Origin of the sequence: Agrobacterium sp. ST15.13.013, assembly GCF_027956525.1 — a bacterium.
In the GTDB taxonomy this organism is placed as follows: domain Bacteria; phylum Pseudomonadota; class Alphaproteobacteria; order Rhizobiales; family Rhizobiaceae; genus Agrobacterium; species Agrobacterium salinitolerans.
The window spans coordinates 111,643-226,985 of record NZ_JAQKGP010000005.1; the positions used below are offsets into that span (position 1 = coordinate 111,643).

The following is a 115,343-nucleotide window of genomic DNA, read 5'->3' on the forward strand; positions in this document are numbered from 1 at the left end:
TTCGAATCAGCCGGTGGAGGCGCAGAATCGATAGCATACGCTCAAGGCGCGAATGTGAACGACGCCCTGCCAGAGCATCATTCGGCTTTGTCTGCCATTGATTGGAGGGAATGACCCGACCGCACTTCAGGCAATGATGGTGTGCCTCTTTAGTACCCCGGCTGATGGAAAGCCGGCAGAGAACCAGAAAGGCCCGCACCGTCGTTGCTTCGTATGTCCTCGCATTTCCCGGTTGGCCGGAATAGCGACTGGAGGGGTTAGTTCCAGGTACCTTACCTAAATCCTCACCACATCGAGGACTCGGCGGACACACATGGGCACGTGCGACTTTGGGCAGCACGGGAGATAAGAATATTCGCAGTCATAATCAAGAGGATTTTTTCACCAAAGAGCGGATTTTTTCGGCAATGAATTAAGGGTTGAACAGTCCGTCCTCGCCGTTCAATTATATAGAACGAACCGGAGGATTTTCATGGACACGCTCACCCGCATCCGCGCCTTTATCGATGTCGTCGAAGCGGAGGGTTTTTCCGCCGCGGCGCGCAAGACAGGGCGATCCAAGGCGCTCCTGTCCAAATATGTGCGGGAACTGGAGGACGATCTCGGCGCGCTGCTCCTCAATCGCACCACCCGGCAGTTCTCGCTGACGGAGGCCGGGCACACCTATTACCGCACGGCTTCCGACATTTTGAAGGAGATCGATAACCTTGCCGATCTGGTGCGCGAGAAGAATGCCGATCTGAAGGGTAAGCTCAGGATTTCCGTTCCCCGCACCTTCATCGACGCCGATGTCGGCCAGAGCCTGATCGACTTCGCCAAGGAAAATCCGGAACTCTCGCTCGAAATCGTCGCGGAAGACCGATTCGTGGATCTGATCGAGGAGGGTTTCGATCTCGCGGTTCGGATAACCCGACTGGAGGACTCGGGCCTCATAGCCCGCAAGCTTTCCGATTTCCGGGTCTATGCGGTGGCGACGGCAGATTTCGTGGCGAAACACGGGCCACTCCATGGCCCGCAGGATTTCTCCCGCGTCCCCTTCATCATCGACACCAATACACGGTTTCACAATACGGTGCGGTATCTGGAGCCGGATGGCGGTTCGAACTCCGTCACCATCAGCGGACCGATCGAGGTCAACAGCCCGCAGGCGACGCTACGCGCCGCCCGTGCCGGGCTCGGCATCGCGCTCGTGCCGGATTTCATCGCCAGACCCTATATCCAGTCCGGCGAACTGGTGACGCTGTTCGACGATTATATTTCCAAGGACAGGGGTATCTATGCGGTCTATCCGCATCGCCGCTACCTGCCCGCCAAGGTGCGCAGCTTCGTGGACTATCTCTCGACCTGGTTCAGGAAGAACGGGTAGTCCGCAAAATGAAACGCCCGCCTTGCGGCGGGCGTCGGTACTAGCGGAAAATCAGATCAGAATGGCGAATCCGGGAAGTAGAACTGCTCGGCATTGTCCTTGGTGATCAGCGTCGCATCGAGGATATATTCACCCGCGACCGGCACCTGATCGTAGAAGTGCCCAGCGGTCAGTTGCATGGCTGTCGCCACCATTGCCGGCGGATAGAGTACGTCGACAGGCACCAGCTTGTCACCGTCCATCACCTTCTTGATCATGTCCTTGGAGCCGGCGCCCGCAACGATATACTGGATATCGGTGCGTTTCGCCTGCTGGATGGCTTCCAGCACGCCGATAGCCATGTCGTCATCCTGACACCAGACCACGTCGATCTTCTTGTATTTGGTCAGATAGTCCTGCATCACACGGAAGGCGTCGTCGCGGTTCCAGTTGCCGTACTGGCGGTCGAGAACCTTGACGTTCGACCCTGCGATGCCCTTGTCGAAACCATCCTGACGCTGCTGGTCGATCGGGATCGGCAGACCGCGAATGACCACGACTTCGGCATCCGGCGTCGTCTTCTTGATGTATTCGCCGGCCACCTGGCCAAGCGCGGGGTTGTTGCCGGCAACATAGAGATCGCGGATCGAATTGTCGTTGACACTCGGCGCGCGGTCGACCAGCGCGACGAAGGTGCCCTTGTCCTTGATCTCCTTGATGGCGTTGACCAGCGGATCGGGATCGGATGGCAGCACGACAAGCGCATCGAGCCCCTGCACGGCAAGATCCTGCAGCGCATTTGCCTGATTGGCGGCGTCCGGCGACGTCTTGACGATGACGTTGAGCCCCGGATGCTCCTGCATCAGCAGCTTCGCCACACGCTCGGCATGATAGACGACGCCCGCCGTCCAGCCATGATCGGCCGCTGGAATGGAAACGCCGATGGTGACCTTCTTGTCCTGCGCGTGAGCCGGACCCGCCAGCACCGCAGCCAGCGCGGCAAAGGCCACGCCGATGAATTTTCTACGCATAGTCTCTTTCCTCCCAAGACCGGGGCGTTCCTCCTTCGACCGCGCCTGCCCCACTGGCGCGGCGTGATACGTCACCTGCGGCTGAGCGAGCGCTGCACCAGCATGGCGATGATGATGATGGCCCCCTGAATGGCGCCGATCAGATATTCGCTGACGAAGTTCGACAGGATCATGATGTTGCCGACGATCTCCAGAATGAAGGCTCCGCAGATCGTCCCCCAGATGCGCCCTACCCCGCCTCTCAGCGCCGTGCCGCCGACGACGACGGCGGTGATGGCCTGCAACTCCCACAACATGCCTGTGGTGGCCGAAGTGGAAGCGAGGCGCGGCACGTAAAGCAGCACCGCAACAGCGACACACAGCCCCTGCACCACATAGGCGATGGTGCGCACCCGGGTGACCGAAATACCGGAATAACGCGCTACATCCTCACTGGAGCCGACGGCCGTCAAATGCCGGCCGTAACGGGTGCGATAGAGCACGAAGGCGGCGATTGCAGCGGTAACGAAGATGACGATGACCGGCACCGGCACGCCGAAGACATTGCCGAAATAGACCGGACGATAAAGCGTCTGGATTTCCGGATTGCGCAGCGTGATCGCCCCGCCCTGTGACAACCATGTGGTCAAGCCGCGATAGATGCCCATGGTGCCGAGCGTGGCGATAAAGGGCTCGATACGGCCGATGGTGGTGATGAGACCGTTCGTCAGCCCACAGGCAGCACCGATCGCGAGCGCCAGCGCCATGGCGGTGAGCAGCATTAAAAGCGGACTTGCGATGACGCCGCTATTCATGAACAGGATCATCAGGCTGGCGACGAATGCGACCATGGCGCCGACGGAAAGATCAAGCCCGCCCGATGTGATGACGTAAGTTGCGCCGAGCGCGATGATGGCGATGAAGGCGCTGCGCGTAGTGACGTTCAACAAATTGTCGATGCCGATGAAATTGGGATTGGCGATGGCGCCGAGAACCAGCAGCAGGGCCAGCGCCACGAACGGCGCGACGGCGCGCAGGTCCCAGTCCTTCGAGGTCTTCGGCGTTTTGCCGTTGTCAAATGCGGCCTCAGTCATATTTCCCCTCAGTCTCTTTTGTCAGGCCATGTTTCCCGGGACACGGGCGCTCAGGCGGGTTCCTGCGTATGAACACCCGTCGCCAGTGTCACGATGTCGTTCTCGGTCATGCGCTCACCCGTCACCTCACCGACGATCCGGCCCGACCGCATCACCAGAATGCGGTCGCAAATGCCGATCAGCTCCGGCATTTCCGAAGAAACCACGATGATCGAACGCCCCTCATCCGCAAGCCTGGCGATGAAGCGGTAAATTTGCTCCTTGGTGCCGATATCGATGCCGCGCGTCGGTTCGTCGATGATGACGATGGATGGATCGAGCAGCATCATCTTGGCCAGCAGAAGCTTCTGTTGGTTGCCGCCGGAAAGCTGGCCCGCCAGCAAATCCTTGCGGCCGGTGCGGATGTCGAAATCCCGGACCGCATCATCGAGCGCCGCCGTTTCCCGGCGGGTATCGATCTGAAACAGCCGGCTGAATTTCTTGAGCGCGGCAAGCGTGAGATTGACACGCAAATCCTTGGCGAGCAGCAGGCCCTTGCCCTTGCGGTCCTCGCTCAGATAAACGATTCCGGCCTTCAGGCTGTCTTCCGCCGTTGCGAAATGCACCGGCCTGCCGTGATGACGCACCGTTCCCCGACCGGCGCGCAGGCCGAGTATACCCTCCATAAGCTCCGTTCTGCCCGCGCCGACCAGACCGGCAAAACCGAGGATTTCGCCCCTGCCCAGGCTGAAACCGGCATCCTGAGCATAGGCCGGAACGGTAAAATGCTCCACCTGCAGAACCGGCTCGTGCTCTCCGCCGGCGACACGGTCCGGATAAAGCTTGGCGACGTCGCGCCCCACCATCAGACGCGCCATATCCGCAGGCTCCAGCGTCGATGCCGGATGGGAGGCGACCAGTCTGCCGTCTCGCAGAACCGTCACCCGGTCGGCGATCTCCTTCACCTCCGGCAGACGATGCGAAATATAAAGCACGGCCACGCCCTTCGCCCGGATGTCCCTGATGACATTCAGCAGCGCATCCGTTTCGATGGGGGTAAGGCTCGCCGTCGGCTCATCGAAAATGACCACCCGGTGCGGCACCAGCAGCACACGGGCGATCTGCACGAGTTGCCGCTGGGCAATCGACAGGCTGCCGACAATGGCGTCCGGATCGATCGTACCGCCAAGATCGGCGATCGCCTTGCGGGCGCCGGCGCGCATCGCGCGATCATCCACCGTCGGACCTTTGCATAATTCACGGCCGAGATAGATGTTCTGCGCCACCGTCAAATCCGGGGCCAGCAATATTTCCTGATGCACGAGGACGATGCCGCGATGTTCGGCGTCCACCGGTCCGGTGAGCGCAACGGCCTCGCCATCGATGCGGATTTCCCCGCCCGACGGCTTCTCATTGCCGGCAAGAAGCTTCATCAGCGTCGACTTGCCGGCGCCGTTCTCACCGATGATCGCGTGGACCTCGCCGGCCTGCACCGCAATCTCGATGTCCTTCAGAACCTGTACCGGACCGAAAGACTTCGATAGCCCAACCGTCCGGATCAAGGCCGGGTCTGGAGATTCGTCAGCAAAAGCCATGCGCCCTCACCGGTGTCCCGTAAGAACGGACGGCGCTTGTCCCTTAATTTTATTTGAAATGACCATGTGCGAACTCCTCCCAAAGCCCGAAGAAGAAGCTAGCGTTCGTTTTGAGGTACGTAAAGCAATTTTCGCTGGTCTTTTAGAATACACTCAAATTTGACCGTATGAACCGCAAACCGGAAGGTCCCGGAAGTCCCGTTATGATGCGGAGGAGCGCTGGAAACCCTTCATCAGGCGGTGCACGGCTTCGGCACCCTCCCTGGCCAGATCGAAACGCTTGCCGAACAGCAGCCAGTCGGAGCACATGCCTTTCAGCAGCCAGTATAGCGCATCGAGCGCAGAGTCCGCCGTCCAGTTGTCGTTGAATGCGCCTTCCGCCTGCGCCCGTGCGAAAGCGGCCTCGAGCCGATCCTTGTGATACCGATCCAGTTCTTCCTGCGCGTGCAGCACCGGAGCGAACTCATCGGAGTAATTGGTGCGCAGGCTGATGGTCATGATGCGCTGGCGCTGTTCATCTTTTGAAAGAAGCGTCAGCCATTTGCAGGCGGCCTCCTCGATCTTGGCCAGCAGAGCCAGCCCCTTGACGTCGGGGTCGCCGAAATCGAGCAAATCCGATTCCGGCAGGGACACCGATTGATAGAGGCCGATAAAGAGATCGCTCTTGCTGGAAAAATGCCAGTATATGGCACCACGCGTGACGCCGGCCGCAGCCGCCACCTCATCCAGAGAGCTGTTGGCCACACCCTTCTTGAAGAACACCCGCTCGGCGGCGGCAAGGATCGCCTGACGCGTCTCTTCCGCCTCGGCCTTGGTTCGGCGCATGCTGATGTCTCCTTCCAGTCGCGGCACGGCGCTTTCGCACCGTACCTTGTTTGCAGTGCCGGGCTGTCAGCCAAATGAACGCATTCATGTGACTTTTCGCCCAGCTGTCACACCCGTTTTATTCCGCTGGCGATACGGCGTCAGCAGCAATCTCGCTGCCCTTCTTCCGATCCCCGAAAATCTTCATGACAAAGACGAAGAAGACGGGAACGAAGAAGATCGCGAGGATCGTCGCCGAGATCATGCCGCCGAGAACCCCGGTACCGATGGCGTTCTGGCTCGCCGCGCTGGCGCCCGATGCAATCGCCATCGGCAGCACTCCGAGCGAGAAGGCGAGCGACGTCATCAGGATCGGCCGGAAACGCAAATGCGCCGCCTCCACCGTCGCATCATAGGTGGATTTTCCTTCCGCCCGCAAATCCTTGGCGAATTCGATGATCAGGATCGCATTCTTGGCCGAGAGACCAATGATGGCGACAAGACCCACCAGAAAGTAGACGTCGTTCGGCATGCCGCGTAGCATGACAGCCGCCACCGAGCCGATGACGCCGAGCGGCACCACCAGCATGACGGAGAGAGGGATGGACCAGCTTTCGTAAAGCGCGGCCAGCAGCAGGAAGACGAACAGCACGCTAAGGCCGATCAGGGCCGGCGCCTGTGAGCCCGACTGGATTTCCTGCAGCGACTGGCCGGTCCATTCGAAGCCGAAACCACCCGGCAGTTCGCGCGCCAGACGCTCCATTTCGGCAATCGCATCGCCGGAGGAGTAACCCGGTGCGGACTGGCCGCTGATACGGATCGCAGGATAGCCGTTATAACCGACCACCTGCGAGGGACCGCGAACCCATTCCACCGTAGCGAATGAGCTGACCGGTACCATGCCGCCATTGGCGTTGCGGACGTTGAGGTTCAAAAGATCCTCGGTCTTCATGCGCTGGCCCTGTTCCGCCTGCACCGTCACACGCTGCATGCGGCCGGCATTGGGGAAGTCGTTGACGTAGGACGACCCCATATTGGCCGAGATGGTGGCGTTGATGTCGCTGAAGGTCACACCGAAGGTATTGGCCTTTTCACGGTCGATGACGAGATTGACCTGCGCCGCATCCGGCATGCCTTCGATGCGAAGACCGGCAAGGATGGGGCTCTGGCGGGCGGCGGCCATGAGCTGGGCGCCCGCTGCGCTGAGTGCGGTTTGACCGGCGCCAGACCTGTCCTGAAGACGGAAGGTGAAACCGCTCGAGTTGCCCAGCCCCTGAATGGGCGGCGGTGACAAGGCAAAGGACATCGCGTCTGGAAGTCCCCACAGCTTGCCGTTGATCCGGGCGGAGATAGCGGCAGCCGAATCCTCCGGCCCGCGTTCGCTCCAGTCCTTCAGCGTCGCGAAAGCGAGACCCGCATTCTGGCCGGAGCCGGAGAAGGAGAATCCCGAGATCGCAATGACGCGCTCCACCGCCGGCTCTTCCATGAAGATTTTCTCGATCTGCTGGATGGATTGCAGCGTGCGCTCGGTGCTGGCTTCCGCCGGCGCCTGAATATCGACGATCAGATAGCCCTGATCCTCGTTGGGCAGGAACGAGCTTGGAAGCTGCATATAGGCCCAGCCGAGACCGGCAAGCAGCGCCGCATAGATGATCATGAAACGGCCGGAGCGCTTGATGATGCCCCCCACCGACGAGGAGTATTTGTGCGACGCCTTATCGAAATTGCGGTTGAACCAGCCAAAAAATCCTTTTTTCTCGTGATGCCCTGCCTTGATCGGCTTCAGGAACGAAGCACAGAGCGCGGGCGTGAGAGACAGTGCCAGGAAGCCCGAAAACAGGATGGAAACCACCATCGTCAGACTGAACTGCTGGTAGATGATGCCAACGGCTCCGGGGAAAAAGGCCATCGGTACGAACACCGCGGTCAGCACCAGCGTGATGCCGATGATGGCGCCCGAAATCTGGCCCATGGCCTTGCGGGTCGCCTCCTTCGGCGGCAGATGCTCCTCCGCCATGATGCGCTCAACATTTTCCACGACAACAATAGCGTCGTCCACCAGAATGCCGATGGCGAGAACCATGGCGAACATGGTGAGCACGTTGATCGAGAACCCCGAGACATACATGACGGCGCAGGTGCCGAGCAGCGCCACGGGCACCACCAGTGTCGGAATGATCGTGTAGCGGATGTTCTGCAGGAAGACGAACATCACCACAAAGACGAGGATCATTGCCTCTATCAACGTGTGAATGACCTTCTCGATCGAGATCTTGACGAAGGGACTGGTATCATAGGGTATCTCATACTCGATGCCCTGCGGGAAATAACGTGACAACTCCTCCATCGTCGCGCGCACGCCTTCGGAGGTCTGCATGGCATTTGCCGTCGGCGACAGCTGGACGCCGATGGCCGCACTGGGCTTGCCGTTGAGACGGCTCGAGAAATTGTAGCTCTCGCCCCCCACTTCGACACGTGCGACATCACGCAGCCGCACCGATGAGCCATCGGGATTGGCGCGCAACACGATGGAACCGAATTCCTCCGGAGAGGTCAGCTGGCCCTGGACGTTGACGGTCGCGGAAATCTGCTGGCCGACGGGGTTCGGCGATGCGCCGATGCGGCCGGCGGCAACCTGCGAGTTCTGCGCCTGAATGGCGTTGATGACATCGTCCGAAGTCAGGCTGAGACCCAACATCTTGTCGGGATCCATCCAGATGCGCATGGAGCGCTGGGTAGCGAACAGCTGCGCGCTGCCGACACCCGGCACACGGCGCAATTCACCCAGCACGTTGCGGCTGAGATAATCGCCAAGACCGATGGCATCGGTGTTGCCGTCGACGGAGGTCAGCGCCACCATCATCAGAAACGATGTGCCGGCCTGTTCCACACGCAGTCCCTGTTGCGTCACAGAGCGCGGCAGACGGGGTTCGACGCGGGCAATGCGGTTTTGCACTTCCACCTGCGCTTCACCGATATTGGTGCCGGGCTCGAACGTCACGTTGATCGAAATACGGCCGGAGGATTCCGACGTCGATTCAAAGTAGATGAGACCGGGAACGCCGTTCAGCTCTTCCTCGATGGGCCGGGTAACACTCTGATAGATGTCTTCCGGCGAGGCGCCCGGATAGTTGGTGCCGATCGAAATCTGTGGCGGGGCCACATTCGGATATTGCGCAATCGGCAGCATGGGAATGGCGAGCAGGCCCGCCAGCATGATGAAGATGGCGACGACCCAGGCAAAAATGGGCCGATCGATGAAAAAACGTGCCATGGAAATCGGTCCTTATTGCTTCGCGGCGGCCGGGACAGTGCCCTCGCTGCCGGCGACGGCAGCGATATCGGGCTCCGGCGACCACGGTTCGGGCTTCACCTTGGCGCCCGGCGCAGTTTTCTGGAAACCTTCGGCAACCACACGGTCACCATCCTTCAGCCCCTCCGAAATCACCCAGCGATCACCGATGGAGCGTCCGACGCTCACGCGCCGCTGTTCGACCGTGTCTTCGGCATTCACGACAAGAACGCTTGCCTGCCCGCCCGCGTCGCGCTGCACCGCCTGCTGCGGCACGGCAAAGGCCGCCTTCTGGATACCCTGCTGGATCTGGACGCGAACATACATGCCCGGCAAAAGATCGCCGTTCGGATTGGGAAATTCGCCGCGCAGCGTCACCTGGCCGGTGGTTTCATCCACCGCTGCCTCGGAGAACAGCAGGCGGCCAGACACCGGATAACGGCTGCCATCATCAAACAGCAGGTTGACTTCGGCCTCGTTCTTGCCGGTCATCAGCTGGCCGTCTTGCAGCGCCTTGCGCAGGCGAATGAGATCGGCGGCCGGCTGGGTAAAATCGGCATAGATCGGATCGAGCTGCTGGATCGTCGCCAGGCTTTCAGAACCGGTCGCGCTGACCAGCGCGCCTTCGGTGATGCGCGCCCGGCCGATGACGCCGCTGATCGGCGCCTTCACATCGGCATATTGCAGATTGAGCCTTGCTTCCGCAACGCCTGCTTCCGCCACCGCCACTTCGGCATCGGCTTGCGCCAGCAAAGCGACGGCATTGTCGAATTCCTGCTGAGAGCCGACATTGGAGCGGCGCAGCTGCTGCTGACGGTCGGCGGTCTGCCGCGCCTGCAGTTGCGCGGCCTGCGCCCGGCGCAGCGTACCCTCGGCGCTATCGACGCGCACCTGGAAGGGTGCGGGATCGATCCGGTAGAGCACGTCACCTTCCTTCACCAGCGAGCCCTGCTCGAACACCCGCTCGACGATGATGCCGGAAACGCGCGGACGTACTTCGGCAAGCCGCGTCGGCGCGATGCGTCCCGGCAATTCGTTGGTGATGGGCAGTTCTTCCGGCTTCACGGTAACGACCTTGACCGCACCGGGCGGCGGGGCGCCGGGCGCGGACGCCTGCTCGTCGCTACACCCGACCAGGACGATGCCTGTCAACAACACCGCTACGATCTGCCCAAATCTCTTCGCCATACTGCGCTCCGAATCCATAAAATAGGTCACATTTACATACATACTAATACGTATGTAAAATTTCGGCAATAGAATTGCTGCAGTGCAAAAGTGCTCTCACGCGCTTGTGAAGACCTTTGAGGCGGCTTGGAAACGAGATTTGCATTGCAGAAAATGAGGAGAAGCGAGTGGCGCATGGCGGCACGGAACCTGCGCGTGGTTACACTCCCACAACGTCTGACGAAAATAGCGCAAACGGGAGGGCGGCGACCCTTTCCGCCCTTAGGACAGACGTTTCAGCGAGTTCGGCTCCGGCTGCGGGCCGCCCTTCGTCGTGTCGTTATTGTCGGCGGCTCTGTTGCGCAATGCCGCATAATAGGCGTTCTTCTGCTCGTACATATTCATGTCGGCCCGGCGCACCAGCGATTCCATCGTCTCGCCGGCCTCGCTGGTCGCCACACCCAGCGAGAGGCTTAGCGGCGCGCTGGAATAGAACTGGTTGTTGATCTTCAGCAGTTCGTAGACGGTTTCCACCATGGCGGCGGCGACCTGCTTGTCGGCGCCGGGGAGAAGGATGGCGAATTCGTCACCGCCGATGCGCGCGGCATGGTTCGGCGCAGTCACCACACCGTTCAGCACCTCGCCCACCCGCCGCAGCAACGCGTCGCCGGCATCGTGGCCGAGCTTGTCATTGGCATCCTTCAGGCCGTTGAGATCGATGACGATGGCGGAAACCGGCCTGAGCGCGCTGCGCTCCAGCCGGTTCAGCTCGTCCGAATAGAAAGCGCGGTTGTGCAGCTTGGTCAGCACATCGTGCTTGCCGAGATACTCGAGGTAGGCTTCCGCCTTCTTGCGCGCGGTAATATCCGTCAGCGCCACCTGCACCAGCGACCAGTCGTGCTCATGGCCCGGAAAAACGGAAAAATGCAGGAGAACGTGCCGCTCCGAGCCATCAAGCGCATAATTCACCACCTCGCGATGGTGGGTGAGATTGCCGTTCCAAAGCTCCATCAGCTGTTCCCGGAACGGCTTTTCCATCTCGCCACGGAAAATATCGCCTAGCCGCTGCAACAGGACCTGCCGGTCCGGCGCGCAGAACAGGTCAAGCGTCGCGCGGTTGACGTCGATGACGCGGATTTCGCTCATGCATTGCCGCACGAATTCGGGATGCACATCCATGAACACGCGGAAATCGACGATGCCGCGGTCCCTGACCTCCTCGATCAATCGCCGCACCCGGCTGAAATCTTCCACCCACAGGGAAACGGGTGAGTGTTTGAACATACCTTCGGCATAACGACGGTTGAGAAGCTCCTTGCGGCGTGCTTCCTCCCGCTCCGTCACATCCTCGGTGGTCAAAAGCAGCCGCCCGAGTGTTTCTTCGTGGCCGGGAATGACCGCGCCGCGCAGCTGAATATCCAGTCGCTTGCCGCCGATTGAATAATTGACCGCGTTGCTGGTGAACTCCGTCTTGCCCGCCCAGAGTTCGGAAAGCTCGTTCACATGGCTTTCCAGCATGTCGTCACGAAAAATCCGGTGCAGATTGTCAACGAGATGCGCCTGATCACGGGCCTCGAACAGCTCCAGCGTCCTGGGGTTGACCTTAATCACACGGATTTTCTGCGAACAGGCCGCTACCCTTGATAAATCTTCGAGAAGAAACGCCCTGACATCCTCCACGCCCTGAGACCGCCAGATATCGAACTGGCTTTTCACCTCGCTGAAATCTTCTATCCACATCGCCACGGGCGCAAGATTGAAGATGCTGGTATCGGTCGTCTCACTCATGCGGGCATTCTTCTTGAGGTAAATGCGGATGAAGGCCGAAAGGGTGCGGGGCAGCAATGGCCGCCCGCATCTCCGGATTTATTAGGGATATTCGATTTAACGCAAGCATTTATCGCGCAAACCGTCAGATTGGGCGATAATTCCTGAGCTTTGTGACTATGATGCCCGTTACCAGAGCTTCACGTGGCGGTTCACATCCTTGTAGAGCAGGTAACGGAACCGGCCCGGTCCACCCGCATAACAGGCCTGCGGGCAATAGGCGCGCAGCCACATGAAGTCACCCGCCTCAACTTCTACCCAGTCCTCGTTCAGCCGGTAGACGGCCTTGCCTTCCAGGACATAAAGACCATGTTCCATCACATGGGTTTCCATGAAGGGAATGGTCGCGCCCGGCTCGAAGGTAACGATGTTGAGATGCATATCATAGCGCACATCTTCCGGATCGATGAAACGGGTCGTTGCCCATTTGCCTTCCGTGTCAGGCATGGCCGACAGGGCGATCTCGTCTTCATGCGAAAAGATCGCCGGCGGAAGCTCCAGCCCGTCAACCGCCTGAAACGCCTTGCGGACCCAATGGAACTTGACCGGCGCCTTGCCCGAATTGCGAAGCCGCCAGCGGGAACCGGCAGGCAGGAAGGCGAATGAGCCCTCCCGCAGCGCGTGCTGCACGCCCTCGAATTCCACGGTCATTTCGCCGTCAACGACGAAGATCGCGGCTTCAGCCCGCGCGTCCGGTTCCGGCCGCTCACTACCGCCGCCCGGCTGCACCTCGACGATATATTGCGCGAAGGTTTCGGAAAAACCCGTCATCGGCCGGGCGATGATCCACGCGCGAGTGCCGGTCCAGTGCGGCAGAACGCTTGTTACGATATCGGACATGACGGTTTTGGGAATGACCGCATAGGCGGTCTTGAACACCGCCTTGCTCGACAGAAGTTCCGTCTGTCCCGGCAGACCACCCATATCCGAATAATATCTCTTCATTTCAGCCATTCCATTCAGCAACGCATTCGGCGCGGATTCTTAAGGCCGCGCCGGCGTTTAATCAAATAGTTATTGGCAAACAGAGATCGGTCCGAAGGACATCACACCTTCTTCCGCATTGTCGCGTAGACGATATTGTGGTTCTCACCGAAAAACACCTCCGCCTCGATGCTCGCAGGATCGGCGCTGGCATTGACGATTCGCCACATATCCGCCTTGGAGCGCAACAGCAGCGCCCAGTTCATGAAGGTTTCCATGTAACCGTCGACGACGATGTCTTCCGAGAAATTGGCGAAGAGGAACATGCCGCCGGGTTTCAGCATCTCCATGCAGCGCCGCGTGAGTTTGATCGCCACGCGGTCGTTCAGATAATCGTAAAGACCGGCCGCATAGATCAGGTCGAAAGTGCCTAGTTCCTGCGTGCGCAGCACGATATCACGCACGGAACCATCGATCGCCTCAATGCAGCTGCCGTTGAAATCACGGGCGACGGAACCGACGCTCAAGGGATCCTGATCGAGCGCCACCCAGCGCTTGATCCGGCCCTCTTTCAGCGCCACGGAGGCATCCGCCTCGCGCAGATGGCCGGAAGCGATGGTGAGGATTTCCGTCTCATCGCCATGCCGGGCTGCGGCCTCGTCAACGAACCGCGTCAGCAAATCGCGCCGCTCGCGCACGGCGACCGAGGAACTGGCGTCCTTCGTGTAGTCGTAAAGGGCCGCACCGAGCGGCGTGGCCTTTTTCACCAGTTCCGCAACGCTGTCGTGGCCATAAATGAAATCCAGCAACTGCGCGTCGCCCGAATAGCCACGCGGCTTTTCGAAGGACCAACGCGTGAACGGGTCTTCCAGAAAACGGTGCGAAACGGGGTGATTCTGTACCAGCGGTATCAGTTCAGCCCACACGCTGGAGTGGAGCTTATCACGCAGGAGATGAAGTGCACCTGCTATTCTATGTATTATCTCACGTGCTGAAACACGATTGTCGAATTGCTGTTGTGCCAATTCGAGAATGAGCGCCACCTCTGCTTTCGCAACTGCGAACTGCTCATCGAATGTTTCCGTTCTGCGCGCAAAAATCTCCTTTGCGACAGTATCCGGGGTGATCAGACTTGCCCCATCAAGATTTTTTTTCTTTACCCGCACCACTTCAGCCTCCAGTATTAACACATTGTTAACTATACGTTTCTGGGAGGCGGATGGCCACTCGCTTTCGATTTTTGAGCGGTGTAGGGATACATTAGTAAATTAGCGTATTTTTTTGGTCACACTCGTGAGGACGGGAGAAAGCAGATACGCGATTTAGTGAAACTTAATGTTGCGAACGTATAATGCGTTCTTCCTTTCCATATTCTCCGCACGCATCGGCAGAGATCGACGGGAACCCGCAACGGGTGCGGAAGCACACGGAAAAGTGGAATAAGCAGTTACTTAATAAAGTATACGCAACACTATGGGAAAGTGCATGAAGCACACATTGGGAGAGGTGAGTGGACAGCAAGACTATCGGCGGCCGGACTCCCGGTTTTCTGATGAACTTCTTGCCCTTTACCAGCAGGAAGGTGAACGCAGCCGCCGTGGTTCGATCCGCCGGGGCCTGTGGACCGCTGTTTTAATCTATCTGCTATTTGCCGCAACCGACATCATTCTCATACCCGACGTCGCGTCCTATACCATTCTTGCACGCTTCGCCGTCGTCCTTTCATCCCTGCTTACGCTGGAAATCCAGCTGCGCAAGGGTGCAAGTACTGCCGCGCTCGATCTCACCTGCGCCACGGCTCTCGTCATGGGATATATCGGTTGGCTGCTCCCTTCGCTGTTGACCGACAATACTGAAAACATGTCCTATTACATGGTTTTCGGGGCAATATTCATGATGGGCGCCAATCTGTTTTTCACCTTCCGCTTCCATCTGTCACTGGTGTCTTCAGGAATTATTCTCGTCTCCTATTTTGTGGCGGCTATGCAGTTTCCCGAAGATAGCTTCTACAAGATCGCCTTCGGCACCTTCTACATTTCCTGCTTCGTCTTCACCTCTTACGTGAACTGGAACCTGAACCGGGAACGCTACCATGTGTTCGTCAACGCACTGGAGGCGAAGGCCCAGCAAAAGGCGGCGGACGAGCGTGGCCAGGCGCTGTTGCGCCTTTCAAATACCGATTCCCTGACGGGCCTGCAGAACCGCCGCGCCATCGACCACCATCTGCGCCTTTTGTGGGAAAATTGGATCAGGAAGGAAGAAGGCTTTGCCGTTTTCCTCATCGACGTCGACTTCTTCAAGAAATACAACGACCGTTACGGCCATCAGGAAGGGGACAAATGCCTGGTGACTGTGGGCAACGCCCTGCAGGATGCGATCACCGAACACGGCGCTTCCATCGGCCGCTATGGCGGCGAAGAATTCATCGTGCTGGCGCCGTTCAAGACCAGGCAGCAGGTGGGTGAGCTTGCCGAGACGATCCGCCACACAGTTGAAAGTCTGTCGCTCCCGCATGACCAGCGCCGCGATGGCACCTTCATTGTCACCGTCAGCATCGGTGCGTCGTTCACCCGTCCCAATCCAGACGGCAAATTGGAAAAGATCATCAATGAAGCCGACCGCGCGCTCTATATAGCCAAGGGCAATGGCCGCAACTGCATGAAGCTGTTCGATCCGAACGATCCGCAGACCAGCGACGAGACCGAGAATATTGCCGCCCTGCTGAAAATCGCCGTCGCGGAAAATCTCGTTTCCCTCGTCTATCAGCCTATTCTCAACGTTTCGACCAACGAGACGGCAGGGGTAGAGGCGCTGATGCGGCTCCGCCTGCTGGATGGCACTCCTGTCGCGCCTGGCGTCTTCATTCCGATTGCCGAACGTACCGGCACGATCATGGAACTTGGCCTGTGGACCATCAAGACGGTTTGCAAACAGATCCTGGCCGATGACACGGTGGCCGTCGTCAGCGTCAACGTCTCGCCGATGCAATTGAAGAATCCCGGTTTCGCAACCTCGGTGGCCGCCATTCTCGTGGAGGCCGGCATTGCCGGCAACAGGCTCGCCTTCGAAATCACCGAAGGCGTCGACATGGAAATGCACTCAGACGTGCTACGGTGTCTGAACGACCTGAAAACGCTTGGTATCAATATCTGGCTTGATGATTTCGGGACCGGTTTTGCCGGGCTCTCCTGGCTGCGCATGACGGATTTCGATACCGTCAAGATCGACCGCTCCTTCCTGCACGACAGCAAGGCCCCGCGCGGACGCGCGATGCTGCAGGACATGATCCGCCTCATCCGCAATCGCGGCCACAAGATCCTGATCGAAGGCGTGGAGACCGAGGAACAGCTGAGGCTCGTGCGGCAGATGGAGATCGACTACGCGCAGGGTTATTATATTGGGCGTCCGGTCGGGGCCGAGAGGCTGAGCGCGGCGACGGCGCCCTATCCGCGCCCCAACATGCTGCTGCGCCCCGCCTGATCCAGCGATGTCGGCGTAGACTGCCCTCATGTACTGGCCGCTTCAATGATAGGCGGGCAGGCTGAGCAAGAATTTTTCCGCAAGTTCTGAAAAGGCCGCCCGTGTGACGGGATCGACAGGGGCGCCTTCCCTCTCCCGCCTTGCCGCCACCGCCCACTCCCGATCACCCGGCGCCATGACCTTGCAGTCTTCCCGCACAGGGGATCCGCGCAGGACCTCGAGATAACGTTTCATGCCCTCGTCGAACACGTCGCGCTCCAGGAAGGCCTCCGGCTTCAGTGCCAGAACAAAGGCTCCGAGCCCGCGCGGCGTTGAAAAATCCGGCCCGCCCATGGGAGCGAGATCGAAACTGAGCTTCATGCCGGAGAGAACAGCACTGAAAATCTCGACCATTCCCGCAAGCGCCGCGCCCTTGAACCCGAACTCACCGCCAACAGGGGCAAGCATCTCGGCCGCATTGGGATCGCGCGTATCGACGCCGTCGCCATCCGAAGCGACGCCTTGCGGCAATTGCTGGCCAAGGCTGCGGTAAAGCAGAACGCGGTTATAGGGCACGGCACTCGTCGCCATATCCAGTAGCCAGGGCATGCCGTCCGCTGCCGGCACACCAATGGCAATGGGGTTGGTGCCGTGGAAACGCATTGCGCCATCATGCAGGCGCACGAAACTGTCGGAATTGCAAAAGGTGAGGCCGATATAACCCTGCCGCGCCGCTTCCAGTGCATAAGCGCCGGCGGGGCCGAAATGCGATGAGTTACGGATCGCCACCGCGCCAATGCCGAATTTTTCCGCGAGCGCCATGGCGCTGTCCATCGCCGCATAGGTGGCGCGGGCGCCATGGGCATGGTCGGCGTCGATCGTCTCCACCGCACCGAAGCCCGAAACGCGGCGGATCTGCGGCCGCCGATTGAGACGTCCACCTTCGAGCGCGGTAATATAATGGGCGAGCAGGCGGACGCCGTGGCTGTCCACACCGAGCCTTGTGCCGTGCATCATGGCGCGCGTCGCCGCATCGGCCGTTTCGTCATCGGTGCCGGCGGCCAGGAAAACGGCGCGGCAAAACCGCTCCAGCTCATCCAGCCTCGCCAGGACGTTGGCTTTTTCATTGCTGTGCGCCATAGGGAATCCTTCCAATTCCAGAATCCATGCCGCACAAGCTATTCACGGGGCGCGTTTTTGCAATCGAATATCGCGCGCCCGAAGGCTCAATCAGTCTTCCGCTCCCGTGGCATCGTAAGAAGAGCGTTCGCCGGCGATGATCGCGCGTTTGCCGACATGATTGGCAGGCCCGACAATGCCTTCCTGTTCCATGCGCTCGACCAGCGAAGCTGCGCGATTATAGCCCACGGACAGGCGGCGCTGGATATAGGATGTGGAGCACTTCTTGTCGCGCATCACCACCTTGACAGCCTTCTCGTAGAGATCGTCGCTATCGTCCTCACCCATGGCGGTCTTGTCGAAAACAGCGGCTTCCTCTTCCACATCTTCGTCGGTCTCGTCGGCGTCTTCGGTGACGGTGCCGAGATATTCCGGACGTCCTTGGGTCTTCAGATGCGCGACAACCTTCTCCACTTCCTCATCGGAGACGAAGGGGCCGTGGACACGGGCGATGCGGCCGCCGCCCATCATGTGCAGCATGTCGCCCTGGCCGAGCAGGTGTTCCGCGCCCTGTTCGCCAAGGATGGTGCGGCTGTCGATCTTCGAGGTTACCTGGAAGGAGATGCGGGTCGGGAAGTTGGCCTTGATCGTGCCTGTAATGACATCGACCGACGGGCGCTGCGTTGCCATAATGAGATGAATGCCCGCGGCGCGCGCCATCTGCGCCAGGCGCTGGATCGCCCCTTCGATTTCCTTGCCCGCGACCATCATCAGGTCAGCCATTTCATCGACGATGACGACGATGTAAGGCATGGCCGTGAGGTCCATTTCCTCCTGCTCGTAGACCGCTTCGCCGGTGGCGCGATCAAACCCGGTCTGCACGTTGCAGAATACCGTCTCGCCCTTGGCGCGGGCGGCAGCGGCCCTTGCATTATAACCGTCGATATTGCGCACGCCGAGACGTGACATCTTGCGATATCGGTCTTCCATCTCACGCACGGCCCATTTCAGGGCCATCACCGCCTTTTTCGGATCGGTGACCACAGGCGTCAGCAGATGCGGAATGCCGTCATAAACCGAAAGCTCGAGCATCTTGGGATCGACCATGATCAGGCGGCACTCTTCCGGCTTCAGGCGATAGAGCAGTGAAAGGATCATGGTGTTGATGGCGACCGACTTGCCCGAACCGGTGGTGCCCGCGACCAGAAGGTGCGGCATCTTCGCCAGTTCGGCGATGACAGGTTCGCCGCCGATGGTCTTGCCGAGGCAAAGTGCGAGCTTCTGGCGCGTCTCGGCGTAGTCGGTCGCTTCGATCAATTCGCGCAGATAAACCGTCTCACGCACCGGGTTCGGCAATTCGATGCCGATGACATTGCGGCCGGGTACAACGGCGACACGCGCGGAAAGCGCCGACATGGAGCGGGCGATATCGTCCGAGAGGCCGATGACGCGCGAGGACTTGACGCCGGGCGCGGGCTCGAATTCGTACAGCGTGACGACCGGGCCTGGACGAACATCGATGATCTCGCCCTTGATGCCGAAATCCTCCAGCACGCTTTCGAGAAGACCGGCGCTCTGCTCCAGCGCTTCCGGCGTCATGGTCGTGGTCTGCTGGACACGGGCTTCCTGCAGAAGATCGATGGAGGGATATTCATATTCGCCTTCGGCAAAGACAGGCGCGTCGCGGAACATCGGCTGCGAGGCCTGGATGGGTGCGCGCGGCGTAAAGCGCGGCTCTGCCGTAATTCTCTCAACCGGCTGAACCTGCTCCACAGGTTTCGGCGCTTCGACAACCATTGGCGTTTCCGCAACGGCCGGCGGCGCGACTTCCTGTTCAACGACCGGAAGGGCCGCAGGAACGACGGACTGGCGCACGCCGATCTCGCGGTAAAGCCGGATTGCGGAACCACCCGGCACGGTGATGACCGGAGGCACGGACGAAAGTACGGTCGCCGCGGCCGCCGGCGATGCAAAGGCGACCGGCGCGACAACAGCAGGTGCCGTGACCGAATTTGCAAGAACGGCGCGCGCGGACGCGGAGACGCCCTCGCCGGCAGCGCCCGGCAGATCAAGCGTCATCACTTCCCAGAACAGCTCATCCGGCAGATGGGCGGCGAAAGCCGGAATGGCAGCCTGCGGCGCGGTGGTCTGAACTGCATCGATGGCGGGTTCGACGGATGGCGGCTGAACCGGCGAGAATATCTGCTGCGCGGGCGCTTCTGAAGCTAGGGAAATCTCCGCCTGAACCGGCGCCCGGGCAGCGGCAGCCGCCTCTTCCGCCTGCTTGCGGGCAAGCTCCAGCCGCAATTTGTAGGTCAACGCCCTCGCACCCCGGGCCTCCGGCGGCTGCGGCAGGAACGGCATGCGCGGCGGCGGCATGCGCGGCTCCGCCGGCTTTATGACCGGCTGAGAGACAGGAGCAACCTCCTGCTGCACAGCCTGTTGCTGCTCCACCACTTCCGGCTCCGGTGCTTCAGCCGGAGCGACAGCCAGGACTTCCTCCTCCGGAATATTGGGGGTCTCGACCGGCATGCGCCGCGCAAACGCGCTTTCCGGCGTGCGGGTGAAACGGACATTCGGGCCGAGCACGAAAGCATTCTGCCAGCCGGGCATCTCGGCGCGGCCTTCGATGGCGTCGGCTGCGCTGACATCGGCATTCGGCTTGGGTGCCGCGCCGGCCTTCATCGCCGCCGTCTGCTGACCGGCAACCGACTGGCCGACGGCATGACGAGCCTTCTCGCTCCCCTCCCCTACGCTATTGGACGAATTCTGGAATCTGGATCGGGAGAAGCTCATGGCAGCGTGCACACTCATCATAAACGTACATATTTCGGTCTCCCTGAAATAAAAAATAAAGGTTAATTACCCCTTTCCAAACGGGGTCGATGAGGTAGATTTTCGTTTCGTCCATACGCCGCACGGGGCACATGCCACCGAGGGAACGGCATTCCAACCACTTAATTTTATTAGGCTATATCAAATTTTCAGAGCATTACCGAGGGCAAGACGGCAAGGTGAGAAAAGCGTATTGCCGCCGGAAAGCATATTGTTTCCGCAAAGGTGCGCGCAACGTAAAATCATTGCTGTAAAGCCCGCGAATTAACGTGGACACTGCCGAGGTTGCAGCCTTAAGATCGGCCTGCCGCGGCCCAAGCGGAAAGGCCCGTCCAGCCCTCATTTCCGGAGTGAATCATGTCGCCTGTCCATCTGTCCCGTCGCTCGCTTCTCAAGACCTCGCTTCTTCTTGCCGCAACCACGGGGCTGGCAGGCATTGCCGCTGCGCAGCAGGCGGCGCCCGGCGGAAGGTTGATCGTTGCGGCCGATTCGGAGCCGAAGAACCTCAATCCGGCGATCGTCGCCTCAAACGGCGTGTTTTATATTGCCAGCAAGATCATCGAGCCGCTGGCCGAGGCCTCCTTCAACGGCAAGGACGGCCTGGAACCGCGCCTCGCAACCGAATGGGCGGGATCGGATGACGGGTTAAGCGCCACCTTCAAGCTGCGTGAGGGCGTGACCTGGCATGATGGCAAACCCTTTACCTCCGCGGACGTTGCCTTTTCGGCGCTCTACGTCTGGAAACCATTGCAGAATCTCGGGCGGCTGGTCTTTGCCAATCTCGATAAGGTCGACACGCCGGATGAACACACGGCAATCTTCCGCTTCTCCAAGCCAACGCCGTTCCAGCTCATCCGCAACGCGCTGCCGGTCGTTACCAGCGTCGTGCCGAAACATCTTTATGAAGGCACCGATATCGCCACCAACCCGGCCAATACCAAACCGGTCGGCACCGGGCCTTTCGTCTTTGCCGAATACAAACCCGGCGAATATTATCGCCTGACCCGCAATCCCAATTACTGGGGCAAGGACGAACCGCAGCTCGAAGAGATCATCTATCGCGTCTTGCCCGACCGCGCAGCCGCTGCCTCGGCGCTGGAAGCGGAAGAAATACAGCTGGCCGCCTTCTCCGCCGTGCCGCTGGCCGATCTCGACCGCATCTCGAAGGTGCCTGGGATCAAGGTCATCGCCGATGGTTACGAGGCGCTGACCTATCAACTGGTGGTGGAAATCAACCACCGCCGCAAGGAACTGGCCGACCTCAAGGTCCGGAAGGCCATCGCCCACGCCATCGACAAAAAATTCGTCATAGACAAGGTCTTTCTCGGTTACGCCACGGCATCCACCGGCCCGGTACCGAAGAACGCCCCTGAATTCTACACCGACGATGTCGAGACCTATGATTTCGATGTGGCCAAGGCCAACGCCCTGCTGGACGAGGCGGGTTATGCACGCGGCCCGAACGGAACACGTTTCTCGCTGAAACTTCTGCCGGCGCCTTACTTTAATGAAACCAGGCAGTTCGGCTCCTATCTTCGTCAGGCGTTGCAGGAAATCGGCATCGATGCCGAATTGGTCAACAATGATTCAGCCGCTCACCAGAAGGCCGTTTACACCGATCATGCCTTCGATCTCGCCATCGCGCCGCCGGTCTTCCGCGGCGACCCGGCAATTTCCACCACCATTCTCGTGCGTTCCGGCATTCCGACGGGCGTCGGCTTCTCCAACCAGGGCGGTTACGAGAACAAGACTCTGGACGAACTGATCGACAATGCGGCGATAACGGTCGATACGGCGGTACGCACGGCGCTTTACAAGGATTTCCAGAAGCAGGTCGCCGCCGATCTGCCGCTGATCAACGTTGCCGAATGGGGCTTCATTACCGTGGCGCGCGATACGGTCAAACATGTCGCCAGCAATCCCCGCTGGGCCGTTTCCAACTGGGCGGATACGACGGTCGACGGCTGAGGACGCGCCGTGAAGCGTGCAACGACATTGCTGAAGCGTAGGGCAGTCAGCGCCATTCCGGTGCTGCTGATTGTCCTCGTCTTCACCTTCGTACTGCTTGAAACCGCATCCGGAGACGCGGTAGACGCCTATCTCGTCTCCATCGGCGGCGGTGATGCCGGGCTCAGGGATGTATTGCGCGAGCAATATGGCCTGAACGGTTCGGTGCTGGCCCGTTTCTGGCTCTATGCCAGCTCGGTGCTGCGGCTCGATCTCGGCTGGTCGCTTGCCTTCGACCGCCCTGTGCTGGGGTTGATCCTCGAGCGACTGCCGAACACGCTTCTCCTGATGGGCAGCGCTACCACACTCGCCTTCATCCTCGGCACCGGGCTTGGCATCGTTGCGGGCGCGCGTCCTGGCGGGCTGACGGATCGCGTGCTTTCAACGTTTTCGCTGGCGCTTTACGCCACGCCCGGCTTCTGGCTTGGCCTCGTGCTCGCAATCGTCTTCGCCGTTCAACTCAAATGGCTGCCCACGTCCGGCATCGAAACCATCGCCTCGGGCAAACAGGGATTTGCAAGGGCGCTCGATATTGCCCGCCATCTCGTGTTGCCGGTCGCCAGCCTCGGCCTCATTTATCTCGCGCTTTTCCTGCGCGTCATGCGCACCGCCATGGCGGCGGTCTGGCCGCTGGATTTCGTGCTGTTCGCCAGATCAAAAGGGCTTTCCAAACGGCGGATCGTGCTGCGCCATGTCGCGCGCAATGCCGCTCTTCCGCTCGTCACCGTGCTTGGCCTGCAGGCCGCAACCATGCTGGGCGGCAGCGTGGTAATCGAAAGCGTCTTTGCCATTCCCGGCTTTGGCCGGCTGGCGCAGGAGGCGGTCAGCGGTCGCGACACGCCGCTTTTGATGGGCACTATTCTAACAAGCGCCGTCTTCGTCATCCTCGTCAATCTCGCCGTCGACATTCTCTATGCCGTTCTCGATCCGCGCATCGGCAGCGGGGAGCGACAGGCATGAGTTTCGCTCTCCGGCTGCTGCGCAGTTTCGAAGGCGCCACAGGCGCCATCATTCTGGTGCTGCTTGCCATGACGGCGCTCGCCGCGCCCGTCGTTTTTCCCGGTGACCCGCTGGCCATCGCCGGTGAGCCGCTGATCGCGCCCTTTACGGATGCCGCTTTGCCTCTCGGCACCGACCGGCTCGGCCGAGATGTGCTGGCCGAACTTGCCCACGGCGCGCAGTCCTCTTTGCTCGTTGGCATTGGCGCCGCCGCCGCGGCGCTTGTGATCGGCGCCGTCATCGGCACCATTGCCGGTTTTGCAGGCGGCCTCGTGGATGAAGCATTGATGCGCGTCACCGACGCCTTCCAGATCGTGCCGAATTTCTTGCTCGCGCTCGCCTTCGTCAGCACCATCGGCCCTTCCATGCCCATTGTCATTCTCGCCATTGCGCTCGGCGCATGGGCGGATCCGGCGCGGCTAATGCGGGCGCAGGTCTTGAGCATACGCGAGCGCGATTATGTCCAATCCGCCCGCGCCATCGGCATGCATCCGTTAGAAATCGCCTTCCGGCAGATTTTACCGAATGCCCTGCCGCCGGTTCTGGCGCTGGCCGCCATCATCGTCGCGGCAGCCATTCTCACCGAAGCGGCGCTGTCCTTCCTCGGACTTGGCGATCCCAATATAGTCACCTGGGGTTCTATGATTGCTGAAGGACGTAACGTCCTGCGCTCGGCCGCGTTTTTATCTGTCATCCCCGGCATCGGCCTTCTGGTCACCGTTCTCGGCGTTTATCTTTTCGCAGAAGGCGTCAACAGGGCGATGGCAACGAGGAGGCAAGAGCCATGAGCGGAAATGCGCTATGCCGGATCGACGATCTCAGCGTTTTTTATGCGGCAGGCGATGCACCGGCACTGCAGACTGTTTCGCTGACGATCCGGCAGGGGCAGAGGCTGGCGATCATCGGCGAAAGCGGTTCGGGAAAATCCACGCTCGGCAGAGCCATTGCCGGTCTTCTTCCCGGCAATGCGCGGGTTTCCGGCGATATTTCCTGGAGCCGCGATAGCGGCCTGTTTCACGGCAGGCCGCAGCCGGGGCGCGATATCGGTACGATCTTTCAGGATACCGGCGCGACGCTGAACCCGGTTCTCACCATCGGCGAACAGGTGGCGGAAGGCGCCGTTCGGCATCTCGATCTGTCGTGGAGGAAGGCGCGCGATCTTGCCCGCGACCTTCTGGACCGGGTGCGGCTGCCGCATCCTTCCCACCTGCTTGCCGCCTATCCGCACCAGCTTTCCGGCGGCCAGAGGCAGCGCGTGGCGATTGCCGCCGCCATTGCCGCCAATCCTTCGATCCTGATCGCCGACGAAGCCACGAGCGCGCTCGATACCGTCAGCCAGGCCGCCATCGCCATGCTGCTGGACGATCTGGTGCGGCGGGAAAACAAAACGCTGGTGTTCATCACCCATGATATCGGCCTTGCCTCCAGCCTTGCCGACGAGATCGCGGTTCTGCGCGCGGGGCTGCTGGTGGAACACGGCCCGACGCGACGGGTGCTTTCCACGCCTGCCCATGACTATACGCGCGCGCTGCTTGCCGATTATCTCGATCTCTCCACTCCGCCGCTCATCAGCGAGGCCGCGTCATGAACGAAGCCCTTCTGCGGGTCGACGGATTGTCGAAAACCTATCGCACCGGCGCAAGAACAGTGGCAGCGCTTTCCGACATCTCCTTTTCGCTTCAGCCCGGCGAGACCCTGGGACTTGCCGGTCCCTCCGGCTGCGGGAAATCGACGCTGGCGCGCATTCTGATGCGGTTGATCCCGCCCGACGGAGGCACGATCCATTTCAAAGGCCGTGACTGGCTGGCGCTTGACGGAGGCAAGCTTCGCGCCGCCCGCCGGCATATGCAGATGGTGTTTCAGGACACGCATGGCGCCTTCAATCCGCGCGCCAGCGTCGAGGATGCCATCGGTGAACCGCTGCGCATCCATCGCATGGTGAAAAGACGCGACCGCGCGGCGGAAATACACCGTCTTCTCGAGCGCGTGGGCCTGCCCGCCAGCTATGCCGGCCGCTCGGTCTTCGAGCTTTCCGGCGGCCAAAGACAGCGTGTCGCGATTGCACGGGCTATTGCGCTCGAACCGTCGCTTCTCATTCTGGACGAGGCCGTCTCCGCGCTCGATGTTTCGGTTCGCCGGCAAATCCTCGAACTGCTGGTGGAAATACAGCGGGAGACGGCCGTTTCCTGTATTTTCGTCTCCCATGATCTCGCGGTCATCCGCGCCGTCTGCCACCGCGTCGCCATCATGGAAGCGGGACAGATCGTTGAAATCGGCAGGACGGGAAATATCGTTTCGGCGCCGCAATCCTCGACCGCCAGAACCCTGATCGACGCCGCACCGCGCCTGACCATTGCCACGTAAGGAAAAGACATGCCCGTTCCCGATTATGCATTGCTGCTTGACCCACCCGCTTTTCCCGCGGAGCGTTACGCCATTCTGGCTGATCGACTGGCAGCCTTGATGGGCACGGGCAACGACGTCCTTCTCATACAGGCGGAAGCCGTGCTGGCACTCGAGGCGGCGGCGACGAGCCTTGCCCGACCGGGTCTTAGAGCGCTCAACATCGTCACCAGCCCCTATGGCGCATGGTTCGGCGGCTGGCTCAATAGAGGCGGCGCGACGGTGCGCAACCTGACGGCCAGTCCCGCAAAGCCGGTCACGCTGGAGGAGGTGGAGCGGGCGTTGAACGAGGGCCCGGACTTCGATCTTCTCGCCATCGTCCATGCGGAATCGGCAAGCGGCATTCTCAACCCCCTGCCCGCCATTGCCGCGCTCGCTCGGCAAAGGGGTATAGTGACCCTTGTCGACGCCGTGGCGTCCATCGGCGGCCATGCCTTCGAGGTCGACCGGCTGGGCATCGATATCGCCGTCATCGGCCCGCAAAAGGCGCTGGCAGGCCCGGCCGGGGTTTCCGCCATTTCCATCAGTGAAAGGGCGTGGGATCTATTTTCGCATGGTAGGGCGCTGGAAAACTCCATGCTCTCGCTTCTGGACCAGAAAAAACTCTGGCTCGATGCCGGCCGCGGCGCGCTGCCCGGAACGCCCGCTCCGCTGGAATTCTACGCGCTGGAGGCCGCCCTCGACAGGATAGAGGCGGAAGGTCTGGCATCCGCCAACGAACGCCACGAAAGAGCGGCGGCGGCCACCCGGAGCGGCATCAGGGCGCTCGGTATCCTGACCTGGGTGGAGGAGGCGCACGCCTCCGCCCTCGTTTCCACGGCGATCCTGCCGGATACCCTGGAAGCCGGAGATTTTCTCGCGGCTGCATCCAAAAAACAGGGCGCAGATCTTTCTTACGGTGTTGGCCCCGGCGCTGAACGACTGATAAGGCTCAATCACACCGGTCGGCGGGCGCATCCGGAGGCTGTGAAAGCCAATATCGCGGCCTTCGCCAGCGCCCTGAAAAGCCTCGGCCATGCCGCAGATACCGATTCCGCGCTGGAAGCGGCCGAAAAAACCTATTTTGACTCTCCTGCGAACAGCGTTCAACGCCCCTGATAAACGTTCATTGCGCCGAATCCTGCAGCGTTGAAATGTCAGTCACGGCATTGTCGTTAAAAATGGTAGACAAATTCCCCGGCCAATCTTGACGAAATCATGGCAACGCGCGAAACTTAACACACTGTTAACTCGCGTGAAGAAGGGAAATGGCCATGGTAGCAGGTTTCAACATGCTCTCCTTTGACCTCTTTGGCATCGGCCGAAGGATGCCCGTCGTCAAGGAGCGGATGGAGACCGAGTTTCAGGACAAAACGCCGCGCAGACCCGACGACGAGTCGCACGATGACGACCGCGATCAGGAATATGAGCTGTTCTTCTGGTCGCTTTACCCGGTGATCTGACGCCTGCCTGGCAAGCTTTTAAACCATCGGCAAAATAGGTTTTCCGTTGCCTCATCGCTACGGGGCGCGTGGGCTACTGCGCCAGACAAGCGCCGTAACCTCGATATTTTCAGTTTACCGTCAAACCAAACGAAAAGCGGCCCCGGGAAAACCTCGAGGCCGCGCAAATCCGACGATGGATGTTAATGGTTGTCGCGCGGCAGGCCCTTGGTCTGGGCAATGCGCTGGTACTTCACGGCCGGTTCCAGAACCGCGCCGGTTTCCATCTGGCTGACGATTCCGCGCTGGATTTCCTGCCATGGCGTCTGGTGGTCGGGGAACTTGTAACCGCCCTCGGCGGAAAGCGCCTCGTAACGCTTCGCCAGTTCCTCGCCGGAAATCAGGATATCCGCCTTGCCGCGGCCGACATCGATGCGAACGCGGTCGCCCGTCTGCAGGATGGCGAGACCGCCGCCGGCCGCCGCTTCCGGTGAAGCGTTGAGGATGGACGGGCTCCCCGACGTGCCGGACTGGCGGCCATCGCCGATGCAGGGCAGCGAATTGACGCCTTCTTTGAGAAGATAATCCGGTGCGCGCATGTTCACCACTTCCGCCGCACCCGGATATCCGATGGGACCGGCGCCGCGCATGAAGAGGATGGTATTGGCGTCGATCTTCAGCGACGGATCGTCGATGCGGTGATGGTAGTCCTCCGGACCGTCGAACACCACGGCACGGCCTTCGAAGGCTTCCGGATCGTTCGGGTTGGAGAGGTAACGGTTGCGGAACTCTTCCGAGATCACGCTCGTCTTCATGATGGCGGAGGAGAACAGGTTGCCCCGCAGAACGCGGAAGCCGGCGCGCTCCTTGAGCGGCTGCTCATAGGGGCGGATGACCTTCTCGTCTTCGATGATCGCGCCACGGCAATTGTCGCCGATGGTCTTGCCGTTGACCGTCATGGCGTCTTCCATGATCAGTCCCTGGGTCATCAGCTGGTTGACGACAGCGGGAACGCCACCCGCATGGTAATAATCCTCGCCCAGATATTCGCCGGCCGGCTGCAGGTTGACGAGCAGCGGCACGTCTTCGCCATAGGTCTGCCAGTCATCCACCGTCAGCTCGACGCCGACGTGGCGCGCAAGGCCGTTCAGGTGGATCGGCGCGTTGGTGGAGCCGCCGATGGCCGAGTTGACGCGGATGGCGTTGATGAAGGCGTCTTTGGTCATGATATCGGAAGGCTTCAGGTCTTCCTTCACCATTTCGACGATGCGCAGGCCGGTAAGATAGGAGACTTCCTGACGGTCACGGTAAGGCGCCGGAATGGCGGCGGAGCCCGGAAGCTGCATGCCCAGCGCTTCGGCAAGCGAGTTCATGGTCGTTGCCGTGCCCATGGTGTTGCAATAACCGGTGGAGGGAGCCGACGAGGCGACGAGCTTGACGAAGCCCTGGTAATCGATCTCACCCTTCGCGAGCAGTTCGCGCGCCTTCCAGACGATGGTGCCGGAACCGGTGCGTTCGCCCCGGAACCAGCCGTTCAGCATGGGGCCGACGGAAAGGGCGATGGCCGGAATGTTGACGGTGGCCGCCGCCATGAGACAGGCAGGCGTGGTCTTGTCGCAGCCGATGGTCAGGACGACGCCGTCGAGCGGATAACCGTAAAGCACTTCCACGAGGCCGAGATAAGCGAGGTTGCGGTCAAGACCGGCGGTTGGGCGCTTGCCGGTTTCCTGAATCGGATGCACGGGAAATTCAATCGCGATGCCGCCGGCTTCACGGATACCTTCACGCAGGCGGTTTGCCAGCTCCAGGTGGTGGCGGTTGCAGGGGGAAAGGTCAGAGCCCGTCTGCGCGATACCGATGATCGGGCGATCGGACTGCAGTTCGGCCTGGCTGAGACCGAAGTTCATGTAGCGCTCGAGATAAAGCGCCGTCATGTCCGCATTCGCGGGATTGTCAAACCACGCGCGCGAACGCAGCTTGCCCTGAGTTGCAGGAAGATTATCAGATGTCGTCATGATGCGGGTCTCCAGCCGGAAGTGGCCAACGGTAAAATATTACGAAATGCGACAAGCTTATGTTGCGCACAAGGAAAATGGAATCAGCGTTTCGGAGATCACGCATAACCGACAGAGTGAGCCCAGACGAGTGGCATCGAGCTGCACTTCGGCTTTAACCGAATATTTTTCGGCATTTACGCCCATCGCGGGATTACGCAACGGAATCTCCCTCCCTCTTTTGCCGACTAAATTTCGTCCCGGGGGCGCGAAAATTCCGACAAAAATCGCTTTCTTATTTGTATTACTATTAGATAAAATCATACGCTGTCAAGCGCGGCGACACCAGAAGACGCGGCAGACAAGATCGTTCAAAACGGCAAACTCGAATTATACATCTAATTGATATCACAAGTTAAATGCTAAAATTTGCAAATGAATACCGTGCCCAAAAATTCAATTATTCGAAAATGCCTCTTTTCAAGAGTATTACTATATGCTCATAGTGTTGGCGTCACGCTGACATCATCTCTGGGAGGATTAAGATGAGAAAAGCTCTCGCGACAGTTACTGTCGCCGTTTCGCTGTGCCTTGCATCAAGTGTTTCCGCACAATCGCTGACCGTCGGCTTCTCGCAGATCGGTTCGGAATCCGGCTGGCGCGCGGCTGAAACCACCGTCACCAAGCAGCAGGCGGAGAAGCGCGGCGTCACGCTGAAGTTCGCCGACGCGCAGCAGAAGCAGGAAAACCAGATCAAGGCCGTTCGCGGCTTCATTGCGCAGGGCGTCGATGCGATCCTGATTGCACCCGTCGTCGCAACGGGCTGGGACGCCGTGCTGAAGGAAGCCAAGGAAGAAAAAATCCCTGTCATCCTGCTCGACCGCCAGATAGAGGCTCCTGACGATCTTTACCTGACGGCCGTAACCTCCGATCAGGTTCACGAAGGCAAGGTTGCCGGCGACTGGCTGGTCAAGGACGTCGGCTCCAAGGATTGCAAGGTTGTGGAATTGCAGGGCACGACCGGCTCTTCGCCCGCCATCAACCGCAAGAAGGGTTTCGAAGAGGCCATCGCTTCCCACGCCAACATCAAGATCGTGCGCTCGCAGACGGGTGACTTCACTCGCACAAAGGGCAAGGAAGTGATGGAGAGCTTCATCAAGGCGGAAGGCGGCGGCAAGGACATCTGCGCTGTCTACGCCCACAATGACGACATGGCCGTTGGGGCGATCCAGGCGATCAAGGAAGCCGGCCTGAAACCTGGAACCGACATCAAGATCGTTTCCATCGACGCGGTGCCTGACATCTTCAAGGCCATGGCGGCCGGAGAAGCCAACGCCACCGTCGAACTCACGCCTGACATGGCGGGACCCGCTTTCGACGCCCTTGAAGCCTATCTGAAGGACAAGAAGGAGCCGCCGAAGTGGATTCAGACCGAATCCAAGCTCTACACGGCGTCCGATGACCCGATGAAGGTCTACGAGGCAAAGAAGGATCTGGGCTACTAAGCCATTTCTTCGGGGAAACGGCGCAGGAGCTGCGCCGTTTCTTTCGGTTGTGAAACGACGGGCGAAAATCCGATACTGAATGATTTCATGGAGCGAGCGGGTGTGGCCTGCTTCTTCTCCCCGCCGGGGAGAAGGTCGCGGCAGCGGGATGAGGGGGCAAGCTCTCCGAAATCCGGCAATGTTTCCCCCTCATCCGACCCTTCGGGCCACCTTCTCCCCGGCGGGGAGAAGAAACGAGCGGCCACCGCTCGCTTTATGTGATCATTCTGCGCCCTCGTGGCGAGACCCATTGCAATACGGAAACTGCTCTATGTCCGAAACGGCACCACTTCTGGAAGCACGCGCCATCGGCAAATCCTTTCTCGGGATAACAGCGCTTGATAGCGTTGATTTTTCGCTCGGACGCGGTGAAATCCATGCGCTTCTCGGCGAAAACGGCGCGGGCAAGTCGACGCTCATCAAAATCCTGACCGGCGTTTATCACCGCGACAGCGGCTCGATCTTTCTGGAGGGCGCAGAAATTGCGCCCGCCAATGTCGGCGAGGCGCAGGCGCTCGGCATCGGCACCGTCTACCAGGAAGTGAACCTTCTCGAAAACCTGACGGTTGCGGAAAATCTCTTTCTTGGCCGCCAGCCCCACCGCTTCGGCATGATCGACCGGGCCTCAATGCAGAAGCAATCACAGGCGCTGCTGACGCAATATGGTCTTGCCATCGACGTCAACGCCCTGCTCTCCAGCTATTCCGTCGCCATCCGCCAGATCATTGCTATCGCCCGCGCCGTCGATCTTTCCGGCAAGGTACTGGTGCTGGACGAGCCGACTGCCAGCCTCGACGCCCACGAGGTCGAAATGCTGTTCGGGGTGCTGAGAAACCTGCGCGCGCGCGGCATCGGCATCATCATCATCACCCATTTCCTCAATCAGGTCTATGATATTGCCGACCGCGTCACGGTTCTGCGCAATGGTCGCCTCGTCGGCACGCGCGATATCGGCAGTCTGCCGCGATCCGAACTCATTGCTATGATGCTGGGCCGCGAAATGCAGCACATCACCCAGGAACATCAGGCGGCGGACGATACCGTTATCGAGGGTGAACCACCGATCCGTTTCGAAGGTTACGGCAAACGCGGCAGCATCGCCCCTTTCGATCTCGGCATCCGCCCAGGCGAGATCGTTGGCGTCGCCGGTCTCCTTGGCTCCGGCCGAACGGAAACCGCGTTTCTGCTGTTCGGCATTGATCGTCCCGATACCGGCAACGCGACGATAGACGGAAAACCGGTAGCGATTTCGTCGCCCGAGGCCGCGATAGCGGCCGGATTCGGCTTCTGTCCGGAAGAACGAAAGACAGACGGCATCATCGGCGACTTTTCCGTCACCGATAATATTGCGCTGGCGCTGCAGGCCCGGCAGGGCTGGGCACGGCCGCTCTCCCGCCGGCAAAAAGCGGAACTTGCCGAAAGCTTCATCAAATCGCTCGATATCCGTCCGGCCGACCCCGAACGGCCGATCAAATTCCTGTCCGGCGGCAATCAGCAGAAGGCTATTCTGGCGCGCTGGCTCGCCACCCATCCCCGGCTTCTGATCCTCGATGAGCCGACACGCGGCATCGATATCGGTGCGCATGCGGAAATCCTGAAAATGATCGAAAAACTCTGCAGCGAGGGCATGTCGCTCGTCGTCATCTCCTCCGAACTGGAAGAACTGACCGCCGTCGCCCATCGTGTCGTCGTATTGTCCGACCGCCGCCATGTCAGCGAATTGAAGGGCGGCGAATTGACCGCCGACAACATCATGCGAGCGATTGCCGATGCGGCGAAAACGGAGGCGGCATGATGGCAGCAATGACACGACGCTTCAAACGACTTGCTCCGCAGCTTGCCGCGCTCTTCATCATTCTGGCAGCGATTACAATCATTTCTCCGGGTTTCCTGCATGTTTCGTTCCAGAACGGCCGACTCTATGGCAGTCTGGTGGATATTCTCGTGCGCGCCGCTCCCGTGGCTCTGCTGACCATCGGCATGACGCTGGTCATAGCCACCAAGGGCATCGATCTTTCCATCGGCGCGGTCATCGCCATCTGCGGCGCGGTTGCAGCCACGCTGATCAGCAATGGCCATTCCATTCCCTCGGTCATCGTCATCTCACTTGCGGTGGGCATTGCCTGCGGCCTGTGGAACGGCGTGCTGGTCGCCCTTCTTGATATTCAGCCGATTATTGCCACCCTGATCCTGATGGTGGCGGGACGCGGCATCGCCCAGCTCATCACCGAAGGCGTCATTCTCACCTTCAACAATGACAGCTTCGCCGCCATCGGCTCCGGCTCGTTCGCAGGCATCCCGCTGCCCGTCATCGTCTGGGTGGCGGCGGCGCTGTTGATCGGCCTTCTGGTGCGCAAGAGCGCGCTTGGTTTCCTGATCGAGGCGACCGGCATCAATCGCCGCGCCGCAGCTCTTGCCGGAGTTCAGGCGCGCTTCCTCTTGTTCTTCGTCTATGCCGTTTCCGGCCTCTGCGCGGCCATCGCCGGCATGATCGTGACCGCAGATATTCGCGGCGCGGATGCGAACAATGCCGGTCTGTGGCTGGAGCTGGACGCCATATTGGCGGTGGTCATCGGCGGCGGCTCTCTGAATGGCGGGCGCTTCTCCATTACCGCCTCGTTGATCGGCGCGCTCATCATCCAGACCATCAATACCGGCATCCTCGTCTCGGGCTTTCCGCCGGAATTCAACCTCATCATCAAGGCCGGCATCATCATGGTCGTGCTGACGCTGCAATCGCCGGCAATCATCACGGTGCTGGGCTTCGTCAGACCACCCAAGCCAAACGCTAAACCGGCCGCCGCCGATGGCATGACCAAGGAAGGAACCGCGCGATGATCCACAGCCGCAACCTGCCCTTCCTCACCACGCTGACGATCTTCGTGGTCGCCTATTTCCTCTGCGTGCTGCAATATCCGGCGATGTTCTCGACACGGGTGATAGGTAATCTTCTGACAGACAACGCCTTTCTCGGCATCGCGGCCGTCGGCATGACCTTCGTCATCCTGTCGGGCGGCATCGATCTCTCCATCGGCTCGGTCATCGCCTTTACCAGCGTCTTCGTAGCCGTGATGGTCGGCACCTATAATATCCATCCGCTGCTCGCCTTCGCCATCGTGCTGGCGGTCTCGACGCTGTTCGGTTGCCTGATGGGGGCGATGATCCGCTTCCTGTCGATCCCGCCTTTCGTGGTGACGCTGGCCGGCATGTTTTTGGCGCGTGGCGCGGCTTACCTCATCTCCACCCAGTCTGTGCCGATCTCGCATCCCTTCATCGATGCGATACAGGGCTTTTATTATCGCTTTCCCGGCGGCGGCAGGCTGACGGCACTGGCCATGCTGATGCTCCTCGTTTTTGCGGCGGGCATGTTGATCGCCAGCCGCACCCGCTTCGGCGCCAATGTCTACGCGCTTGGCGGCAACCCGCAATCGGCAGAGCTGATGGGCGTGCCGATCGGGGCGACGACCATCGGCATCTATGCGCTTTCCGGTTTCCTCTCCGGCCTCGCCGGCATCGTCTACACGCTCTACACCTCGTCGGGTTATTCGCTGGCGACGGTGGGGGTGGAACTCGACGCCATCGCCGCCGTCGTCATTGGCGGCACGCTTTTGACCGGCGGCACGGGGTTGGTGGCAGGAACCTTCATCGGCCTTCTGATACAGGGGCTGATCCAGACCTACATCGTTTTTGACGGAACGCTTTCTTCCTGGTGGACGAAAATCGTCATCGGTGTGCTGCTTTTCATCTTCATCGTGTTGCAGCGCGCAATCATCTGGTATTCAAACAGGAGACTGGCCGGACCGCATCCGGCATAATTGCCAAGGGAGGCTTGCTTGGGGCTGCTCGAAACGACGATTAGCGGGCGAAAACGCCGGAACAGCCACGCCCATGTGGTTTCCGAACTCGGCAGCGCCATCGTTTCGGGCAGAATTGCGGAAGGCTCCCTGCTGCCCAACGACGCGGAGCTTTCCATGCGCTTCGGCGTCTCTCGAACCGTGCTGCGCGAGACGATGAAGACGCTGGCGGCGAAGCGACTGGTGGAGCCCAAAGCGAAGGTCGGCACCCGCGTTCTCGACCGTTCGAGCTGGAACTTCTTCGATCCGGATGTACTGGGCTGGCGCTGCGAGGCCGGCATAGACCAGGAATTCGTCAAGCATCTGGCGGAAATCCGCCTGGCGCTGGAACCGGCGGCGGCAGCCGCAGCGGCCCTGCAGGCCTCCAATGACGACATCGTGTCCCTCTATGTCATCGCCGCCAAATTCGACAATCCGAAACATACGCCCGAAAGCATCGCCAAAGTCGATCTCGAATTCCACCTTGCCGTGGCGCATATGTCCGGCAATCCCTTCATGCGCTCGGCAAGCGGCCTGATTGAAGCCGCGCTGGCCATCTCCTTCCAGCTGTCGTCGCCAGCCGCTTCGACGGGCACCATCGCCGAAATCGCCTCCAACCATCTGCGCATCGTGCATGCAATTGCGGCGCGTGACGCGGATGCGGCGGTAAAGGCTATGCGTCACGTGATCGAGGTCGGCAAGGACCGCACGCAGAACGCGATCAAGACGGTTTAGAGCTCCCTCCGGCACGGAACCACAGTGGCCCGCTTCGCAGGCCGCTCTTCACGCAGCACGTGACATCCAGGCGTTTTCATGCCATAAAATCAAAATTCCTTAACCGATCGTCCGAATTTTGAGAGCTGCCATGAATGATGCCCTGACCGAGATGCTGCGTGGCCTGAGACTGGACGGTGTGGAATACGGCCGTTGCCGCATGGCAACACCCTGGGCGACGGCTTTTCCCGAACAGGACGCTGCACGGTTTCATTTCATCGGCGTCGGTCAGGCGAAACTGCAGAAGCCTTCCGGCGAATGGCAGACGCTCAAATGCGGCGATGCCGTGCTTCTGCCGAGGGGTCACGCCCATGTGCTTGCCAGCGGCGAGAATGTGACGCCCTCTTCCTTTGACAGGTTTGGCAAAAAGGAAGTTTGCCAGGGCATTTTTGATATGGAATGCGCCAGCGCGGGCGGCGATACCGTGGCCTTTACCGCCTCGATGCGGTTCAATATGGATAATCTGCACCCGCTGTTGCAGCTGATGCCGGATGTGATGCTGACCAGCGATCTGGCCAAAAGCGACCCGGCAATTCCCCATCTCTTGGACGCCATGGCGCGCGAGGTGGAGCTGAACCGCGTCGGCGCAGGCGGTATTCTGGCAAGGCTTGCCGATGTGCTGACCGCAACCCTGATCCGCACATGGGTGGAACATGGCTGCGGCGATTCCAGCGGCTGGCTCGCCGCCGTGCGCAATCCCGAACTCGGCCGGGTACTGGCCGCCATTCATCTCAACCCAGAAAAAGACTGGAGCGTGGAAGAACTCGCCTCGCTTATGGGTGCATCCCGTTCCAGTTTCGCGGAACGCTTCACCCGCATAGTGGGCGAAAGCCCGGCGCGTTATGTGGTGCGCGTACGCATGCATCAGGCACGGCTCTGGCTGCGCGAAGGCATGCGCGTGACGGTGGCGGCAGAAAAGCTCGGTTACGATTCCGAAGCCTCCTTCAGCCGGGCCTTCAAACGGGTGCTCGGTGCGCCACCGAGCCAGTTTCGCAGGAAAGATGCGGCCGGGTTGGAAGATGCGGCTTAAAAGCTTCTCAGTGGAAATTGCGTGAAATGACCTTTATCCGCTCGACCGTGTCATCATTCTCCAAGACAGGTTGGGGACGTTTGCGGAACGCGCGATGATCCTCCGGCGGCGTGCCATGGTGGAACTCGTCGCCACGCCCATGCGGCAGGGGAAAGGCGCGGTTGCGCTCGCCCACACTGGCCAGCGCCTGCGACAGATCGGTCAGCCGGTGGGCGACCAGATGCACCACCTCGCCTTCCCGCTGGATCTTGCCGTAAATGCCGACCATGCCGGCCGACAGCACCACGCGCCGGTATTTTTCGAAGGTCTTGACCCAAAGGACGGCATTGGCGATGCCCGTCTCATCCTCCAGCGTCATGAAAATCACACCCTTTGCCGAGCCGGGACGCTGGCGCACCAGCACTAGCCCCGCCGTTTCCAGCCATGTGCCATCCCGCACACGCGCCGCCTCCGCGCAGGTTACTATGCGGCGGCGGGAAAGATCGCGGCGCAGGAAGGTCATGGGATGCTCGCGCAGGGTCAGCCCCACATGGCCGTAATCCTGCACCACCTCGCCACCGTCAGTCATGGGCCGAAGCGCAACGGAGGGCTCCTGAAGCTCCTCGATAACGGCATTTTCCCTGATGGCAGCAGCAGCAAAAAGCGGCAGCGGCTCATCCCTCAGAGCCTTGATGGCCCAGAGCGCCTCGCGTCTGGCAAGCGAAAGCGACGGCAGAAAGGCATCGGCCTCCGCTAGGCAGACCAGGGCGGCGGTCGGAACGCCCGCCCTTCGCCAGAGATCGTCCACCGAGGCAAAAGGCCGGTCCTGCCGGGCGGCGACGATATCGGCAGCGTGCTTGTTGGCAAGCCCCTTCACCAGACGCATGCCGAGCCGCACGGCATAACGCTCCTTGCCATTTACATCTCGTTTGCCCGTCGGCTCCAGCGTGCAATCGAAGCGGCTGTTATTGACGCAGACTGGGCGCACCTCCACGCCATGATCACGCGCATCTCGCACGATCTGCGCCGGGGCGTAAAAACCCATGGGCTGCGAATTGAGAAGCGCCGTACAGAAAATATCTGGATAATGGCATTTCAGCCATGAGGAGGCATAGGCGATCAGCGCGAAGGAAGCCGCATGGCTTTCAGGGAAACCGTAGCTGCCGAAACCTTCGAGCTGTTTGAAGATGCGTTCGGCGAATTCTTTCTCATAACCGCGCTCCACCATGCCATCGATCAGATCCTGCCTGAATTTGGAGATGGTACCGACATTCTTGAAGGTTGCCATGGCGCGGCGCAACTGATCCGCCTTGCCGGGTGAAAAACCGGCGCATTCGATTGCGACACGCATGGCCTGTTCCTGAAACAGCGGCACACCGAGCGTCTTGCCGAGTACCCCTCTCAATTCCTCTTTAGGGTAATGCTCTTTCTCTTTCCCATCACGGCGGCGCAGATAAGGATGCACCATATCGCCCTGAATGGGGCCGGGGCGAACAATCGCGACCTGTATGACGAGATCGTAAAATATCTTCGGCTTCAACCGCGGTAGCATCGACATCTGCGCCCGGCTTTCGATCTGGAAGGTACCAAGCGTATCGGCCTTCTGGATCATCTCATAGGTGGGATCGTCATCCTGCGGCACGGTAGCGAGATCGTACTTATCACCGGTACGTTCTTCCAGCATGTTGAAGCCGCGCTTCATGCAGGAGAGCATGCCGAGCGCCAGACAGTCCATTTTCATGAACCTCATGATATCGACATCGTCCTTGTCCCATTCGATGATCTGCCGTTTGTCCATGGCAGCAGGTTCGATCGGCACCAACTCGTCCAACCGGTCATGGGTCAGAACAAAGCCGCCCGGATGCTGGCTATGGTGGCGCGGCGTACCAACAAGCTGGTTGGCAAGCTCGAATGCAAGCTTCAGGCGGCGGTCCTCCATATTGAGGTTCAGCTCCTTGAGCTGCTTCTCATCCACCCCTTCGCTCCAGCGCCAGACCTGTGAGGATAGCAGCTTCGTCAAATCTTCGGGCAGCCCCAGAACCTTGCCGACATCGCGCAACGCCCCGCGGCCGCGATAACGGGTGACGACCGAGCACAGCGCGGCCTTGTCGCGACCATAGGTATCATAGACCCACTGGATGACCTCCTCGCGCCGCTGATGTTCGAAATCCACATCGATATCCGGCGGTTCGCGTCGCTCCTCGGAAACGAAACGTTCGAACAGGAGATCGACCTTGACGGGATCGATGGCGGTAATGCCAAGCACGTAACACACCACCGAATTGGCGGCCGAGCCGCGTCCCTGACAGAGAATATCCAGCGAGCGTGCATGGCGAACGATAGCATTCACCGTCAGGAAATAGGGAGCATATTCCAGCCTGCCGATCAGGCCAAGTTCGTGATGCAAAGCCTTTTCCACCTTATCCGGCAAACCATCCGGATACCGCCCCGGCGCCGCCTCCCACACCATCTTTTCCAGCGCCTGCTGCGCCGTCAGCCCCGGCAGGCTACGCTCTTCGGGATATTGGTAGACCAGTTCTTTCAGCGAAAATTTGCAGCGTTTCGCAATTTCAAGGCTGCGGGAGAGCGCCTCGGGGTAACGGGCGAACAGCCGGTGCATCTCTTCCGGCGGTTTCATATAACGGTCGGCATGGCGCTCGCGGCGGAACCCCGCCTCATCGATGGTGCAATTGTGCCGGATACAGGTGACGACATCCTGCAGCATGCGGCGCTCGGGCACATGAAACAGCACGTCATTGGTCACCACGGTCGGCACCCCTGCGGCTAGCGCCATGTTCGACAGTTCGAAAAGCCGCATCTGGTCGTTGGGCCGCCTTCTGAGACTGAGCGCCATATAGGCGCGGTCGAAAAAAGCAGCCTTGAGCCGGCGCAGGCGAAGCGCGCAGAGATCGTCGGCCAGATCGGCGAGCAGCACGACGATCAGTCCTTCGCCATAGGTGACGAGATCGTCCCATGTCAGCCGGCATTTGCCCTTGCCGCCTCTTTTTTTGCCAACGGAAAGCACCCGGCAAAGACGGCCGTAGGCCTGGCGATCCATGGGATAGGCAAGCACGGAAATATCGTCATCCAGATCGAGCCGGCAGCCGATGACGAGGCGGACGCCATGATTATTGGCGGCTTCGTAAGCGCGGGGAATGCCCGCAAGGCTGTTGCGATCCACGATACCGAGCGCCTCGATGCCGAGGTTTTTGGCCTGTTCGAACAGTTCATCGCAGGAGCTTGCACCGCGCAGGAAGGAAAAATGCGTGGTCACCTGAAGTTCGGCATAACGGGTCGCGCTCATGCGAAGACCCCATGGATGAACCAGCCCTGAGAGCCCGTTTCCGCATGTTCGCCATCACCGGAGCGGAAAATCCAGAAGCGCTCGCCGCTTTCATTTTCCACCGTGAAATAATCGCGCACGGCGGCCTTTTCCCGGTCGCGTTTCCACCATTCACCGAACACCCGCTCCGGCCCGTCGGCGCGCCGCACATTGTGGCGCACGCCCTTCCAGAGGAAATAACGCGGCGGATGGTCCGGCAGCAGCGCCAGCGTTTCGATGGGTTCCGGCCTTGCAAAAAGCCGGACCGGACGCGGCCAGTGGCCAGGCCAGCCGAGCCTATCTTCTGGCGCAAGCGCCGCAACGGGGGTAAGGGAGCGTTCCGGCACATCGCTCGCCACCGCCGCGTAACGATAGACCCTGTGGCCACGATTGAGGATGATATCGACCGTATCGGCGATGTCCGCACGCCCCTCCTCCAGAAGCGAGGATCGAGCCTGTGCGGCGAGAAGCGGTTCGGCATGGGTGGCGGTCAGCACCATCATCTCGATGCCGAAGCCGGGATCGATGGTGTCGATCCGGTCGGTCAAAAGCCGGACCAGCTGTTTGACATCGCGCACCGGTCTTGATGTGCCCGCCCTTATGGCCTGCAGACCACTATCGACCCTGTGCAGCACCAGATCGACCCGGCGAGCACCAAGACCGCGCTTTTCCAGCGCGGCGCAAAGGTCAACAACGAGCTTCTGCGTATAACGGGCAATCGTCTCCGCTGCTGCGATGGGTTCGGGAAAGGCGCGCCGCACCTCCACCAGCTCGGCCACCCGCACCGGTTCGATGGGTTCGCCGATCTCTCCGAAAGCCTGGGAGAGACGGCGGACAAGCTCGGGGCCGAAACGCAGGGTCAGCGGCGCGCGCGGGGCTTCGGCAAGCTCACCGATGCTGCGGAAGCCGAGCACTTTCAGCCCGGAAACGATACGCTCCTCCAGCCTCAGCGCAGAAAGCGGCAGGCCGCTGATCGCCGCTCTCTGGCTACCCGGCGGTATGATGCTGATTTCCTCACGGCTGAAACGTGCCAGCGCATGAGCCGCCCCCCAGCTATCGGCAATGGCGGCGCGGGCGGCAAAGCCTGCGGCATGCAGGCGGTTGACCATGCCGCTCAGCATCAGCGTCTCATTGCCGTGCAGATGGTCAGCACCCGCTGTGTCCAGCACCAGCCCGTCCGGCGGGTCGGCAGCGACAATGGGGGCGTAGATGCGTAAAAAATGAAAGGCCAATTGCTCAAGGGCGCGGGCGTCACCAGCCGAGTCCAGATCTTCCACGAGAAGACCCGGCACCAGCGCCTGCGCCTTGCTGACCGGCGTGCCGGGACGGATACCCGCCGCCTTTGCCGCCTTGTCGAGCGCCAGCACCAGCCGGCGGCTGCCCTGGCGGCCAATCATGACCAGCGGCGTTTCAACCGGCGGCGCGTTCTGCCCCGAAAGACGCCGGAAGCGATCCGTCGGCCATGTCGGCAGGTAGAGCGAGACGACCCTTTGCATCACAGGCTTCCACTTCAAATTCGGCGCTTTCGCCGCCGCGACATCGCAAGAGTTCAAGAAACCAGCGCGGCCTGCCCACCCCCGGCACCGGCAAAGGCGAAGAGGGCCGCACGGAAATCCGCCAGCGTGTAACGGACGCGGTCGGCTCGCCGAACAGCGCCGCATCGGCCGGACGCCTGAAACGGCGGATGGCAATACCGGTTACCCCTGATGTTTCCGCCGCCAGTTGCAGCCGTCGCGAGGCGTTCATCGGCAGTTTCGCCAGTTCGCCCATCACCGCGCCGAAACCATTGCAGCGTAGGCCCTCCTCGAAACAATCGAGCACGCCTTTCTCATCGCGGCATTCAACGATGATGAGCCGGTTCTGCGACAGGCCCGCCTGCGTCAGCCCCGGCATGAACAGATCCCGTCGGGTGACGCACCATAAAACCTTGCCGGAAAGCCTTGCCGCCACACCGGCCGCAAAAAGGGCAGCCGCCGCGCCATCGACAGCGCCATTGCCGCCGCCGCTCACCTCATGCAGGCAGCCGAGCTTTAGCCCGCCTCCCGGCAGGTGATGGTCGAGGGCATCCACGCCGAAAGGCAAAGTTTCGTGCAGGCGCGGAGCGCCGTTACCGATCCTTTCCAGCCTTTCACGCAGCTCTTCGACAAGGAGCAACTGATCCGCGCGCTTTTGCATGGCATGACAGGTTTCAATTCCGGTTATTCATCTTAATTGTTCTTGTTTTGTTCCTATTTCGGTAAAGAGTCAAGCAACAGGTTGGCGCTCTTCAACAGTTTGCACGGGAAGAGAGGATTTCTGGCCTTGCGGCGCTCTGCCCCATCGTTAAAACGGAATTGTCCGCTCGCCGCCTGTTTTCCCCCGACAGCCGCAGGCAACGGACATCATGGTTTGGAGGAACCACCGATGATCGCCAGCATCTTGATTGCCGTGGTTGCGGCGATTCATATCTACATCGTCATTCTGGAAATGCTGCTGTGGGAAAAGCCGGCCGGCCGAAAAGCCTTTGGTCTCTCGGCGGATTTCGCCCGGCAGACAAAAGTGCTTGCCGCCAATCAGGGGCTTTATAACGGCTTTCTCGCAGCCGGGCTGATCTATGGGCTCACACAGGGCGATGACGGGCTCAGCTTCAAGGTTTTCTTCCTGACTTGCGTTCTGATCGCCGGTATTTTCGGCGCGATCACTGCCAATATGAAGATCCTGTTCATTCAGGCATTGCCGGCATTGTTTGCGCTCGGCTTCCTCTGGCTTGGAGCATGACCTGATGACCGCATGGAACGACACCTCCGCAAGAGACGCTCTCAACCGCATTTTCATGGCCGCAGTCGCCAGCGCCGATCCGGCAAAGGTGCTGCAACACCACCTCCCCTCCCCGCCCAAAGGGCGTTGCGTGGTCGTGGGCGCCGGTAAGGCTTCCGCCGCCATGGCCGCAGCGCTTGAAGCGGCATGGCCACATGTGGAGCTCTCAGGTGTGGTGGTGACGCGTTACGGACATGCCGTGCCGACGGCGCATATCGAAATCATCGAGGCTTCCCATCCCGTGCCCGACGAGAAGAGCGCGGAAGCGGCAAAACGCATTCTCGCCGCAGTCGAAGGGCTCACCGCCGACGATATGGTGATCGCACTGATTTCCGGCGGCGGTTCGGCACTGATGGTCGCGCCAGCCGAAGGCATGACGCTTGAGGACAAGATGGCTGTCAACCGTGCCTTGCTTACCAGCGGCGCGACGATTTCCGAAATGAATGCGGTGCGCAAACACCTCTCCCGCATCAAGGGCGGACGGCTGGCGCTGGCCGCCAAACCCGCCAAGGTTGTTTCACTGCTGATTTCCGACGTTCCGGGTGACGACCCCTCAGAGATCGCCTCCGGGCCAACGGTTGCCGATCCGAGTGACATTCAAACCGTGCGGGAAATCGTCTCCCGTTATGCGCTCGATCTTCCCGAAAACGTGCGCAAGGTGCTGGAAAAAGGCGAGGAAACCCCGAAGGCGGGCGATATCGCGGAAGATATCCGGCTCATCGCCGCCCCCTCGCTCGCCCTGCAGGCGGCAGCGGATGAGGCAGTGAAACTTGGGCTTACGCCGCTCGTCCTCGGAGATTCACTGGAGGGTGAGTCAAAAGATGTCGGCGCAGTCATGGCCGGCATCGCGCTTTCCGCCAGCCGCAAGGGCCTTCCGGTCAAAGGCCCGGCCGTCCTGCTCTCCGGCGGCGAAACCACGGTCACGCTGAACAGGGGCGTTGGCGGCAAGGGACCGGCAGGCAAGGGCGGTCGCAACACGGAGTTCTTGCTGAGCCTTGCGCTGACGCTGAAGGGTGCGGATGGCATCTGGGCCATTGCCGGCGACAGCGACGGCATAGACGGCGTGGAGGATGCGGCAGGTGCGGTGGTGACACCGGACACGCTTGCCCGCATGCGCAAAGCCGGTGTCGATCCGCGCCAGTCGCTCATGAGCCACGACAGCTACACCGCTTTCAATGCAGCAGGAGACCTTGTCGTCACGGGACCGACCCTGACGAATGTGAATGATATCAGGGCGATTCTGATCGGGTAATAGCGGAGAAGTTTGCAGTGACTATTATGGGCCTTCCGACGCGGGCTTCTCGGAGGGAAGACGTTTTGACTATGCCTTCGGAGAGGAGTAACCTAGCGCGATATCCTTTGGAGCTTCAGCCATGCGTTCTGGAGTACTCATATTCGGCCTGATCATGGCCCTTATTCCGACTTTGGCGGATGCCCACAATTGCAAATGCCGAAATCGCGGTGCCATGTTCGAACTCGGCCAGACATCCTGCCTGAAGGTCGATGGCGGCTCCTATCTCGCACGTTGCGAGATGAAGCTCAACGTTTCGTCCTGGACCAAGATCGAGGACGGTTGCCCCGTAACGCAACGGGTGCAGTCGATGTCTCCTAGCTCTTATCAATAGTCTTGAGCCTTGAGACCAGGCGATAACGAAGGAGCGAGCCCGTACCGCTTGTTTCTTCTCCCCGGCGGGGAGAAGAAATGCGCGGGCAGGGTCGTGTCCAATCTTACAGCTTCACCCAGCCGCCGTTCTTTTTTCCGGATTCGACGCAGGCCGTAACGAAGGCGACGCCTTTTACCCCGTCATCGACGGTCGGATAAATCACCGCCTTGTCCAGCGCCGAGCCGTCGCGGCTGGCCTCAATGGCATGGGCCGCTTCAGTATAGATGGTGGCAAACGCTTCGAGATAGCCTTCCGGGTGGCCCGATGGAATGCGGGTGACGCGCGCCGCCGCAGCCCCGGCGCCTGCACCGCCGCGGGTGATCAACTGCTTGGGTTCGCCGAGCTTCGTGAACCAGAGATAGTTCGGATCAGCCTGCGTCCATTCGATGCCGGCTTTGTCACCATACACACGAACTTTCAGCCCGTTTTCGTGACCGACCGCAACCTGGCTGCACCAGAGCAGCCCCTTGGCCGCCTGCTTGCCATCCGTCGCCTTGAAACGCAGCATCACATGCGCGTTGTCGTCCAGCCGGCGGCCTTCGACGAAGGTGTGCACATCCGCCGCCAGTTCGTCGACTTCCAGGCCGGAAATGAAGCATCCAAGATTATAGGCATGCGTGCCGATATCGCCTGTGGAACCACCCGCACCCGATTGCGCCGGGTCGGTGCGCCAGACGGCCTGCTTGGCGCCCGTCTGCTCAATGGGTTCCGCCAGCCAGTCCTGCGGATACTCCATCTGCACCAGACGGATCGTGCCGAGAGCGCCCGATTCCACCAGTTCCCGCGCATGCCGTACCATGGGGTAGCCAGTGTAGTTATGCGTCAGGATGAACAGGGCGTCCGCCTTGTCGGCCACTTCCTTCAGCTTTTTGGCGTCTTCCAGATTGGAGGTCAGCGGCTTGTCGCAGATGACATGGATGCCGCGCTCCAGAAACGCCTTCGCGGCCGGATAATGGACGTGGTTTGGGGTGACGATCGCCACCGCCTCGATGCCATCCTCTCGCAGCGCTTCTTTTTCGGCCATTTCCTCGAAAGAGCCGTAGCATCGTTCGGGATCGAGCCCCAGCTCACGGCCGGAAGCCAGGGATTTTTCCGGGGTCGAGGACAGGGCCCCTGCCACGAGATCGAAACGATTGTCGAGCCTTGCTGCCATGCGGTGAACACCACCGATAAAGGCACCCGAACCACCGCCCACCATGCCAAGACGAATCCGCTTGTTCGCCTTGTCGGTTGTCTTTCCTTCAATAGCCATAATGTTTCCTCTGCAATGCTCTCAAAGTCCAAGCATACGGCGGTTGGCCGCATCGTCGGTGCCGCTGGATGCGAAGTCGTCAAAGGCTTTTTCCGTGACGCGGATGATATGCGCCTTGACGAATTCCGCCCCTTCGCGGGCGCCGTCTTCAGGATGTTTCAATGCGCATTCCCACTCAACCACGGCCCAGCCGTCAAAATCATTGGCCGCCATCTTGGAGAAGACCGCACCGAAATCAACCTGCCCGTCACCGAGCGAGCGGAACCGGCCGGCACGGTTGACCCAGCCCTGATAACCACCATAGACGCCCTGCCGTCCGGTTGGATTGAACTCCGCATCCTTGACGTGGAACATCTTGATACGGTCTTTATATATGTCGATATTGTCGAGATAATCGAGGCATTGCAGCACGTAATGCGAGGGGTCGTAGAGCATGTTGGCGCGCTTGTGGTTCTTCACGCGCTCCAGGAACATCTCGAATGTCACGCCATCGTGCAGATCTTCGCCGGGATGGATTTCGTAGCAGACATCTACGCCCTGTTCATCGGCATAATCGAGGATCGGGGTCCAGCGTTTCGCCAGTTCGTCGAAGGCCGTTTCCACCAGACCAGCCGGGCGCTGCGGCCACGGGTAGACGAACGGCCAGGCAAGCGCGCCGGAGAATGTCGCATGTGCCTTGATGCCGAGATTTCTTGAGGCTTTCAGCGCAAACTTTACCTGCTCCACCGCCCATTCCTGGCGCGCCTTGGGGTTGCCGCGCACTTCCGGTGCGGCAAAACCATCGAAGGCCTCGTCATAAGCCGGGTGAACTGCGACGAGCTGACCTTGCAGGTGAGTGGAAAGCTCGGTGACTTCCACGCCATTCTGGCGCGCGACACCGGCGAACTCGTCGCAATAATCCTTCGATTCCGCGGCCTTTTTGAGATCGATCAGCTGGCTTGCCCAGGTCGGCACCTGCACGCCGATATAGCCTTTCTCAGCCGCCCATTTGGTTATGCTGTCCCAGCTGTTGAACGGTGCGGCATCGCCTGCGAACTGGCCGAGAAAAAGCGCCGGTCCCTTGATCGTTCTCATTAAAATCTCCTCCTGCATCGATACAGTTGCGCGGTAACCCGCTTCGATCCCAAGCGCCAAGCTAACCGCTCGTTATTTTCAGACAAGCCCCAAAAGCGAAAGGGCAAGAGAATTTCAGCATTCCATCAAAACATTGGGGGCGCTTAGAGCGCGAGCCCGCTCGCCCTGTCGAAGACATGTACCCGCTCATGATGAACGCTGGCGGCAAAGGGTGTATTGACCTTCACCAGCTGCTCGCCATCCACCACTGCGGTGACCTGATCGCCTGCGAGTTCGAAGACCACATGGGTCTGTGCGCCGGTTGGCTCCACAAGTACCGTTCTGCCCGTAAGCGAGATATCTCCGCCGATCGCCGAACCGATATGTTCCGGGCGTAGCCCGATCGTGACCGACTGGCCGCGCTTGACCTTTCTGTCAGCGGCGATGCGGATCGCCGTCCCATCCTTCAGCCGGGCGGCAGGCTGGTCGCCCTCGCCATCCACCACACCCTCGATCAGGTTCATCGCGGGCGAGCCAATGAAGGCGGCGACAAAGAGATTGGCGGGGGTCTTGTAAAGTTCGAGCGGCGTACCCTGCTGCTCGATACGGCCCTGATTGAGCACCACCACCCGGTCGGCCAGAGTCATCGCCTCGATCTGGTCATGGGTGACATAAATCGAGGTCGTTCCGACCTTTTGGTGCAACGCCTTGATTTCGCTGCGCATCTGCACGCGTAGCTTGGCATCGAGGTTTGAAAGCGGCTCATCGAACAGGAAGACGGCCGGGTTGCGCACAACGGCGCGCCCCATGGCGACACGTTGGCGCTGGCCGCCGGAAAGCTGCGAGGGCTTACGGTCGAGAAGCTTGCCGAGATCGAGCATGCGGGCGGCCTCCGCAACGCGCTCTTCAATTACGCTTTTCGGCTGGCCGGCAAGTTTCAGGTTGAAGCCCATGTTTTCAGCCACTGTCATATGCGGATAAAGCGCATAGGACTGGAATACCATCGCGATGTTGCGCTCGCGCGGGGTCATGCCATTGACCACCTTGTCGCCGATGAGAATCTCCCCATTGGTGATTTCCTCCAGCCCCGCGATCATGCGCAACAGCGTGGACTTGCCACAACCCGAAGGGCCGACCAGCGCGATGAATTCACCATCGGCAATATCGAGTGAGATGCCGTGAATGACATCGAGCGCGGCATAGGACTTGCGGATATCCTTAAGTTCGACGGAAGCCATATTTTGCTCCTTTCATGTCACGATTTGACGGCACCGGCCGTCAGGCCCGCGATGATGTGTTTCTGTGCAAGGAAGAAGACGATGACTGTCGGCAGGATCGTCAGCGTGATGAAGGCGAGAACCAGCTGCCATTCCGTGCCAAATTCGCCGCGATACACCATGATGCCGAGCGGCCAGGGATATTTCGATTCCGAATTCAGCATGATGAGCGGCAGGATGTAGCTGTTCCAGCTGCCGACGAAAGAGACGATGCCAACGGTCGCCACGATCGGCCGCGATAGCGGCACGGAAATGTGCCAGAAGAAGCGCAGATACCCGCAGCCATCCACGAATGCTGCCTGAAACAACTCATCCGGCAAATTGCGGAAATAGTTGCGGAACAGAAGAATGCTCATGCCAAGGCCGAAAGCCACCTGCGGCAGCACCACACCCCAATAGGTGTCGAGAAGGCCCAAATCGCGAATGCGGATGAACAGCGGCAGGATGGCCGTGGCCGCCGGGAACATCAGCCCCAGCAGGAAATAATTGAGCAGGAAGGACGAGCCGAAGAATTTTACATGCGCGAAGGTAAAGGCGGCCATGGCTGAGACGGTCAGCGTGAGAAAGACCGTCAGCAATGCGATGACCAGCGAATTGAATATCTGCAGCCAATAGCGTTTGCCAAGCAGGATATCGCCGTAATTGGCCCATTGCCATTCGGCCGGGATACCGAACGGGTTGACGCGCAGGTCTCCCAGCGTCTTGAAGCCGCCAAGGGCCGTCGTCAGAAGCGGAATGAGCACGACGGCCGCGATCAGGCTCAGCGAGATATAGAGATAAAGCTTGGTTTGCAGCGGCATGCGCACGGAAGTGGATGTGTCAGTCATGGCGCATGAATATCCTTTTGTAACCGAAGGCGAGCGTCACGCAGATGACGAAAAGAACAACGCCCACCGCACTGCCAAGGCCCACCTGCATACGCATGACGCCGTAAGTGTAGAGGAAGGTGACCATGGTCTGCGTGGAGTTGGATGGACCGCCGCCGGTAAGCGGCATGATCATGTCGAACAGTTGCAGCGAGCCGATGACCGCAAAGAAGACGGAAAGGCGAACCGTGGAGCCGAGCATCGGCAGCGTGACGTAGCGGAATTTCTGCCAGCCGGACGCGCCGTCGATTTCGGCCGCTTCCAGTACATTCTTGTCGACGGATTGAAGGCCCGCGATGAACAGCATCATGTGGAAACCGAAATATTTCCACACGATGACGCCTAGCACGGCATAGATCGCCACATCTCTGTCGGCCAGCACGTAAGGATTGGCGAAGCCGAAGAAATTGGAGATGGCGGCGAATAGGCCATAGTCGCCATCATAAACGAAGCGCCAGATCAGACCCGCAGCAACATCCGCCAGAACGTAAGGCAGAAAGAACACCAGCCGGAAGGCAACGACGCCGGGAATGCGATGCGCCAGCATCATGGCAAGCCAGATGGCGAGCGGTATCTGGATCAGGATCGAGATGAGGATGATCAGGCCGTTATTGAGCAAAGCCTGTGAAAAGGCGGCATTGCCGAACAGGACCTGGAAATTCTTCAGACCGACAAAATCGGTCGGTGTGCCGTAACCGTTCCAGCGATAAAGACTATACCACGCCGCCTCACCCATGGGCAGGATGACGAACAGGGTAAAGAGTAGCAGCGCGGGCGGCAGGAACACCAATAGGGTCAGCGCCCGATCATGCGCGACTGAACTCCGCTTGCGCCTACCCTTTGTCGCGCCACGCGCCGGCATGGACGCAGAAGTCATGGAAATATCCGTCATCTCTATCCGCTTTCATGGAGGCAGATAAGCAGCGCCGCACATTCGCGGCGCTGCCATGGAAATCGTCAGATCAGCGCAGCTCGAATGCGTCCTGAATCTGCTGGGCACCTTCTTCGGCGGTCATCTGGCCGGATACGATCTCGACCGAAATATCATTGACGACGCGGCCGACGGCGGCGCCGAGCGTCTGATCGAAGAAGTTCTGGTGCCAGGTGGAGGCGGCGAGCTGCTTGGCCGAATCCGCCAACAGCGGGTTCTTCACCGCACCGGCTGCACCCGTGGCGACCGGCAGGATCATACCGGCGGTCGCCATCTTCTCTTCGCTTTCCTTGCTGGTGAGGAAAGTGGCGAAATCGATCGCTTCCTTGGACGCATTCTTGGTGACCGCCCAACCGTTCAGGCCGCCCAGCGTATCGGTGGCCTTGCCGGCACCGCCTTCGACAACCGGGAAGGCAAAGCGCCCGATGTTTTCAGGGGCCAGACCCTTACCGTCGCCGGCATTCTTGCGCTGGTTCGCTTCGGTATTGTCGAAGCCGAGAATGATTGCAGCCTTGCCGTCACCAAAGACGCCGAGCGCCTGCGGCCAGGTGGAGCCGAGATAACCGGGCTGGAAAGGTTCAAGCTTGCCGAACTCGGCCAGCTGCTCACCCGCCTTGATGATGGCAGGGTCCATGAAGCCTTCGCCTTCGCCCTTGCGGGCGGCATCAAACACGGCCTGCCCGCCATTGCGCATGACGAGGTAGCTCCAGTAGAAATGGATCGGCCATTTTTCTCCGCCGCCGCCGGCAATCGGCACGATGCCCGCGTCCTTGATCTTCTTGACGGTTGCGCTGAAATCCGCCCAGGTCTTGATATCCTCGGCCTTCACACCTGCCTTGGCGAACAGTTCCTTATTATAAAAGAAGCTGACAAGGCTGACACGATAAGGCACGGCCCAGACCTTGCCGTCAAAGGACAGGCCGTCGATTGCAGACGCATTATAGGCCTGGCGCAGTTTGCCGCCATCGGCATCGAAAACCTCGGTCAGATCCTTCAGCGCACCAGTCTTAGACTGCTCCTCAAGGACGCCGCCGCCCCAGCTATAAAAGAAGTCGGGCACGTCGTTGGATTGCAGCAGCGTCGGCAACTTCGCCTTGAAGGCCTCGTTTTCGAGGAACTGCAGTTGGATGTCGACATCGGGGTGCTTGGCCTCGTATTCCTTGGCGATCTCCTCCCAGACGGCCACGGATTTCGGGTCCAGTTCCACATGCATCCATTTTACGACCGTCGCGGCCGAGGCGCTTGCTGCGCCGAGCATGAGAGCAATACTTGTCGTTGTGGCAAAGCTTACGAGCTTGCCGCTCAGGCTTGCGCCTGCGTGCCAAATCGTCATGATGGTGATCCTCCCTGGGGATATCCTCATTTATTCCCCGATGCGGATTAATTCATATCAGGGTTCGCTCATTGTCAAGGCACAATGCCGATTTTTTGCGCTTGGCGCTTGACACACCCCACCCTCACCCCGTTATTTAATCCGTATTCCGATATAAATCGGGAGGCAACGGCATTGATCGCAGCAGGACCCCATGAAGACCGCAGACCCAGAATTGATGCGCGCGATCAACAGGCTGAGCGTGCTCGACAGCATCCGCCGGCATGGACCGATTTCCAGGGTGGAGATCAGCGAACGCACCCAGCTTTCCACGACGACCGTTTCCGCCATCACCGCTTCTCTTCTGGATGATGGGCTGATTCTCACCCGCCATCTCGGCGACATCAGGACGGAAGGTGGACGCGGAAGACCGCGCGTGATGCTGGAGCTGAACCCGGATGCCGCTCGCGTCGTGGGGGCAAAGATAGCCGCCAACCGTATGGTTTTCGTCGTCACCGATTTTTGCGGGAATGTCCTTTCCACCCTCGCTCTTCCAATCCGTGTCGATCGCCAGCCGATCGGCGTTATCGCCGATCTCGTTGAAGACGGAGTACGGCGCTGTGTGGTCGATGCGGGTCTTTCACTCGAAGATGTGGACATGGTCTGTCTTGGCCTGCCCGGCGTCATCGAACATCGCACCGGTAAAATCCGCAGCAGCCCGATCCTGCGGGAGGTGAACGTCAATTTCGCCGAGGAAATGACGGCGCGGCTGAATTCGCCGACCATCATCGAAAGCGATGCCCACGCCATTACGCTCGCCCATCACTGGTTCGGCCACGCGCGTGATCTCGAAGACATGGTGCTGATTTCGCTCGAACAGACGCTTGGGCTTGGCGTGCTGCATCAAAACCAGCTGTTTCGCGGTGCCGGTGGCCTCAGCCACAATCTCGGCGACCTCGTCATCGGTCTTGCCACTGAAGGCACGGTACGGCTCGCGAGCCAGGCAGGCGAGAACGCCATTTTAGGCTCCCGCCCGGCGGATGGGCGCTTTGCCGAGGCGATCCGGCTCGGTCGCGGCATGCAGCATGCCCATGCATTGATTGCGGCGGAAGACAACGACCTCATCGCGGCCGCTTCGCGCGCCGGCGCAGCGCTCGGCCTGACGCTTGCCAATATCGTCACGCTGTTTGCGCCGCCGCGTGTCATCATCACCGGCTCCAGCCTCGAACTCGGCGAACCCTTCATCGCCAGCATTCGCGACAGCTACAACGCCGCCGTGCCGCCCTCGCTGGCCGGTGTCGCGGAGCTGGTTTTCGACGTTGCGAGCGACGAATTATGGGCGCAGGGCGCTGCGGCCGTTGCGCTCTACGAGCTTTACGAATCGCCATGGAACACCACGGGACCGGCGCTCTAACCCGCTATTTTGAGCACAGGCCCAGGCATTTCTAATTTACGGGAGGAATCATATGAACAAGGTCGGCATCGGCATCATAGGCTGCGGCAATATTTCCAGCGCCTATCTCAAGGCCATGGCGTCGTTTCCCATTCTCGACATTCGCGGTCTCGCGGATATGAACGAGGACGTGGCGAAGGCGCGGGCGGACGAGTTCGGCCTTCAGGCAACAAGCGTGGAGGCGCTTCTTTCTGACCCGTCGGTGGAAATCATCGTCAACCTGACTATCCCCAAGGCACATGTGGAAGTGGGTCTGCGGGCGCTGGACGCCGGCAAACACGCCTATTCCGAAAAACCGCTGGGCATCAATTTCACCGAAGGCAAGCGCCTTGCGGATGCGGCAAAAGCAAAGGGCCTGCGAATTGGTTCGGCTCCCGATACGTTCCTCGGTGGCGGCCACCAGACGGCACGCCGGCTGATCGACGATGGCGTACTTGGTCAGCCAGTCGGCGGAACGGCCACTTTCATGTGCCCCGGCCATGAACGCTGGCACCCGAACCCCGCCTTCTATTACGAGGTTGGCGGCGGGCCAATGCTGGATATGGGACCCTATTACATCACCGATCTCGTCAACCTCTTCGGCCCGGTCGCCAAGGTGGCAGGCTTTGCCATTGCGCCACGCAATGAGCGCCTCATCACCAGCGAGCCGAAGAATGGCGAAAAAATTCCCGTTCATGTCGCCACCCATGTCTCCGGCGTGCTCGCTTTCGAAAATGGCGCTGTGGTTCAGGTCGGCATGAGCTTCGATGTAGCCGGCCACAAACATGTACCGCTGGAACTCTACGGCACGGAAGGCACGCTGATCGTGCCCGATCCCAACCATTTCGGCGGCGAGGTGCAATTGCTGAAAAAGGGCGGCGAGTTCGAGCCGCAGGCGCTGTCGTCCCCCTATGCCGACGGCAATTACCGGTCCATCGGCGTGGCGGACATGGCCCATGCCATCCGCGAGAACCGCCCGCACCGCGCCAATGGCGATCTTGCCCTGCATGTGCTGGAGGTGATGGAGGCCTTCCAGACGGCATCGGACACCGGCACCACCGTTTCCATCACCACCAAGGTGGAGCGCCCTGCTCCGCTCGAAACATCGCTGGTCGACGGCCAGCTCGGCAAATAATCCCGAGGAGGAAATAAATGCGCGAAGCACTCATCGTCTGGGGCGGCTGGAGCGGCCACGAACCGCAGGAATGCGCCACCATCGTCAAGGACATTCTGGAAGAGGATGGCTTCAAGGTATATGTGGAGCACTCAACGGAGGCTTTTGCAGATCCTTCGGTGCATGATCTGAGCCTTGTTGTACCTATTGTCACCATGTCGAAGATCGAGAAGGAAGAAATCAAGAACCTGACGACCGCCGTCGAAAACGGCGTCGGCATTGCCGGTTTCCATGGCGGTGCGGGCGACAGTTTTCGCGAATGCGTGGAATATCAGTTCATGATCGGCGGACAATGGGTCGCTCATCCCGGCAATATCATCGACTACCATGTCAACATCACCCGCCCCGACGACCCGCTGATGGAGGGGATTTCCGATTTCCCCTATACGTCGGAGCAATATTACATGCATGTCGACCCCTCCAACGAGGTGCTGGCGACAACCAAGTTCACCGGCGACCATGCCTGGTGGATCGACGGTGTGGTCATGCCGGTGGTCTGGAAACGCAAATACGGCAAGGGCCGCGTCTTTTATTCCGCGCTCGGCCATCAGGCCAAGGAGTTTTCCGTGCCGCAGATGAAAACCATGTTCCGCCGCGGCGCCAACTGGGCGGCGCGTTGAAGCATACGTTGAGAGGCGGCCAAACAAGGCCGCCTTTTCCTTTCCTCAGCCGCGAATAATCTCTTCCGCCGCCATCGCCGCGCCCAGCACATGGTCATCCGTGTCATGGAGACCGGAAAGCAACAGGCCGACCGGCATGCCCGCATCGCCCTTTCCGCAGGGGATGGAAACGCCGCAGAGATCGAAAAAATTGCCGATCTGGGTGTTGCGCAGAGTTTTCGCATTCATGGCGAAAAAGGCATCGTCATCATCGAGAAGCGGCGCAACCTTGGCCGCGACATGCGGCAATGTCGGCGATACCAGCAGCTCCTGCCGGTCGATCATGTTGGTAAACGCCGCCGTCATGCGTTCGCGCGCCTCGTTGATAGCGATATAATCAGGCATGGAAATATTCGCCCCGAGCTTCGTTCGCGCAACCACGCGCGGGTCCATGCGCGCCGCATCCGCACATTCCAGCCGTATCTTGTGCAGGGCAAAGGCTTCCGCCGTCACCAACGCGCCCTTTTCCCTGATAAGATCGAACAACTCCGAAAAAATGGGAAATGCCTGCCGCCGCACCGAAGCACCGGCGCGGACAAGACGTTCCACCGCCTGCTCGAAGGCGGTAGCCACGCCATCTTCAATGCCGTCGAAAAAGACCGTTTCCGGCACCACCAGCGCCAGGCCGGAAAGAGGCGCGCGTGTGAGATCGGCAACCGCCTTACCGCGCATGGCGGCATCCACCCAAACGGCATCCTGTACGGTGTGCGTGAGCGGCCCGAGCGAATCGAGGCTTTTCGCCAAGGGATAAACGCCGCGCATCGAATAACGGCCGCGGCTCGCCTTGTAACCGACCACGCCGTTGAAAGCGGCGGGAATACGCACCGATCCGCCGGTATCAGTGCCGATCGCCACCGGCACCAGGCCGGCAGCCACGGCGACGCCCGCACCCGACGAAGAGCCGCCCGGCAGACGGTGACCATCCGTGGAAGCAGGATTGCGCGGCGTGCCGTAATGCGGATTAATGCCGAGACCGGAAAACGCGAACTCGCTCATATTGGTGCGGCCGATGCAGATCATGCCCGCCTGTTTTAGCGACGTCACCACATCCGCGTCACGAGACGCAGGCTTATCGTCCGCAAGCACCGTCGAGCCGGCCGTGGTCGCCATGCCTTCAAGGTCAAAGAGGTCCTTCCAGGCCACCGGAATACCATCGAGCACACCACTAGAACGACCCTCACCAATTCGTTTTGCCGCGTCTTCCGCCTCCGACATCGCCCGTGCTGCCGTCAACTCGACAAAAACGGCCTGATCGTCCCTTCCGCCGATCGCATCCAGCGTCTCTTCCACCAGGGCACGCGGATCGAGGTGGCCGCTCTGGAGGAGAACGGAAAGCTGCGCGATGTTTTTGCCTTTATGAGCCATGATATCTTTCCTGAAAGCAGCATGTGGCGCACAAGATGCCGTTTATCGGCCAGTTGGCAAGGCCAATCGCTGCGTTATCTATGACAGACATACCGGATCGGGAAACTTGGCGGAGATCGCAGAATTTTGGAGTTTATCCTTAACGGCTCATCTCTCTTCCCCGATTTTTTCAACCTAAGGTGCAAGAGCGACACCTCTTATATAAGCTACGACTATAAAAAGAGGGATTAATTCTTAATCGCATCTAAACTTTGTTGAATTATTTAGCAGACAGCATTGAAATGCATGCCCTATAAAATTCCATAAAACAATTATAACGCGACATCGCGGGGGACTATCGCGAATGGAAGAGACTGCCTATCGCGGGACAGATAGACAGGTTGAACCGGGCCACACGCTTCGCTCGCCAACGCAGCCGGAACCAGGCCGGTTTTCGCGACGGCGCTCGCTCGCCAGCAAGATAACCCTGATATTCCTTGGCGGCGTGATTTTTTCCTATAGCATCGGCGCGCTTGTCGGCTGGTATATGTTCGTCGCCGCCGCCAGCGAGCAATGGCTCAACCAGGCCCGCGTCAATTCGCAGATCGCCAGCGCCACGCTTCGCAGCATCTATACCTATGTCAGCGTTACCGCCGATGCCGACGGGCAGGTCAACGGCATATTGACCGACAAACCCATCGGCGACGACGAATCCATTCTCGTCACCGGCTTCAACCCCAGCGACGTTCTCGCGCTTATCGGCGCACAGACTAAGAATGCCGTCTGGCTTTTCCGTTATGACCAGGCGGATTCCGGCTTCCGGCAGATCGCGGCGGCCTTCGACAACGCCACGGACGACGATGAAAAGCCGCTCGCGACCGATCCCATCTTTTCCCGCGATGCGGTCGCCGCGCGTTTTTCCACCGGTTTTGCGACCATCGGCGAATCCAGCCATTATATCGGCCTGCTGCCGATCATAAGCACGGAAACGAAGAAACCCATCGGCGCGGTCGCCGTCAGCATTGGCGGCTCGGACGCGCTTTATGGCGCGCAGCGCAAGCTGATCTATAATTCGCTCGCCGCCCTGATCGTGGTCTTGACCGTCACCGGCGCACTTGTGACCGTCATCGCCCGGCATTTCCTCAAACCGGTCCCGGCGCTGGTGCAGGCGACGCTTCGGATCGCCCGCGAGGAAACGGATGTCGCCACGCCATTTCAGGAGCGGCGGGACGAAATCGGCGACATGGCTACCGCCATTGAAACGTTGCGCGAGGCGGTTCTGGAACGCGGACGCCTGCGGCAGATTCGCGATATGGCGCAGCAGCTGGAGCATATGGCCCATCACGATGCGCTGACCGGGCTGCCCAATCGCGTCCTGCTGATGAAGACGCTGGAAAACCGTCTCGAACAGCTTGCCGCGTCAGGCCAGCCGTTCAATGTCATGCTGCTCGATCTGGACCGCTTCAAGGCCGTCAATGACACGCTGGGACACGCCGCCGGCGATTCCCTGCTGGTGGCGGTGGCCTCGCGGATTTCCGCCGTGCTTGGTGAAAACGACATGGTAAGCCGTCTCGGCGGCGACGAATTCGCGATCATCCAATCGGCAAATGCCGACTGCGAGAGCGATGCGGCGATGCTGGCCGCGCGGGTAGTGCATGCCGTCTCGCGCAGCTTCAGTCTGGAAGGCAGCGATATCAGCATCGACACCAGCATCGGCATTGCCTGCGCTCCGGGCCACGGCACATCCGCCACGCAGCTTCTGCAACATGCAGATCTCGGCCTTTACCGGGCGAAATCCATGGGCTGCGGCTATTTCGTCTTTTACGAGCCCGGCATGGACATGGCGGCGCAGCACAAGCATGCGCTGGAAATAGACATGAAATCGGCGCTCGAAAACCAGGAATTCGAGCTGCATTACCAGCCGGTCGTCAATCTGCAGAGCGGTCGCATCGTTGCCTATGAAGCGCTGGCCCGCTGGCGGCATAGCAAGCTTGGCCTCATCGCACCGGACCGCTTCATTGCGCTTGCCGAAGAAAACAACTTCATCAAGCCGTTGGGTGAATGGGTTCTGGGACAAGCCTGCATGGATGCCATGACATGGCCAAAGGATATCAGGCTGGCTGTCAATCTTTCCGCCGTTCAGCTCAGCAATGACGACATCGTCCCGATAGTGGACCGGGCGCTTGAAACATCCGGCTTACCGGCGGAACGGCTTGAACTGGAAATCACGGAAACGGTCATGCTGGAGCGCGACAACAGCACGCGGATCCTGAAACTGCTGAAGGAAAGGGGCGTGCGCCTCGCGCTCGACGATTTCGGCACCGGATATGCGGGGCTCAGCACGCTGACCCATGTCGCCTTCGACAAGATAAAGATCGACCGGGAATTCGTCTCCGGCCTGCCGTCCAATCCCATGTGTTCCGCCATTGTCAACACCGTCATCGACATGGCTGAACAGATCGGCCTGAAGGTTACCGCCGAGGGCGTTGAAAACAGAGAGCAGGTGGAAGCGCTTAAGCTTTCCGGCTGCGACGAAGCGCAGGGCTATTATTTTGCCGAGCCCGCCCCGCTTGCCCGTATTTTGAAGAACCGCGCCGTCATAGCTTCGATCGCGCAGGATGAATTCGGCGATCCCGGTCTGCCGACACAGGAAACCTATTGCCCACCACAAAAAGCCATTTGAGAAACCGGCTCCCGGCCCAGAGGACATGAAATGCGTCTTTCAGTATTTTGCCTTTTCCTCGCATGCCTTGTTCCCATCATGCCCCTTCAGGCAGCAGGCGGAGGCGATACGCTTCAGCAAATTGCCAAAACCGCAAAGATCCGCATCGGCTATCGCGAGGCCGAACCGCCCTTTTCCTATCAATTGCCGAATGGTGAGGTCACCGGCTTCTCGACCGATCTTTGTCGGGCGATCAGCGAAGATATTCGCAGGAAGCTGAAGCTCGACAGGATCGAACTCGAATACGTCAAGGCGACGCCCGCGACCCGTTTCATCCTTGTCCGCAGCGGGCAGATCGATATTGAATGCGCGGCCACGACCAACAATAGCGAACGCCGCAAGATCGTGGATTTCTCCTATCCCAACTTCATGACCGCAACGCAATTTCTCTCCCGCAAGCAGGACAATCTGAAAAGCCTTGCCGATCTCGCCGGGCGGTCCGTCACATCCTCCTCCGGCACCGTCAATATCGAGCAACTCAACGCCGTGAACCGGGCGAAGAACCTCAATATCTCTGTTATGCCGACGAAAACCAATGAGGAGGCCTTCGAACTCGTGGTTTCCGGCAAGGCTTCCGCCTTTGTCATGGATGGCATATTGCTTGCGGCGCTGGCGGCAACGTCAGAGAATCCGGACCTCTATGCGCTTTCCGAGGAAACGCTGAGCGCACCCGAACCTTATGGCCTGGTTTTCCGCCGCAACGACCCGGATTTCAAGGCGGCGGTCAATGAAAGCCTTCGGCACATTTTCACCGGGCCGGTCATTCATGGCCTTTATGAAAAGTGGTTCACCAAGCCCATTCCCCCAAACGGCATGAACCTGAACCTGCCGATGGCCGCCTCTCTGAAACAGGCGTACGAACATCCGAGCGAATACCAGGACTGAGCGCGCGAGGCGCCAACCCGTATCGATTTTCATGAAAATGTTTTGACGGATTATTTTGGCTGGAGATGCGCGATGCAGAGATCGACATTATGGCTTATGCTGGTTTTTTCAAGTCTTCTTCCCGTTCAGGCGGTGAGCGAGGACGCCCAACCGCCGACACTTGAAACCATCGCCAGAACCGGCACGATCAAGCTCGGTTATGCCGATCGCAACATCCCTTTCTCCTATCTCGGCGCCGGGACGGAGCCTATCGGTTATAGCATAGAACTGTGCCTGAGGGTGGCGGATTCCATCAAGAAAAAGCTCGGCCTGCCTGAACTGAAGGTCGAGTTCGTCAAACGCACACCCAGCAACCGCATCATGCTTCTCAATGACGGCACGATGGACATGGAATGCGTAGCGAGCACGAATACGGAAGAAAGGCGCAAGGCCGTGTGGTTTTCCTATAGCCACTTCATCACCGGCACCCGTTATGTGGCGCTGAAATCGAGCGGCCTGAACACTGTCGCCGATCTCGCCGGGCGAACGGTGGTGGTGACGACGGGAACCATCAACATCACCCAACTCAACGTGCTCAATCGCAAATTGGGACTGAACGTCGCGGTTTTGCAAAATGACAGCACGGAAGGCAGTTTCGACATGGTGACGGAAAACCGCGCCTCGGCCTTCGTCATGGACGATATACTTCTGCGATCCTTCGTTGCGGAAACCGGCAAGCCCGAAGACTACGTCATCTCGGACGAATATCTCGCCCCGCCGCAGCCCTATGGCCTGATGCTCCGCCACGGCGATACCGGCTTCCGCGACGCCGTCAACGAGGCGCTCGGCGAAATCTATGCCAGCGGCGAAATCGAAAAAATCTACGACAAATGGTTCAACACGCCGATCCCGCCGAACGGGATAAACCTGAAACGCCCGCTGCCAGATGACCTGGAGGACGCCTTTCGCAACCCCGTCGACACGACGGCGGAATAAAAAGCCGCCCGGAGGCGGGCGGCATCATTGGTAAAATGTCTTCAGGCAGCGCGCAGGTCAGCGCCGAGCGGGATTTCGACATCGATCTCCAGAATGGAGACATGCTCGTCGCGATCCATCTTCACATGCACCCGGTCATTGTCGATCTGCACATGTTTGGCGATGACGGCGAGAATTTCTTCCCTGAGAATGGCGACGAGATCGGAGCCCGATGACGCTCTTTCGTGGGCGAGCAGCACCTGCAGACGCTCACGCGCAAGCGGTGCCGACTTCTGTTTGCGGAAGAGACTGAAGATGCTCATGCAGCCCTCCTTGCGAAGATCTTGGAGAAGATGCCACGCTTCTCACCCGGGATGACCACCGGAATATCCTCGCCGGACAGACGACGAGCGGCGTCGAAATAGGCCATAGCCGGCGCGCAGCGGGCGTCCGCCAGCGTGACGGGCGCACCGACGTTCGAGGCCCGCAGCACATCCGTGCTTTCGGGAATGATGCCGAGCAGCGGAATGGAAAGGATTTCCAGAACGTCATCGACCTTCAGCATGTCGCCGCGCTCGGCGCGGGAAGCATCGTAACGCGTCAGAAGCAGGTGTTTCTCCATGCGCTCGCCGCGCTCGGCCTTCAGCGTCTTGGAATCAAGCAGGCCGATGATGCGGTCGCTGTCACGCACCGAGGAGACTTCCGGATTGGTCACGACGACGGCCACATCCGCATGGCGCATGGCCAGCGTCGCGCCGCGTTCGATACCGGCCGGGCTGTCGCAGATCACCCAGTCGAAATGTTTCTTCAGCTCGTTGATGACCCACTCGACACCTTCCGGCGTCAGATTGTCCTTGTCGCGGGTCTGCGAGGCGGGCAGCAGGAAAAGCGTCTCGAGGCGCTTGTCGCGGATCAGCGCCTGCGTCAGCTTGGCATCGCCCTGGATGACGTTGACGAGATCGTAAACCACCCGGCGTTCAGCACCCATGACGAGATCGAGGTTGCGCAGGCCGACATCGAAATCGACGACCACGACCTTCTCTTTATTCTGCGCCAGTGCGGCGCCAAGCGCTGCGGTCGAGGTGGTCTTGCCGACCCCGCCCTTGCCGGAAGTTACAACGACTACCTTCCCCATATGGCTCTCCTGTTCCTGTTCGTTTCTATATTATCAGCCGAGCTTTGCGGCCTTGATCGTATCGTTTTCCAGCCAGAGCTGAACGGGCTGGCCGCGTAGCTTGTCGTCAATGTCTTCGGCAACCTTGTAGACCCCGTCGATGGCCAGAAGCTCCGCTTCGAGCTTGCGGCAAAAGATGCGCGCCGAGACATTTCCAAGCGAACCGGCCATGGCGCGACCGCGCAGGGCGCCGTAAATATGCACCGAGCCGCCAGCGATGATTTCCGCCCCCGAGGCGACCGAGCCGATGACCGTCACGTCGCCCTCGGGAAACATGATCGACTGGCCGGAGCGAACCGGCTCGTTGATGACCAGCGACTGCACCACGGCCCTGACCTCTCCGGCAGCGCGCGGCTTTTCCTCCGGCAACTCGGCGGCGATGGCGACCGGCTCAACCTCGACATCGGAAGCGGGCTTTCCGCCCTTCAGCGACGGCGGCATACCCGGCTCGATCATCGAGGGGCGAACGCCCTCAATACCCATGATGCCGACATTGCGCTCCGTCAGCGCCGCCAGCAGCTCCTTCAGCCCCGCCTTGTCGAGCGACAGTTCCGACACATCCAGGACCACCGGACGCGAGAGGAAGAAGCCCGCCGAACGGGCGGCAAGATCATCCAGCCTTTCCAGCCATTGATCGACCGGAGATTCGGGAGACAGCACGACTGCGAGGAAGGAGCGGCCTTTGATACGGATCGAACGCTGGTCTGTTAGCACTTTGGTCATCTTGGTAAACAAATCGTTGACAATTAGGTACCTCGAATATGGTTAACAAATGGTTAACGCCGCACCTAAATGGACGAAAGCGTTAAGAAAATTCCCTTGTGAATTTCTTTTAAAGGAACTTTCAAAAACCGTGCCACCCCTTTGATTACACAACATTCTGAACCCTATGAACGCTCATGATGACATGCCATCCTTGCAGGAGGCTGACTTGGGGTCATGTCGGGCGTGTTCTGGACCGAGCCCGCGCCCGCCGCGTGTTTTAGCGGAATCATGGTTGCCCGATTCTGATACAACGTCGCCTACCTTCCCTTACGCCTTCATCGACCACTCCTTCGGAAAATCGATTCCGTTAAGTCTCCATATAAGATAGACACGGGCTGCCCCGACAGTTTCAACGGAAGAATGAGATGCACAGCAAAGTCCCCCAGCAGAACCGTATATTTTCGCAAGACTTTGGGGCCTTCCTGTTCGACATGGATGGAACGCTCGTCAATTCGATCGCCGTCGTCGAGCGCGTCTGGCGGGAATGGGCCGTCGCGAATGGCATCGAGCCAGACGCCTTTCTTCAGCGCATTCACGGCATGCGCGCCTCCGAGGTCATCCGTCGCGAAGCGGTTCCCGGCCTTGATATCGACGCAGAAGCCGACATGATATTACGTGCCGAAATGGACGATGTGGATGGCATCATCCAGATACCGGGTGCGGCAGAATTTCTTGCGACCTTGCCGGCAAGTAAATGGGCCATCGTCACCTCGGCTGTGCGCGAATTGGCTGAACGCCGGCTTGCTGCCGCGGGCATCACCCCTCCGGCCGTCATGATCTGTGCAGACGATGTGGTCAACGGCAAGCCCGATCCTGAAGGTTACCGCAAGGCCGCTGACAGGTTGGGTGTCGCCCCGGAAATGTGCGTTGTCTTCGAGGATGCACCCGCAGGCATTGAGGCTGGAGAGCGAATGGGGGCTGCGGTCGTGGTGATTAACGTCACCCACTCCCACCCGATGGAAACCTCTCATCTTTCCATTGGCGGATATGGCGAGGTGAGCGCGGTCATCGGGGAGAACCGCAACCTGAGGCTGACGAGCAATAAAGCCTGAAAAAGCCATTTCCATATAACAGCAGACTTTTGCAAAGCGGCTAATTGACAGCCCGGCATAAATGCGTCCTAATGAAATTGGTAAGACCATCTTACCGCTTGCGCGAATGGGGGGAGACCTTCGCGCTGGGAGGATATCATGTTTGTGGCTCTTGAGCCGCGCCGCCTTTACCGGTTGGTCGCGGAACAAATTCGTTTGCTCATCGAAAGCGGGGAACTGACCGAAGGCCAGCGCCTGCCGGCGGAACGGGATCTTGCCGAACGCTTCGGCGTATCGCGGCCGACGGTCCGCGAAGCGCTTATCGTTCTGGAAGTGGAAGGCCATATCCATATCCGCATGGGTTCGGGCGTTTATGTCAGCGCAGCCGGCAAGCAGGCCAAGGAAAAGCCACCGGTGCCGGATGCGCATGGGCCATTCGAAATCCTGCAGGCGCGCTGCATCATCGAAAGCGCAATTGCGGAGGAAGCGGCAAGGCTTGCCAAGCCGGAATGCATCGCCAAGCTCGATGATATCATCGAACGCATGGCCGGCGCGCTCGACAGCTCGCCACAGGCACTCAATTTCGACAGGGCCTTCCACACCGCCATCGCCGATATCATCGGCAATTCGGCACTCAATCGCTTTACCGGCCTGATTTATGACGAGCGTAGCCTGTCACCCTTTTTCGAAAAGCTCGCCAGCTATTTCGAGGGGCCGCATACATGGAACCTTGCCGTTCAGGAACACCGCGCAATCCGCGACGCTATTGCCGCCAACGACCCGGAAGGCGCGCGTGAGGCGATGCGGCAGCATCTGATGCTGTCGCAAAAGAGATTTTCCGAGAGTTTCGGGGAGGAAACGATCGGAGAAGAGTGACCGCGCCGCAACCGGCGACGGGAAAAATGAGAAATCTGGCTTTAATTCGGGAGGAGTTAAGAATGAAAATCAGATTGTCGACTTTGATGGGTGCAACAGCCGCCATCCTGCTTTCCGCGCTCGCGGCGCAGGCGCAGACCGCGCTCAAATGGGCGCATGTCTACGAAACCTCCGAGCCGTTCCACACGGATTCGGTCTGGGCTGCGGAAGAGATCGCCAAACGCACGGACGGCCGCTACAAGATCGATGTGTTTCCGGCCTCGCAGCTTGGCAAGGAAGCAGATATCAACCAGGGCCTGAAACTCGGCACCGTCGATATCATCATTTCCGGATCGAGCTTCGCGGCGCGTGACTACAAGCCGATCGGCGTCACTTACTTTCCTTATATCTTCCGCGATCCGAGCCATCTGATCGCCTATACCAAGAGCGATGTCTTCAAGAAGCTCGCGAAAGGCTACGAGGACAAGACCGGCAACCACATCGTCGCCGTCAGCTATTATGGCACGCGTCATACAACCTCCAACCGGCCGATTGAAAAATGCGCCGACATGGCAGGGCTGAAAATGCGCGTTCCCGATGTGCCTGCCTATCTGGCCATGCCGCGCGCCTGCGGCGCCAATACGACGCCGATCGCCTTTGCGGAAGTTTATCTGGCGCTTCAGAACGGCACCGTCGAGGCTCAGGAAAACCCGCTGACGACAATCGAGGCGAAGAAGTTCTACGAGGTGCAGAAGAACATCGTTCTGACCGGTCATATCGTTGACCATCTCAACACGCTGGTTTCCAAAACACGCTGGGCGAGCCTCTCGGATGAGGATAAAAAAATCTTCACCGAAGTGATGCAGGAAGCCGCGGCCCGCACGACGAAGACAATCGAAGCCCGTGAAAAGGCGCTCGTTGATGAGTTCAAATCGAAAGGCATCACCGTCGCGGACGTCGACAAGGCCGACTTCGAGAAAAACGTGGTCGAAAAGGTGAAGCTTGAAGATTTCGGTTACGAAAAGGCCGACTGGGAAGCCATCCGCGCCATCAAGTGATGTTTGAGCCTATCCCGGCGCCATTTCCGGCGTCGGGATATCGCCGACCGAGACCCACTGGAGTTCCAGCCAATGACTGACAAGCAGCACGCGCCCGTCAGCGTGGAAGAAATGGCGCATGCCTTCGAGGAAGAAAACAGCCCTGTCGATCTTTCACCCTATGCGGTGGAAGACTGGATAACGCTTGCCGTCTTCTGGGGCATGGGCCTTTGTGTTTTCCTGCAATTCTTCACCCGTTACGTATTGAACGACAGTTTCGCTTGGACGGAGGAGATTGCCGCCAATTGCCTCGTTGTCGTCGTCTTCCTCGGCTCGGTCATGTGCGTGCGCATGTTCCGCCATATCCACGTCGACCTGATCTACCGCTTCGTGCCGAAACGCGTCGGGCGGATTCTGGAGCTTATTGTCGATCTCGTCGCCATTGGTTTTTTCGCCTACATCACCTGGCTGATGTGGCGTTATCTGGAAATCGTCGGCGATGAGCGCATGGTCACGGTCGATCTGCCGCGCGGTATCGTCTTTTATACCGTTTTCGCCGCTTTCGCGCTGATGTTCCTGCGTGCCCTGCACAATTTCATCAAGGACATCACCGGCAAAAAAACCGTGCGTGAAAAGGCTCAGGAAGCCGTCAGCACACAGGGAATTTAGGCCATGCTCCTGCTTATCGGTTCATTTCTTCTGCTTCTCATTATCGGTACGCCCGTCGCCGTGTCGATGGCCGTCAGCTCGCTGCTTTATCTTGTGCTTTATGGTGTTGCCCCCGATATCATCGCAGCCCAGCGCATGATTGCCGGCGTCGAAAGTTTTCCGCTCATCGCCGTTCCCTTCTTCATCCTCGCCGGCAATCTGATGAACATCGCCGGGGTGACGGGCCGCATTTATCGCTTCGCGCTGGCGCTCGTCGGATGGATGAAGGGCGGCCTGGCGCAGGTCAATATCATCGGCTCTGTGGTTTTTTCCGGTATGTCAGGCACCGCGCTCGCCGATGCCGCCGGCATCGGCACAATCGAGATCAAGGCGATGAAGGATCATGGTTATCCGGTCGATGCGGCTGTCGGCGTCACCGCCGCCTCGGCGACGCTTGGCCCGATCTTCCCGCCGTCCTTGCCCTTTGTCATCTACGGCATGATGGCCAATGCCTCGATTGGCGCGCTGTTCATGGCCGGCGTCATTCCCGGCGTGGTCATGACCGCGCTGATGATGCTGACAGTCTATATTTTTGCCAAACGCAAAGGCTGGGGCTCCGACACGCCCTTCGAACTGAAGCAGCTTCTTTCCGCCTCCATGGAAGTGGTGATCGTCTTAAGCTTCCCGGTCGCTGTCTATCTGATGATCCTTGCCGGACTGTCGATCAATATAGCGGTCCTTATCGGGCTCGCCGTGCTCGTCGCGCTCGACTGGTATTACGATTTCTCCGCCGTGATGGCGCTGATGACGCCGGTATTGTTGATCGGCGGGATGACGATGGGCTGGTTCACGCCAACCGAAGCGGCGGTCGCCGCGGTTCTCTGGTCCCTCTTCCTTGGGCTGGTGCGCTACCGCACCATGACCTTCAGGACATTGGCCAAGGCAAGCTTCGACACGATAGAAACCACGGCGTCGGTTCTCTTCATCGTCACGGCGGCGTCGATCTTCGCGTGGCTGCTGACCGTCAGTCAGGCGGCCCAGATGTTCTCGGACTTCATGTTCGCGATGACCGATAATTGGTGGACCTTTCTCATCATCGTCAACATCCTGCTCCTGGTGGTCGGCGCCTTTCTAGACACCATTGCCGCCATCAGCATTCTGGTGCCGATCCTGATGCCGGTCGCCGCCCGTTACGGCATCGACCCCGTCCATCTCGGCCTGATCGTGACGCTGAACCTGATGATCGGTCTTTTGACCCCGCCGGTCGGCATGGTGTTGTTCGTGCTGTCGCGCATTTCGAAAATGTCGGTGGAGCGCACCACGCTCGCCATCCTGCCATGGATGATCCCGCTTTTGGTGGCGCTCGCGCTGATCACCTTCATTCCGTCGGTCACACTCTGGCTGCCGACCCAGCTCGGCCTCATCCGTTGAGCGGACTGAAACTGCGCGGTCCGCGCCGCGCAGTTTCTTCGACACTCCACGCATTCGAAAGGATTTCGTCATGCAGACACGCGTTGCACGCCTGTACGGCCAGAAGGACATTCGCGTCGAAATGCAGGACCTTCCCGCACCGGGACCCGGCGAAGTGCTGCTTGCCATGGCGGCGGGCGGCATCTGCGGTTCCGATCTCCACTATTATCAGGATGGCGGCTTCGGCCCAGTCCGGGTGCGCGAACCGATCATCTGCGGGCATGAGGCGTCCGGTCATGTGCGGGCGCTGGGAGACGGCGTCAGCGGGCTTGCCATTGGCCAGCTCGTCGCCGTCAATCCCTCCCAGCCTTGCGGCCATTGCCATTTCTGCCTGAAGGGCCAGCCGATCCATTGCCTTGAGATGCGCTTCATGGGCAGCGCCATGCGCCTGCCACATGAACAGGGCATGTTCCGCGACCGGCTGGTAGTTCCGGCAAAACAATGCGCGACATTTTCAGACGAGACCTCACCGGCAGAAGCCGCCTGCACCGAGCCGCTCGCGGTGTGCCTGCATGCCGTGGCCCAGGCCGGCGACCTGAAAGGTGCAAACATACTCGTGACGGGCACAGGCCCCATCGGTCTGTTGACCATCGCGGCCGCCCGCCATGCCGGTGCGGCCACCATTGTCGCCACCGACCTCACCGACGCAGCGTTGGAACGCGCTCCCGCCATGGGCGCCGACCGCACGATCAATGTCGCGAAAGACGCCGAGGCGCTTTTGCCCTATCAGGACAATAAGGGTTATTTCGACGTCATTTTCGATTGCTCCGCCGCCGGTCCCGCGCTCCGCAGCGCCTTCGCCTGCGTGCGCCCCCGCGGCACCATCGTGCAGGTGGGTGTGACCGGTGACATTACCATCCCGCTCAATGCGCTGGTGGGAAAAGAAATCCTCTGGCGCGGCTCGCAACGCTTTCATGAGGAATTCGCCGTCGCAGCGGGGCTGATCTCCTCCCGCAAAATCGATGTACGGCCGATCATTTCCCACAGCTTCCCGCTTGGTGAGGCGAAAGCGGCATTCGAACAGGCCGGGGACCGCTCCGCCGCCTGCAAGGTGCAGCTGACATTTTCCGCAGACTGACATTTGAGGATCAAAGATGAGACATACATGGCGTTGGTTCGGTCCGGTCGACAAGGTCACGGTTCAGGATGCGGCTCAGGCGGGCGCGGAAGGCATCGTCAGCGCGCTGCATCACATCCCCACCGGCGATGTCTGGCCGGTGGACGAAATCACCAAACGACATGAAGCAATCAAGGCGGGTGGGCTTTATTGGGACGTGGTGGAAAGCGTGCCGGTTTCCGAGGATATCAAGACCCAGACCGGCGACTGGAAAAACCATATCGCCAACTGGCAGGAAACGCTGCGCCGCCTCTCCGCCTCCGGCATCCGCACCGTTTGTTATAATTTCATGCCGGTGCTGGACTGGACCCGCACCGACCTGCGCTGGGAAACAAGGCACGGCGCAAAGGCGATGCGTTTCGATCTTCCCGATTTCGCCGCCTTCGATATCCACATCCTGAAGCGCCCTGACGCAAAAGCCGATTATCCGGACTGGCTGCTGGAGGAAGCGGCAAAGCGGTTTGCCGAGATGCCGGATACGAAGATCGCCGCGCTCGGTCGCAATATCGGTGCCGGTCTGCCGGGCTCGGCGGATGGCTACACGCTCGCCCAGCTTCTTGAAAAACTGCGGTCCTATCACGGCATCGACCGCGAAAGGCTGCAACAGAACCTCATCGACTTTCTCTCGGAGGTGACGCCGGTTGCCGAAGAGGTGGGCATCAACATCTGCGCCCATGGCGACGATCCGCCGTGGCCGCTGCTCGGCCTGCCGCGTATTCTCTCCACCGAAGCCGACTACGCCCATATGCTCTTGCAGATCGACAGCCGCGCCAATGGCGTGACGCTCTGCACCGGTTCGCTGGGCGCGCGGGCGGATAACGACCTGCCTTTCATCGCCAGCCGTTTTGCAGATCGCATCCATTTCGTGCATCTGCGCAACGTGACGCGCGACACCGACACCGTGCCGTGCTCCTTCTTCGAGGATGAACATCTGGAAGGCGGAACCGACATGGTCGCCGTCATCGCGGCACTTCTCACCGAAGAAGCGCGCCGCCGGGCTGAGGGCCGCGAAGACCACACCATTCCGATGCGGCCCGATCACGGTCAGGAAATCCTCGATGACCTGACGCGCGGCGCACAACCCGGTTACCCCGCCATTGGCCGGCTGAAGGGGTTGGCTGAGCTGCGTGGTATCGAACGCACGTTATCGCACAGCCATTTCGGGCTGGCGGGTGGGACACGCTGAACAATGTTCCCGGCTGTAGGCGTTCCGTCAGCCTGCAGCCAGCCGCGCCCTGAACAGCAGGTAGGAAAAAGTCGTGAGCCCGCCGGCAATGACGCCGGCGGCTTTCACGATAGCGTCCATCAGATGCGGATGGCGGGTGGGCGAGAGGAATTGCAGCGCCTCGATACCGAAAGCCGCCGCAATGCCTGCCACGATAATCGCCAGCCAGTAACGCGGATAGGCGAGCACGAAAGCGGCAGAACAGAAGGCGAAGGCCGCGGCGCGGTCCAGGCCCACCGTCGTCAGCGTGTGCGGACGAAAACCGATAGGGCAAACTGTAACGATCAAGATCAGCAGAAGAACCGACCAGGCGACATATTTCGGAAATCTATTTGTCATCATGACGTCACAATAAAGCGCCGTACGTGTAAACGGAAGCGGGTCTTTTTCACGCTTCGCCCCATTAATCACACTTTTTGGTCAGATAGTTGAAAAACCGGCTTTCGCTTAGGCCCCACACGGGCTAAGGCAGATGGCAACCGGGCGAGGATCGCGGCTGATGGCGTTTTATGCCGTCGCCTTTCGGTGCAACGTCACGGTGTCGGGTGGATTTTCCACACAGGATCAGATTTTCAGGGAAGAGCACAATGAGTTTCAAGCCGCACGGCAAACATCTGGTTGCAGGAGAATGGGTCGCAACGGAAGCAAAATTCCGCAGCGAGCCTGCACATGGCGAAGCTTTCGATTTTTCGGTCGGCACCGTCGATCTGGTGAATGCAGCCTGTGAAGCAGCCGAAGACGCCTTCTGGAGTTACGGTTACACCACCCGCGAAGAGCGCGCCGCATTCCTCGACACTATTGCCGATGAAATCGAAGCCCGCGCCGACGCCATCACAGAAATCGGCTCCTCCGAAACCGGCCTCCCTGCCGCTCGTCTGCAGGGCGAGCGTGGCCGCACCGTTGGCCAGTTGCGTCTTTTCGCGTCGCATATCCGCAAGGGCGACTATCTCGACCGTCGCCATGACGAAGCGCTGCCGGATCGCCAGCCGCTGCCGCGCCCGGATATCCGCCTGATGCAGCGCCCGATCGGACCTGTCGCCGTTTTCGGCGCGTCGAACTTCCCGCTCGCCTTCTCCACGGCCGGTGGTGACACCGCAGCGGCTCTGGCTGCCGGTTGCCCCGTTGTCGTCAAGGGCCACTCCGCCCATCCCGGCACCGGTGAAATCGTTGCCGAAGCGGTTCTCGCCGCCGTCAAGAAGCACAATCTGCATCCCGGCGTTTTCTCGCTGATCCAGGGCGGCCGCCGCGATGTCGGTTCCGCTCTTGTTCAGCATCCGCGCATCAAGGCGGTCGGCTTCACCGGTTCGCTCGCCGGCGGCCGCGCGCTGTTCGATCTCTGCGCCCAGCGCCCCGAGCCGATCCCCTTCTTCGGAGAGCTGGGTTCGGTCAACCCGATGTTCCTGCTGCCGGAAGCGGTTGCCAACCGCGGCGAAGCCATTGCCAAGGGCTGGGCCGGTTCGCTCACCATGGGTGCGGGCCAGTTCTGCACCAACCCGGGCATTGCCGTCATTCTCTCCGAGCAGGCGGATGCGGTTGCCGAGACTGCCCGTGCGGCACTTTCCGAAGTTGGCCCGCAGGTCATGTTGACCGACGGCATCGCTGCCGCCTATCGTGATGGCCGCGACCGCATCGCTGCCGGCAACGGCGTGCGCGACGTTCTGACCACCACCTGCAACCTGCGCAATGCGACGCCGTACCTGTTCCGCGTTTCGGGCAAGGATTGGGTTGCCAACCATGCACTTGCAGAAGAGGTCTTCGGACCCCTCGGCCTGATCGTGACGGTTGATAGCGCGGAAGAAATGCTTGAAGTCGCCAAGAGCTTCGAAGGCCAGCTGACCGCCACCCTGCATCTCGACGCAGGTGACGCCGAACTCGGCCGCAAGCTGCTGCCGATCCTCGAGCGCAAGGCCGGCCGCGTTCTCGCCAACGGTTTCCCGACCGGCGTGGAAGTCTCCGAAGCCATGGTTCACGGCGGCCCCTACCCGGCTTCCACGAACTTCGGCGCAACTTCGGTCGGCACCATGTCGATCCGTCGTTTCATGCGCCCGGTTTCCTACCAGAACATCCCTTCGGACGTTCTGCCTGAGGATATCCGCTAACAACAAGGGGAAGGCGCTTCCGCGCCTTCCCCTTTCATTTTCGATCCAGCAATCTCAGGCTGACTGGATAGCCTTAATCTTGTCGATGCCGCCGACTGTTCCGGCAAAATCCCGCCACACATCCTGCGCACCCTTGCGCCATTCATCCAGTGCTTCCGGCTGCAGCACCGTGCCGCCCTTGGAGAGCGCTAGCTCAACGGACTTCGTTTCGTCTTCGACGATCAGCTGGTTGAAATATTGTGCGCCCTCGCTGGAGGCTTCCGAAAGAACCTTCTTTTCTTCGTCATCCAGCTGGTTCCAGAAGGTCGCGCCGTAATAGACGACACCCGAGGCCCAGATATGGCCTGTTTCCGTCATATAGGGAACGACTTCGTAAAGCTTGAAACCGGCATAGGCCGATTTGGTAAGGTCCATGGCGTCGGCCACCCCGGTCGCCAGCGCATTATAGGTTTCGGTGATCGGAATGCCGACCGGCGTGGTGCCGAAGGCGCTCCACAATCTGGTGTGCAGCGGGCTCTGGATGACGCGGATTTTCTTGCCCTTCAACTGTTCCGCGCGGGTCACAGGCTCCTTCGCCAGAAGATGGCGAGCACCGTAATTGATGAAATCGGCGGCAATGAATTGCTGCGCGGCAAGTTTTGCCTTCAGCTCTTCGCCGGTCTCGCCCGTCACCACCTTGCGCACATGCTCACTATTACGGAACAGGAAAGGCAGATCGAGGATCTGCAGTTCCGGCACCCAGCCTGACAGGGAAGAGACGGTGGAGAGGCTGGCCTGAACCGAACCGAGGCGAATGTTTTCCGCCACTTCCTTCTCACCACCCAGAGCACCGCTTTTGACGATGTTGAAACGGAAACGGCCAGGCAATTTCGCCTCCACCAGCTGGCTGATCCTGACCCAGATTTTCGTCTCCGGCTTGTCGTCGGCGAATAACGACGCAACCGTGAGGCTGCGGGTTCTGGCATGCGCCGGGCGCACCAGACCAGGTGCGGCAAGCGTCGCGACGCCGAGAGCGGAGAGTTTGAGGAAATGACGGCGGTCGATAAAGGTCATGACGAAAACCCCTGACTTAGAAGACTATGGCCCAGACACATAACATGGCAAGGGCGACGAGAAGCGAGACGAGATAGGGAATGACCGCCCGGAAAAGCGCTGTCGCCGGAATGCGGGTGACGCCGCTGACCACGAAGATAAGCATCCCGAGCGGCGGCGTCAGGCCATGGATCATCAGATTGACCACAAGAATGACACCGAAATGGATGGGATCGATGCCGGCCGCGACGGCAGCAGGCAGCAGGATCGGCCCGAACAGCAGGATGGCAGCACCAATATCCAGCACCAGACCGACGACCAGCAGAATGAGGTTGGAGAGCAGAAGCACCGCGATCTTGCTGCCGCCGAGCAAAGTGACGAAGTCCGTGACAAGGCCGGAGACATTGTCGACCGCCAGCAGGAAGGCAAAAGGCCCCGCCGTGCCGATCAGAAGACCGATGGCCGCCGCCTCACCCGCCGACTGGCGAAAGGTCGCGAAAATGCGGCCCGCGCCCAGCCGGTAACCGAAGCCGAGAAGCAGCGTATAAAGTGCGGCAAGGGCGGCGGCTTCCGTGGTGGTGACGATGCCGATGCGAATACCGACTACCACAATGACGCCAAGACCGAAGGCCGGTATGGCGGCGACGGCCGAGCGCCAGCGCTCAGCCCCCGTCGCGCGCGGCAAGGTATCGTCGCTGCGCACGCTGAAATGGATCGCCACGCCGAGGCAGGCTGCCATCAGCCCGCCGGCGAAGAAGCCGCCGACCAGCAGCGAACCGACCGAAAGATTGGTGGCCGTGGCGAGGATGAGAAAAGCGATGGAGGGCGGAATGACATTGTCCAGCACGGAGGTGGCGGCGATGATCGCGCCGGCCTGCGCCGGCGGATAGCCGTGTTTGACGAGTTCCGGCTGGAAGGTGGACGCGCCGAAGGCGGCATTGGCGACAGATGAGCCGGATGCGCCGGAAAACAGCACGCTGGTCAGAAGCGTCGTCTGCGCCAGACCTGCCCGGCGATGACCGACGACGGAGGCAGCGAAACGGACGAGTTGACTGGCAACACCGGATATCGTCAGCAGGCTCCCTGCCAGTAGGAAGAAAGGAACGGCAAGCAGCAGGAATTTCGACATGCCGGTTACCGTCGACGAAACGATGGCCGGCTCCGGCAAGGTGCTGCCGAAGGCGATCGCCACATAGGCGGCGGTAAGGAAGGCGTGGGCAAGCGGCGCGGCCAGCACCAGCCCCGCAGCCGCCGTCAACGCCAGAAACAGGCTCGGCGGCAGGTTCGTGTCAATGAAGAGTTGCGGCAGGCTGACATAGGCGACGGCAGCGATGGCGAGAGATGCGAGAACGGCAAACGCCTTGCCTTCGCTGACACGCTGAAGCGCCAGATAAAGAAGGATCAGCACGCCGCCTGCACCGAGAAAGCCGAAACGCACCCATTCCGGCAGGCCGAGTGTAGGCGACGTGCCGCCCAGCATCGCCGCGATCTGCACACCGCCGAAGACAAGAATGAGTGCGGCGACGAAAGAAAAGGCATCGGCGAGAATTTCGGTCGCCGCGCGAAATCGTTGCGGAAGGAACCGCACGAAGACATCGAGCCGCATGGCAAGCGCGCTTTTGAGGCTGAGCGGCGCACCGACCGCGATCATGGCGACATTCAGCCATATGCCGAGATCTTCCGAACCGATGAAGCCGGTGTGAAAGAGATAACGCAGGATGACATTGACCAGAACCACCACGAGCAGCGCGGCGAGAAGCGCGGCGGCAACCGCACCGAGCGCACTGTCGAAGCGCGACAGAGTTGCCGCGGCCACCCTCTCGAAGCTATAGCGCCCCTGTTTTTCCAGTATCGCCATCCGGCCGCCTTTCGCGCGTCATCCCTGCTGCACGGCCAGAAGCGGTATAGAAAAATGCTCGCACCTGTAAAGCTTCCGAACGAGAGAATCGAACTATCTGCCGGTGCGAACGGGAAAACGCTGCTGAAGAAGCCCGATCCGTCAGCAGGCAACAAGATGGCCAGGCGAAACCTCACGATACTGCCGTGGCGTAACGACATGATCGACCGCGCGGATCGGGCTTTTCAACTCGTCATTCGCAACGCCGCGTCGTGTATTGCGACGGCCCGGGTCCGGCACCGGCACTGCCGCCATCAGCTTGCGGGTATAATCATGCTGCGGGTTGTCGAAGACAGCCGCACGCGGACCGATTTCGACAATCTCACCCAGATACATCACCGCGACACGATGGCTGACGCGTTCCACCACCGCCATGTCATGGGAAATAAACAGAAAGGCGAGATCAAGGCTTTGCTGCAGATCCAGCATCAGATTGATGACCTGCGCCTTGATCGAAACATCCAGCGCCGAAACGCTTTCGTCAGCAACGATGACCTTCGGTTGCAATGCCAGCGCGCGGGCGATGCAGATGCGCTGGCGCTGGCCGCCGGAAAATTCATGCGGGTAACGCGCAGCCATATCTGGCGAGAGACCAACCTTCCCCAGCATGTCCGCCACCACATCTCTCGCCTCGCGGGCGCTTCCCATACGGTGCTCGAGAAAAGGTTCGGCAATCGCCGCGCCTACCGTCATACGCGGATTGAGTGAGGCGAAGGGGTCCTGAAAAATCATCTGAACCGTCTTGCGCATGTCTCGCATGCCCGTCTTGTCGAGCGCGAGAATGTTTTCGCCGTTGACCTCGACCGAACCCGCATCCGGCTCAATAAGCCGCATGATGGCGCGGCCGGTGGTGGACTTACCGCAGCCGCTTTCTCCAACCAGGGACAATGTTTCCCCGGCCCTGAGATCGAAGGACACGTTTTCCACCGCATGTACGCGGCCGCTGAGCCTCCCCAGAAGACCGGAGTGAATGTCGAAACGCTTGGTCAGCCCCTCAACTTTGAGAACGGGCGGTGCAGCGGCGTTGACGGTGTCGGCGGGGCGCGCCGGCTCCTGCGTTTCCCCGGTGGTGGTGTCGACGATGGGAAAACGGAGCGGTCTTTCCTCGCCTTTCATCGAGCCCAGAACGGGAACTGCGGACAGAAGCGCCCGAGTATAGGGATGTTTGCCGCGATGGAAGATATCGGCCGTCGCGCCGACCTCCACCTGCTCGCCACGATACATGACGACGGTGCGGTCGGCGATTTCCGCCACCACGCCCATATCATGGGTGATGAACAGGACGGAGGTGCCCTCCTCTTCCTGAAGCGTCTTGATGAGATCGAGGATCTGCCCCTGAATGGTGACGTCGAGCGCCGTCGTCGGTTCGTCGGCAATCAGCAGCTTCGGCCGGGACGCCAGCGCCATGGCGATCATCACGCGCTGGCGCATGCCGCCGGAAAAGCGATGCGGATATTCATCGAAACGCGAGGCGGCGGAAGGGATGCGAACCTTTTCGAGCAGACGGACCGTCTCTGCCCGCGCATCCGCTTTTGACATCGGTTGATGGCACAACAGAGCTTCGGAAATCTGGTCACCGATGGTGAAAAGCGGATTGAGGCTGGTCATCGGCTCCTGAAAGATCATGGCAACCTCGTTGCCCCTGACCCGCCGCATGGCGTCCTCGGAAAGGGAGAGCAGGTTGCGACGCCCAAGCAGGATTTCACCCTGAACCCTGCTGCTTTCCCGATCCAGCAGCCGCATGATGGAGAGCGATGTCACGCTCTTGCCCGAGCCGCTTTCGCCGACGATCGCGACGGTCTCGCCCGGACCGACATCGAAGGAAATATCACGCACCACCGGTTTCCAGCCGCCATCCACGTGAAATGACGTGGTGAGATTACGGACGGAGAGCACGGCATCTTCGGCACCAAGCGGTGCTGACTGCGGCATGGTCATGATCGTTCCCTTCTTTTCTTCTCGTTTGAACTGTTCAGGCACGGCGTCGCCGCAAGTTTCTTCTCCCCGCCGGGGAGAAGGTGGCCCGAAGGGTCGGATGAGGGGGCACCGTTTCCGAAATCCGGCGAGGGCGCCCCCTCATCCCGCTGCCGCGACCTTCTCCCCCTCGGGGAGAAGAAACTCGCGGCACCCGCTCGCTTAATCAGTCCGGCCAGCGCAGCATGCCGTCGAAACGGTGGCGGCTGCGGTCTTCGAACGGCGTTGCAATCACCTCGTTGGAGGCGCGCGCCCTATCCAGCTCTTCCGTCAGACGCGCAGCCACGATGGTTTCCTGGCCCGGATGCAGGTTGCAGGGGTCGAGATAGAAATAGCGGTGTTCCACCTCATGATCGCGGGTGATGATGGGAGGATTGCCTTTGGCAAGTGCCGTCGTCAGGTCCCAGGCGGTGATATGCGCTTCTTCGGCATCGATGATGACGCGCAGCCGGTCGAGCGGGTTGTTGGTCGGATCAGGCTCGATCAGCGCCGTCACGCCGGGGCGCCCGTCCAGCGTCTTTTTCCAGAGGTTGAGATAGCTGGTTTCGCGCTCGCGAATGCCGGCATGATCGCGCTTCCCCCACGCTTCCAGCGCCGCTATGACGCCATAGATGCTTTCCTTGCCGACCTTCATGCCGCGACCGACGCCCATATTCTGCAGGAAGGCGTTGCGCACGAGCTCCTTTTTGCCGGTGACGATGCCGGAAGTCGGGCCGCCGAGGAACTTGTGGCCGGAATAGAGCACCACATCCGCGCCAGTGGCCAGAAACAGCTTCAGATCATATTCGGAAGCCGCATCCACGATGACGGGCACACCCTTGGCATGGGCGATCTCGACGAATTCGGAAAGATGCAGCAAGCCATAATCAACGACGTGATGCGAGACGACATAGACCGCCGCCGCCGTCTTTTCGGTAATGGCGTTTTCCATGTGGAAACGGTGGGTCGATGTCGCCTGCCCGATGAGCACCACCTTGCCGCCGCCAAGCCGGATCGCCTGATCCACCGGCGCGCCATAGCTCACCACATGGCCCATCTGCACCAGAACCTCGTTCTTTTCCGGGGTCACGTCAGGCAGCTTTTCGATGGCCAAGAGATTGTTGCCGGTGATCGCGCCCGCCACCGCAAGGCTGATGCCGGACGAGCAGGAGGCCGTGACAAAACCGGCCTCGCCGCCCGTCAGCCTTGCAATGATCGCACTCGCCTTGCGTTGCAGATCATTGATCTCGACGAATTGCGGCAGGATGTCCGCCATGGCCTGAACGGCCTCGGGAACGACAATCGATGCGCCGAGCGAGGTCATGGTGCCCGAGACGTTGATGACCGGGCGAAGGCCGATCCTGCTTCTGATATCCTCGGTCATGTATTTCTCCTGTCCTTTGCGATGCGATGGGCATCGACACATATGCCATAATAATGTAATAGCTTCTCAAAATTCATGAGGAGCCAAAATTGGACGCCCATAAACTGGACGAAACGCCTTCAACCGCCCTGTCCGACGCCGCCGAAAACGCGAACGCGAAGGCGGCCAAGCGCTCGCGCGTCAGCGGCATCGACCGCGCCCTTCAGGTTATTGATTACCTTTACGAAACCGGATCGCCCGCCGGCGCTTACGCGATTGCCAAGGCCATCAAGGCGCCGCTTTCCACCGTCTACGTCATCATCGACGATCTCGTTGAAAAGAACATGCTGGCGCGCAATGCCGATGGCAACATCTGGCTTGGCGCGCGGCTTTACCATTATGGCCTTGCCTATGCCCGTTCGCTGGATTTCATGGGTGTCGCCACCCACGAAATGCACGATCTGTGCCGTCATGCGGGCGAGACCGTGCAGCTTTGCGGCCGCGACGGCGACCATATGCTGGTCTTGGCCATGGCCGATGGTCCGAGCCACTTTCAGGTCGCGTCGCGCGTCGGTACCCGCGTTCCGCTGAATTGGACGGCGTCCGGCCGCCTGCTCGTCGGGCATTTGCCGGAGGCGGAACGCGTCGAGCTTTTCCGCCGCTGCGCCCGCACCTCGCCGACAGGCCGTGCGGAAATCAATCCCGAGACCCTGTCGCAATCGGCGGCGGCCGCCTTCCATGACCGCCTGTCGATCCAGGTCGCCGAATCCGATTATGCCGTCGCCTGCATCGCGTCGCCGATCTGCGACAACAGGGGCGAATGCGTGGCGACGATTTCCATCGTGCTGCCGGAACAGAAAGTGCTGGCGGACGAAAACCATTACACCGAACAGGTCAGGGTTTCGGCAGAACGGATCGAAAAACTGATGGGCTGGCGCAACCATTAAACGGCCTCACCCTTTGAGCGCGACGATTGCTTCGATCTCTACGGTGATGTTGCCTGGCAGCGAGCCGAAACCCACGGCGGAGCGGGCATGTTGTCCCGCATCGCCGAACACATCGATGAAGAGATCGGAGCAGCCATTGATGACGCTCGGGTGATCGCGAAAATCGCTCACCGCATTGACCATGCCGAGCAGCTTGACCACCTTCTTTACCCGCGACAGGTCCCCCAGCGCCTCATGCATGACGGCAAGCAGGTTGATGCCGGTGAGGCGCGCATGGATATAGGCCTCTTCCAGCCCGATTTCCGCGCCCACCTTGCCGGCGTAAAGATGACCGTTTTCTTCCCGTGGCCCCTGCCCCGAAAGATAGAGCATGTTGCCTTCCACCACATGGGTGACGAAATTGGCAATCGGCGGCGGCGGCGGCGGCAGGGAGATGCCGAGCGCGGCGAGCCGGTCATAGGGCGAAAGCCGCCCTTCTGCGTCGAGCGAAGACTGTTTCACGCAAATTCCTCATAATGCCGGGACGGGTATCCCGTAATGCCTGCGGAAGGCGGAGGACTGACCTTCGCCGTTCCAGTCGGGTTCAGCGCCAGGAATAACCGTGGCTATGGCGCACCAGCTTGCGTGCCCTTGGAATGTAACGGCTGGCGGCAATCGCTTCCGCGCCGATGACCGCATAACGCGGCTCGAACAGGCGCTTCAGGCGCGACACATCGCCATTGGAATCCGTGGCTTCCAGATCGGCATCGACAAGATCGAAAACCGTGAAATCGGCTCGGCTACCGACATCGAGGCGGTTTTCCATATCGAGGCGGATAACGGAAGCCGGGTTGCGGGTGACAGCCTCGACAACGTTTTCGAAAGGCATATCGACCGACAGCAGCTTCGACATGGTCGTCGCCAGATCCCACACCGGGAAATTCATCGAATGGCCATGCAGATCGGTCGAGATCGAGAAGGGCAACAGGCCGCGCGCGATCGCCGCTTCTGCCACCTTGAAGGAAAAGGATGCGCCGCCATGGCCGATATCCAGCCGGATGCCTTCACCGGCGCAGCGTTCGGCAAGATTGAACAGGTCCTCGTCTTCCATGATGCTGGATCCCGACTTGCCGTTGAAACAATGGGTGACGACATCGCCGGGGCCGAGAATTTCCAGAACCTCGTCATAAAGTGCCGGCGGTTCGCCCACATGCACCATCATCGGCACCTTCAGGATCTTGGCGATCTTCTTGCCGAGCTTCACCGGCGTCACACCCCAGGAACCGGTAATGACATGGCTCGCCCGCACCTTGAGACCGACGATATGCTCGCTGTTCTCGGCATAACACTCAAGGATGCGGTCAAGGTCGATATCCTTGATGTCGCGCAGTTCCGGCACGCGGTTGCAGGCCACCAATCCGATGGAGCCAAGATTGAGGAAGGCCTTGATACGCTCTCGCGAAGGCTCGATGATATATTCTCGGAAACCATGGAAATTCGCCTCGCCGGCCGAGCCGGCATCTACCAGCGTCGTCACGCCGCGCTCCGCCCCGCATTCGGAGGGGCGAATGGAGATATCGGTGCCGCCGTGCCAGATATGCACGTGCAGATCGACCCAGCCGGGCGAAATGAAGGCGCCCTTGGCGTCGATACGTTGCGCATCCGCGGGCGCCTGCAGGGCTGAGCCAACAGCGGCAATATTGCCGTCGCCGCCGATCAGAATATCGGTCGGGGCTTGGGACGCCCCCTTTCCGAAACCGACGGGTTTGACATTGGAAAGAAGAATGGGAGCTTGAAGAGGCGTTTTTGCCTGTTCGCCGGACGACATATTACAGATCCCTTCGCAGTCTTGGGTCGAGCATGTCCCGCAGCCCGTCGCCAACCATTTGCAGCGACAGCACGGAAAGAATGATGGCAAAGCCGGGGAAATAGGTCATCCAGTCGGCCTGGCCGATATATTGGCGGCCAGCGGAGATCATGGTTCCCCAGGTGGGAATTTCCGGACTGACACCAAGCCCCAGAAATGAAAGCCCGGCCTCCGCCAGCATGGCGCTGGCGAAAAGGAAGGTGCATTGCACGAGGATCGGCGAAACCAGATTGCGCAGCACATGCCGCGTCATGATGTGGAAGGTGGAAATGCCGAGTGCCTTCGCCGCCTCCACATAGGGCAATTCGCGGATGACCAGCGTCGAGGCACGCACGATGCGGGCAAGGCGCGGCGAATAAACGACGGCAAGCGCGATGATGACAGTCGTCAGCGACGGGCCGAGCGCCGCCACCAGCGCAATCGCCAGCAGAATATCCGGAAAGGCCATCATCGCATCGATCAGCCGCGCAATTGGCGTATCCAGCTTTTGGAAGAAACCGGCGAGCAAACCAAGCGTGATGCCGATCAGCGCCGAAAGCGCCACCACGGCGGCACCGACCAGAAGCGACAGTCTTCCGGCATAGATGGTGCGCGAGAAGACGTCGCGGCCGAACTCGTCGGTGCCGAACCAGTAAAGCTCGCTCGGCGGCTTCAGGCGGTTCACAATCGATAGTTTCGACGGTGAATAGGGCGCAATCATCGGCGCGAGAACCGCAAACAGCACGAAGACGAGTAGCACGATGAGACCGGCGGCGACCGTCTTGCGCTTCAGGAGACGCCGAAGGAACAGGATGGTGGGGTTGCGTGCCGGGGGGGCGGTGGAAACAATATCGGCCATCAGTAACGAACCCTCGGATCGACCAGCAAATAGAGCATGTCGATGGCAAAATTGATGAGCACGTAAAGCCCGGCGATGACGAGAAGTGCCCCCTGAATGACCGGATAGTCGCGCCGGAGCACGGCGGAGACGACAAGATTGCCGACGCCCGGCAGGCCGAAGACGGTCTCCGTGACGACAGCGCCGGAAATCAGCACGGCGGCGGTGAGGCCAAGCACGGTGAGGATGGGGATGAGCGCATTCTTCAAAGCATGTTTCAGCACCACCCGGCGTTCCTTGACGCCCTTGGCGCGCGCGGTGCGGACATAATCGTCGCCGAGAACATCCAGCATCGAGGCGCGGGTGAAGCGAAGGATGAGGGCGGAGGAAACGAGGCCGAGCGCTATTGCCGGAAGGGTCAGGTGATACATGCGCTCGAGGAAGCTCGCGCCCGGTCCGCCATAACCCGATACCGGAAACATATCGAGCCGCACGGCGAAGACCTGCATGAGGATCAGGCCAAGCCAGAAGCTCGGAATGCTCGCCGCCAGCATTGCGATGGTGGTCGCGGCCTGGTCCACGAAGGAACCGCGCCGGTAAGCAGCATAGATACCGATGGGGAGCGCGATGACACTGGCAATCAGCAGCGAAAAAATCGTCAGGAAAAACGTCGGTTCTGCCCGGTCCAGAAGTGCCGAGCCGACCGGCATGTTGAGGAAGATCGACTGCCCGAGGTCGCCCTTCAGCAACTGGCCGATATAATAGACATATTGCACGCCGAGCGACTGGTCGAGACCGAGCCGGGTGCGAAGCTCGGCAATATCCTGCGCCGAGGCGTCCGGCCCCAGCATCACGGCGGCTGGGTCTCCGGGCGTGACGCGCAAGATGACGAAGACGATGGTGACGACGAGGCACATCACCACGATCATTCCCGCAAGTCTCTGGAAAATATACCGTATCACGTATGAAGGCTCCAAGGCGCGTGATTGCCGCTATCAGGCGACGGTTGAATGGTGTCGATGAGCGCCAGCAATGCAATTCCGGCACTCACGGTAGTAAAATCGAGCGTTCTCTTCTCACGTCCGCCTTATACTCCACCCTCATTCCTGTGCTCGTCACAGGAATCTAGCCAGCCCAAGTCCTTGGGCTGAAAGGACTCTTCTCGCCACGCAGACGCGCGTCGGCTGGATTCCTGTGACGAGCACAGGAATGAGGGGAGCGGCAAGGACCCTAGATCCGTGGCGACAGAGTGCCGGATGCAATACCCGGCACCCGATTGCCGAACAGGCCTTATTTCGTAACCGAAGCATTCCAGAAGTAGGGCCATGGAGCCGGATCGACGCCTTCCAGCTTGTTGGACTTGGCCGCCACGGCATTGAAGTCGCCTATCTTGATGAGCGGCAGCTCAGCATAGATCGTCTTCTGCACATTGGCCCAGAGCGCGATACGCTTGTCGGGATCGGCTTCCGAAGTGAAGGCGTCAACCGCGGCTTTGCGCGCCGGCGTATCCCACCAGCCCGGCGAGCCGGTGGAGAGCGCGCCGATCAGCGCCGGTTCCGGCAGGAAGGGGCTGTGAGTGATGTATATATCCCAGAGTTTCGGGTCGGCGCGGCGCTGCGTCAGCGTCGCCCAGTCCACCACCTGCATATCCACCTTGAAACCGGCAAGCTTCAGATATTCCGCCGCGACCTGCGCCATCTTGTAATGGAACTCATACTGGCGGCTGGTGAGGATGCGGAGAGGTTCGCCGTTGTAACCGGCGGCTTTGAGTTTCTCGGCGGCAGCTTCCGGATTGCCGACGTTGTAATTGCCCTCGACGCCTTCTTCGGAATGCCAGGAGAAATTATCAGGATAATAGGCGCCGTCGAGCGCGTAGAAATCCGTGCTGCCGAAAGCGGCCGCCAGCATGTCTTCCATGTTCAGCGCTTCGGTCACCGCCTTGCGGACTTCAAGCTTGGAAGACAGCCCCTCCTTCGTGTTGAAGACGAAGACGGGATAACCGAAAGGCTTCAGCATCAGCGGCTGCGAGGCCGAGGAAGACTTCACCTTATCGAAGGATTCCACCGGAATGGAATCGACGTAATCATACTGGCCGGAAACGGCGGCCTCGACGCGGGTATTCGGATCGGGCACCGGAACGAAGCGGATTTCATCGAGATACTGATGGCGTGCGCCGCCATAACCGTCGCTTTCGCCATCGCGGGACTTGTAGCCATCGAAGCGCACGAGCTGGATATATTGGTCGGCTTTGCGTTCCTTCAGCATATAGGGACCGGTGCCGATGAATTCGGCCATCGGCTCCGCCTGCTTTTCAGCCGGCAGGATGATCGCCGCCGAATTATTGAAGGCGAGCAGCGAGACGAGCGGCGCATAGGGTTGCTTGAGAGCGATCGTCACCGTTCCGGCATCCGGCGCGGAGATATTGTCGATAAAGCCGGCTGCCTGCTTGCCGCGCGAGGCGATCTTCATCCAGCGGCCGAGCGAGGCGACGACATCTTCAGACGTCATGTCGCTGCCGTCATGGAACTTGATGCCCTGCCTGAGCTTGATCGTGTAGGTTTTGCCGTCCGCACTGATCTCGGGCAAGCTTTCCGCCAGAAGCGGCGTCACCTTCCAACCCTTGTCGAAGGTATAGAGCGTTTCGAAAATATGCTGCGTGACGATGCCGACCAGATCGGCGGTAGACGCCATGGGGTCGAGGGTCGGCGGCTCGCCGATCGTGGCGACATTGATGACGCCGCCCTTCTCCGCAGCCATCATTACACCCGGCGCAAGCAGCAAAGCGGCGGTGGCGAGAAATGCAAGTTTACGTCTCATGGTCAAGCTCCCAGCTCTTATGTGTTCCATTATTATGTTATATACGTCTTTATAACAGAATATCTCGATAAGACGCCTTGTCAATGACAATGCGGCCCGATGATCGGTTTCCATGATCGGCGAAACGCAAGACAGGTCTTCGCGAAAGGTGGCGGCATCGTTTAAGGCAATGAAAAAACAGGAGTTTCGCCAAAAAAGCGGTGCGCCGTGATATCCATCTTTTCCGGCTGGAAGAGAGGGAATGACGACCGGCGCTTGACTGCAAAGGAAGAAAGGGAATTAACAAGGTTGGATATTTCGCATTTGCGAACAAAGTGCTATTAAAGAGCGGACTAACGCTACGCCACCACAGACATACCCGCGCATTTTTATTAATCGTTACGCTATTTGACGCCGTCAGCCGTGTTTTCAAGGGCTGCAGAAAGACCTGATACTTTATACCGCCAAACTTTATTCCATGGCGGAAAACTAATTTTTATTACGTTGAAATTATTGAGGAAATCATGAAGACGGCAATCGTGCATGACTGGCTCACCGACAGAGGCGGGGCCGAAAAGGTGCTTCACAACCTTCTTGAAATTTATCCTCACGCGGATCTTTACTGCCTTGTCGACTTCATGAGCGAGCGCGATCGCGGCTTTCTCGGCGGCCGTCCCGTCAACACCTCCTTCATCCAGAAGTTGCCTTTCGCCCGAAAAAAATACCGCTCCTACCTGCCGCTGATGCCGCTCGCCATCGAACAGTTCGATCTCAGCGGCTACGACCTCGTTATTTCCTCGAGTTATGCGGTCGCCAAGGGCGTCATCACCGGCCCGGGCCAGTTTCATGTCTCTTATATCCATAGCCCGATACGCTACGCCTGGGACCTCCAGCACCAGTATCTCAAGGAGACCAGACTGACGCGCGGCTTCACCTCGTGGATCGCGCGCGCTGTTCTTCACTATATCCGCATGTGGGACATTCGCACCGCCAACGGCGTCGACTTGATGACGGTCAATTCCAAATTCATCCGCAACCGGGTGCGCAAGTGTTATGGCCGCGATTCCACCGTGATATATCCGCCGGTGGACACGTCCCATCTCTCCCCGTCCGACCTTAAAGGTGACTATTTCGTCACGGCGTCGCGGCTGGTGCCCTACAAAAAAGTACACCTTATCGTGGAGGCTTTTTCAACGATGCCGGACAAACGGCTGGTCGTCATCGGCGACGGTCCGGACATGAAACGCATCCGCGAAATCGCCGCGCCGAATGTCGAAGTCCTCGGTTTCGTGGGCAATGAAGAGCTTCACAAATATATGGCCGAGGCCCAGGCCTTCGTCTTTGCGGCAGAAGACGACTTCGGCATCGTGCCCGTCGAATCCCAGGCGCTCGGTACACCGGTCATCGCCTACGGCAAGGGCGGCGTACTGGAAACCGTCGTCCCGCTCGGCTCCTCCAACCATCCGACCGGCCTTTATTTCGGGGAGCAGACACCGGAGGCGATCTGCGCCGCCGTACAGGAGTTCGTCGACAATTCCGACCGCTTCGACAAGAACGCCTGCATCAACAACGCCGCCCGCTTCTCCCGCGAACGTTTCCTGCGGGAATTCGCGGATACCGTGAATTTCGCGCTGGCTGAACGGGCATGACGGATGCATAAAAACATCCATAAAATAAATGATTGGGCTTCACGAAATTCAATAACGAAAGAAACCGCGCAGGCGTGACAAAACTGCACTAGCGCAATGCAGCAATCGAAGAGATGATGGCGTCCAACTGAATATTGAAGCGCAACAATACTGACACCGTCTGGGGTTCGACCATCGCGCCTCGCCCGGAATTTTTCGGCGCAGTTGAACGATGATGAACTTGAAGCATCGTCTGAAATTAGGCATATGCCTGACAGAGGACGTAAACATCCCGGGATGCGATTCCGCTGAACGGATGTAATGCCGGTTTGGATTTCCTTTACCGGTGTCATTTATGAAGTGCTTATTTTTAAAAACTTATACGATGTCCGAATTATTTCTGCTTTTCGGACGGCATTCATTTCGAGGACCAAATGCGTTTATTGAATGTTTCGATTATGCTTGCCTCTGCAGCACTGGCGGGTTGCACGGTTACCGCAGCCTCCGGCCCCGATGCAGCCTCGATCGAATCTAACGCTTCGGTGAAATTCGCCTCCAAGGACAAGCAGAAAACCGCCGGTGTCGACTACGCACTGCTCGACATCAACAGCGCCGTCCTCAATTACGTCGGCGACACCACAACCACTACCCTGCTCGGCAGTTTCGGCGGCGGCAAGGGCGGCGTTCCGGCACTGCCGATGGGCGTCGGTGACGTGGTGCAGGTTGCAATTTTTGAAAGCCAGGCCGGCGGCCTCTTCATTCCAAACGACGCCGGCAGCCGTCCCGGCAACTTCATCAGCCTGCCGAACCAGACCGTGGACCGGGAAGGCAATATCAGCGTTCCCTATGCGGGCAAGATTCGCGCCACCGGCCGCAACGTCGAAGATGTGCAGAGCGAAATCGAGGAACGGCTCGCCAACCGCGCCATCGAGCCGCAGGTTCTCATCACCAAGATTTCCAGCCGCTCCGCACAGGCCTCCGTGCTGGGCGACGTCAAGGAGCCGACGAAGGTTCAGCTTTCGGAAGCGGGCGATCGGGTTCTCGACGTCATTTCCTACGCAAAGGGCCTCAGCGCTCCGAATATCGAATCCTATGTCACGCTGATCCGCCGCGGCAAGACCGCCCGCGTCAATTACAACCACCTCGTCAGCACGCCGTCCGAGAACATCTATGTAGTTCCGGGCGACACGATCATGGTGGAGCGTGAACGCCGCACCTACCTTGCCTTCGGTGCTTCTGGTCTCAACGGGCGTTTCGAGTTCGAGGATGCCGATCTCAAGCTGTCGGATGCACTCGGCAAAGCGGGCGGACTGCTCGATTCCCGCGCTGACCCGGCTCAGGTCTATGTCTATCGTATCGTCAAGCGCGATCTTCTCGTGAAGCTCGGCATCAATACGTCGAAGTTCCCCGGACAGGACGTGCCGGTCATCTTCCGCGCCAATCTGCGCGATCCATCGACCTTCTTCGCCGCCACGAAGTTCCCGATGCAGGATCGCGACATCATCTATGTCACCAACTCGCAGGCCACTGAACTTTACAAGTTCCTGGATCTCGTCGGCTCCGTACCGGCAACGACGGGCAATGTCGCCGAGGACGTTCTTGCGACCCGCAACGCCATCCGCGCCTTTTAAACGGCGGCGTTTCGCCGTTCATCCCAAAGCCGCCCCGGAAAGGAGGCGGCTTTTTCCTTGGCCGGAACCAGTGGTGAACCGGAAGGTGATCAAACATTGCCTTGGGGCAGGAACCGAAGCCGTCCGCCCTTGAAAGACAGGGGATATGGCGACGGTCATCATCACCGCCATTACAAAAGTTTAAGGTGATTTCGCAACGCATTGGGTGTCTTGTGGGGGAAAGCTGCTCCCAAGGCTTGCCGCACATGTTCGGGAAACATGTATCGCTCTCATTACGCGGAATCGTCAGATGAAACGTTTCTGGACCGCTCTCAGCGTTCTTGCCATCGCAGCCGCCGGTGCCTGGTATTTCAAGGATCGCCTGCCGCTCGATCAAGTCCCCTATCTCAAGCAATTTGCCAGCGTGTCTCCCAAGGTCGACGCCGAAACGGCGGCGCAGTCCTCCCAAATCGGCCAACCGGCCCGGCAGCAGGGACAAAGACAGGGCGGAGGGCGGCGCAATGGCGGGCCACCCACCGTCAGTACCATCGCCGTCGGCAAAGCGACGTTGCCGATGGATGCAAAGGCGACGGGCTGGGCGGTTGCGGCCGATATCACCAATATCGCGCCGCTTCAGGCTGGTCTCGTCACGGAGATCAGCGCGAAGGACGGCCAGCATATCAAGGCGGGCGATCTGATCCTCAAATTGGATGATCGCATCGCACGGGCCGCCGTCGACAAGGACAAGGCCAATATCGCCGCCGATCAGGCAACGCTGGAACAGACCGAGGCCGCCTTCCAGCGCGCCGCTAATCTGGTCAAGCAAAGTGCTGAATCGCAACAGGTACTGGATCAGGCCCGAGCAGCCCGCGACAGCGCCAGTGCCAAGACCGACGCCGACAAGGCAACGCTCGCATCCGATGAGGTGGCGCTCGAACATATGGAAATCCGCGCCCCGTTCGATGGGCGGCTCGGCGACATCACGGTCAGCCCCGGCGCCTATCTCAGTGCGGGCGTCAACATCGTGACGATCACCAAATATGACCCGATCTCGGTCAGTTTCCGGCTTTCACAGCGCTACCTGCCGCAACTTCGTGAAGGCGTGGCAAAGGATACCGCAGTCGATGTCGACCCCGCGGCGACGGGAGGCGAACCGATGAGCGGCGTACTGCGGTTCTACGACAATACGGTGGACCAGACCTCCGGCACGGTGCTCGCCAAGGCGGAGTTCAAGAACGATCGCGGTCTTTTATGGCCCGGCCAGTCGGTAAACGTCACGGCCCATTTCGTCTCGGGGGATGAAATGATCGTGGTGCCGACAGTCGCCGTGCGCCCCGGACCGAAGGGCAATTTCGTCTATACCGTCGATAGTGAGCATCATGCCCACATGACGCCGGTGGAAGTCGCCCGCTCGAATGGCAATCTCACCGCCATAACAAGCGGCCTTAATGGTGGCGAACATATCATCGTTGAAGGTCAATCCGAACTTGCCGACGGCCAGACGGTTGTCGAGCAATTCTCCGACAAGGGCGGTGCGGCTGCCAATCTGGCCGCCAATATTCCGCAGGTACAGGTTGGCGGCCAATGATTCCTAATTTCTGCATCAACCGGCCCGTCGCCACCACGCTTCTCGCCATAGGCCTGGTGCTGGCCGGGCTTGCCGGCTTCCGCCTGCTGCCCGTCGCCGCCCTGCCGAAGGTGGATTTTCCGACGATCAACGTTTCCTCGTCGCTGTCAGGCGCTTCGCCGCAAACCATGGCCACATCGGTCACCACGCCGCTGGTCAAGCAGTTCGAAACCATTCCCGGCGTTAGCGAAATCAGCGCCACCAACACGCTCGGCAACAGCTCGATCGTGCTGCAGTTCGATCTCAACCGCGATATCGACGCCGCGGCGGCCGATGTGCAGGCCGCAATTTCCCGCGCGCAGCGGCAATTGCCAAGCAACATGACGACGACCCCGAGCTATCGCAAGACCAACCCGGCCGATGCGCCGGTGCTGCTGCTCGCCGTCAACAGCAAGGAAATGCCGACCAGCAAGGTGGATGAGATCGCCGAAAACATCATCTCACCGCTTCTCTCCACAATTTCAGGCGTCGCGCAGGTGAGCATCTATGGTGCACAAACCTATGCCGTGCGCATCGGCCTTGATCCGGCCCAGCTTCAGGCAAGAGGGCTTGGCGTCGACACCGTCACCACGGCCATCGCCCAGGCGAATAATCAGGTGCCTGTTGGCGCCTTGCAGACCGACAATCAGCGCCTGACGATCGAGGCCGATACCCAGCGCACCAATGCGGCCGCCTTCCGCTCGCTGGTCGTCTCGACGAATAATGGCGCGCCGATCCATCTCGGCGATATCGCCAATGTCACCGACAGCATCGACAACACCAATGCCGGCAGCTGGTTCGATGGCGAACAGGCCATCGTTCTCGCCGTGCAGCGTCAGCCGGACGCCAATACCGTCGACGTCGTGGACGCCATCAAGGCGAAGCTGCCGGCGCTTCACCAGCAATTGCCGCCCTCCGTCAACATCAACGTCATGAATGACGCCTCGACCGCCATCAAGGATGCGATCTCAGACGTTCAGTTCACCCTGTTTCTCACCATCGGGCTGGTGGTTGCGGTCATCTATCTCTTCACCGGGCACCTGACGGCGACCATCATTCCCGGTCTTGCAGTACCCCTGTCTCTCATCACCGCCTTCGGCATGATGTATGTTCTGGGCTACAGCATCGACAACATCTCGCTGCTCGGGCTGACGCTATCGGTGGGGCTGGTGGTGGATGACGCCATCGTCATGCTGGAAAACATCCTGCGCCTGCATGAAGAAGGCCTGCCCATGCGCGAGGCGGCCTTGCAGGGCGCGGCGGAAGTCAGCGGCACCATTCTGTCCATGTCAATCTCGCTGGTGGCCGTCTTCATTCCCATTCTGTTGATGGGCGGCGTTATCGGCAGGCTCTTCAACGAGTTCGGCATGGTCGTCACGCTGGCTATCATGGCCTCGGCGCTGGTCTCGCTGACAGTGACGCCGATGCTCGCTTCGCGCCTCTCCGGCCACTCCTCCAGACCACCTGCGATCATCCGCTGGTTCGATGCGGGTTTCGAACGCACGCTGCGCGCCTATGGCCGCGCCGTCGGCTGGTGCCTCTCTCACCGTCGCATCGTTTTGGCATCGTTTCTCGCTTCGGTCGCGGCGTCGCTCTATCTCTTCGAAACCCTGCCCTCCAGCTTCTTTCCACAGGAAGATATCGGACGTCTTTCGGTTTCGACACGGGCGCGTGAGGATATTTCCTATACGGCGATGCGCGATCTCCAGGCGCAGGTCGCCGATCAGATCCGCAAGAATCCAGCCGTCGTGCACGTCACCTCTATCGTCGGCGGCAATTCCCGCAATCCGTTGAACAACGGCTCGATGTTCGTGGAACTGAAGCCCAAGGAAGAGCGGGCGCCGCTCAGCCAGGTGCTGGCGGAACTGGGTCAGGCCACATCGAAAGTGGCGGGCATCCGCACCTATATCAATCCGCAGCAGAGCCTGCGCTTTGGCGGGCGCAGCTCCGCCAGCCAATACCAGCTCGTCGTTCAGGGTCTGAATGCCGACACGACCAATGAATGGTCGAATAAGCTGATGGACGCGATGCGTCGCGACCACACCTTCACCTCCGTCACTTCCGACGCCCAGAACGGTGCGATCGCCGCCACGATCTCCGTTGATCCGGAAAAGGCCGCCGCCTTCGGCATTACCAATGACCAATTGCGCAAGACGCTGGAAATGTCTTTCGGCGGTTATACGGCGGCGCAAATCCAGTCTACTGGCGATAGCTACGACGTGATTGTGGAATTCGACAGTTCCAAACCCTGGAATGACGATTTCCTCAGCGATATCAACATTCTTTCGGCAAAATCCGGGGTTCTGGTTCCGCTTTCCAACTTCGCCACCCTTACCCGCACGCAGGCGCCTGTTACCATCAACCAGACGGGCCAGCTCGTCTCCACCACCATCTCCTTCAACCTGCCGGATGGGGTGGCGCTGTCCGATGCCACGAGCCGGATAGACCAGATCAAGAGCACGATAGGTCTGCCACAGGATGTCTTCACCAGCTATGGCGGCACGGCGGCGATCTTCCAGCAGAGCCAGGGCAATACCGGCATCCTTATTCTGGCAGCGGTTCTGACCATCTATGTGGTTCTCGGCGTGCTTTACGAGAGTTTCATCCACCCGCTGACCATCCTCTCCGGACTGCCGGCCGCCGCCTTCGGCGCGCTGGTGGCGCTGAAGGTGATGGGCATGGATTTTTCGATCATCGCGCTGATCGGCCTTTTGATGCTGATCGGCATCGTCAAGAAAAATGCGATCATGATGATCGATGTTGCGGTGGAGTTGATACGCGAAAAAGCGGAACGACCAGCAACCGCCATTCACGAGGCCTGCGTGCGCCGGTTCCGGCCGATCATGATGACGACCTTCTGCGCGCTGCTTGGGGCACTTCCCATCGCACTCGGCTCGGGCGCGAGTTCGGAACTGCGCCAGCCGCTCGGCATCGCCGTGGTCGGCGGCCTCATCGTGTCGCAATTGCTGACGCTGTTCATCACGCCCGTCATCTTCGTGGAAATGGACCGGTTCGGCCAATTCCTCACCGGGGTGTTTTCCCGCCGGAAAAAGGCGGAAAAAAACACCGAACCGCAAAAGCCGGAAGGGCCCGGCGAACCGGAATCCGTTGCCGCTTAACGCAGATTTTCGAGGCGCTCCAGCGCCTCGAAACCCGCCGCGGCACTACGGCTGCAATAACAGAGCCTCGTCAGAGACTATGAAAATCCAGCCAGGCTCTTTTATTGCCGCGAAAACCGGCCAAAGGCTCCGCCTGAAAAGCATAGAGGGTCCCCGTCACGATGGGCTGCGCGCAGAACTTCTCCGACGATGATCGTGTGATCGCCCGCATCATGGGCTGCCGCCTGGCGGCATTCGAAACGAGCGAGCGTTCCGGGAATGACCGGCACGCCCTCGTCGTTCAGCTCCCAATCCAGATCGTCGAAAGCACGGCCATTACGAGTGAACCGGGCGCTCAGCACATCCTGATCGGCACTCAGTACGTGGATCGCGAAATGCGTGGCGCCGTTGAAGGCCTCATAACGCGACGAGCTTTTGGCCGGCGACCATAGAACCAGCGGCGGATCGAGCGATACCGACGCAAAGCTATTGACCGTCATGCCAATCGGACCTTCCGGCGTGGTGGCGGTTACCACCGTGACGCCTGTCGTGAAAGCGCCGAGCGCATTGCGGAAACTGCGGCTGTTTTCGCCGCCGGGAACGAATACATGCTCATTGGGCATCTTGATTGCCTCTGCCACTGTCATCACGCCACCTCTTTTCCAATCGCAAGGGTGTAGAGTTCAAACCATGTCTGGCGGTCCATCGTCACGCGGAGCGCATCGGCCGCCGTTCTGATGCGTTCGAGATTGTTGGTTCCGAGAACCGGCACGATCTTTGCCGGATGGCGTAGCAGCCAGGCGATCGCGACAGCCGTCGCATCGACGCCCTGTTCCTTGCCGATACGCTGCAAGGCAGCCATGGTGCCCCCATGCGCGCCGGAGAACAGCGAACCGCCCCCAAGCGGCGACCATGCCATGGGCGAAACCCGCTTTTCCTGCAGGTAAGCCAGATCGCCATTGGTGAAGGTATCGGTGGCAAGAAGGCTCATTTCGATCTGGTTGGTCACGAGCCGGTTGCTCATGGCCGATTGCAGCAGCGAAAAATCCCACGGGCGGAAGTTTGAGACGCCCACTGCCTTGACCTTGCCGGAAGCCACCAGCGCATCGAGCGCCTTACCGGTTTCTTCCGCATCGATCAGCGGGTCAGGGCGGTGAATGAGGAGCAGATCGACGTGATCGGTTCCCATGTCACGTAGCGAGGCTTCGACCGAAGCATTGATGTGGCCAGCCGTCGTATCGTAATGCTTGACGCGGGCAGCGGAGTGTCGGCCAGCCGGTGCGACGATGCCGCATTTGGTGACGATTTCGATTTTGTCGCGCAGTCCGGGTGCCGCCTTCAGGCCGCCGCCGAGAATGGCTTCCGCCGTGTACCCGCCGTAAATATCGGCCTGATCCATGGTGGTGATGCCCTGCGCGAGGCAGGCCTCGATCTTCGCCTGTACATGCGCTGGCGAGGTGTCGGCATCGTCACCGATGCGCCACATGCCATAAACGATGCGGCTGAGTTCGAGTTTGTCAGAAAGAGCGATACGTTCCATCAGTGGCGTTCCCCGTTGCCGAGCGGCGTCGCTGGCGTTTCAGAAGGCACCCGACCATAGGCATGCGGCAGGGAGCAGGTTTTCATCTGTGGCAAGACCTTGGTGCCGAAATGTTCCGCCTCATCAAGATGCGGATAACCGGACAGGATAAAGGCGCGGATACCCATCTTCTGGTACTCCTCCAGCGCCGAAAGAACCTGATCCGTCGAGCCGACCAGTGCTGCGCCGCAGCCGGAGCGCGCCCGACCGATACCGGTCCACAGATTGGGTTCGACGTAACCGAACTTGTCGGCGAGTTCGCGGGCGCGCGCCTGATGCGAGACGCCGAGCGAGCCGCTGTCATGGGCGCGGTTGCGGATCAGCTGGCCATATTCGTCATCGAGCTTGGAGACCAGATGGTCGGCATATTCGCGGGCTTCCTTTTCGGTATCGCGTACCACCATGTGAACACGCAGGCCATAATCCAGCGTGCGCCCGTGGGCGGCGGCGCGCTCATTGGCGGCGCGCATGCGATCCGCCAGTTGGTCCTTCGTCTCAGGCCACATCAGATAAACGTCGCATTGTGCGCCGCAGAGTTCCAGCGCATCCGGCGAGTAGCCACCGAAATAAAGGAGCGGTCCGCCATTTTGCTGGTAGGGCCGTGCCGGCTCGGTGGAGACGCCCTTGAACTGGTAGATTTCGCCGTCATGGTCGATGGTGTCACGCGTCCAGGCTTGGCGCAGGATCTCAACGACCTCGTGGCTGCGCTTGTAGCGAAAGCCGCTATCAGCCACTTCGCCGGGGAAATCGGAGCTGATGACGTTGAGCGTCAGGCGGCCCTTCAACATGTGGTCGAGCGTCGCTACCGTACGGGCCAGCATGATCGGCTGCATTTCGCCACAACGGATAGCAGCAAGAAAATTGATGCGGTCGCTGATCGGCGCACAGCCGGCGACGAAGCTTAGCGTATCCTGCCCCACCTGATAGGATGAGGGGCAGAGGATATTGCGAAAACCGAGTTCTTCGGCCTTTTTAACGATATCGGAACAATGTTCGAAACTGGAACGCAAGCTACCGTCAGGCACGCCAAGATAGGCGTAATCATCGGAACACAAAGCGGAAAACCAGGAGACCTCGGCAGCATCGAGATCAGCGGATGTAACGGGTACGACGGTCATGCAATTCCTCCTCAGGGCCGCTCTCGTTTTTCTTGCATAACATCAAGAAATATGTAAATCAATGATGTATCAATTTTTGTTTCGGGGGAGGAAACGGTATATGAAACACACTGGCGGCAGCCTGCCCATGTATATGCAGATCGCCGAAATGCTGGTGCGCGAAGTGGCGGCGGGCCGGTTGATCGATGGCGAGAAGCTGGCGCCGGAGCGCGACATGGCGGCCGATCTCGGCATCGCCGTCGGCACGCTGCGCAAGGCGCTTGCTGAACTGCAGGAGCGCGGCCTTCTGGAGCGCGTGCAGGGCTCCGGCAATTACATTCGCGCCGTCAGCGATCCGCAAAGCGTCTACGCCTTCTTCCGGCTTGAACTGATCGAAGGCGGCGGCCTGCCGACGGCGGAGGTTCTGGATGTGGCGCGCCTTGCCAAGCCCGCTGACCTGCCCGCTTTCGGCACATCGACCGAAGGGCACAGGATAAGACGCATGCGGCGCATCGCCGGCAAACCCGCGGCCATCGAGGAGATCTGGCTGGACGGTTCTTACGTGGACACCATCGCCATCGAGAACATGTCGGAATCCCTCTACCTCTATTACCGCACCCGCCTCAATCTCTGGATATCGAAGGCGGAGGATCGCATCGATCTCGGTGAAGTACCGGAATGGACGCCCGAGGTCTTCGGTCAGAAATCAGGCGCACTGGTGCCGCGCGTGTTGCGTCTTAGCCAAGCGCAGGATGGCGCCGTGGCCGAAGTTTCATGGACCTGGTTCGACCATACCGTCGCACGATACGTTTCACGCATACGTTGAGACTGCGCAAATTTCGCGTGCTCCACATAGATGAAAGAATTTGACGGGAGGCAAGCAAGCAGCAGCCTGCCGTCGAGCTGATTTTGTAGTTATATTTCTTTTAATCAATGGGTTAATAGTTTTTGATTTCTGTCAGAAATAAAATTGATACACTATTGATTTCCTTTTTATGAAAGGTAATATCACGTCCTCAGGGAGACAGGCGTTTCGCCTTCCCCGCTATCGCCAGACAATCGGATCGATTTTCGAAGATGCGATACGGGGAACTTGAAGGTTGATGCCGGCTATTGCGTCCATTCGAATTCTGGGCGCGCCGGTCATGAGGAGGAAAATATGGCTTCGGTCAGCCTGCGCAAGCTGGACAAGAGTTACGGTGCGCTTCGCATCGTCAAGGGCATCGACCTTGAAATCAACGATGGCGAATTCGTCGTCTTCGTCGGCCCTTCCGGCTGCGGCAAATCCACGACGCTGCGCATGGTCGCGGGGCTGGAGAGCATTACCGGCGGCGAAGTGAAGATCGGTGACCGCGTTGTCAACAAGCTGCCGCCGCGTGAGCGCGACATTGCCATGGTGTTTCAGGACTATGCGCTTTATCCGCACAAGACGGTGCGTGAAAACATGGGTTTCAGCCTGAAAGTGCGCGGTGTCAGCGCATCGCAGGCCAATGCCAGCATCGATGAGGCCGCGAAGATGCTGGGCATCGAGCACCTTCTCGACCGGCGGCCCGGCCAGCTCTCCGGCGGCCAGCGCCAGCGTGTGGCCATGGGCCGCGCCATCGTGCGCCGCCCGCAGGTCTTCCTGTTCGATGAGCCGCTTTCCAACCTCGACGCCAAACTGCGCGGACAGGTGCGCACGGAAATCAAGCGTCTGCACCAGCAGCTCGGCACCACCATCATCTACGTCACCCACGACCAAGTGGAGGCCATGACGCTGGCAGACCGCATCGTCATCCTGCGCGGCGGCGATATCGAGCAGGTCGGTACACCTGACGAGGTCTATAACCGGCCTGAAAGCGTGTTCGTCGGCGGTTTCGTCGGGGCTCCGGCGATGAACTTCGCCCGCGCAAAGGTGAGCGGCGACCGGTTGGCATTCTCCGACGGCAATTCCCTGCCGATGGCAGCCATCCGGCCATCGCGCGAAACAGGGCTCGACGGGCGCGAAGTCATCGTCGGCATTCGCCCGGAACATTTCGGCCCCGTCGAGGGCTTTGACACGCAGCTTGCGGTCAAGGTGCAGGTGGTGGAACCGCTCGGCTCGGACACGCTCGTCCATTTCAGCCTCGGCGATGCGGCGCTGACCGCACGTATGCCGCCGCATCTGCGGCCTGCTCCGAATGATGAACTGAAGATCGGCGTCGATCCGTCCAAGGTTCATCTTTTCGACGCCGCGACGGAACGCTCGATTCACTGATTGCCGGGCGAAGAGACGCTGCGGCCAACAGGTTTAATAATGGGAGGAACACATGACATTTAAAACCACCAGGGGCAAAGCCCTCATGGGTGCCGCGCTTTGCGCAACCATGCTCGCCTTTTCGGGACAGGCCTTTGCCGATGCCGAACTGAAGATCTTCGTTTCCAGCCAGCATCAGCCGGATGTCTGGCGCAAGGCGCTCGATCAATATGAAGCGAAGACGCCCGGCGTGAAAGTGGTCATCGAGACCGGCGGCAACACCTCGGAAATGCAGGCGCAATATCTCAATACCGTCATGTCGGCCAAGGATTCGAGCCTTGACGTGCTGATGCTCGACGTCATCCGCCCCGCGCAATTCGCCACCGCCGGCTGGACCAGCGATTTCTCCGGCAAGGACTTGTCCGCCTATCTGCCGACCTATGCCGAAGCCAATACGGTGAACGGCAAGATCGTGGCGCTGCCTGCCTTCGCAGACTCCATGTTCCTCTATTACCGCAAAGACCTGCTCGACAAATACGGCATCAAGCCGCCGACCACCTGGGACGAGCTGAAGGAAGCCTCCAAGAAGGTCATGGAAGGCGAAAAGAACCCCGAACTTCAGGGCCTGTCCTTCCAGGGCAAGGCGATCGAAGGCGCGGTCTGCACCTTCCTCCTGCCCTATTGGAGCGAGGGCAAGTCGCTGGTTGAAAACGGCAAGCTGAATTTCGACAACAAGGCAGCGGTGGATTCCCTGAAGCTCTGGAAGAGCTTTGTCGACGAAGGCATTTCCAAGAAGAATATTTCGGAAGTCGCGACCGACGACACCCGCAAGGAATTCCAGGCCGGCAAGGTTCTCTTCGCCGTCAACTGGTCCTACGCCTGGACCCATTTCCAGGGCAAGGAATCACAGGTGAACGACAAGGTCGGCGTTGCCCGTCTGCCGGCCGTCAAGGGCGGCGAGCAGACGACCTGCCTCGGCGGCTGGGAGTTCGGCATTTCGGCCTATTCCAAACAGCAGGATGAAGCCAAGAAGCTGGTGGAATATCTCTCCAGTCAGGATGTGTCGAAGTTCATGGCCATCAATGCCGCGCTCCTGCCCACCTATGCCGCACTTTACAAGGATGCGGACGTGACCAAGACCATCCCGTGGTTCGCGGACGCCCTGCCCGTCGTTGAAACAGCAAAGGCCCGTCCGGTCACTCCGCGTTACAACGAGGTGAGCGAAACGATCCGCACCACCGTCAACGGCGTTCTTGCCGGCGTGATGACACCGGAAGATGGTGCAAAGCAGATGGAAAGCCGTCTGCGGCGCGTTCTGCGCTAAGCTTTGAGGCCGGAAGGCGGCATGCGCGCCATGCCCTTTCCGGCTGTTTCGACTGACAGGAATAAAGCCGCCTGAACGGCGCGATAAACGGGCCGGATAAGAACCGGTCCGATCGGGAGACGACGACGTGAATCCAGTTGCGGGAGTGGCAGACGTGACAATGCCGGAAAGAACCATGGTCCGGGTGGACGAAAAGCAGCTGCCGCGCTGGACGCGCTGGCTCGACCTCGGCGACCGGTCGCTGGCCGTGCTTCTCCTGGCGCCGGCGGCGATCCTGCTGTCGCTCATCATCGTCTATCCGGTGGCGCGGCTCGTCTATACCTCCTTTTTCAGCCTTTCGCTGACATCAGGGCTGCCGGCGGAATTTATCGGCTTTGAAAATTATACCGCCATGTTCGATGATCCGATTTTCTGGGAAACGACCTGGAATACGGTTCTGATCACGCTGATCACCGTACCGGGCGCGCTGTTCATGGGCCTTGGTCTCGCACTGCTTGCCAACCTGCCTTTTTCCATGCAGTGGCCGATGCGGCTTTCCCTTCTCATTCCCTGGGCGCTGCCGCTATCCTTTGCAGGTCTCATCTTCGCGTGGTTCTTCCATTATGAATATGGCGTGGTCAATGACGTGCTGAACCGGTTGGGCTTCGAAGGCATCATCTGGTTCAACTCGCCGAACTGGGCCTTTGCGGCCATCTGCCTGACGATCATCTGGAAAACCTCTTCCTTCATGGCGCTGATGATCCTTGCGGGCTTGCAGACAATTCCGCGCTCGCTCTATGAAGCGGCTGATGTGGATGGCGCCGGCAAAATCCGGCAATTCTTCGAAATCACCCTGCCTCTTCTGAAGCCCTCGATTGTCGTCGCGCTCATCTTCCGCACGATCACGGCGCTGCAGACCTTTGATATTCCTTACATGATGACAGGCGGCGGCCCCGGCACATCCACCACGACGCTTGCGATGTATATCCACCAGAACACCGTTTCCTTCCTCGATCTGGGTTACGGTTCGGCGCTGGCGGTCATGATGTTTGCGCTTTCCATGTGCGTCACCGCCGTTTATCTCCGCATTATCAGGACGAAGGACTGATCCCATGAGCACCGTTGCCACCTCCTCCGGTCTGTCCTCCTTCTTCTCCGGCAAGCCGCTGCGTTTCATCGCCGCCTCCATTCTTCTGGTGAACGGCCTCTTCCCCGCGATCTGGATTCTCTTCACATCGCTGAAGACCGAAGCGGAACTGACCGCGAAACCCATTACCTGGTTTCCGCATGCGCCGACGCTCGCCAATTACATGCAGGCCTTTTCCGACCAGCCGCTGCACCTCTTCCTGTTCAACAGCTTCATGGTGGCGCTGCTTTCCACCGCGCTCACCATCCTGATTTCAGTGCTGGCGGCCTATGCACTGGCGCGGCTGAACCTCAAATACCGGGCGCTGATCCTGTCGCTCATCATCGCCGTTTCTACCTTCCCGCTGGTGACGCTGCTGGTGCCGCTGTTCGAAATCATGCGGGCGCTCAACCTGCTCAACAGCTGGACGGCGCTGATCCTGCCTTACACGGTGCTGTCGCTGCCGGTCTGCACGCTGATGCTGGTATCCTTCTTCGAAAGTATCCCGCGCGACCTCGAAAACGCCGCCATGATCGATGGCTGCACCCGCATCGGCGCGCTGTTCAAGGTCGTCGTGCCACTCTGCGCGCCGGGCGTTTTCACCGCCGGCATCCTTGCCTTCGTCAATGCCTGGGATGAGTTCCTACTGGCACTCTCGTTCAACTCGAACCCAGCGCTCCGCACGCTTCCCGTCGGCATCCAGCTATATCAGGGTGAATTCGCCTTCCCCTGGCCGGTCATTTCGGCAGCGCTGGTGGTCGGCATCGTGCCTGTCGCGATCCTGATCGTTATCTTCCAGGAACGGGTCGTCTCGGGTCTCACCGCCGGTGGTCTCAAGGGCTAAAAGGTTAAGTCATGCATTTCGAAACGACCAAAGACGGCTTCGCGCTTACGATCGGCAACCGCACCATCCTTTCCCATTCACCCGATAATCCGGCCTTCTTCGCCGGTTTCGGCAAGGAACGAATGGATATGTATCGCGGCAATTTCGAGATCGAAGATTATGTCATCGAGCGCACCGCCCTGCGCCATGCCGAGGTCAATGGCAACAGCGTCACACTCTCATCCGCGCCTGGACAGGCGCCACGCCTTCGCCTGACGCTCGATGGCAACGCGATCAGCCTGACGGCGCTGGACGAGACGATCAATCGCCTCTGGCTGCGTATCGTCGCGGAAACGGACGAGCATGTCTGGGGCGGCGGCGAGCAGATGTCCTATTTCGACATGCGCGGCCGGCGCTTCCCGCTCTGGACCTCCGAGCCCGGGGTCGGCCGCGATAAGACCACCGAAATCACTTTCAAGTCCGATGTCAGCGGCAAGGCGGGTGGCGATTATTACAATACCAACTACCCGCAGCCGACTTACCTGTCGTCGCACAAATACGCCCTGCACGTGGAGACAAGCGCCTATTCGGTCTTCGATTTCCGCAACGGCGATTTCCACGAGATCGAAATCTGGGCCATCCCCGAAAAGATCGAATTTTTCGCCGGCGATCATTTCACCGATATCGTGTCTGCGCTTTCACTGCGGTTCGGCCGCCAGCCGGAATTGCCGGAATGGATTTATGGCGGTGCGATCATAGGGTTAAAGGACGGCGTCAACTCCTTCACCAGACTGGAGAAAATCCGGGCGGCCGGAACGAAGGTGTCGGGCCTGTGGTGCGAGGACTGGGTGGGTCTGCGCCAGACATCCTTCGGCGCCCGTCTGTTCTGGGACTGGCAGGCGAATGAGACCCGCTACCCGCATCTGCGCCAGAAGATTGCGGAGCTTGCCGATCAGGGCATTCGTTTCCTCGGTTACGTGAACCCCTATCTCTGCGTCGACGGCCCGCTTTTCCCGGTCGCCGAAAAAGCCGGCTATTTCGCAACCGACGCCGATGGCAAAACGGCGCTGGTGGATTTCGGCGAGTTCGATTGCGGCGTAGTCGATTTCACCAATCCGGCCGCCGCCGACTGGTTCGCCGAAGAGATCATCGGCAAAAACATGCTCGATTTCGGCCTCTCCGGCTGGATGGCCGATTTCGGCGAATATCTGCCGATCGACATCACGTTGTCCAACGGCGTCGATGCCAAGCTGATGCACAATGCCTGGCCAACGCTCTGGGCCGAGGTCAACGCGAAGGGCGTCGAAAATCGGGGCAAGACCGGTGAAGCACTGTTCTTCATGCGGGCCGGCTTCACCGGTGTGCAGGCCCATTGCCCGCTGATCTGGGGCGGCGACCAGTCGGTAGACTTCTCCCGTCACGACGGCCTTGTCACCGTCATCTGCGGCGCGCTCTCCTCCGGCCTCATGGGCAATGCCTATCACCATTCCGACATTGGCGGTTACACCAGCCTGTTCGGCAATGTCCGCACAGCGGAACTCATCATGCGCTGGACGGAGATGGCCGCCTTCACGCCGGTCATGCGCACCCACGAGGGCAACCGGCCGCGCGACAATCTCCAGATCGATCAGGATGAAACGGTTCTTTCCCATTTCGCCCGCATGACATCCATCTATGTCGCGCTGGCCCCCTATCTGAAATCGCTCTCCGCGGAAGCGGCAAGAACAGGCCTGCCGGTGCAACGTCCGCTCTTCTTGCATTACGAAAATGATCGCCAGACCTTTGCGATTCAGGACTGCTATCTTTACGGGCCGGACATACTTGTCGCACCTGTGTGGAAAGCGGGTGAAACGCAACGCTCGCTCTATCTTCCGGGCGACGGTGAATGGGTACACCTGTGGAGCGGTGCGCATTATCCCGGCGGACACAACGTCACCGTGGCGGCGCCGCTCGGCGAACCAGCGGTGTTCTATCGTGCAGATAGCAGCCATCGTCCGCTGTTTGAGCAGCTTCGCACAATCAACTGAACGATAGCCGAGGTCGTCCCTGTCATCACCCCGTCAGACGGGGTGATGTTATGGCCTTCTTGAAAAGCGCGGTCATCGCATCGCTGATGCCCTGCGACGGGCTAACTTCGAAGAACAGGCCCGGAGAAGCGCAGGACTGCATGCGTGTGCCGATTTCCGGCTGAAACGGCTTGATCCAGCTATTGTACCAGTCATTGGTCGGCAGCGGCAGGTAGGTGGTGTAGAGCACGGCGATGCGAAAACCCTTTTCTTTCAGCTTCGTACAATATTTGACGTCGATCGGTTCCTGACAGCGGCCGCTCGTCGTTTTTTTGGTGCAGGTCGATGGCTTATAGCTATCGCCGACACCATCGGTCACGAAGAAGACGATCTTTTCCGGGCTCGCCGAACTCGCGCCCGTGCCGGAGGTGCCGATCTTGTCCCCGATCTGGGTCAGTGCCCGGTCGAAATCCGTCTGTTGGTCGTTGTTGAATCCCTGCTTGGGGATAGACATGAGATCAACTTCAGCGGCTTTCTTCTTCGCCGTCGCCAGATCCGACGTGAGCGGTACGACCTCAAGCAGCTTCGTATCTTCGGCTTTCTCTCCAAAGGAATAGACTGCCATGCGATATTGATTGCTGCTTTTGCGCATGGACTTCGCCGTGTCCATAAGGCTCGCTGTTGCCTTTGCGACCACATTGATGCGCGTCGTCACGCCGAGACTTTTCGCCTTGTAATAATAGCTGTTCGTATCCACGACACCGTCTTTCACGATGTGACAGGCGAAAGCACATTTGTCGCTCGTATTCGCGACCATGGTGGCAACGTCGGTTGGCGTCGCGCCGACGCCCATTGAGGGGGTGTTATCAAGAAGCACATAGAAGTCGCTGAATGTTTCCGTCTCGTATTTGGCGGTCGCCTTGCCCGAAACGGTAATCAGATCCTCCCCGAGTATCCGTGAAAGCGTCGTGTCAATGGAAGCCTTGAAGCTGACCGAGGATTCGATCGCGTTACCGTGCTTGGTCACCGACACATCCAGAGACAGAAGCTTGTAATCGGGATTGGACCGCTCATTGCTTTCAAAGAATGCGGAGGCGTCATCAGCGCCGAGCGAAATGACGCCATCGCCCGACATTTCCTTCGCCTTTTGAACACTCGACGATGTATCGGCAACCACCGCAAGGGCTGCGGCATCCGCTGCCATCTGCAGATCGGATTTTACGGCCATGCTGTGAGTCACATCCAGCGCAACGCCGGCCGTACCGATGAGCGGCACCAAAAGCAAAGCAGTTAGAATTCCGAAATTTCCTGATCTATCCTGCCAGATATTTTTCAAATCTGCCCCCATAGCGCTTTTGGAGACAGAACTTAGAAAAAGAATGTTGAAGGGCAGTTTCAAAGGATAACTAATTTTCGATAAATCTAATTTCCTAAATAACTAAATACCGATCCAACCAGCCTTCCGCTATGATGGTCATCAGTTGGTCAGGCGTGGCGAGCTGATCGCCTTTTTAAAAAGCGCCGACATGGCCTCGCTGATGCCCTGCGAAGGACTGACCTCGAAGAACAGGCCAGGGGAGGCGCAGGCTTGCATGCGCGGGCCGATTTCCGTTTCGAATGGTGCGATCCAATTCTTGTAGTGAGGATTATCAGGAAGCGGCAGATACGTCGTGTAAAGCACGGCGATACGGAATCCTTGTTTCTTGAGGTTGTCGCACAGCTTGGTGTCTATGGGTTCCTGGCAGCGTCCATTCCAAATCTTTTTCTTGGTACATGCGGCCTTTGCAGCATCGGCCACGCCATCCGACACGAAGAACAGGATTTTTTCAGGTGTAGCGGAACTCGCGCCATTCCCCGATGTTCCCATCTTCGGTATGATTCTCGTCAGTGCACGGTCGAAATTCGTATGCTGGTCGCTTTTGTAATGATGGTCTGGAACTGACATCAACTCAATTTCTTTGACCTTTTTTTTGGCCCCCTGCAAATCCGAGGTGCGCGAGACAATTTCCGGAAGGTCTTTGTTAAAAAAGGCATCCTCTGCTGTCTTTCCAAAAGTATAGACCGCAATGCGATACTGGTCGGGTCTTTTGCGAGTGTCCTCGGCAGTATCCATTAAGCTTGCGGTTGCCTTTGCGACCACGTCAATGCGCGTCGTCGCGTTTATGTAACCTCGGGCCTTCGGATCCTTGTTTCTGAGCCGGAAATAGCTGCTGTTGGGATTGGAAGACCCGTCTGGCAATGAGAGATGGCAGGCGAACTCACAACCGAGGGCAACTTTCATTGTTGCCACATCGGCGGGCGTTGCGCCGACACCCATGGAAGGCGAGTTATCGAGCAGCAGATAGAAATCGGTATAGGTTTCCGTCTCATATTTGGCAGTTGCACTGCCGGAGACAGTCAGGAAATCCTTTCCCAGTACTCTGGAGAGCGTTGTATTAAGCGAAGCCTTAAAACTCACTGACGATTCGATCACGGTGCCATTCTTCTTCACCTGTACATCGAGCGCCAATAGGCGATATTCCGGGTTCCCTCGCTGATTGCTGTGAAAAAAAGCCTCAGCCTCTTCCTTTCCGACCGAAATGACGCCGTTGCTGGCCATTCGCCGTGCAGCCTCGGCACTGGCTGAACTTTCCGCAACCACGGCCAGAGCCGCAGAGTCCGCTGCCATCTGAAGATCGGATTTCACGCTCATGGCCCGAACGACATCCAGCGCAACGCCGGCAGATCCGACGATCGGTATGATCAACAGAGCACTAAGAATTGCAAAGTTTCCAGACTTGTCCCGCCAGATGTTTTTCAAGCTCATCTCCGAATTATCAGAATTCGGATGAGGTTTATTTGAGTGCCGTTGCGATATAGTTTATCGATATAACTAATTTACAATAAATTCGGTATTACTAATAACTATATTTAAGTAATATATATACGACCCATGATCTGTCAGCGGAGGCCGTTGACATTTTTAGATCATGTCCTACAAAACAATCTCTTCCGAGGGGAGCACCAGACGGTGCTGAGATGGCGTTGAGCCGGACCCTTGAACCTGATCCGGGTCATGCCGGCGTAGGAACGGAACTGTCGCGCCCAAGGGGCGCCGCCCTTTCTCTTCTTCGCTTTGCCTGATCTCCGAGATTGCCACATCTGGAGACGAGTGACGATGCTGAAACCTTCCGCCCTTCGCACACGGTGCGTCTGCGTCTGAGGTCCGGCTCATGCGTGCCACCCATGCACTGAACGGAGTCGGTCTTCTGCTGGTTTTCTGGCAGGCGGGAACGTGGCTGTTTTCACCGCCCCGCTATATCCTGCCATCGCCCGCCGATGTCGCTGGCGCGTTCTGGCGTCAGCCGGGCTTTCTGTTCGGGCAGGCACTGGTAACGCTCGGCGAAATGGCCCTCGGGCTTGTGGCGGGCGTCGCCGGCGGCATTGTCGTCGCCTTCACCATTGCCGCCATCCCGCGCCTCGGCCGCCTCGTCTGGCCCATGGTTCTGGTGTTGCAAGCCTTTCCGGTCTTCGTGCTCGCCCCCATCCTCGTCCTCTGGTTCGGTTTCGGCATGGCTTCGAAAGTGGTCATGACGGCTATCATCATATTCTTCCCCGTCGCCTCCGCTTTCACGGATGGCCTTAACCGCACCGATCGCGCCGTCCTCGACGCCGCCTCGCTGACTGAGGCTAGCCACTGGCAGATCCTTACCCGGTTGCGTGCGCCGCTGGCGTTGCCCTCGCTGATTTCAGGCCTCAGGGTCGCCGCGCCGCTTGCCCCGCTCGGCGCCGTCATCGGCGAATGGGTGGGCGCATCGGCCGGGCTCGGGTTTGTGATGATCCAGTCCAATGCCCGCATGCAGACCGACACCATGTTCGCCGCCATGACCATTCTGGCCGTCATGGCGGTGCTGCTGCGGCTCGTCGTCGACTTATCGACAGTCCATCTGGCTCCCTGGGCCAAGGAAACAGAACACACCATTCCTTTCAGATACTTGCGGAGACTTTCGGCACCATGAAACGAACTCTTCTTTCCCTCGTCGTCGCAGCGGCAAGCGTACTAGCACCCATGCAATCTGAGGCGGCCGACAAGCTCACCATATTGCTCGAATGGTTCGTGAACCCGGATCATGCGCCGATGGTGATCGCCAGGGAACGCGGCCTGTTTGCCGATGCCGGGCTGGAGGTGGAACTGGTTCCGCCCGCAGACCCCTCCGCCGTGCCGCGCCTCGTCTCGGCAAAGCAGGCCGATATCGGCGTGCATTACCAGCCGAACCTCTATCTCGATCACGACGCCGGCCTGCCGCTCGTGCGTTTCGGTACGCTGGTCGAAACCCCGCTCAACACTGTCACCGTTTTGGCCGATGGTCCGATCAAGAGCCTGAAGGACCTGAAAGGCAAGAAGGTCGGCTTTTCCGTTTCCGGCTTCGAAGACGCCATGCTGAAGCGCATGCTGGAAAAGGACGGGCTGACGAAGGACGATGTCGAACTCGTCAACGTCAACTTCTCGCTTTCGCCGTCGCTGATCGCCGGCAAGGTGGATGCCACGCTGGGTGGCTTCCGCAATTTCGAGCTGACGCAGATGAAGCTAGAGGGACATGAAGGCCGCTCCTTCTTCCCGGAGGAACATGGCGTGCCGGCCTATGACGAGCTGATCTTCGTCACCCATCGCGATCTCGTAAAAGACGGCCGCCTGCCGCGTTTCCTCTCCGCGGTGGAACAGGCAGCGATCTTCATCACCAACCACCCGCAGGAAGCCTGGCAGCTTTTCATCAAGGCCTATCCGAACCTTGATGACGCGCTGAACAAACAGGCCTTCTTCGATACGCTGCCGCGCTTCGCCAAGCGCCCCGCCGCACTCGACCGCGCGCGTTACGCCCGTTTCGGGGCTTTCATGCAGGAGATGCAGCTGATCAAGCAGGCGCCGGCGGCGGACGACATTGCCGTGGAACTGCAACAGCCATGACCAGGACTTATCCAACAGCAACAAAGGCCGCCGACATACTGGAGCGCGTGCGCAACACGCGCCCGCGCGTGCATTGCCTGATGAACACCGTGGTGCAGAAATTCACCGCAGACGGCATCACCGTCGTCGGCGGCATTCCTTCCATGACCACCTCGCTCGAGGAAATCGAGAGTTTCGTGGCCAAGGCAGATGCGCTGACTGTCAATCTCGGCACGCTGGATGCAGAACGGCGCAAGGTCATCCGGCTGGCGATCGAGATCGCCAATGCATCCGGCAAGCCGTGGATCGTCGACCCCGTGCATTGCGACTACTCACCGACGCGGCTGGAGTTCGCGCGCGAACTCATCGCACTTTCCCCGACTATCGTGCGCGGTAATCACGCCGAAATGAGCCTGATCGGCGATGTGTCTGATGTGGTGAGGATCGAGACCGGGCCTGTGGATCACCTCGGCGACACAACCCGCAGCGTCAGGATCGTCAACGGCCATCCGTGGATGGCGAAGGTGACGGGAACGGGCTGCCTTTCGGGCGGCGTCATCGCCGCCTTCATGGCGGTGGAAAAGGACGCGTTGACAGCGGCCGCCGCCGCCCTTGCCGTCACCGGCGTTTCCGCCGAACTTGCGGCCAAGCACGCCGGAGGCCCCGGCACCTTCGAACCGGCGTTTCTCGATGCGCTTTCCGAGATTTCCGCCGGGGACGTCACAAATCACGCGAGGATAGAGCATGAATAAGGTTGATTACCGCCTCAACGCGCTGGTCGACGCAAGCCTTAGCGATGTCGCGCCGCTGCCGGAGCTTGCTCTGGCAGCCGCACTCAATGGCGCGACTATTCTGCAATATCGCGACAAGCACGGCTCGACGCGGGAGATGATCGAAAACGCCCGCACCATTCATGAGGCCATCGCCGGCACCGGCGTGCCGCTGGTCATCAACGACCGGGTGGATGTGGCCCTCGCCTCGGGCGCCGATGGAGTGCATCTCGGCGCCGACGACATGGACGCCAAAACCGCAAGGCGCATTCTCGGCGAAAAGGCGATCATCGGCCTCACCGTCAAGAATCGCACTGATGCCGAACGGGCAGCCTCAATGCCCGTCGATTATGCTTGCATCGGCGGCGTGTTCGAAACCGTTTCCAAGGTCAATCCGGACAAGCCGGTCGGCATAGACGGTTTTACCACGCTGCGCGCCCTTTTGAAGGAGTGGAGGCCGGATATGCCGGTGGGCGCTATCGCCGGAATCGATCTTGCGCGTGTGCCGTCCGTCATCGAGGCGGGCGCAGATGGTGTCGCGGTCATTTCCGCCATTTTCCGCGCGGGCAATATTGCCAGCGCGACCAAGGACTTCCGCTCCGCAATTGACGCCACGCTGAAAGCGAGACAGCCATGACAGCCATTGCATTGACCATTGCCGGTTCCGACAGCGGCGGCGGCGCAGGTATTCAGGCGGATATCAAGACCTTCTCCGCACTCGGCGCCTATGCCGCCAGCGTCATCACTGCCATCACCGCCCAGAACACCAAAGGCGTGACGACGGTCGAGGATGTTTCGGTCGCCACCATTATTGCGCAGATGGATGCGGTATTATCCGATCTCGCCGTCAATGCGGTGAAGATCGGCATGGTATCGCGGATCGAAACCATCGCCGCCATCGCGGAACGGCTCCGGGGGCAATCGCAACCGGTGGTGCTGGACCCGGTCATGGTAGCGACCTCCGGTGACAGGCTGCTGCATGAAGACGCCATCGAGACATTGCGGCGCGACCTGCTGCCGCTCGCGACCATCGTTACGCCGAACCTGCCGGAAGCGGCGCTGCTGACCGGGACCTCCATGGCGAAGACGGATACCGAGATCGCCCAGCAGGCTGAATTGATCCTGAAGGCGGGCACAAAAGCCGTGCTCATCAAGGGCGGCCATGGTGATGGGCCTGAGAGCACGGATTATCTGTTTGCGGATGGCGCCATGCAGGCGCTTTCCGCGCCGAGGGTCGAGACGAAAAACGACCACGGCACCGGCTGCACACTGGCGGCGGCGATTACGGCTCATCTTGCAAAGGGATATGAGTTAAGGGAGGCGGTTGAGCTTTCGAAGGATTATCTGAATGGGGCGCTCGATGCCGGGCGGGGCCTTGCTGTTGGGCACGGGCGGGGGCCAGTGCATCATTTTTATCGGTGGTGGGGGTGATATCGATATGTGGAGCGTGGGGCTTACCCCCATAGGCGCGAACTTCAGGTGACGAATGTGGAATGATTTCCATTGACGATGCCAAGTTACCCTTTAGGCTGCTGGAAACAGTGAAGGGGATCAGCTCGAGATGGCAATGCCGCTTTTGGTTCGTAACCGAAACTATCGCCTGCTTCTCACGGCAGGAACGCTTACAAACCTTGGCGACGGAGTGATTGTTCTGGCGCTGCCTTGGCTCGCTACGCTGATGTCACGCGATCCGCTCGCGATTGCTGCTGTAGCAGCTGCCGGCAGCATGCCTTGGCTGCTGTTTGCACTGCCGTCAGGCGTGATCATTGACCGAACTGACCGCCGCAAGTTGATCGCGCGTGCAGACATGATCCGGGCGGGGATCGTAATTGCTATCATGATGCTCGCTTTGAGCGAGCCGGTGGCCGGGGCTGTGTGGCTGCTGGCCGGCCTCGCCTTTCTTCTCGGCTCTGCCGAGGTAATGCGGGACAACGCTGCTCAAACAATTTTGCCGTCTATTGTCGCACCAGCAGATCTGGAGGTTGCCAATGGTCAGATGTGGAGCGCAGAGCAACTAATGGGCCAGTTCATTGGCCCCCCGCTCGCAGGCGTACTGATCGGGCTGGGTATCGCGGTGCCTTTTGGCCTGGATGCCGCAGCGCTAGTGCTTGCAGCCGGCATGGTCTGGCTCATTACATTGCCACCTCAACTGACGAACTCTGCGCGGTTTTGGCCCGCTTTGGTTGAGGGCATAAACTGGATGCGAAAAGATCGCCTCCTGTTCAGGTTGGCCGTGACCTTGGGAATGGTGAACTTCCTGTTTTCGATGGCGACGACAATCATTATTCTGTTTTCCCAGGAGATTTTGGGGCTGTCTGCCGCCGAGCACGGATTCTTGCTGTCCGTGGCTGCGGCAGGCGCGGTAGCTGGCAGTTTGGGAGCGCCGCTCATCACAAGACGGATTGGCGCGCAGGCGGCGCTATACCTCTCGTTCCTGACATGGGGAATGGCATACGCAGCCATTGGTTTCAGCTCCGCTGCGTGGGTGGTCGGCGCAGCAATTGCCTTGTTTATGGCGGCATCCATGCTTTGGAACGTAATCACCGTGTCATGGCGCCAGCGTCGCATTCCGGCAGAACTGCTGGGGCGTGTAAACAGCATTTACCGCTTCTTCGGCTGGGGATCGATGCCTCTTGGTGCGATCGCTGCTGGGATATTGGTGTCGCTGATCGAGAACGAGGCCGGGCGCGAAATGGCTCTTCGCGGGCCGTTCGTTCTGGCGGCCGTCGGCTACTTAATTTTGTTGGTTTACGCCAGATTGAAGCTGAGACTGCAGTAGGCAGGAGTTGCGGTTGCGCCGTCACGACGCCCTTCTTGCCATACAAGATTGGTTCTGGCGCCGTCGCGGTGGGTCGCAGATATGTCGAACGACATCGGCGAAACGGGTAAGCGTCCGTCCTGGCGACAAACAAACAACGATGACATTCAGAAAATACCTGTCGAAGAAGGCTATGCAGCCGCCACAGCGATATTGAAGTCGTCGAAGCGGTTCGCATGCCCAAAGGGGGAGAGTCGAGAACGTCGTTGACGGCCTCGTCGATCATCAGCGCCAGGATCAGATGGGCCATCAACCAAATTAGCGCGAGCTGGGGGTCTTTGGCGGGAAGCTTGTCGATACCAAGCCCGCTTTTAAGCCGCTTGAAGGCAAGCTCGACCTGCCAGCGCAGACGGTACGTATCGAGGACGACTTCTGCGGTCATTGCGGATGACGGGGGCGAGGTTAGGACCATAATGAATCCCGCGGCCGCCATCGTCGTCGGCTGCATGGTCTGATTGTATCACCGGCGTTGGTGGCCGCGCTTTGCCGTTTTCAGTGCGCGCTCAGCCGCTTCCGCATCCTTTCGTTTTATGATGAGGCGCGCCCGAAAAAGCGGTTTGCCTTTTCCCCGTTGTTTGCGACCGGAATGTTCGACGAAGACATCGATCTTACGGATGTCCCCCATCTTCATAGGCGCGTAAATCGCGTTCCAGTCGACCGGGTTCCCATCCAGGGTGACCAGGCGTATGGAGTGCCATCCGGAGCGGACGATGAAATCAGCGCCGGTGGCAAGCAGCTTTGCCAAAGACGGCGCACGGGCATAAGCGCGGTCTCCGATAAAAATGTCGCCCTCTGTTATAGGCAGCCGGGTGAATGCCTCGCCGCCGTGCGCATCGGATACATCGAGATAGGTGAAGCGCGACCGGGACGGGTCGTAGGCAGCATGCACCCGGAAATCGAATTGGCATCGGCGATACAAAGGCGACGGCTACCAATGGAATGCACGCCCGAGGAAGAGGTTGGCAAAAGGGCACCCGCGATCTCGCCCAACCAATCAGCCGCGCCACGCAAACGCTTCAGCAGGGCGACATCAGAAATCTGTGCAATGTCATTCGAACCAGCCCAAGGTGGCAGCCGAGCGCAAGCTCATTCCTCCAGCGCCGTATGCCGAGGCCAGCCAGACGCAACAGGGTAGCTGCATCGCCAACGCACCGCTTTCTCACAAGAGCATTGGAGGCACGCGCAGTCGCATCCAGATCGATGTGATTATTGATCTTCGATATCAGATTTTGCCAGTCGGCTTCGACGGAAATATTGCTTCGCATCTTCCCTATGAATCACATCTGGATTCCGCCGGTCCAGCCTTAAGTTAGCGCCTATGGGGCTTACCCCCCTCTGTCCTGCCGGACATCTCACCCTCAAGGGGGGATATCGGATGAGGGTTCGGCCTCAGTTCCACGCGCTTTTTTCAGCGTAGTATCCTTGCCTGTTGGATGTATTGAGGAAGCCGCTTGTCGATCTCCCCCCTTGAGGGGGAGATGTCCGGCAGGACAGAGGGGGGTGGCCGCATACACTACCGCGCCTTCGGCGTCGCCAGCACATTCCTGATCGCAAAGCTCGAATGAATGCGCGAAACCCCTGGCAGTTTCGACAGGATTTCCTTGTGAATCCGCTCGAAATCCCCCGCACTTTCCGCCTCGCAGCGCAGGAAATAATCCGATCCTCCTGTCATCAGATAACATTCGCGGATTTCCGGATATCGCCGCACCGCATTTTCGAAACGGTTGAGAAAATCCTCCGTCTGGCGGTCGAGCGTAATCTGCACGATGACCGAAATCACCTCGCCGCCAGCAAGGCCGCTGGTCAGCGCCGTATAACCGCGGATGATCCCTTCCCGCTCGAGAATATCGACGCGGCGAAGGCAGGCGGACGCAGATAGCCCGACTTCTGCTGCCAGTTTCGCATTGCTGATGCGGGCATTGAGCCGAAGCAGACGGATGATATGGCGGTCAGTCGCATCGAGTGACGACATAGGAAATTCCAATAATGAGAGTAAAATTGCTCTATTATGTAATTTGTCGCATATTATTCGAATAATTGCCAAGAAATTCGACAATCATTGCAATACCCTCATGGGATAAAAATGAGGGTGAACGACCATGGACATGCAGATCAGCCGCCAGCAGGCAGCCGGTGGTGCAAGCGGCCAGCTGACCATCGATCTCGGCGCATTGCGGGACAACTACCTTAGCCTTGCCGCCCTGGCCCCCGCATCGCAAACGGCGGCGGTCGTGAAGGCCGATGCCTATGGCCTCGGCGCGGATATCGTCTCACAGACCCTGTTCGAGGCGGGTTGCCGGAATTTTTTCGTCGCCCACATCGACGAGGCGCTAGCACTCAGGATCCGGCTTTCGGCAGAAGCGCAGATTTTTGTCCTCAATGGTCTGCAGCCCGGCAACGAGACCTCCTGCGCCGCCATGGCCATCACACCGGTTCTGAACTCGCTGGAACAGATCGCCCAATGGTCAGGCCATGCCAGAAAGCTCGGCAAGACACTCACCGCCGCCGTCCAGATCGATACCGGCATGTGCCGCCTTGGGCTCTCCCCCGAAGAGCTTGAAATCCTCTCCGCCCAGCCGCAGCTGCTCGATGGAATTGAAATCGCCTTCGTCATGAGCCATCTCGCCTGTGCCGACGAGCCGGATCATGTTTCCAATGCCGCGCAGCTCGCCGTGATGCGCAAGGCCGCAACCGCCTTTCCCGAGACGCCGGTCTGCTTTTCCAATTCGGGCGGTATTTTTCTCGGCAACGACTATCATAATGCTTTGCTGCGTCCCGGCATCGCACTTTATGGCGGTGCGCCTTCCGCTGCTAATCCCAACCCGATGAAGCCGGTCGTCCGTCTCGATCTCGCCGTCATCCAGACCCGCACCGTTCCCGCCGGCTCGCTCGTCGGTTACGGCGGCTCTTTCACGGCGAGCGGTCCGACGCGGCTGGCAACCATCGCCGCCGGTTATGCCGATGGCCTGCCGCGCTCGCTCAGCAATCGCGGCGCGGCGTGGTATAATGGCGTGCGTCTGCCGATTGTCGGGCGCGTTTCGATGGACAGCATCATTCTCGACATATCCGCCCTGCCCGAGGCAACATTGACGCAGGGCAGTCTCGTGCAGATGATTGGGCCGGACCAGACACTGGAAGACATTGCCGAGGATGCGGGCACGATTGCCTATGAAATCCTGACCAGCCTCGGCCGCCGTTACCGCCGCAGCTATATTCAGCCGGGCATAACCCCGACAACCGCTTCAATATCAGCCAATCACAAGTGAGACGATCATGAACGTCACTATCCTCGGAGCCGGCGTCGTCGGCGTGACATCTGCCTGGTATCTGGCCAAAGCCGGACACAAGGTGACGGTGATTGACCGCCAGCCGGCCGCAGCGCTCGAAACCAGCTTTGCCAATGCCGGCGAGGTTTCCCCCGGTTATTCATCGCCCTGGGCTGCCCCCGGCATTCCGATGAAGGCGATGAAATGGCTGTTCATGAAACATGCACCGCTGATCATTCGCCCAACCGCCGACCCGGCCGCCTGGCGCTGGATGAGCCAGATGCTGCGCAACTGCACCTCGGCGCGTTACGCCATCAACAAAAGCCGCATGGTGCGCGTTGCCGAATATAGCCGCGATTGCCTGATGGCGCTTCGCGAAGAGACCGGCATCGAATATGACCAGCGCATGCAGGGCACGCTGGAGGTGTTCCGCACCCAGAAACAGTTCGACGCCATCGGCAAGGATGTGGACGTGCTGACGGCGGGCGGCGTGCCTTTCGAGATTCTCGACCGCGACGGCTGCGCCGCCATCGAACCCGGCCTTGCCCCCGCCAAGGAAAAGATCGTTGGCGGCCTGCGTTTGCCGGGCGACGAGACCGGCGATTGCTTCATGTTCACGACTGAACTTGCCCGCATGGCAGAAGAAGCCGGCGTTACCTTCCTTTACGATACCGGCATCATGCGCCCCATCGTTGAAGCAGGACGCATCAAGGCCGTGGAAACCACCCGGGGGCTGGTGGAGGCCGATATTTTCGTCGCCGCACTCGGCAGCTATTCGCCGCAATTCCTGCGCCAGCTTGGCCTTACTCTGCCGGTTTACCCGGTCAAGGGTTACTCCATCACGGTTCCAATCGTGAAAGAGGAGCGCGCGCCCGTTTCCACGGTCATGGACGAGGCGTTCAAGGTGGCGATCACCCGTCTCGGCTCACGCGTCCGGGCCGGCGGCATGGCGGAGATTGCCGGTTTCAGCAAGGATTTGCCGGCCGCACGCCAGGAAACGCTCGCCCATTCGGTGGAAGACCTGTTCGGCGGCGCCGGCGATCAGAACCAGGCGAAATTCTGGTGCGGCCTGCGCCCGATGACGCCCGATGGCACGCCTGTCATCGGCGCCACCCGCTACAGCAATCTCTATCTCAATACCGGCCACGGCACGCTCGGCTGGACAATGTCCTGCGGCTCGGCCCGGGTGCTTGCCGACCTGATCAGCGGGAACAAGCCGGAGATCGATACACACGACCTGGCCATCAGCCGCTACGCCGCCTGAGGCGGAACAGAAAAGCCCCTTCCCGCCGGCAAGGCGGGACAGGCGGCGATCAAAGCGCCAG

The 115,343-nt window shown here is 59.7% G+C and carries 95 protein-coding genes, 1 pseudogene and 1 riboswitch (1 of these 97 running past the window's edge); of the genes and pseudogenes, 52 read left to right on the forward strand and 44 right to left on the reverse strand.

The features are described from left to right. Positions 1-472 precede the first annotated feature (472 nt). On the forward strand, positions 473-1,366 hold the full coding sequence (locus PL597_RS07445) for a LysR family transcriptional regulator (protein WP_271364867.1): 894 nt from the start codon (positions 473-475) through the stop codon (positions 1,364-1,366). A gap of 56 nt (positions 1,367-1,422) precedes the next feature. On the opposite strand, the gene PL597_RS07450 is transcribed toward PL597_RS07445, so the two are convergent. The 9 genes from PL597_RS07450 to PL597_RS07490 form a co-directional block, all read right to left on the reverse strand. Next, the gene (locus PL597_RS07450; protein WP_077984249.1) at positions 1,423-2,376 is read right to left on the reverse strand and encodes a substrate-binding domain-containing protein; all 954 of its coding nucleotides are present in this window, start codon (positions 2,374-2,376) and stop codon (positions 1,423-1,425) included. Positions 2,377-2,447: 71 nt separating this feature from the next. After that, positions 2,448-3,449, reverse strand: a complete 1,002-nt coding sequence (locus PL597_RS07455) for an ABC transporter permease (RefSeq protein ID WP_077984250.1) — start codon at positions 3,447-3,449, stop codon at positions 2,448-2,450. 50 nt (positions 3,450-3,499) lie between these two features. After that, positions 3,500-5,023 (reverse strand): sugar ABC transporter ATP-binding protein, encoded by a 1,524-nt coding sequence (locus PL597_RS07460; RefSeq protein ID WP_137411705.1) that lies wholly within the window; start codon positions 5,021-5,023, stop codon positions 3,500-3,502. 201 nt (positions 5,024-5,224) lie between these two features. After that, entirely contained in the window at positions 5,225-5,848 is a 624-nt protein-coding gene (locus tag PL597_RS07465) for a TetR family transcriptional regulator (protein WP_077984252.1), read from the reverse strand. Between the two features lie 118 nt (positions 5,849-5,966). Then, the gene (locus PL597_RS07470) at positions 5,967-9,101 is read right to left on the reverse strand and encodes an efflux RND transporter permease subunit (RefSeq protein WP_271364868.1); all 3,135 of its coding nucleotides are present in this window, start codon (positions 9,099-9,101) and stop codon (positions 5,967-5,969) included. A gap of 12 nt (positions 9,102-9,113) precedes the next feature. Further along, positions 9,114-10,307 carry an efflux RND transporter periplasmic adaptor subunit gene (locus PL597_RS07475; RefSeq protein WP_416372223.1) on the reverse strand — a complete coding sequence of 398 codons (1,194 nt, stop codon included), beginning with the start codon at positions 10,305-10,307 and terminating at the stop codon, positions 9,114-9,116. 261 nt (positions 10,308-10,568) lie between these two features. Then, the gene (locus tag PL597_RS07480) at positions 10,569-12,074 is read right to left on the reverse strand and encodes a sensor domain-containing diguanylate cyclase (RefSeq protein WP_269824106.1); all 1,506 of its coding nucleotides are present in this window, start codon (positions 12,072-12,074) and stop codon (positions 10,569-10,571) included. A gap of 168 nt (positions 12,075-12,242) precedes the next feature. Next, entirely contained in the window at positions 12,243-13,067 is an 825-nt protein-coding gene (locus tag PL597_RS07485) for a bifunctional allantoicase/(S)-ureidoglycine aminohydrolase (RefSeq protein WP_137411701.1), read from the reverse strand. A 92-nt stretch (positions 13,068-13,159) separates the two neighbouring features. After that, the gene (locus PL597_RS07490; protein WP_162520321.1) at positions 13,160-14,206 is read right to left on the reverse strand and encodes a class I SAM-dependent methyltransferase; all 1,047 of its coding nucleotides are present in this window, start codon (positions 14,204-14,206) and stop codon (positions 13,160-13,162) included. Between the two features lie 316 nt (positions 14,207-14,522). On the opposite strand from PL597_RS07490, the gene PL597_RS07495 reads away from it, so the two are divergent. Continuing rightward, positions 14,523-16,517, forward strand: coding sequence for a putative bifunctional diguanylate cyclase/phosphodiesterase (locus PL597_RS07495; protein WP_271364870.1), 1,995 nt, complete (start codon positions 14,523-14,525; stop codon positions 16,515-16,517). Between the two features lie 42 nt (positions 16,518-16,559). Here the strand turns inward: PL597_RS07495 and PL597_RS07500 are convergent, their stop codons facing one another. Both PL597_RS07500 and PL597_RS07505 read right to left on the reverse strand, forming a co-directional pair. Then, positions 16,560-17,636, reverse strand: a complete 1,077-nt coding sequence (locus tag PL597_RS07500) for an Ldh family oxidoreductase (protein WP_271364871.1) — start codon at positions 17,634-17,636, stop codon at positions 16,560-16,562. Between the two features lie 90 nt (positions 17,637-17,726). Then, positions 17,727-20,432, reverse strand: coding sequence for a DNA translocase FtsK (locus tag PL597_RS07505; protein WP_271364872.1), 2,706 nt, complete (start codon positions 20,430-20,432; stop codon positions 17,727-17,729). 375 nt (positions 20,433-20,807) lie between these two features. Between PL597_RS07505 and PL597_RS07510 the strand changes: the two genes are divergently transcribed. The 7 genes from PL597_RS07510 to PL597_RS07540 all read left to right on the forward strand — a co-directional run bounded on the left by PL597_RS07510 (position 20,808) and on the right by PL597_RS07540 (position 27,301). Continuing rightward, positions 20,808-22,418 carry an ABC transporter substrate-binding protein gene (locus PL597_RS07510; RefSeq protein ID WP_271364873.1) on the forward strand — a complete coding sequence of 537 codons (1,611 nt, stop codon included), beginning with the start codon at positions 20,808-20,810 and terminating at the stop codon, positions 22,416-22,418. Positions 22,419-22,427: 9 nt separating this feature from the next. Next, positions 22,428-23,417 carry an ABC transporter permease gene (locus PL597_RS07515; RefSeq protein WP_271364874.1) on the forward strand — a complete coding sequence of 330 codons (990 nt, stop codon included), beginning with the start codon at positions 22,428-22,430 and terminating at the stop codon, positions 23,415-23,417. Further along, positions 23,414-24,244: an ABC transporter permease gene (locus tag PL597_RS07520; RefSeq protein ID WP_173990630.1), complete on the forward strand. Its 831-nt coding sequence runs from the start codon at positions 23,414-23,416 to the stop codon at positions 24,242-24,244. The genes PL597_RS07515 and PL597_RS07520 overlap by 4 nt, the downstream gene beginning before the upstream one ends. Further along, a complete protein-coding gene (locus PL597_RS07525) occupies positions 24,241-25,044 on the forward strand; it encodes an ABC transporter ATP-binding protein (RefSeq protein WP_077984260.1) in 804 nt (267 codons plus the stop codon). Before PL597_RS07520 ends, PL597_RS07525 begins: the two co-directional genes overlap by 4 nt. Then, entirely contained in the window at positions 25,041-25,820 is a 780-nt protein-coding gene (locus PL597_RS07530) for an ABC transporter ATP-binding protein (protein ID WP_271364875.1), read from the forward strand. The genes PL597_RS07525 and PL597_RS07530 overlap by 4 nt, the downstream gene beginning before the upstream one ends. 9 nt (positions 25,821-25,829) lie before the next feature. Further along, complete coding sequence (locus PL597_RS07535; RefSeq protein WP_271364876.1) at positions 25,830-26,957, forward strand: pyridoxal-phosphate-dependent aminotransferase family protein; 1,128 nt, start codon at positions 25,830-25,832, stop codon at positions 26,955-26,957. A 149-nt stretch (positions 26,958-27,106) separates the two neighbouring features. Next, the gene (locus tag PL597_RS07540; protein ID WP_077984263.1) at positions 27,107-27,301 is read left to right on the forward strand and encodes a hypothetical protein; all 195 of its coding nucleotides are present in this window, start codon (positions 27,107-27,109) and stop codon (positions 27,299-27,301) included. 182 nt (positions 27,302-27,483) lie between these two features. Here PL597_RS07540 and PL597_RS07545 read toward each other — a convergent pair whose 3' ends face one another. Next, positions 27,484-29,295: an IlvD/Edd family dehydratase gene (locus PL597_RS07545; RefSeq protein ID WP_137411692.1), complete on the reverse strand. Its 1,812-nt coding sequence runs from the start codon at positions 29,293-29,295 to the stop codon at positions 27,484-27,486. A gap of 524 nt (positions 29,296-29,819) precedes the next feature. Between PL597_RS07545 and ytfQ the strand changes: the two genes are divergently transcribed. The 6 genes from ytfQ to PL597_RS07575 all read left to right on the forward strand — a co-directional run bounded on the left by ytfQ (position 29,820) and on the right by PL597_RS07575 (position 36,455). Then, positions 29,820-30,779, forward strand: coding sequence for a galactofuranose ABC transporter, galactofuranose-binding protein YtfQ (gene ytfQ / locus PL597_RS07550; protein WP_077984265.1), 960 nt, complete (start codon positions 29,820-29,822; stop codon positions 30,777-30,779). A 310-nt stretch (positions 30,780-31,089) separates the two neighbouring features. Beyond that, positions 31,090-32,613 (forward strand): sugar ABC transporter ATP-binding protein, encoded by a 1,524-nt coding sequence (locus PL597_RS07555; protein ID WP_271364877.1) that lies wholly within the window; start codon positions 31,090-31,092, stop codon positions 32,611-32,613. Further along, the gene (locus tag PL597_RS07560; protein WP_137411689.1) at positions 32,610-33,656 is read left to right on the forward strand and encodes an ABC transporter permease; all 1,047 of its coding nucleotides are present in this window, start codon (positions 32,610-32,612) and stop codon (positions 33,654-33,656) included. Before PL597_RS07555 ends, PL597_RS07560 begins: the two co-directional genes overlap by 4 nt. Next, a complete protein-coding gene (yjfF, locus tag PL597_RS07565) occupies positions 33,653-34,633 on the forward strand; it encodes a galactofuranose ABC transporter, permease protein YjfF (protein WP_077984269.1) in 981 nt (326 codons plus the stop codon). Before PL597_RS07560 ends, yjfF begins: the two co-directional genes overlap by 4 nt. Before the next feature lie 18 nt (positions 34,634-34,651). Beyond that, positions 34,652-35,386 (forward strand): FadR/GntR family transcriptional regulator, encoded by a 735-nt coding sequence (locus tag PL597_RS07570; RefSeq protein ID WP_077984270.1) that lies wholly within the window; start codon positions 34,652-34,654, stop codon positions 35,384-35,386. A gap of 130 nt (positions 35,387-35,516) precedes the next feature. After that, a complete protein-coding gene (locus PL597_RS07575) occupies positions 35,517-36,455 on the forward strand; it encodes an AraC family transcriptional regulator (protein ID WP_269824120.1) in 939 nt (312 codons plus the stop codon). A gap of 7 nt (positions 36,456-36,462) precedes the next feature. On the opposite strand, the gene PL597_RS07580 is transcribed toward PL597_RS07575, so the two are convergent. Genes PL597_RS07580 through PL597_RS07590 form a run of 3 tightly spaced genes read right to left on the reverse strand, consistent with a single transcriptional unit; the run spans position 36,463 to position 41,931 of the window. Continuing rightward, positions 36,463-39,738: an error-prone DNA polymerase gene (locus PL597_RS07580; RefSeq protein WP_137411687.1), complete on the reverse strand. Its 3,276-nt coding sequence runs from the start codon at positions 39,736-39,738 to the stop codon at positions 36,463-36,465. After that, a complete protein-coding gene (locus PL597_RS07585; RefSeq protein WP_271364878.1) occupies positions 39,735-41,252 on the reverse strand; it encodes a Y-family DNA polymerase in 1,518 nt (505 codons plus the stop codon). The genes PL597_RS07580 and PL597_RS07585 overlap by 4 nt, the downstream gene beginning before the upstream one ends. Continuing rightward, positions 41,167-41,931: an ImuA family protein gene (locus PL597_RS07590; RefSeq protein ID WP_142911859.1), complete on the reverse strand. Its 765-nt coding sequence runs from the start codon at positions 41,929-41,931 to the stop codon at positions 41,167-41,169. Before PL597_RS07590 ends, PL597_RS07585 begins: the two co-directional genes overlap by 86 nt. 228 nt (positions 41,932-42,159) lie before the next feature. Between PL597_RS07590 and PL597_RS07595 the strand changes: the two genes are divergently transcribed. From PL597_RS07595 to PL597_RS07605, 3 genes are all read left to right on the forward strand, one after another. Then, positions 42,160-42,513, forward strand: a complete 354-nt coding sequence (locus PL597_RS07595) for a DUF1304 domain-containing protein (protein WP_077984274.1) — start codon at positions 42,160-42,162, stop codon at positions 42,511-42,513. A 4-nt stretch (positions 42,514-42,517) separates the two neighbouring features. After that, on the forward strand, positions 42,518-43,804 hold the full coding sequence (locus PL597_RS07600; protein WP_271364879.1) for a glycerate kinase type-2 family protein: 1,287 nt from the start codon (positions 42,518-42,520) through the stop codon (positions 43,802-43,804). Positions 43,805-43,925: 121 nt separating this feature from the next. Then, positions 43,926-44,177, forward strand: a complete 252-nt coding sequence (locus PL597_RS07605; RefSeq protein WP_142911861.1) for a hypothetical protein — start codon at positions 43,926-43,928, stop codon at positions 44,175-44,177. 103 nt (positions 44,178-44,280) lie between these two features. On the opposite strand, the gene PL597_RS07610 is transcribed toward PL597_RS07605, so the two are convergent. From PL597_RS07610 to PL597_RS07635, 6 genes are all read right to left on the reverse strand, one after another. Next, positions 44,281-45,468, reverse strand: coding sequence for a Gfo/Idh/MocA family protein (locus PL597_RS07610; RefSeq protein ID WP_137411684.1), 1,188 nt, complete (start codon positions 45,466-45,468; stop codon positions 44,281-44,283). A 21-nt stretch (positions 45,469-45,489) separates the two neighbouring features. Next, positions 45,490-46,542 carry a sugar phosphate isomerase/epimerase family protein gene (locus tag PL597_RS07615; RefSeq protein ID WP_077984277.1) on the reverse strand — a complete coding sequence of 351 codons (1,053 nt, stop codon included), beginning with the start codon at positions 46,540-46,542 and terminating at the stop codon, positions 45,490-45,492. Positions 46,543-46,685: 143 nt separating this feature from the next. Beyond that, positions 46,686-47,759 (reverse strand): ABC transporter ATP-binding protein, encoded by a 1,074-nt coding sequence (locus PL597_RS07620; protein ID WP_271364880.1) that lies wholly within the window; start codon positions 47,757-47,759, stop codon positions 46,686-46,688. 17 nt (positions 47,760-47,776) lie between these two features. Continuing rightward, positions 47,777-48,625, reverse strand: coding sequence for a carbohydrate ABC transporter permease (locus PL597_RS07625; RefSeq protein ID WP_077984279.1), 849 nt, complete (start codon positions 48,623-48,625; stop codon positions 47,777-47,779). Then, positions 48,618-49,556: a carbohydrate ABC transporter permease gene (locus PL597_RS07630; RefSeq protein ID WP_269824127.1), complete on the reverse strand. Its 939-nt coding sequence runs from the start codon at positions 49,554-49,556 to the stop codon at positions 48,618-48,620. The genes PL597_RS07625 and PL597_RS07630 overlap by 8 nt, the downstream gene beginning before the upstream one ends. 70 nt (positions 49,557-49,626) lie before the next feature. Continuing rightward, on the reverse strand, positions 49,627-50,928 hold the full coding sequence (locus PL597_RS07635; RefSeq protein ID WP_137411680.1) for an extracellular solute-binding protein: 1,302 nt from the start codon (positions 50,926-50,928) through the stop codon (positions 49,627-49,629). 193 nt (positions 50,929-51,121) lie between these two features. On the opposite strand from PL597_RS07635, the gene PL597_RS07640 reads away from it, so the two are divergent. Genes PL597_RS07640 through PL597_RS07650 form a run of 3 tightly spaced genes read left to right on the forward strand, consistent with a single transcriptional unit; the run spans position 51,122 to position 54,133 of the window. Further along, the gene (locus PL597_RS07640) at positions 51,122-52,321 is read left to right on the forward strand and encodes an ROK family transcriptional regulator (RefSeq protein ID WP_137411679.1); all 1,200 of its coding nucleotides are present in this window, start codon (positions 51,122-51,124) and stop codon (positions 52,319-52,321) included. 52 nt (positions 52,322-52,373) lie between these two features. Further along, positions 52,374-53,474 carry a Gfo/Idh/MocA family protein gene (locus tag PL597_RS07645; RefSeq protein WP_271364881.1) on the forward strand — a complete coding sequence of 367 codons (1,101 nt, stop codon included), beginning with the start codon at positions 52,374-52,376 and terminating at the stop codon, positions 53,472-53,474. A gap of 17 nt (positions 53,475-53,491) precedes the next feature. After that, positions 53,492-54,133, forward strand: a complete 642-nt coding sequence (locus tag PL597_RS07650) for a ThuA domain-containing protein (protein WP_077984284.1) — start codon at positions 53,492-53,494, stop codon at positions 54,131-54,133. Between the two features lie 45 nt (positions 54,134-54,178). Here the strand turns inward: PL597_RS07650 and PL597_RS07655 are convergent, their stop codons facing one another. Continuing rightward, positions 54,179-55,537, reverse strand: coding sequence for an amidase (locus PL597_RS07655; RefSeq protein WP_271364882.1), 1,359 nt, complete (start codon positions 55,535-55,537; stop codon positions 54,179-54,181). A 343-nt stretch (positions 55,538-55,880) separates the two neighbouring features. Between PL597_RS07655 and PL597_RS07660 the strand changes: the two genes are divergently transcribed. The 3 genes from PL597_RS07660 (at position 55,881) to PL597_RS07670 (ending at position 60,098) form a co-directional block, all read left to right on the forward strand. Further along, on the forward strand, positions 55,881-58,199 hold the full coding sequence (locus tag PL597_RS07660; protein ID WP_271364883.1) for a putative bifunctional diguanylate cyclase/phosphodiesterase: 2,319 nt from the start codon (positions 55,881-55,883) through the stop codon (positions 58,197-58,199). Positions 58,200-58,229: 30 nt separating this feature from the next. After that, positions 58,230-59,123 (forward strand): amino acid ABC transporter substrate-binding protein, encoded by an 894-nt coding sequence (locus PL597_RS07665; RefSeq protein ID WP_271364884.1) that lies wholly within the window; start codon positions 58,230-58,232, stop codon positions 59,121-59,123. Positions 59,124-59,195: 72 nt separating this feature from the next. Next, a complete protein-coding gene (locus PL597_RS07670) occupies positions 59,196-60,098 on the forward strand; it encodes an amino acid ABC transporter substrate-binding protein (RefSeq protein WP_271364885.1) in 903 nt (300 codons plus the stop codon). Between the two features lie 41 nt (positions 60,099-60,139). Here PL597_RS07670 and minE read toward each other — a convergent pair whose 3' ends face one another. From minE to minC, 3 genes are read right to left on the reverse strand one after another with little or no spacing between them, the layout of a single operon-like run. Continuing rightward, complete coding sequence (minE, locus tag PL597_RS07675) at positions 60,140-60,400, reverse strand: cell division topological specificity factor MinE (RefSeq protein ID WP_077984289.1); 261 nt, start codon at positions 60,398-60,400, stop codon at positions 60,140-60,142. Beyond that, positions 60,397-61,212: a septum site-determining protein MinD gene (gene minD, locus PL597_RS07680; RefSeq protein WP_003506498.1), complete on the reverse strand. Its 816-nt coding sequence runs from the start codon at positions 61,210-61,212 to the stop codon at positions 60,397-60,399. The genes minE and minD overlap by 4 nt, the downstream gene beginning before the upstream one ends. Before the next feature lie 33 nt (positions 61,213-61,245). Then, a complete protein-coding gene (minC, locus tag PL597_RS07685) occupies positions 61,246-61,974 on the reverse strand; it encodes a septum site-determining protein MinC (protein ID WP_162520324.1) in 729 nt (242 codons plus the stop codon). A gap of 407 nt (positions 61,975-62,381) precedes the next feature. Between minC and PL597_RS07690 the strand changes: the two genes are divergently transcribed. From PL597_RS07690 to uxuA, 7 genes are all read left to right on the forward strand, one after another. Then, positions 62,382-63,068: an HAD family hydrolase gene (locus PL597_RS07690; RefSeq protein WP_077984290.1), complete on the forward strand. Its 687-nt coding sequence runs from the start codon at positions 62,382-62,384 to the stop codon at positions 63,066-63,068. A 138-nt stretch (positions 63,069-63,206) separates the two neighbouring features. Next, positions 63,207-63,923 (forward strand): FadR/GntR family transcriptional regulator, encoded by a 717-nt coding sequence (locus tag PL597_RS07695; RefSeq protein WP_142911868.1) that lies wholly within the window; start codon positions 63,207-63,209, stop codon positions 63,921-63,923. A 62-nt stretch (positions 63,924-63,985) separates the two neighbouring features. Further along, positions 63,986-64,960 carry a sialic acid TRAP transporter substrate-binding protein SiaP gene (locus PL597_RS07700; RefSeq protein ID WP_077984292.1) on the forward strand — a complete coding sequence of 325 codons (975 nt, stop codon included), beginning with the start codon at positions 63,986-63,988 and terminating at the stop codon, positions 64,958-64,960. Between the two features lie 72 nt (positions 64,961-65,032). Further along, entirely contained in the window at positions 65,033-65,608 is a 576-nt protein-coding gene (locus tag PL597_RS07705; protein ID WP_269824132.1) for a TRAP transporter small permease, read from the forward strand. A 3-nt stretch (positions 65,609-65,611) separates the two neighbouring features. Then, positions 65,612-67,018: a TRAP transporter large permease gene (locus PL597_RS07710; RefSeq protein ID WP_271364886.1), complete on the forward strand. Its 1,407-nt coding sequence runs from the start codon at positions 65,612-65,614 to the stop codon at positions 67,016-67,018. A gap of 70 nt (positions 67,019-67,088) precedes the next feature. After that, entirely contained in the window at positions 67,089-68,135 is a 1,047-nt protein-coding gene (locus tag PL597_RS07715; protein WP_269824133.1) for an L-idonate 5-dehydrogenase, read from the forward strand. A gap of 16 nt (positions 68,136-68,151) precedes the next feature. Next, complete coding sequence (gene uxuA, locus PL597_RS07720; protein WP_271364887.1) at positions 68,152-69,360, forward strand: mannonate dehydratase; 1,209 nt, start codon at positions 68,152-68,154, stop codon at positions 69,358-69,360. A gap of 27 nt (positions 69,361-69,387) precedes the next feature. Here the strand turns inward: uxuA and PL597_RS07725 are convergent, their stop codons facing one another. Beyond that, positions 69,388-69,741: an antibiotic resistance protein VanZ gene (locus PL597_RS07725; protein ID WP_162520325.1), complete on the reverse strand. Its 354-nt coding sequence runs from the start codon at positions 69,739-69,741 to the stop codon at positions 69,388-69,390. A gap of 245 nt (positions 69,742-69,986) precedes the next feature. Between PL597_RS07725 and PL597_RS07730 the strand changes: the two genes are divergently transcribed. Next, entirely contained in the window at positions 69,987-71,498 is a 1,512-nt protein-coding gene (locus tag PL597_RS07730; protein WP_271364888.1) for an aldehyde dehydrogenase (NADP(+)), read from the forward strand. Between the two features lie 54 nt (positions 71,499-71,552). Here the strand turns inward: PL597_RS07730 and PL597_RS07735 are convergent, their stop codons facing one another. The 4 genes from PL597_RS07735 to PL597_RS07750 form a co-directional block, all read right to left on the reverse strand. After that, positions 71,553-72,551: a TRAP transporter substrate-binding protein gene (locus PL597_RS07735; protein WP_269824135.1), complete on the reverse strand. Its 999-nt coding sequence runs from the start codon at positions 72,549-72,551 to the stop codon at positions 71,553-71,555. Between the two features lie 16 nt (positions 72,552-72,567). After that, positions 72,568-74,388, reverse strand: a complete 1,821-nt coding sequence (locus PL597_RS07740; RefSeq protein WP_271364889.1) for a TRAP transporter large permease — start codon at positions 74,386-74,388, stop codon at positions 72,568-72,570. Positions 74,389-74,529: 141 nt separating this feature from the next. After that, positions 74,530-76,365 carry an ABC transporter ATP-binding protein gene (locus PL597_RS07745; protein ID WP_269824137.1) on the reverse strand — a complete coding sequence of 612 codons (1,836 nt, stop codon included), beginning with the start codon at positions 76,363-76,365 and terminating at the stop codon, positions 74,530-74,532. Between the two features lie 202 nt (positions 76,366-76,567). Continuing rightward, positions 76,568-77,764, reverse strand: coding sequence for an aminotransferase class V-fold PLP-dependent enzyme (locus PL597_RS07750; protein WP_271364890.1), 1,197 nt, complete (start codon positions 77,762-77,764; stop codon positions 76,568-76,570). An 89-nt stretch (positions 77,765-77,853) separates the two neighbouring features. On the opposite strand from PL597_RS07750, the gene PL597_RS07755 reads away from it, so the two are divergent. Further along, complete coding sequence (locus tag PL597_RS07755) at positions 77,854-78,690, forward strand: IclR family transcriptional regulator (protein WP_162520326.1); 837 nt, start codon at positions 77,854-77,856, stop codon at positions 78,688-78,690. Between the two features lie 6 nt (positions 78,691-78,696). Here PL597_RS07755 and PL597_RS07760 read toward each other — a convergent pair whose 3' ends face one another. The 5 genes from PL597_RS07760 to PL597_RS07780 all read right to left on the reverse strand — a co-directional run bounded on the left by PL597_RS07760 (position 78,697) and on the right by PL597_RS07780 (position 84,170). Further along, positions 78,697-79,191 carry a RidA family protein gene (locus PL597_RS07760; protein ID WP_271364891.1) on the reverse strand — a complete coding sequence of 165 codons (495 nt, stop codon included), beginning with the start codon at positions 79,189-79,191 and terminating at the stop codon, positions 78,697-78,699. An 82-nt stretch (positions 79,192-79,273) separates the two neighbouring features. Continuing rightward, positions 79,274-80,497: an amidohydrolase/deacetylase family metallohydrolase gene (locus tag PL597_RS07765; protein ID WP_173990685.1), complete on the reverse strand. Its 1,224-nt coding sequence runs from the start codon at positions 80,495-80,497 to the stop codon at positions 79,274-79,276. Position 80,498: 1 nt separating this feature from the next. Continuing rightward, on the reverse strand, positions 80,499-81,374 hold the full coding sequence (locus tag PL597_RS07770; RefSeq protein WP_077984305.1) for an ABC transporter permease: 876 nt from the start codon (positions 81,372-81,374) through the stop codon (positions 80,499-80,501). Beyond that, a complete protein-coding gene (locus PL597_RS07775) occupies positions 81,374-82,315 on the reverse strand; it encodes an ABC transporter permease (RefSeq protein WP_271364892.1) in 942 nt (313 codons plus the stop codon). The genes PL597_RS07770 and PL597_RS07775 overlap by 1 nt, the downstream gene beginning before the upstream one ends. A gap of 328 nt (positions 82,316-82,643) precedes the next feature. Beyond that, positions 82,644-84,170, reverse strand: coding sequence for an ABC transporter substrate-binding protein (locus PL597_RS07780; RefSeq protein ID WP_149147626.1), 1,527 nt, complete (start codon positions 84,168-84,170; stop codon positions 82,644-82,646). 503 nt (positions 84,171-84,673) lie between these two features. On the opposite strand from PL597_RS07780, the gene PL597_RS07785 reads away from it, so the two are divergent. The 4 genes from PL597_RS07785 to PL597_RS07800 all read left to right on the forward strand — a co-directional run bounded on the left by PL597_RS07785 (position 84,674) and on the right by PL597_RS07800 (position 92,112). Further along, positions 84,674-85,798 carry a glycosyltransferase family 4 protein gene (locus tag PL597_RS07785; RefSeq protein WP_077984308.1) on the forward strand — a complete coding sequence of 375 codons (1,125 nt, stop codon included), beginning with the start codon at positions 84,674-84,676 and terminating at the stop codon, positions 85,796-85,798. A gap of 413 nt (positions 85,799-86,211) precedes the next feature. Beyond that, positions 86,212-87,408 (forward strand): polysaccharide biosynthesis/export family protein, encoded by a 1,197-nt coding sequence (locus tag PL597_RS07790; protein ID WP_077984309.1) that lies wholly within the window; start codon positions 86,212-86,214, stop codon positions 87,406-87,408. A gap of 289 nt (positions 87,409-87,697) precedes the next feature. Beyond that, entirely contained in the window at positions 87,698-88,975 is a 1,278-nt protein-coding gene (locus tag PL597_RS07795; RefSeq protein ID WP_271364893.1) for an efflux RND transporter periplasmic adaptor subunit, read from the forward strand. Then, on the forward strand, positions 88,972-92,112 hold the full coding sequence (locus PL597_RS07800) for an efflux RND transporter permease subunit (RefSeq protein ID WP_271364894.1): 3,141 nt from the start codon (positions 88,972-88,974) through the stop codon (positions 92,110-92,112). The genes PL597_RS07795 and PL597_RS07800 overlap by 4 nt, the downstream gene beginning before the upstream one ends. A gap of 101 nt (positions 92,113-92,213) precedes the next feature. Here the strand turns inward: PL597_RS07800 and PL597_RS07805 are convergent, their stop codons facing one another. The 3 genes from PL597_RS07805 to PL597_RS07815 are packed head-to-tail and all read right to left on the reverse strand — an operon-like array spanning position 92,214 to position 94,788. Continuing rightward, positions 92,214-92,738 carry a flavin reductase family protein gene (locus tag PL597_RS07805; RefSeq protein WP_077984312.1) on the reverse strand — a complete coding sequence of 175 codons (525 nt, stop codon included), beginning with the start codon at positions 92,736-92,738 and terminating at the stop codon, positions 92,214-92,216. After that, positions 92,738-93,631, reverse strand: coding sequence for an aldo/keto reductase (locus PL597_RS07810; protein WP_271364895.1), 894 nt, complete (start codon positions 93,629-93,631; stop codon positions 92,738-92,740). The genes PL597_RS07805 and PL597_RS07810 overlap by 1 nt, the downstream gene beginning before the upstream one ends. Continuing rightward, complete coding sequence (locus PL597_RS07815) at positions 93,631-94,788, reverse strand: LLM class flavin-dependent oxidoreductase (RefSeq protein ID WP_271364896.1); 1,158 nt, start codon at positions 94,786-94,788, stop codon at positions 93,631-93,633. Before PL597_RS07815 ends, PL597_RS07810 begins: the two co-directional genes overlap by 1 nt. A gap of 100 nt (positions 94,789-94,888) precedes the next feature. Here PL597_RS07815 and PL597_RS07820 point away from each other — a divergent pair, with 100 nt between their 5' ends. The 6 genes from PL597_RS07820 (at position 94,889) to PL597_RS07845 (ending at position 102,261) form a co-directional block, all read left to right on the forward strand. Then, positions 94,889-95,593, forward strand: a complete 705-nt coding sequence (locus tag PL597_RS07820; protein WP_269824146.1) for a GntR family transcriptional regulator — start codon at positions 94,889-94,891, stop codon at positions 95,591-95,593. A 333-nt stretch (positions 95,594-95,926) separates the two neighbouring features. Then, positions 95,927-97,003 (forward strand): ABC transporter ATP-binding protein, encoded by a 1,077-nt coding sequence (locus PL597_RS07825; RefSeq protein WP_271364897.1) that lies wholly within the window; start codon positions 95,927-95,929, stop codon positions 97,001-97,003. Positions 97,004-97,055: 52 nt separating this feature from the next. Beyond that, positions 97,056-98,306 carry an ABC transporter substrate-binding protein gene (locus PL597_RS07830; protein ID WP_271364898.1) on the forward strand — a complete coding sequence of 417 codons (1,251 nt, stop codon included), beginning with the start codon at positions 97,056-97,058 and terminating at the stop codon, positions 98,304-98,306. Positions 98,307-98,481: 175 nt separating this feature from the next. Continuing rightward, complete coding sequence (locus PL597_RS07835; RefSeq protein ID WP_162688087.1) at positions 98,482-99,393, forward strand: carbohydrate ABC transporter permease; 912 nt, start codon at positions 98,482-98,484, stop codon at positions 99,391-99,393. A gap of 4 nt (positions 99,394-99,397) precedes the next feature. Then, complete coding sequence (locus PL597_RS07840; RefSeq protein WP_077984317.1) at positions 99,398-100,255, forward strand: carbohydrate ABC transporter permease; 858 nt, start codon at positions 99,398-99,400, stop codon at positions 100,253-100,255. A gap of 11 nt (positions 100,256-100,266) precedes the next feature. Then, positions 100,267-102,261 carry an alpha-glucosidase gene (locus tag PL597_RS07845; protein ID WP_271364899.1) on the forward strand — a complete coding sequence of 665 codons (1,995 nt, stop codon included), beginning with the start codon at positions 100,267-100,269 and terminating at the stop codon, positions 102,259-102,261. 25 nt (positions 102,262-102,286) lie between these two features. Here PL597_RS07845 and PL597_RS07850 read toward each other — a convergent pair whose 3' ends face one another. Together PL597_RS07850 and PL597_RS07855 are read right to left on the reverse strand one after the other, a co-directional pair. Beyond that, on the reverse strand, positions 102,287-103,576 hold the full coding sequence (locus tag PL597_RS07850; RefSeq protein ID WP_077984373.1) for a pilus assembly protein TadG-related protein: 1,290 nt from the start codon (positions 103,574-103,576) through the stop codon (positions 102,287-102,289). Between the two features lie 141 nt (positions 103,577-103,717). Further along, positions 103,718-105,040, reverse strand: a complete 1,323-nt coding sequence (locus PL597_RS07855) for a VWA domain-containing protein (RefSeq protein WP_269824150.1) — start codon at positions 105,038-105,040, stop codon at positions 103,718-103,720. Positions 105,041-105,224: 184 nt separating this feature from the next. Beyond that, a riboswitch (TPP riboswitch) is annotated at positions 105,225-105,327 on the forward strand. A 125-nt stretch (positions 105,328-105,452) separates the two neighbouring features. On the opposite strand from PL597_RS07855, the gene PL597_RS07860 reads away from it, so the two are divergent. From PL597_RS07860 to PL597_RS07885, 6 genes are all read left to right on the forward strand, one after another. Then, positions 105,453-106,238 (forward strand): ABC transporter permease, encoded by a 786-nt coding sequence (locus tag PL597_RS07860; protein WP_271364900.1) that lies wholly within the window; start codon positions 105,453-105,455, stop codon positions 106,236-106,238. Next, positions 106,235-107,185: an ABC transporter substrate-binding protein gene (locus PL597_RS07865; RefSeq protein WP_271364901.1), complete on the forward strand. Its 951-nt coding sequence runs from the start codon at positions 106,235-106,237 to the stop codon at positions 107,183-107,185. Before PL597_RS07860 ends, PL597_RS07865 begins: the two co-directional genes overlap by 4 nt. Beyond that, the gene (locus PL597_RS07870) at positions 107,182-107,916 is read left to right on the forward strand and encodes a hydroxyethylthiazole kinase (RefSeq protein ID WP_142911890.1); all 735 of its coding nucleotides are present in this window, start codon (positions 107,182-107,184) and stop codon (positions 107,914-107,916) included. The genes PL597_RS07865 and PL597_RS07870 overlap by 4 nt, the downstream gene beginning before the upstream one ends. Beyond that, entirely contained in the window at positions 107,909-108,571 is a 663-nt protein-coding gene (thiE, locus tag PL597_RS07875) for a thiamine phosphate synthase (RefSeq protein ID WP_142911891.1), read from the forward strand. Before PL597_RS07870 ends, thiE begins: the two co-directional genes overlap by 8 nt. Next, entirely contained in the window at positions 108,568-109,365 is a 798-nt protein-coding gene (thiD, locus tag PL597_RS07880) for a bifunctional hydroxymethylpyrimidine kinase/phosphomethylpyrimidine kinase (protein WP_271364902.1), read from the forward strand. The genes thiE and thiD overlap by 4 nt, the downstream gene beginning before the upstream one ends. Positions 109,366-109,495: 130 nt before the next feature. After that, positions 109,496-110,713, forward strand: coding sequence for an MFS transporter (locus PL597_RS07885; protein WP_142911893.1), 1,218 nt, complete (start codon positions 109,496-109,498; stop codon positions 110,711-110,713). Between the two features lie 277 nt (positions 110,714-110,990). Here PL597_RS07885 and PL597_RS26310 read toward each other — a convergent pair. Together PL597_RS26310 and PL597_RS07890 are read right to left on the reverse strand one after the other, a co-directional pair. After that, a pseudogene (locus PL597_RS26310) lies at positions 110,991-111,200 on the reverse strand (transposase); the annotation flags it as partial. A 12-nt stretch (positions 111,201-111,212) separates the two neighbouring features. Continuing rightward, on the reverse strand, positions 111,213-111,641 hold the full coding sequence (locus PL597_RS07890) for a hypothetical protein (RefSeq protein WP_271364903.1): 429 nt from the start codon (positions 111,639-111,641) through the stop codon (positions 111,213-111,215). Between the two features lie 178 nt (positions 111,642-111,819). On the opposite strand from PL597_RS07890, the gene PL597_RS07895 reads away from it, so the two are divergent. Beyond that, entirely contained in the window at positions 111,820-112,065 is a 246-nt protein-coding gene (locus PL597_RS07895) for a hypothetical protein (RefSeq protein WP_271364904.1), read from the forward strand. Positions 112,066-112,265: 200 nt separating this feature from the next. Here PL597_RS07895 and PL597_RS07900 read toward each other — a convergent pair whose 3' ends face one another. Beyond that, positions 112,266-112,724 carry an Lrp/AsnC family transcriptional regulator gene (locus PL597_RS07900; protein ID WP_003500727.1) on the reverse strand — a complete coding sequence of 153 codons (459 nt, stop codon included), beginning with the start codon at positions 112,722-112,724 and terminating at the stop codon, positions 112,266-112,268. Between the two features lie 127 nt (positions 112,725-112,851). Between PL597_RS07900 and alr the strand changes: the two genes are divergently transcribed. After that, the gene (gene alr, locus PL597_RS07905) at positions 112,852-114,018 is read left to right on the forward strand and encodes an alanine racemase (protein ID WP_271364905.1); all 1,167 of its coding nucleotides are present in this window, start codon (positions 112,852-112,854) and stop codon (positions 114,016-114,018) included. Between the two features lie 7 nt (positions 114,019-114,025). Beyond that, positions 114,026-115,282, forward strand: coding sequence for a D-amino acid dehydrogenase (locus PL597_RS07910; protein WP_271364906.1), 1,257 nt, complete (start codon positions 114,026-114,028; stop codon positions 115,280-115,282). Between the two features lie 49 nt (positions 115,283-115,331). Here PL597_RS07910 and PL597_RS07915 read toward each other — a convergent pair whose 3' ends face one another. Beyond that, a protein-coding gene (locus PL597_RS07915) for a GntR family transcriptional regulator (protein WP_077984326.1) crosses the window boundary here: on the reverse strand, positions 115,332-115,343 show its 3' end. Its footprint extends 699 nt past the window's final position; only the last 12 of its 711 coding nucleotides appear in the window; its start codon lies beyond the right edge, outside the window; the stop codon is at positions 115,332-115,334.

Excerpts from the sequence above, each read along its gene's own strand:
- PL597_RS07445 (WP_271364867.1), top strand. The coding sequence starts at position 473 with ATGGACACGCTCACCCGCATCCGCGCCTTTATCGATGTCGTCGAAGCG.
- PL597_RS07450 (WP_077984249.1), bottom strand. The coding sequence starts at position 2,376 with ATGCGTAGAAAATTCATCGGCGTGGCCTTTGCCGCGCTGGCTGCGGTG.
- PL597_RS07455 (WP_077984250.1), bottom strand. The coding sequence starts at position 3,449 with ATGACTGAGGCCGCATTTGACAACGGCAAAACGCCGAAGACCTCGAAG.
- PL597_RS07460 (WP_137411705.1), bottom strand. The coding sequence starts at position 5,023 with ATGGCTTTTGCTGACGAATCTCCAGACCCGGCCTTGATCCGGACGGTT.
- PL597_RS07465 (WP_077984252.1), bottom strand. The coding sequence starts at position 5,848 with ATGCGCCGAACCAAGGCCGAGGCGGAAGAGACGCGTCAGGCGATCCTT.
- PL597_RS07470 (WP_271364868.1), bottom strand. The coding sequence starts at position 9,101 with ATGGCACGTTTTTTCATCGATCGGCCCATTTTTGCCTGGGTCGTCGCC.
- PL597_RS07475 (WP_416372223.1), bottom strand. The coding sequence starts at position 10,307 with ATGGCGAAGAGATTTGGGCAGATCGTAGCGGTGTTGTTGACAGGCATC.
- PL597_RS07480 (WP_269824106.1), bottom strand. The coding sequence starts at position 12,074 with ATGAGTGAGACGACCGATACCAGCATCTTCAATCTTGCGCCCGTGGCG.
- PL597_RS07485 (WP_137411701.1), bottom strand. The coding sequence starts at position 13,067 with ATGGCTGAAATGAAGAGATATTATTCGGATATGGGTGGTCTGCCGGGA.
- PL597_RS07495 (WP_271364870.1), top strand. The coding sequence starts at position 14,523 with ATGAAGCACACATTGGGAGAGGTGAGTGGACAGCAAGACTATCGGCGG.
- PL597_RS07500 (WP_271364871.1), bottom strand. The coding sequence starts at position 17,636 with ATGGCGCACAGCAATGAAAAAGCCAACGTCCTGGCGAGGCTGGATGAG.
- PL597_RS07505 (WP_271364872.1), bottom strand. The coding sequence starts at position 20,432 with ATGATGAGTGTGCACGCTGCCATGAGCTTCTCCCGATCCAGATTCCAG.
- PL597_RS07510 (WP_271364873.1), top strand. The coding sequence starts at position 20,808 with ATGTCGCCTGTCCATCTGTCCCGTCGCTCGCTTCTCAAGACCTCGCTT.
- PL597_RS07520 (WP_173990630.1), top strand. The coding sequence starts at position 23,414 with ATGAGTTTCGCTCTCCGGCTGCTGCGCAGTTTCGAAGGCGCCACAGGC.
- PL597_RS07525 (WP_077984260.1), top strand. The coding sequence starts at position 24,241 with ATGAGCGGAAATGCGCTATGCCGGATCGACGATCTCAGCGTTTTTTAT.
- PL597_RS07530 (WP_271364875.1), top strand. The coding sequence starts at position 25,041 with ATGAACGAAGCCCTTCTGCGGGTCGACGGATTGTCGAAAACCTATCGC.
- PL597_RS07535 (WP_271364876.1), top strand. The coding sequence starts at position 25,830 with ATGCCCGTTCCCGATTATGCATTGCTGCTTGACCCACCCGCTTTTCCC.
- PL597_RS07540 (WP_077984263.1), top strand. The coding sequence starts at position 27,107 with ATGGCCATGGTAGCAGGTTTCAACATGCTCTCCTTTGACCTCTTTGGC.
- PL597_RS07545 (WP_137411692.1), bottom strand. The coding sequence starts at position 29,295 with ATGACGACATCTGATAATCTTCCTGCAACTCAGGGCAAGCTGCGTTCG.
- ytfQ (WP_077984265.1), top strand. The coding sequence starts at position 29,820 with ATGAGAAAAGCTCTCGCGACAGTTACTGTCGCCGTTTCGCTGTGCCTT.
- PL597_RS07555 (WP_271364877.1), top strand. The coding sequence starts at position 31,090 with ATGTCCGAAACGGCACCACTTCTGGAAGCACGCGCCATCGGCAAATCC.
- PL597_RS07560 (WP_137411689.1), top strand. The coding sequence starts at position 32,610 with ATGATGGCAGCAATGACACGACGCTTCAAACGACTTGCTCCGCAGCTT.
- yjfF (WP_077984269.1), top strand. The coding sequence starts at position 33,653 with ATGATCCACAGCCGCAACCTGCCCTTCCTCACCACGCTGACGATCTTC.
- PL597_RS07575 (WP_269824120.1), top strand. The coding sequence starts at position 35,517 with ATGAATGATGCCCTGACCGAGATGCTGCGTGGCCTGAGACTGGACGGT.
- PL597_RS07580 (WP_137411687.1), bottom strand. The coding sequence starts at position 39,738 with ATGAGCGCGACCCGTTATGCCGAACTTCAGGTGACCACGCATTTTTCC.
- PL597_RS07585 (WP_271364878.1), bottom strand. The coding sequence starts at position 41,252 with ATGCAAAGGGTCGTCTCGCTCTACCTGCCGACATGGCCGACGGATCGC.
- PL597_RS07590 (WP_142911859.1), bottom strand. The coding sequence starts at position 41,931 with ATGCAAAAGCGCGCGGATCAGTTGCTCCTTGTCGAAGAGCTGCGTGAA.
- PL597_RS07595 (WP_077984274.1), top strand. The coding sequence starts at position 42,160 with ATGATCGCCAGCATCTTGATTGCCGTGGTTGCGGCGATTCATATCTAC.
- PL597_RS07600 (WP_271364879.1), top strand. The coding sequence starts at position 42,518 with ATGACCGCATGGAACGACACCTCCGCAAGAGACGCTCTCAACCGCATT.
- PL597_RS07605 (WP_142911861.1), top strand. The coding sequence starts at position 43,926 with ATGCGTTCTGGAGTACTCATATTCGGCCTGATCATGGCCCTTATTCCG.
- PL597_RS07610 (WP_137411684.1), bottom strand. The coding sequence starts at position 45,468 with ATGGCTATTGAAGGAAAGACAACCGACAAGGCGAACAAGCGGATTCGT.
- PL597_RS07615 (WP_077984277.1), bottom strand. The coding sequence starts at position 46,542 with ATGAGAACGATCAAGGGACCGGCGCTTTTTCTCGGCCAGTTCGCAGGC.
- PL597_RS07620 (WP_271364880.1), bottom strand. The coding sequence starts at position 47,759 with ATGGCTTCCGTCGAACTTAAGGATATCCGCAAGTCCTATGCCGCGCTC.
- PL597_RS07625 (WP_077984279.1), bottom strand. The coding sequence starts at position 48,625 with ATGACTGACACATCCACTTCCGTGCGCATGCCGCTGCAAACCAAGCTT.
- PL597_RS07630 (WP_269824127.1), bottom strand. The coding sequence starts at position 49,556 with ATGACGGATATTTCCATGACTTCTGCGTCCATGCCGGCGCGTGGCGCG.
- PL597_RS07635 (WP_137411680.1), bottom strand. The coding sequence starts at position 50,928 with ATGACGATTTGGCACGCAGGCGCAAGCCTGAGCGGCAAGCTCGTAAGC.
- PL597_RS07640 (WP_137411679.1), top strand. The coding sequence starts at position 51,122 with ATGAAGACCGCAGACCCAGAATTGATGCGCGCGATCAACAGGCTGAGC.
- PL597_RS07645 (WP_271364881.1), top strand. The coding sequence starts at position 52,374 with ATGAACAAGGTCGGCATCGGCATCATAGGCTGCGGCAATATTTCCAGC.
- PL597_RS07650 (WP_077984284.1), top strand. The coding sequence starts at position 53,492 with ATGCGCGAAGCACTCATCGTCTGGGGCGGCTGGAGCGGCCACGAACCG.
- PL597_RS07655 (WP_271364882.1), bottom strand. The coding sequence starts at position 55,537 with ATGGCTCATAAAGGCAAAAACATCGCGCAGCTTTCCGTTCTCCTCCAG.
- PL597_RS07660 (WP_271364883.1), top strand. The coding sequence starts at position 55,881 with ATGGAAGAGACTGCCTATCGCGGGACAGATAGACAGGTTGAACCGGGC.
- PL597_RS07665 (WP_271364884.1), top strand. The coding sequence starts at position 58,230 with ATGCGTCTTTCAGTATTTTGCCTTTTCCTCGCATGCCTTGTTCCCATC.
- PL597_RS07670 (WP_271364885.1), top strand. The coding sequence starts at position 59,196 with ATGCAGAGATCGACATTATGGCTTATGCTGGTTTTTTCAAGTCTTCTT.
- minE (WP_077984289.1), bottom strand. The coding sequence starts at position 60,400 with ATGAGCATCTTCAGTCTCTTCCGCAAACAGAAGTCGGCACCGCTTGCG.
- minD (WP_003506498.1), bottom strand. The coding sequence starts at position 61,212 with ATGGGGAAGGTAGTCGTTGTAACTTCCGGCAAGGGCGGGGTCGGCAAG.
- minC (WP_162520324.1), bottom strand. The coding sequence starts at position 61,974 with ATGACCAAAGTGCTAACAGACCAGCGTTCGATCCGTATCAAAGGCCGC.
- PL597_RS07690 (WP_077984290.1), top strand. The coding sequence starts at position 62,382 with ATGCACAGCAAAGTCCCCCAGCAGAACCGTATATTTTCGCAAGACTTT.
- PL597_RS07695 (WP_142911868.1), top strand. The coding sequence starts at position 63,207 with ATGTTTGTGGCTCTTGAGCCGCGCCGCCTTTACCGGTTGGTCGCGGAA.
- PL597_RS07700 (WP_077984292.1), top strand. The coding sequence starts at position 63,986 with ATGAAAATCAGATTGTCGACTTTGATGGGTGCAACAGCCGCCATCCTG.
- PL597_RS07705 (WP_269824132.1), top strand. The coding sequence starts at position 65,033 with ATGACTGACAAGCAGCACGCGCCCGTCAGCGTGGAAGAAATGGCGCAT.
- PL597_RS07710 (WP_271364886.1), top strand. The coding sequence starts at position 65,612 with ATGCTCCTGCTTATCGGTTCATTTCTTCTGCTTCTCATTATCGGTACG.
- PL597_RS07715 (WP_269824133.1), top strand. The coding sequence starts at position 67,089 with ATGCAGACACGCGTTGCACGCCTGTACGGCCAGAAGGACATTCGCGTC.
- uxuA (WP_271364887.1), top strand. The coding sequence starts at position 68,152 with ATGAGACATACATGGCGTTGGTTCGGTCCGGTCGACAAGGTCACGGTT.
- PL597_RS07725 (WP_162520325.1), bottom strand. The coding sequence starts at position 69,741 with ATGATGACAAATAGATTTCCGAAATATGTCGCCTGGTCGGTTCTTCTG.
- PL597_RS07730 (WP_271364888.1), top strand. The coding sequence starts at position 69,987 with ATGAGTTTCAAGCCGCACGGCAAACATCTGGTTGCAGGAGAATGGGTC.
- PL597_RS07735 (WP_269824135.1), bottom strand. The coding sequence starts at position 72,551 with ATGACCTTTATCGACCGCCGTCATTTCCTCAAACTCTCCGCTCTCGGC.
- PL597_RS07740 (WP_271364889.1), bottom strand. The coding sequence starts at position 74,388 with ATGGCGATACTGGAAAAACAGGGGCGCTATAGCTTCGAGAGGGTGGCC.
- PL597_RS07745 (WP_269824137.1), bottom strand. The coding sequence starts at position 76,365 with ATGACCATGCCGCAGTCAGCACCGCTTGGTGCCGAAGATGCCGTGCTC.
- PL597_RS07750 (WP_271364890.1), bottom strand. The coding sequence starts at position 77,764 with ATGACCGAGGATATCAGAAGCAGGATCGGCCTTCGCCCGGTCATCAAC.
- PL597_RS07765 (WP_173990685.1), bottom strand. The coding sequence starts at position 80,497 with ATGTCGTCCGGCGAACAGGCAAAAACGCCTCTTCAAGCTCCCATTCTT.
- PL597_RS07770 (WP_077984305.1), bottom strand. The coding sequence starts at position 81,374 with ATGGCCGATATTGTTTCCACCGCCCCCCCGGCACGCAACCCCACCATC.
- PL597_RS07780 (WP_149147626.1), bottom strand. The coding sequence starts at position 84,170 with ATGAGACGTAAACTTGCATTTCTCGCCACCGCCGCTTTGCTGCTTGCG.
- PL597_RS07785 (WP_077984308.1), top strand. The coding sequence starts at position 84,674 with ATGAAGACGGCAATCGTGCATGACTGGCTCACCGACAGAGGCGGGGCC.
- PL597_RS07790 (WP_077984309.1), top strand. The coding sequence starts at position 86,212 with ATGCGTTTATTGAATGTTTCGATTATGCTTGCCTCTGCAGCACTGGCG.
- PL597_RS07795 (WP_271364893.1), top strand. The coding sequence starts at position 87,698 with ATGAAACGTTTCTGGACCGCTCTCAGCGTTCTTGCCATCGCAGCCGCC.
- PL597_RS07800 (WP_271364894.1), top strand. The coding sequence starts at position 88,972 with ATGATTCCTAATTTCTGCATCAACCGGCCCGTCGCCACCACGCTTCTC.
- PL597_RS07805 (WP_077984312.1), bottom strand. The coding sequence starts at position 92,738 with ATGACAGTGGCAGAGGCAATCAAGATGCCCAATGAGCATGTATTCGTT.
- PL597_RS07810 (WP_271364895.1), bottom strand. The coding sequence starts at position 93,631 with ATGGAACGTATCGCTCTTTCTGACAAACTCGAACTCAGCCGCATCGTT.
- PL597_RS07815 (WP_271364896.1), bottom strand. The coding sequence starts at position 94,788 with ATGACCGTCGTACCCGTTACATCCGCTGATCTCGATGCTGCCGAGGTC.
- PL597_RS07820 (WP_269824146.1), top strand. The coding sequence starts at position 94,889 with ATGAAACACACTGGCGGCAGCCTGCCCATGTATATGCAGATCGCCGAA.
- PL597_RS07825 (WP_271364897.1), top strand. The coding sequence starts at position 95,927 with ATGGCTTCGGTCAGCCTGCGCAAGCTGGACAAGAGTTACGGTGCGCTT.
- PL597_RS07830 (WP_271364898.1), top strand. The coding sequence starts at position 97,056 with ATGACATTTAAAACCACCAGGGGCAAAGCCCTCATGGGTGCCGCGCTT.
- PL597_RS07835 (WP_162688087.1), top strand. The coding sequence starts at position 98,482 with ATGGTCCGGGTGGACGAAAAGCAGCTGCCGCGCTGGACGCGCTGGCTC.
- PL597_RS07840 (WP_077984317.1), top strand. The coding sequence starts at position 99,398 with ATGAGCACCGTTGCCACCTCCTCCGGTCTGTCCTCCTTCTTCTCCGGC.
- PL597_RS07845 (WP_271364899.1), top strand. The coding sequence starts at position 100,267 with ATGCATTTCGAAACGACCAAAGACGGCTTCGCGCTTACGATCGGCAAC.
- PL597_RS07860 (WP_271364900.1), top strand. The coding sequence starts at position 105,453 with ATGCGTGCCACCCATGCACTGAACGGAGTCGGTCTTCTGCTGGTTTTC.
- PL597_RS07865 (WP_271364901.1), top strand. The coding sequence starts at position 106,235 with ATGAAACGAACTCTTCTTTCCCTCGTCGTCGCAGCGGCAAGCGTACTA.
- PL597_RS07870 (WP_142911890.1), top strand. The coding sequence starts at position 107,182 with ATGACCAGGACTTATCCAACAGCAACAAAGGCCGCCGACATACTGGAG.
- thiE (WP_142911891.1), top strand. The coding sequence starts at position 107,909 with ATGAATAAGGTTGATTACCGCCTCAACGCGCTGGTCGACGCAAGCCTT.
- thiD (WP_271364902.1), top strand. The coding sequence starts at position 108,568 with ATGACAGCCATTGCATTGACCATTGCCGGTTCCGACAGCGGCGGCGGC.
- PL597_RS07885 (WP_142911893.1), top strand. The coding sequence starts at position 109,496 with ATGGCAATGCCGCTTTTGGTTCGTAACCGAAACTATCGCCTGCTTCTC.
- PL597_RS07900 (WP_003500727.1), bottom strand. The coding sequence starts at position 112,724 with ATGTCGTCACTCGATGCGACTGACCGCCATATCATCCGTCTGCTTCGG.
- alr (WP_271364905.1), top strand. The coding sequence starts at position 112,852 with ATGGACATGCAGATCAGCCGCCAGCAGGCAGCCGGTGGTGCAAGCGGC.
- PL597_RS07910 (WP_271364906.1), top strand. The coding sequence starts at position 114,026 with ATGAACGTCACTATCCTCGGAGCCGGCGTCGTCGGCGTGACATCTGCC.